The 115,343-nt window shown below is 68.0% G+C and carries 97 protein-coding genes, 6 pseudogenes and 1 riboswitch (2 of these 104 running past the window's edge); of the genes and pseudogenes, 50 read left to right on the top strand and 53 right to left on the bottom strand.

Annotation, left to right across the window (positions count from 1 at the left end; all coding sequences use genetic code 11):
- On the bottom strand, positions 1 to 5,778 hold the beginning of the coding sequence (locus tag SB771_RS14705) for an LWXIA domain-containing protein (RefSeq protein WP_175659204.1). Its footprint begins 6,597 nt before the window's first position; only the first 5,778 of its 12,375 coding nucleotides appear in the window; its start codon is at positions 5,776 to 5,778; its stop codon lies beyond the left edge, outside the window.
- A 657-nt stretch (positions 5,779 to 6,435) separates the two neighbouring features.
- Between SB771_RS14705 and SB771_RS14700 the strand changes: the two genes are divergently transcribed.
- Positions 6,436 to 7,695, top strand: coding sequence for a porin (locus tag SB771_RS14700; protein ID WP_175659203.1), 1,260 nt, complete (start codon positions 6,436 to 6,438; stop codon positions 7,693 to 7,695).
- Between the two features lie 338 nt (positions 7,696 to 8,033).
- Entirely contained in the window at positions 8,034 to 8,525 is a 492-nt protein-coding gene (pal, locus tag SB771_RS14695) for a peptidoglycan-associated lipoprotein Pal (protein ID WP_011658855.1), read from the top strand.
- A 176-nt stretch (positions 8,526 to 8,701) separates the two neighbouring features.
- On the opposite strand, the gene SB771_RS14690 is transcribed toward pal, so the two are convergent.
- Entirely contained in the window at positions 8,702 to 9,181 is a 480-nt protein-coding gene (locus SB771_RS14690; protein WP_175659202.1) for a hypothetical protein, read from the bottom strand.
- 216 nt (positions 9,182 to 9,397) lie between these two features.
- Between SB771_RS14690 and SB771_RS14685 the strand changes: the two genes are divergently transcribed.
- Positions 9,398 to 9,568, top strand: coding sequence for a hypothetical protein (locus tag SB771_RS14685; protein WP_175659201.1), 171 nt, complete (start codon positions 9,398 to 9,400; stop codon positions 9,566 to 9,568).
- Between the two features lie 92 nt (positions 9,569 to 9,660).
- Here SB771_RS14685 and SB771_RS14680 read toward each other — a convergent pair whose 3' ends face one another.
- The 3 genes from SB771_RS14680 to SB771_RS14670 are packed head-to-tail and all read right to left on the bottom strand — an operon-like array spanning position 9,661 to position 14,497.
- Positions 9,661 to 10,932: a cytochrome c gene (locus tag SB771_RS14680; protein WP_175659200.1), complete on the bottom strand. Its 1,272-nt coding sequence runs from the start codon at positions 10,930 to 10,932 to the stop codon at positions 9,661 to 9,663.
- Complete coding sequence (locus SB771_RS14675) at positions 10,929 to 11,624, bottom strand: (2Fe-2S)-binding protein (protein WP_410721804.1); 696 nt, start codon at positions 11,622 to 11,624, stop codon at positions 10,929 to 10,931. The genes SB771_RS14680 and SB771_RS14675 overlap by 4 nt, the downstream gene beginning before the upstream one ends.
- Complete coding sequence (locus SB771_RS14670; protein ID WP_175659198.1) at positions 11,621 to 14,497, bottom strand: xanthine dehydrogenase family protein molybdopterin-binding subunit; 2,877 nt, start codon at positions 14,495 to 14,497, stop codon at positions 11,621 to 11,623. The genes SB771_RS14675 and SB771_RS14670 overlap by 4 nt, the downstream gene beginning before the upstream one ends.
- 369 nt (positions 14,498 to 14,866) lie before the next feature.
- Here SB771_RS14670 and SB771_RS14665 point away from each other — a divergent pair, with 369 nt between their 5' ends.
- The 3 genes from SB771_RS14665 (at position 14,867) to SB771_RS14655 (ending at position 18,372) form a co-directional block, all read left to right on the top strand.
- A complete protein-coding gene (locus SB771_RS14665; RefSeq protein WP_175659197.1) occupies positions 14,867 to 16,417 on the top strand; it encodes a sensor domain-containing diguanylate cyclase in 1,551 nt (516 codons plus the stop codon).
- 391 nt (positions 16,418 to 16,808) lie between these two features.
- Positions 16,809 to 17,084 carry a hypothetical protein gene (locus SB771_RS14660; protein ID WP_175659196.1) on the top strand — a complete coding sequence of 92 codons (276 nt, stop codon included), beginning with the start codon at positions 16,809 to 16,811 and terminating at the stop codon, positions 17,082 to 17,084.
- Positions 17,085 to 17,331: 247 nt separating this feature from the next.
- Complete coding sequence (locus tag SB771_RS14655; RefSeq protein WP_175659195.1) at positions 17,332 to 18,372, top strand: succinylglutamate desuccinylase/aspartoacylase family protein; 1,041 nt, start codon at positions 17,332 to 17,334, stop codon at positions 18,370 to 18,372.
- 85 nt (positions 18,373 to 18,457) lie between these two features.
- On the opposite strand, the gene SB771_RS14650 is transcribed toward SB771_RS14655, so the two are convergent.
- Positions 18,458 to 19,516 (bottom strand): hypothetical protein, encoded by a 1,059-nt coding sequence (locus tag SB771_RS14650; protein ID WP_410721189.1) that lies wholly within the window; start codon positions 19,514 to 19,516, stop codon positions 18,458 to 18,460.
- A gap of 82 nt (positions 19,517 to 19,598) precedes the next feature.
- Entirely contained in the window at positions 19,599 to 19,784 is a 186-nt protein-coding gene (locus tag SB771_RS14645) for a hypothetical protein (protein WP_175658690.1), read from the bottom strand.
- Here SB771_RS14645 and SB771_RS14640 point away from each other — a divergent pair.
- From SB771_RS14640 to SB771_RS14610, 7 genes are all read left to right on the top strand, one after another.
- Positions 19,758 to 20,681: a recombination-associated protein RdgC gene (locus SB771_RS14640; protein WP_175659193.1), complete on the top strand. Its 924-nt coding sequence runs from the start codon at positions 19,758 to 19,760 to the stop codon at positions 20,679 to 20,681. The two genes, SB771_RS14645 and SB771_RS14640, sit on opposite strands and share 27 nt — an antisense overlap.
- A 307-nt stretch (positions 20,682 to 20,988) precedes the next feature.
- On the top strand, positions 20,989 to 21,549 hold the full coding sequence (locus SB771_RS14635) for a GNAT family N-acetyltransferase (RefSeq protein ID WP_006754410.1): 561 nt from the start codon (positions 20,989 to 20,991) through the stop codon (positions 21,547 to 21,549).
- Positions 21,550 to 21,614: 65 nt separating this feature from the next.
- Positions 21,615 to 22,556, top strand: coding sequence for an ABC transporter substrate-binding protein (locus SB771_RS14630; protein WP_175659192.1), 942 nt, complete (start codon positions 21,615 to 21,617; stop codon positions 22,554 to 22,556).
- Positions 22,557 to 22,595: 39 nt separating this feature from the next.
- The gene (locus tag SB771_RS14625; protein WP_175659191.1) at positions 22,596 to 23,645 is read left to right on the top strand and encodes an LLM class flavin-dependent oxidoreductase; all 1,050 of its coding nucleotides are present in this window, start codon (positions 22,596 to 22,598) and stop codon (positions 23,643 to 23,645) included.
- Between the two features lie 7 nt (positions 23,646 to 23,652).
- On the top strand, positions 23,653 to 25,011 hold the full coding sequence (locus tag SB771_RS14620) for an LLM class flavin-dependent oxidoreductase (RefSeq protein ID WP_175659190.1): 1,359 nt from the start codon (positions 23,653 to 23,655) through the stop codon (positions 25,009 to 25,011).
- Between the two features lie 59 nt (positions 25,012 to 25,070).
- Complete coding sequence (locus SB771_RS14615) at positions 25,071 to 26,855, top strand: amino acid ABC transporter permease/ATP-binding protein (protein ID WP_175659189.1); 1,785 nt, start codon at positions 25,071 to 25,073, stop codon at positions 26,853 to 26,855.
- Between the two features lie 34 nt (positions 26,856 to 26,889).
- Positions 26,890 to 27,822, top strand: a complete 933-nt coding sequence (locus tag SB771_RS14610; protein ID WP_175659188.1) for an ABC transporter substrate-binding protein — start codon at positions 26,890 to 26,892, stop codon at positions 27,820 to 27,822.
- 110 nt (positions 27,823 to 27,932) lie between these two features.
- Here the strand turns inward: SB771_RS14610 and SB771_RS14605 are convergent, their stop codons facing one another.
- Positions 27,933 to 29,027, bottom strand: coding sequence for an LLM class flavin-dependent oxidoreductase (locus SB771_RS14605; RefSeq protein WP_175659187.1), 1,095 nt, complete (start codon positions 29,025 to 29,027; stop codon positions 27,933 to 27,935).
- 52 nt (positions 29,028 to 29,079) lie between these two features.
- Positions 29,080 to 30,045: an aliphatic sulfonate ABC transporter substrate-binding protein gene (locus tag SB771_RS14600; protein ID WP_175659186.1), complete on the bottom strand. Its 966-nt coding sequence runs from the start codon at positions 30,043 to 30,045 to the stop codon at positions 29,080 to 29,082.
- 371 nt (positions 30,046 to 30,416) lie between these two features.
- Here SB771_RS14600 and SB771_RS14595 point away from each other — a divergent pair, with 371 nt between their 5' ends.
- From SB771_RS14595 to SB771_RS14585, 3 genes are all read left to right on the top strand, one after another.
- Positions 30,417 to 31,334: a serine aminopeptidase domain-containing protein gene (locus tag SB771_RS14595; RefSeq protein ID WP_175659185.1), complete on the top strand. Its 918-nt coding sequence runs from the start codon at positions 30,417 to 30,419 to the stop codon at positions 31,332 to 31,334.
- Positions 31,331 to 31,762, top strand: coding sequence for a MarR family winged helix-turn-helix transcriptional regulator (locus SB771_RS14590; protein WP_011658874.1), 432 nt, complete (start codon positions 31,331 to 31,333; stop codon positions 31,760 to 31,762). Before SB771_RS14595 ends, SB771_RS14590 begins: the two co-directional genes overlap by 4 nt.
- Positions 31,763 to 32,261: 499 nt before the next feature.
- The gene (locus SB771_RS14585) at positions 32,262 to 33,704 is read left to right on the top strand and encodes a sialidase family protein (RefSeq protein ID WP_175659184.1); all 1,443 of its coding nucleotides are present in this window, start codon (positions 32,262 to 32,264) and stop codon (positions 33,702 to 33,704) included.
- 64 nt (positions 33,705 to 33,768) lie between these two features.
- Here SB771_RS14585 and adhP read toward each other — a convergent pair whose 3' ends face one another.
- On the bottom strand, positions 33,769 to 34,797 hold the full coding sequence (gene adhP / locus SB771_RS14580) for an alcohol dehydrogenase AdhP (protein ID WP_175659183.1): 1,029 nt from the start codon (positions 34,795 to 34,797) through the stop codon (positions 33,769 to 33,771).
- Positions 34,798 to 35,279: 482 nt separating this feature from the next.
- On the opposite strand from adhP, the gene SB771_RS14575 reads away from it, so the two are divergent.
- Positions 35,280 to 37,310 carry a TonB-dependent receptor gene (locus SB771_RS14575; protein ID WP_410721181.1) on the top strand — a complete coding sequence of 677 codons (2,031 nt, stop codon included), beginning with the start codon at positions 35,280 to 35,282 and terminating at the stop codon, positions 37,308 to 37,310.
- On the opposite strand, the gene SB771_RS14570 is transcribed toward SB771_RS14575, so the two are convergent.
- Positions 37,232 to 37,894, bottom strand: coding sequence for a hypothetical protein (locus SB771_RS14570; protein WP_175659181.1), 663 nt, complete (start codon positions 37,892 to 37,894; stop codon positions 37,232 to 37,234). The genes SB771_RS14575 and SB771_RS14570 overlap by 79 nt on opposite strands.
- 181 nt (positions 37,895 to 38,075) lie before the next feature.
- On the opposite strand from SB771_RS14570, the gene otsA reads away from it, so the two are divergent.
- Entirely contained in the window at positions 38,076 to 39,482 is a 1,407-nt protein-coding gene (gene otsA, locus SB771_RS14565) for an alpha,alpha-trehalose-phosphate synthase (UDP-forming) (RefSeq protein ID WP_006753584.1), read from the top strand.
- A 115-nt stretch (positions 39,483 to 39,597) separates the two neighbouring features.
- Here the strand turns inward: otsA and ftsH are convergent, their stop codons facing one another.
- Positions 39,598 to 41,565 carry an ATP-dependent zinc metalloprotease FtsH gene (gene ftsH, locus SB771_RS14560; protein WP_175659180.1) on the bottom strand — a complete coding sequence of 656 codons (1,968 nt, stop codon included), beginning with the start codon at positions 41,563 to 41,565 and terminating at the stop codon, positions 39,598 to 39,600.
- Between the two features lie 427 nt (positions 41,566 to 41,992).
- Between ftsH and SB771_RS14555 the strand changes: the two genes are divergently transcribed.
- Positions 41,993 to 43,657, top strand: a complete 1,665-nt coding sequence (locus SB771_RS14555; RefSeq protein WP_175659179.1) for an acid phosphatase — start codon at positions 41,993 to 41,995, stop codon at positions 43,655 to 43,657.
- A gap of 454 nt (positions 43,658 to 44,111) precedes the next feature.
- Here the strand turns inward: SB771_RS14555 and SB771_RS14550 are convergent, their stop codons facing one another.
- Together SB771_RS14550 and SB771_RS14545 are read right to left on the bottom strand one after the other, a co-directional pair.
- Positions 44,112 to 45,977 (bottom strand): phosphoenolpyruvate carboxykinase (GTP), encoded by a 1,866-nt coding sequence (locus SB771_RS14550; protein WP_175659178.1) that lies wholly within the window; start codon positions 45,975 to 45,977, stop codon positions 44,112 to 44,114.
- A 527-nt stretch (positions 45,978 to 46,504) separates the two neighbouring features.
- A pseudogene (locus SB771_RS14545) lies at positions 46,505 to 46,747 on the bottom strand (SDR family oxidoreductase); the annotation flags it as partial.
- Here SB771_RS14545 and SB771_RS14540 point away from each other — a divergent pair.
- Positions 46,739 to 46,969 (top strand): annotated as a pseudogene (locus SB771_RS14540) (hypothetical protein); the annotation flags it as partial. The pseudogenes SB771_RS14545 and SB771_RS14540 sit on opposite strands and share 9 nt — an antisense overlap.
- A 53-nt stretch (positions 46,970 to 47,022) precedes the next feature.
- On the opposite strand, the gene SB771_RS14535 reads toward SB771_RS14540, so the two are convergent.
- Positions 47,023 to 48,609: an isocitrate lyase gene (locus SB771_RS14535; RefSeq protein WP_175659177.1), complete on the bottom strand. Its 1,587-nt coding sequence runs from the start codon at positions 48,607 to 48,609 to the stop codon at positions 47,023 to 47,025.
- A 385-nt stretch (positions 48,610 to 48,994) separates the two neighbouring features.
- Between SB771_RS14535 and SB771_RS14530 the strand changes: the two genes are divergently transcribed.
- The 4 genes from SB771_RS14530 to SB771_RS14515 all read left to right on the top strand — a co-directional run bounded on the left by SB771_RS14530 (position 48,995) and on the right by SB771_RS14515 (position 51,553).
- A complete protein-coding gene (locus SB771_RS14530) occupies positions 48,995 to 49,516 on the top strand; it encodes a YbaK/prolyl-tRNA synthetase associated domain-containing protein (protein ID WP_175659176.1) in 522 nt (173 codons plus the stop codon).
- Positions 49,513 to 50,151 (top strand): transcriptional regulator, encoded by a 639-nt coding sequence (locus SB771_RS14525; RefSeq protein ID WP_011658887.1) that lies wholly within the window; start codon positions 49,513 to 49,515, stop codon positions 50,149 to 50,151. The genes SB771_RS14530 and SB771_RS14525 overlap by 4 nt, the downstream gene beginning before the upstream one ends.
- Before the next feature lie 48 nt (positions 50,152 to 50,199).
- Positions 50,200 to 51,174 (top strand): threo-3-hydroxy-L-aspartate ammonia-lyase, encoded by a 975-nt coding sequence (locus SB771_RS14520; RefSeq protein ID WP_175659175.1) that lies wholly within the window; start codon positions 50,200 to 50,202, stop codon positions 51,172 to 51,174.
- A gap of 130 nt (positions 51,175 to 51,304) precedes the next feature.
- A complete protein-coding gene (locus SB771_RS14515) occupies positions 51,305 to 51,553 on the top strand; it encodes a hypothetical protein (protein ID WP_175659174.1) in 249 nt (82 codons plus the stop codon).
- Positions 51,554 to 51,606: 53 nt separating this feature from the next.
- Here SB771_RS14515 and SB771_RS14510 read toward each other — a convergent pair whose 3' ends face one another.
- Positions 51,607 to 52,008, bottom strand: a complete 402-nt coding sequence (locus tag SB771_RS14510; RefSeq protein ID WP_410721182.1) for a hypothetical protein — start codon at positions 52,006 to 52,008, stop codon at positions 51,607 to 51,609.
- Between the two features lie 119 nt (positions 52,009 to 52,127).
- Positions 52,128 to 52,321, top strand: a riboswitch (cobalamin riboswitch).
- 209 nt (positions 52,322 to 52,530) lie between these two features.
- On the opposite strand from SB771_RS14510, the gene SB771_RS14505 reads away from it, so the two are divergent.
- Positions 52,531 to 54,459 carry a TonB-dependent receptor domain-containing protein gene (locus SB771_RS14505; protein WP_175659173.1) on the top strand — a complete coding sequence of 643 codons (1,929 nt, stop codon included), beginning with the start codon at positions 52,531 to 52,533 and terminating at the stop codon, positions 54,457 to 54,459.
- Between the two features lie 62 nt (positions 54,460 to 54,521).
- Here SB771_RS14505 and SB771_RS14500 read toward each other — a convergent pair whose 3' ends face one another.
- A complete protein-coding gene (locus SB771_RS14500) occupies positions 54,522 to 55,160 on the bottom strand; it encodes a LysE family translocator (protein WP_175659172.1) in 639 nt (212 codons plus the stop codon).
- 115 nt (positions 55,161 to 55,275) lie between these two features.
- On the opposite strand from SB771_RS14500, the gene SB771_RS14495 reads away from it, so the two are divergent.
- Both SB771_RS14495 and SB771_RS14490 read left to right on the top strand, forming a co-directional pair.
- A complete protein-coding gene (locus tag SB771_RS14495) occupies positions 55,276 to 55,743 on the top strand; it encodes an Lrp/AsnC family transcriptional regulator (protein ID WP_175659171.1) in 468 nt (155 codons plus the stop codon).
- 58 nt (positions 55,744 to 55,801) lie between these two features.
- Positions 55,802 to 56,200 carry a VOC family protein gene (locus SB771_RS14490; RefSeq protein ID WP_175659170.1) on the top strand — a complete coding sequence of 133 codons (399 nt, stop codon included), beginning with the start codon at positions 55,802 to 55,804 and terminating at the stop codon, positions 56,198 to 56,200.
- Between the two features lie 50 nt (positions 56,201 to 56,250).
- On the opposite strand, the gene SB771_RS14485 is transcribed toward SB771_RS14490, so the two are convergent.
- Genes SB771_RS14485 through SB771_RS14475 form a run of 3 tightly spaced genes read right to left on the bottom strand, consistent with a single transcriptional unit; the run spans position 56,251 to position 58,078 of the window.
- A complete protein-coding gene (locus SB771_RS14485) occupies positions 56,251 to 56,604 on the bottom strand; it encodes a copper-binding protein (RefSeq protein ID WP_175659169.1) in 354 nt (117 codons plus the stop codon).
- A gap of 41 nt (positions 56,605 to 56,645) precedes the next feature.
- Complete coding sequence (locus SB771_RS14480) at positions 56,646 to 57,437, bottom strand: DUF2182 domain-containing protein (protein ID WP_175659168.1); 792 nt, start codon at positions 57,435 to 57,437, stop codon at positions 56,646 to 56,648.
- Complete coding sequence (locus tag SB771_RS14475) at positions 57,434 to 58,078, bottom strand: DUF1326 domain-containing protein (protein WP_011658900.1); 645 nt, start codon at positions 58,076 to 58,078, stop codon at positions 57,434 to 57,436. The genes SB771_RS14480 and SB771_RS14475 overlap by 4 nt, the downstream gene beginning before the upstream one ends.
- A gap of 272 nt (positions 58,079 to 58,350) precedes the next feature.
- Here SB771_RS14475 and SB771_RS14470 point away from each other — a divergent pair, with 272 nt between their 5' ends.
- Positions 58,351 to 59,514, top strand: coding sequence for an MFS transporter (locus SB771_RS14470; RefSeq protein ID WP_175659167.1), 1,164 nt, complete (start codon positions 58,351 to 58,353; stop codon positions 59,512 to 59,514).
- Between the two features lie 23 nt (positions 59,515 to 59,537).
- Here the strand turns inward: SB771_RS14470 and SB771_RS14465 are convergent, their stop codons facing one another.
- From SB771_RS14465 to SB771_RS14455, 3 genes and pseudogenes are all read right to left on the bottom strand, one after another.
- Complete coding sequence (locus SB771_RS14465) at positions 59,538 to 59,786, bottom strand: hypothetical protein (protein ID WP_012366135.1); 249 nt, start codon at positions 59,784 to 59,786, stop codon at positions 59,538 to 59,540.
- Between the two features lie 275 nt (positions 59,787 to 60,061).
- Complete coding sequence (locus SB771_RS14460) at positions 60,062 to 60,577, bottom strand: transferase hexapeptide repeat family protein (RefSeq protein WP_175659748.1); 516 nt, start codon at positions 60,575 to 60,577, stop codon at positions 60,062 to 60,064.
- A 21-nt stretch (positions 60,578 to 60,598) separates the two neighbouring features.
- Positions 60,599 to 60,847: pseudogene (locus SB771_RS14455) on the bottom strand (electron transfer flavoprotein subunit alpha/FixB family protein); the annotation flags it as partial.
- Here SB771_RS14455 and SB771_RS14450 point away from each other — a divergent pair.
- The 3 genes and pseudogenes from SB771_RS14450 to SB771_RS14440 form a co-directional block, all read left to right on the top strand.
- Positions 60,843 to 60,956: pseudogene (locus tag SB771_RS14450) on the top strand (4-hydroxy-2-oxovalerate aldolase); the annotation flags it as partial. The pseudogenes SB771_RS14455 and SB771_RS14450 overlap by 5 nt on opposite strands.
- Positions 60,956 to 61,192, top strand: a complete 237-nt coding sequence (locus SB771_RS14445) for an SDR family oxidoreductase (protein WP_410721806.1) — start codon at positions 60,956 to 60,958, stop codon at positions 61,190 to 61,192. The pseudogene SB771_RS14450 and the gene SB771_RS14445, both read left to right, overlap by 1 nt.
- A 113-nt stretch (positions 61,193 to 61,305) precedes the next feature.
- Entirely contained in the window at positions 61,306 to 62,103 is a 798-nt protein-coding gene (locus tag SB771_RS14440) for an alpha/beta fold hydrolase (RefSeq protein ID WP_175659166.1), read from the top strand.
- Positions 62,104 to 62,279: 176 nt separating this feature from the next.
- On the opposite strand, the gene infA is transcribed toward SB771_RS14440, so the two are convergent.
- From infA to SB771_RS14415, 5 genes are all read right to left on the bottom strand, one after another.
- Positions 62,280 to 62,543: a translation initiation factor IF-1 gene (gene infA / locus SB771_RS14435; protein WP_006751842.1), complete on the bottom strand. Its 264-nt coding sequence runs from the start codon at positions 62,541 to 62,543 to the stop codon at positions 62,280 to 62,282.
- Positions 62,544 to 63,004: 461 nt separating this feature from the next.
- Positions 63,005 to 63,208, bottom strand: coding sequence for a cold-shock protein (locus SB771_RS14430; RefSeq protein WP_006751843.1), 204 nt, complete (start codon positions 63,206 to 63,208; stop codon positions 63,005 to 63,007).
- A gap of 282 nt (positions 63,209 to 63,490) precedes the next feature.
- Positions 63,491 to 63,685: a hypothetical protein gene (locus SB771_RS14425; protein ID WP_244096711.1), complete on the bottom strand. Its 195-nt coding sequence runs from the start codon at positions 63,683 to 63,685 to the stop codon at positions 63,491 to 63,493.
- Between the two features lie 212 nt (positions 63,686 to 63,897).
- The gene (locus SB771_RS14420; RefSeq protein WP_175659165.1) at positions 63,898 to 64,314 is read right to left on the bottom strand and encodes a type II toxin-antitoxin system VapC family toxin; all 417 of its coding nucleotides are present in this window, start codon (positions 64,312 to 64,314) and stop codon (positions 63,898 to 63,900) included.
- Entirely contained in the window at positions 64,301 to 64,537 is a 237-nt protein-coding gene (locus tag SB771_RS14415; protein WP_105831267.1) for a FitA-like ribbon-helix-helix domain-containing protein, read from the bottom strand. The genes SB771_RS14420 and SB771_RS14415 overlap by 14 nt, the downstream gene beginning before the upstream one ends.
- 441 nt (positions 64,538 to 64,978) lie before the next feature.
- Between SB771_RS14415 and SB771_RS14410 the strand changes: the two genes are divergently transcribed.
- A complete protein-coding gene (locus SB771_RS14410) occupies positions 64,979 to 66,205 on the top strand; it encodes an acyltransferase family protein (RefSeq protein WP_175659164.1) in 1,227 nt (408 codons plus the stop codon).
- A 12-nt stretch (positions 66,206 to 66,217) separates the two neighbouring features.
- Here the strand turns inward: SB771_RS14410 and SB771_RS14405 are convergent, their stop codons facing one another.
- The 4 genes and pseudogenes from SB771_RS14405 to SB771_RS14390 form a co-directional block, all read right to left on the bottom strand.
- A complete protein-coding gene (locus SB771_RS14405) occupies positions 66,218 to 66,871 on the bottom strand; it encodes a hypothetical protein (protein WP_320206266.1) in 654 nt (217 codons plus the stop codon).
- Positions 66,872 to 67,657: 786 nt separating this feature from the next.
- Positions 67,658 to 68,680 (bottom strand): annotated as a pseudogene (locus SB771_RS14400) (AMP-binding protein); the annotation flags it as partial.
- Positions 68,679 to 69,245: pseudogene (locus SB771_RS14395) on the bottom strand (LLM class flavin-dependent oxidoreductase); the annotation flags it as partial. The pseudogenes SB771_RS14395 and SB771_RS14400, both read right to left, overlap by 2 nt.
- A 698-nt stretch (positions 69,246 to 69,943) precedes the next feature.
- Positions 69,944 to 70,813 (bottom strand): LysR family transcriptional regulator, encoded by an 870-nt coding sequence (locus SB771_RS14390; RefSeq protein ID WP_175659163.1) that lies wholly within the window; start codon positions 70,811 to 70,813, stop codon positions 69,944 to 69,946.
- A 139-nt stretch (positions 70,814 to 70,952) separates the two neighbouring features.
- Between SB771_RS14390 and SB771_RS14385 the strand changes: the two genes are divergently transcribed.
- Positions 70,953 to 72,341, top strand: coding sequence for a DHA2 family efflux MFS transporter permease subunit (locus tag SB771_RS14385; protein ID WP_175659162.1), 1,389 nt, complete (start codon positions 70,953 to 70,955; stop codon positions 72,339 to 72,341).
- A gap of 25 nt (positions 72,342 to 72,366) precedes the next feature.
- Here SB771_RS14385 and SB771_RS14380 read toward each other — a convergent pair whose 3' ends face one another.
- Together SB771_RS14380 and SB771_RS14375 are read right to left on the bottom strand one after the other, a co-directional pair.
- Entirely contained in the window at positions 72,367 to 72,747 is a 381-nt protein-coding gene (locus tag SB771_RS14380; RefSeq protein WP_175659161.1) for a DUF4377 domain-containing protein, read from the bottom strand.
- Between the two features lie 104 nt (positions 72,748 to 72,851).
- Positions 72,852 to 73,070, bottom strand: coding sequence for a YXWGXW repeat-containing protein (locus SB771_RS14375; RefSeq protein ID WP_011658913.1), 219 nt, complete (start codon positions 73,068 to 73,070; stop codon positions 72,852 to 72,854).
- A 119-nt stretch (positions 73,071 to 73,189) separates the two neighbouring features.
- Here SB771_RS14375 and SB771_RS14370 point away from each other — a divergent pair, with 119 nt between their 5' ends.
- On the top strand, positions 73,190 to 74,242 hold the full coding sequence (locus tag SB771_RS14370) for an RNA-guided endonuclease InsQ/TnpB family protein (RefSeq protein WP_175659160.1): 1,053 nt from the start codon (positions 73,190 to 73,192) through the stop codon (positions 74,240 to 74,242).
- Between the two features lie 56 nt (positions 74,243 to 74,298).
- Here SB771_RS14370 and SB771_RS14365 read toward each other — a convergent pair whose 3' ends face one another.
- The 7 genes from SB771_RS14365 to SB771_RS14335 all read right to left on the bottom strand — a co-directional run bounded on the left by SB771_RS14365 (position 74,299) and on the right by SB771_RS14335 (position 80,321).
- Positions 74,299 to 75,462, bottom strand: coding sequence for a DUF1501 domain-containing protein (locus tag SB771_RS14365; protein WP_175659159.1), 1,164 nt, complete (start codon positions 75,460 to 75,462; stop codon positions 74,299 to 74,301).
- A 2-nt stretch (positions 75,463 to 75,464) separates the two neighbouring features.
- The gene (locus SB771_RS14360; RefSeq protein ID WP_175659158.1) at positions 75,465 to 76,859 is read right to left on the bottom strand and encodes a DUF1800 family protein; all 1,395 of its coding nucleotides are present in this window, start codon (positions 76,857 to 76,859) and stop codon (positions 75,465 to 75,467) included.
- Between the two features lie 204 nt (positions 76,860 to 77,063).
- Positions 77,064 to 77,909, bottom strand: coding sequence for a GNAT family N-acetyltransferase (locus SB771_RS14355; RefSeq protein ID WP_175659157.1), 846 nt, complete (start codon positions 77,907 to 77,909; stop codon positions 77,064 to 77,066).
- A 227-nt stretch (positions 77,910 to 78,136) separates the two neighbouring features.
- Entirely contained in the window at positions 78,137 to 78,640 is a 504-nt protein-coding gene (locus tag SB771_RS14350; protein ID WP_175659156.1) for a periplasmic heavy metal sensor, read from the bottom strand.
- Entirely contained in the window at positions 78,637 to 79,056 is a 420-nt protein-coding gene (locus SB771_RS14345) for a hypothetical protein (RefSeq protein ID WP_175659155.1), read from the bottom strand. The genes SB771_RS14350 and SB771_RS14345 overlap by 4 nt, the downstream gene beginning before the upstream one ends.
- Positions 79,053 to 79,805, bottom strand: a complete 753-nt coding sequence (locus SB771_RS14340; RefSeq protein WP_175659154.1) for an RNA polymerase sigma factor — start codon at positions 79,803 to 79,805, stop codon at positions 79,053 to 79,055. Before SB771_RS14340 ends, SB771_RS14345 begins: the two co-directional genes overlap by 4 nt.
- A 216-nt stretch (positions 79,806 to 80,021) precedes the next feature.
- Positions 80,022 to 80,321, bottom strand: coding sequence for a YXWGXW repeat-containing protein (locus tag SB771_RS14335; RefSeq protein WP_105831124.1), 300 nt, complete (start codon positions 80,319 to 80,321; stop codon positions 80,022 to 80,024).
- 317 nt (positions 80,322 to 80,638) lie between these two features.
- On the opposite strand from SB771_RS14335, the gene SB771_RS14330 reads away from it, so the two are divergent.
- Positions 80,639 to 82,333: a purple acid phosphatase family protein gene (locus tag SB771_RS14330; RefSeq protein WP_175659746.1), complete on the top strand. Its 1,695-nt coding sequence runs from the start codon at positions 80,639 to 80,641 to the stop codon at positions 82,331 to 82,333.
- 124 nt (positions 82,334 to 82,457) lie between these two features.
- On the opposite strand, the gene SB771_RS14325 is transcribed toward SB771_RS14330, so the two are convergent.
- The gene (locus tag SB771_RS14325) at positions 82,458 to 83,090 is read right to left on the bottom strand and encodes a LysE family translocator (RefSeq protein ID WP_175659745.1); all 633 of its coding nucleotides are present in this window, start codon (positions 83,088 to 83,090) and stop codon (positions 82,458 to 82,460) included.
- A gap of 128 nt (positions 83,091 to 83,218) precedes the next feature.
- The gene (locus SB771_RS14320; RefSeq protein ID WP_175659153.1) at positions 83,219 to 84,115 is read right to left on the bottom strand and encodes a LysR family transcriptional regulator; all 897 of its coding nucleotides are present in this window, start codon (positions 84,113 to 84,115) and stop codon (positions 83,219 to 83,221) included.
- 304 nt (positions 84,116 to 84,419) lie between these two features.
- Here SB771_RS14320 and SB771_RS14315 point away from each other — a divergent pair, with 304 nt between their 5' ends.
- Together SB771_RS14315 and SB771_RS14310 are read left to right on the top strand one after the other, a co-directional pair.
- Entirely contained in the window at positions 84,420 to 84,680 is a 261-nt protein-coding gene (locus SB771_RS14315) for a hypothetical protein (RefSeq protein ID WP_006752751.1), read from the top strand.
- 274 nt (positions 84,681 to 84,954) lie between these two features.
- Positions 84,955 to 85,254, top strand: coding sequence for a DUF4148 domain-containing protein (locus SB771_RS14310; RefSeq protein ID WP_175659152.1), 300 nt, complete (start codon positions 84,955 to 84,957; stop codon positions 85,252 to 85,254).
- Positions 85,255 to 85,356: 102 nt separating this feature from the next.
- On the opposite strand, the gene SB771_RS14305 is transcribed toward SB771_RS14310, so the two are convergent.
- Together SB771_RS14305 and SB771_RS14300 are read right to left on the bottom strand one after the other, a co-directional pair.
- Complete coding sequence (locus SB771_RS14305; RefSeq protein ID WP_175659151.1) at positions 85,357 to 87,141, bottom strand: sensor domain-containing diguanylate cyclase; 1,785 nt, start codon at positions 87,139 to 87,141, stop codon at positions 85,357 to 85,359.
- Positions 87,138 to 88,262, bottom strand: a complete 1,125-nt coding sequence (locus SB771_RS14300) for an extracellular solute-binding protein (protein ID WP_175659150.1) — start codon at positions 88,260 to 88,262, stop codon at positions 87,138 to 87,140. The genes SB771_RS14305 and SB771_RS14300 overlap by 4 nt, the downstream gene beginning before the upstream one ends.
- Before the next feature lie 516 nt (positions 88,263 to 88,778).
- Between SB771_RS14300 and SB771_RS14295 the strand changes: the two genes are divergently transcribed.
- From SB771_RS14295 to SB771_RS14280, 4 genes are all read left to right on the top strand, one after another.
- Positions 88,779 to 90,212: a PLP-dependent aminotransferase family protein gene (locus SB771_RS14295; protein ID WP_175659149.1), complete on the top strand. Its 1,434-nt coding sequence runs from the start codon at positions 88,779 to 88,781 to the stop codon at positions 90,210 to 90,212.
- Positions 90,213 to 90,296: 84 nt separating this feature from the next.
- Positions 90,297 to 90,698 (top strand): hypothetical protein, encoded by a 402-nt coding sequence (locus SB771_RS14290; protein ID WP_175659148.1) that lies wholly within the window; start codon positions 90,297 to 90,299, stop codon positions 90,696 to 90,698.
- Positions 90,699 to 90,893: 195 nt separating this feature from the next.
- Positions 90,894 to 92,678, top strand: a complete 1,785-nt coding sequence (locus SB771_RS14285; RefSeq protein ID WP_175659147.1) for a nitrite/sulfite reductase — start codon at positions 90,894 to 90,896, stop codon at positions 92,676 to 92,678.
- Entirely contained in the window at positions 92,675 to 93,139 is a 465-nt protein-coding gene (locus tag SB771_RS14280; RefSeq protein WP_175659146.1) for a DUF934 domain-containing protein, read from the top strand. Before SB771_RS14285 ends, SB771_RS14280 begins: the two co-directional genes overlap by 4 nt.
- 73 nt (positions 93,140 to 93,212) lie before the next feature.
- Here the strand turns inward: SB771_RS14280 and SB771_RS14275 are convergent, their stop codons facing one another.
- From SB771_RS14275 to SB771_RS14260, 4 genes are all read right to left on the bottom strand, one after another.
- Entirely contained in the window at positions 93,213 to 94,493 is a 1,281-nt protein-coding gene (locus SB771_RS14275; protein WP_175659145.1) for a virulence factor family protein, read from the bottom strand.
- Positions 94,490 to 97,084, bottom strand: a complete 2,595-nt coding sequence (mprF, locus tag SB771_RS14270; protein ID WP_175659144.1) for a bifunctional lysylphosphatidylglycerol flippase/synthetase MprF — start codon at positions 97,082 to 97,084, stop codon at positions 94,490 to 94,492. The genes SB771_RS14275 and mprF overlap by 4 nt, the downstream gene beginning before the upstream one ends.
- Before the next feature lie 372 nt (positions 97,085 to 97,456).
- Complete coding sequence (locus SB771_RS14265; RefSeq protein ID WP_175659143.1) at positions 97,457 to 97,891, bottom strand: hypothetical protein; 435 nt, start codon at positions 97,889 to 97,891, stop codon at positions 97,457 to 97,459.
- 35 nt (positions 97,892 to 97,926) lie between these two features.
- On the bottom strand, positions 97,927 to 98,871 hold the full coding sequence (locus tag SB771_RS14260) for a LysR family transcriptional regulator (protein WP_175659744.1): 945 nt from the start codon (positions 98,869 to 98,871) through the stop codon (positions 97,927 to 97,929).
- A 100-nt stretch (positions 98,872 to 98,971) separates the two neighbouring features.
- Between SB771_RS14260 and SB771_RS14255 the strand changes: the two genes are divergently transcribed.
- Together SB771_RS14255 and SB771_RS14250 are read left to right on the top strand one after the other, a co-directional pair.
- Complete coding sequence (locus SB771_RS14255) at positions 98,972 to 99,409, top strand: GlcG/HbpS family heme-binding protein (RefSeq protein ID WP_175659142.1); 438 nt, start codon at positions 98,972 to 98,974, stop codon at positions 99,407 to 99,409.
- A gap of 4 nt (positions 99,410 to 99,413) precedes the next feature.
- A complete protein-coding gene (locus tag SB771_RS14250; RefSeq protein WP_175659141.1) occupies positions 99,414 to 100,190 on the top strand; it encodes an SDR family oxidoreductase in 777 nt (258 codons plus the stop codon).
- 92 nt (positions 100,191 to 100,282) lie between these two features.
- Here SB771_RS14250 and SB771_RS14245 read toward each other — a convergent pair whose 3' ends face one another.
- The 4 genes from SB771_RS14245 to SB771_RS14230 are packed head-to-tail and all read right to left on the bottom strand — an operon-like array spanning position 100,283 to position 108,823.
- Complete coding sequence (locus SB771_RS14245; protein WP_175659140.1) at positions 100,283 to 104,476, bottom strand: bifunctional nitrate reductase/sulfite reductase flavoprotein subunit alpha; 4,194 nt, start codon at positions 104,474 to 104,476, stop codon at positions 100,283 to 100,285.
- 16 nt (positions 104,477 to 104,492) lie between these two features.
- Complete coding sequence (nirD, locus tag SB771_RS14240; RefSeq protein ID WP_006761456.1) at positions 104,493 to 104,840, bottom strand: nitrite reductase small subunit NirD; 348 nt, start codon at positions 104,838 to 104,840, stop codon at positions 104,493 to 104,495.
- 38 nt (positions 104,841 to 104,878) lie between these two features.
- Complete coding sequence (nirB, locus tag SB771_RS14235) at positions 104,879 to 107,476, bottom strand: nitrite reductase large subunit NirB (protein WP_175659139.1); 2,598 nt, start codon at positions 107,474 to 107,476, stop codon at positions 104,879 to 104,881.
- Positions 107,477 to 107,497: 21 nt separating this feature from the next.
- Positions 107,498 to 108,823 (bottom strand): MFS transporter, encoded by a 1,326-nt coding sequence (locus SB771_RS14230; protein ID WP_175659138.1) that lies wholly within the window; start codon positions 108,821 to 108,823, stop codon positions 107,498 to 107,500.
- A 674-nt stretch (positions 108,824 to 109,497) separates the two neighbouring features.
- On the opposite strand from SB771_RS14230, the gene cobA reads away from it, so the two are divergent.
- The 7 genes from cobA to SB771_RS14195 all read left to right on the top strand — a co-directional run.
- A complete protein-coding gene (gene cobA / locus SB771_RS14225) occupies positions 109,498 to 110,268 on the top strand; it encodes a uroporphyrinogen-III C-methyltransferase (protein ID WP_175659137.1) in 771 nt (256 codons plus the stop codon).
- Positions 110,269 to 110,433: 165 nt separating this feature from the next.
- The gene (locus tag SB771_RS14220; protein WP_006756002.1) at positions 110,434 to 111,030 is read left to right on the top strand and encodes an ANTAR domain-containing response regulator; all 597 of its coding nucleotides are present in this window, start codon (positions 110,434 to 110,436) and stop codon (positions 111,028 to 111,030) included.
- Between the two features lie 5 nt (positions 111,031 to 111,035).
- Positions 111,036 to 112,079, top strand: a complete 1,044-nt coding sequence (locus tag SB771_RS14215; protein ID WP_175659136.1) for a CmpA/NrtA family ABC transporter substrate-binding protein — start codon at positions 111,036 to 111,038, stop codon at positions 112,077 to 112,079.
- A 173-nt stretch (positions 112,080 to 112,252) separates the two neighbouring features.
- A complete protein-coding gene (locus SB771_RS14210; protein WP_175659135.1) occupies positions 112,253 to 112,852 on the top strand; it encodes a uracil-DNA glycosylase family protein in 600 nt (199 codons plus the stop codon).
- A gap of 32 nt (positions 112,853 to 112,884) precedes the next feature.
- A complete protein-coding gene (locus tag SB771_RS14205) occupies positions 112,885 to 113,679 on the top strand; it encodes a YkgJ family cysteine cluster protein (RefSeq protein WP_175659134.1) in 795 nt (264 codons plus the stop codon).
- 125 nt (positions 113,680 to 113,804) lie between these two features.
- Positions 113,805 to 114,746, top strand: a complete 942-nt coding sequence (locus SB771_RS14200) for a helix-turn-helix transcriptional regulator (RefSeq protein ID WP_175659133.1) — start codon at positions 113,805 to 113,807, stop codon at positions 114,744 to 114,746.
- Positions 114,747 to 114,875: 129 nt separating this feature from the next.
- On the top strand, positions 114,876 to 115,343 hold the 5' portion of the coding sequence (locus SB771_RS14195) for a fumarylacetoacetate hydrolase family protein (RefSeq protein WP_175659132.1). 231 nt of this gene lie beyond the right edge of the window; the window shows 468 of its 699 coding nt (coding positions 1-468); its start codon is at positions 114,876 to 114,878; the stop codon falls past the right edge of the window.

The raw sequence follows: 115,343 nt of genomic DNA, 5'->3' as shown, positions 1-115,343 counted from the left end.
CGCGAACACCGTCGGCGGGTCGCTGGCATCGGGCGCCTCGGGCACATGCAGATAGAGCCGCGTCGCGACGTCGGGATCGTGCGCCGGCACGCCGATATCGTCGTCGAGCGGATAGAGTTCCAGCGCACCGGTGCCGCGCACCGAGTTGGACGAGATCGACGCGATCACCGGCGCCTGCAGTTCATACGCGAGCTCCTGCGCAAACGAATAACCGCCGGAAGCGAGATAGCAACCGGTCAGCAGCACGCCGTTGCCTTCCGTATAGGCCGGATCCTCCAGCATCCTGCGCGCGAACTCCTTCGGCGCGATCGTCTTGCCATTCATGATGGCGATCGAGCTGTCCCAGCTGACGTCGCTCGGCTTCGTGCCGTGCGATTCGACGATATCGAAACCCGACACCTTCAGGAACTGCCGCGCGGTCGCGTGGCCGAGCAGGTTCACGACACTCGACCCCGGCACGGGCCGCAGTTCCAGCGGATTGACGCGAACCGGCTGCGCGCGGCCCGGCGAGAACTTGCCGTTCACGTCGGGTTCGATCTGGAAGCGCGCGAGCCGGCGGTTCGGATTGGGCAGCGCACGCCACCATCCGGCCGTATCGTCGTCGCCCAGCCGGCCGAATACCGGCGCCTGGATCAGGTCCGCGAACTCCTGCAGCAGCTCGGGATTGGCGCCGCTGCGCGGCCCATCCAGCGCGATCGGCGTGCCCGGCGTATAGCCCTTCCACGCCAGATCCTCCAGCGCGTGCGTCATCTCGAGCGCGCTGGCGGACCGGCCGCTGCGCGGATTGATGATCGACCCGCGTTTCGTCAACATGCGCCACACGTACACGCCGAGCGGCACCCGCACGTCGCCCGCCGTCGCGCTGCCACCCCACTGATTCGACACCGGGCGCGGCGCGACGCCGCTCCAGTTGACCGGATGCGCGCCCTGGTCGATGACCGCCAGCGCCGGCGAGAACCGGTAGGTGCGCGGTCCGCTGCTGACAGAATGGTCCGGCACGCCGTCCCGATCGGGTGCACCGGGCTCGATCAGGATGCCGCTCGTATAACCGGAATCGGGGCTGCCGTCGGTGCGATAGCGCGGCGAACGCCATGCGACGAAGCCGCTTGCGCCGTACACGTCGACGCCCAGCACGTTCGCCAGCAATTGCGCGAGCGGACTCACGCGCGAGCCGGCGCCGCACGCATAGAGGATCACCGGCGATTTGCCGTCCCAGCCGCTCTGGCGCACCATCTCGGCCATGTCTTCCGCGCTCATCGCCTTGCCGGTCGCGCTCGCGAATGCATCGGCCCAAGCATGCGCGTACACGGCGAAGTAACCGGGCGGCACCGGCATCAACGGCCGCTCGCCCGGCGGCAGCCGGTTCTCCGGCTGGCCCGCGTTGTTCGAATAGATCGCGAGGTCGGCCTCGCGGCGCGGATAGGCGGCCCACTGCGTTTCGCTCATGCCGAACGGCACGTTGATCACGTCGACGCGCCGGCCGTCCTCGCTGCGAATCAGCGGCTTCTGCGGATCGAAGCCGCGCGGGTACACCACGCGCAGCGTGCCGTCGTACGCATCGTTCGTCGACAGCACGAACCCATCGCCGGCGTCGGTCAGCCCGACATGGCCGACGACCGCTTCCGGCGGCACCGTGCCATCCGCGGCGAGCGCTCGCTGATCGACCAGCGCGACCCGGTAGCGGCCGCCCGCGACGCCCTCGGCGCCGACCATCAGCGCGTCGTGGTACGTCGTGTAGCGCGTCACGCCGATCGTGCCGTCCTCGTCCGGCGCGGCGGCCGCGCGTGCCGCGGCGTCGTCGGCCGCCTTCGCGCGCCGCTCGTCCGCCTTCGCCGCGTTCATGTCGTCGAGCAGGTTGCCCTTTTTGGTCGCGGGCAGCCCGTCCTCCTCGGGGTTGCGCACGTTGCCTTCGGCATCTTCCAGCGCATACACGTAGTACTCGACGTCCTCCAGCCGATTGCCGCTCTGGAGGATCCGCACGAGCACTTCGCTCAGCATCGCGCGATCGGCCGCGATACGCGCGGGAATCTCCCACGACGCGGGGTGTGCGCCGTTGGCCGGCACGCCGGCCTTGGCCGTCGGCGACGCTCCCTCGCCCGCCAGTGCGTCGGCGACGGCCGGCGTCGCCGCGCCGTCGATCGGTTCACCGTCGGGCGCGAGCCGCAACGCGATCGCGTCGTCGTCCGGCGTGCCCTGCGTGCGGCGCGCGCGCAGCCAGTCGGAGAAGCGCGCCCGCAGCCCCTTGTCGGCCGGCGCGACCGTGCCGCCGTCGTCGGCCGGTTCGCCGAAACTGTGCGCCTGGTCCTCCGCGTGCTGCCACGGGTTGCCGATCTCGCCGACCGCGAGACGCTGGTTCGCCAGCCCGTTGGCGAACATCGCGTTCGCGACGTCGAACGCGACCGGCCGCGGCATCGTCGGCGGCGCGGGCGTTTTCGTGATCGCGCGGATCGGCCGCTCCATCAGCGTGTGCGAGCCGAGCCCCATCTGCGCAACGCCGATGCCGAGGTTCAGCAGTTGCTGCGCACGGTCGGATTCGGACAATGCGTCCCAGTTCTTCACCAGCGACGCACCCTGGTCGAGCATCTGGTAGCCGCCGACCACGCCGCCCGACACATTGAGCACGCCGGAGGTGCGGCCGGTGGTCTGCGCGAGCGACTGGAACGCATCGGCTTCCTGCGCGAAGCGGCCGAGACCGGCCATGTCGGCCGTCACGCCCTGGCCGCGCGATGCCAGCGTGATCATGTCCGACACCTGCCCCGTGGTACGCAGCAGCGACGAGGCCTCCGCGAGCGACTTCGCCGCGATGCCGAGGCCGCCGCCCGCGATGCCCGCGCCGCTGCCGATCAGGCTGATCCAGTCGCCGCGCGCCTGTGCGTTGCCGAAGCCGGTCGACTGGCCGTGATCGCTCAGGTTCTTCAGGTCGGCGATCGCGGCCGGCACGCCGACGGCCATGCCCGCGCCGACCGCCGTCCACGCGGCGCCGAGCAGCAGGCCGCCGACCGGCGCGCCGATGCCGCTCGCGACCAGCACGGCGCCACCGGCCGCCGCGAGAATGCCGGTGCCCATCTCGACGTAGTGTTCGAGGTGCTGATACCACTCCGTCTTGTGCGCGTCGATCGATTCGTACTGCGAGTAACCGCCGGTCGCCCCATCGGTCGTCAGGCTCTTCGGCACGTAGAGCTTGCCGTCGTCGGACAGCGCGTTGTTGTGCTGGTAGTCGTCGACGGTGTCGTACTTCCAGCCGCGATCGTCGATCAGCTTGTACTGATCCGGATGGCCCTCGACCTGCACCTTGAACAATGCGCTCGGCGCGGTACCCGTTCCCTTCGACACGTAGTAGATCGGCACCAGCGACACCACGGCATGATCGCCGCCGACCTTGCGGATCTGGTCGACGACGGCCTGGATCATCTGCGTCGTCGCCGAGTTCTGCGCGTACAGCGAGCGGCTGTTGACGGCCGTACCGTTCGGGAGCTGGCCGTTGCTCACGATCAGCTGCTCGAGCTGCGCCATCGACGGCACGTCGTTCCGGTCGGTCGGCACGGCGCCGGGGTCGTCCGGCTGAAGCCCGAGCCCCGCGCCGACGAAGTTCGTCATCTGGTCGGAGCCGGTCGTGAACGTGTAGGACTTGTCGCCGAAGTTCTTCTGGAAGTCGTCGAAATACGCCTTGAGCTGCTTGTCAGGATCGGCCTGGAACAGCTTGTAGCTGGCGTTGGCGGTTTCCTTCTGCTGCTTGCTCTGGGCATTCTTGATGCCCTGGTCGTAACGCAGCTGGAAGTCGTTCGCGAAACCCGAGCGGAACCGGTCGTCGTTCTGCATCTTCGACAGCAGCGACTTCGACAACGCCGGATCGACACCCGACGACAGCGCCTGGCGCACGCCGTCGAACCCGTAGCCGGTGTCGCTGCCGCGCAGCGTGTAGATCAGCGTCTTCGCGTTGCCCTTGTCGTCGAGCAGCCAGTTCGCGACGTCGTCCTCGCGCTGCACGGGCACGCCGCTCTCGGTCGGCTGCTGGTCGGCGAGCCCGACCGCCGTGCTGAGCCCCTTGTAGAACTCGATGCCGTCGCCGTAGGGCTGCGGCGTGCCCGTGTTCGACTGCGTCCACTTGTTGCCGAAATCCTTCTTGACCGTGTCGAGCACGACGCCCGCGAATTCTGGCGGCGCATTGGCAAGGATGTCCTGCATCCACTTGCCGGCCTTGTCGGCATTCATCCTGCCGTCGGCACGCGCCTGCATGCTCGCCTGATCCGTCGCCTGCGAATCGGGCTTCTGCATCAGCGGATCGATCTGCGAATGGATGAAGCTCGCGTTGAAATGCGGCTGGCCGGCCTGCGTCCACAGCGTCTGGCGCTCGTCCAGCGAGAACGACGCGTTCATGTTGGTCTTCAGCACCTGAAGCGCCGCGCCGGGATTGCTGTCCGGGCCCTGCATCAGTTGCGTGACCTGCTGCTGCGTGTACTGGAGCCGCACCTCGGGCGCCGCCGCGAGCAACGTCTGGACCTTCTGATAACCGGGATTGTTCTTCTGCGCCTGAGCCTGCGCCATCGCATACGCGAACACGCCGCCCGCCTGGTCGATCTTCGCGTTCAGCGCCTTCGCCTCCGCGTCGCTCAGCCCGTCCGTGTTGACCTTGATACCCGTCATCTTCACGAACGCTTCCGCGAGCGGATTCTGCTGCGCGAGCGCCTTCTCCTGCGTCGACAGCTTGGGGTCGTTCGGATCGACGCTCACACCGGTGTCCTGCAGCAGCGCGAACGTGACCGGATCGGATTGCGCGAGCTGCTTCATCTGCGGCGACAGCGACGGATCGTCGGGATTGATCGTCGCGATCGTGCGCTTGAGCTGGCTCTGCTCGCCGAGCGCGTCGACGAGGCCGGTGTACCACATGCCGTCGTGATTCTGCTTCACCGACGCGACGACCTGCTTCTGCTCGTCGGCCGTCACGTAGGTCAGCGCGGTGTCGTCGCCGCCCGTCACGACCTTGTCGTACTGGTTCTGCGCCTGCGACAGCTCGCGCGAGATGTCGGCCTCGTCGGCGCGGCGCAGGCCGCCCGGCTCCTTCTGCCACGCCGCGTAATCGGCCTTCGCGTTGTCCAGTCGCAGTGTCGCGGCCGACGTGCTGTATTCGTGGCGCAACGAGGTGGTGAGCGCGGTGTACGCGTTGTTCGCATTCGTGTCGGCGGTGCTGGCGGTCTCGCGCAGTTGCGCGCCGATGTCGGGATCCGCGCGCCGGATGCCGCCCGGCAACGCGTTGTACCGCTGCACATCGGCGTTCGCGTCCTGTTCCTTCTGCCACGCCATCGCGAACTGGAACGCCTTCACGTTGGTCGCCCGCTCGGGCGCCGATTCGGCCGACACCGCCTTCTGCGCATCGTCGAGCACCGAACCGAGCACCGGATCCTTCGGCGACGCATTGCGCAGATCCGAGGCCACGCCGGCGATCGCCTTGTCCTTGTCGCCGCCGCCCTCGGCCGCGACGCGCATCTGGTTCTCGACGGCCGCCTGCACCGCGCCCCATGCGGTTTCGGCCTTCTTCACCTGCTTGTCGAGATCGGCTTGCGACGCGCCCTGGTCGTGCAGGCGCTTGAGCGCCGCCATCTCGGCCTGGGCGAGCTGGAGCAGGCGCTGCGTCTCGGCCTGCGCGGCCGCGAGGGCCTGCTGTTCCGGCGTCTGGGCCGGCGGGGCGCCACCGGTCCCGTTCTTCGGCGCCGGATCGTCGTCATTCTGCGGCTGCGGCACGCTGACCGGCCCGCCCCCGCCCACTGCCATCAACACCATGTCCGTTCTCCCGCGGCATGCGTGACGGGCCGGCACAGCGGCAGGCGAGCCACGCGCAATGGTCCATTGTGCCGAACGCTCGCGGGTGAAAAAGTCGTGCATTACGTAGTCGCCGGGCCGGTTGCGGCGGCGCGGGGAGACGCTTGCTACGAACGCGCTGGTGCCTGGCCGCCGCTTGGTCGATGATTGCCGTCGGCGGAAAAATTTGCCGGTTGTGTCGGCGTGCGTCATAAATACATACTGCGTTCCACCGGTAACCCATGATTCGCGCGATGCCGCGACGCGATCGTTTGCCTGCGCAACCAGCTTGCGTCGCTGCCACGCGTGGCCGTCCGGGTGCGGCCGGCGCTCTCCGCGGACGCGCTCGAAGCGCGGGCGATCGCGGTTCGTGCCGCGTATCGGTGCGGCGGCGCCGACGCCACGCTGCCGCTTGCTCGTCGCTAACACGCACACGCATTCGTGCCTGTGACCCGTGCGCTGGCCGCAACCCGGCCGCGCCGCGACGTCGCAATTCCATGCGATTTCGCAGAGGACCTTTCCTGTGCAGCGCCTTAATCGACGATCGCTCGATCTCCAATAATGGCCGCTCGATCCGTCGGCCCGCGCGCCGACGCGACCCACCGGCGATCGGGCCGGAGACCAACGATAAAAACTCCTATGTATTCCTACCAAATCGGCCAGCGTGCCAGCGCGCGTGTCGCCGCGCCGCATAGCGTCCGCCGCGGCCACCACCGCTCTGTCGCCCTCCCCGCGACCGCGATTGCCGCCTGCATCGCCGGCTTGATTCCGTGCGTCGCCCACGCGCAAAGCAGCGTGACGCTGTACGGCCTGATCGACACGTCGATCACCTATGCCACCAATCAGCGTACGCAAGGCGCCGGTTCGCCGGGCAGCGGCAGCGTCGCGCTGACGAGCGGCGCATTGAACGCATCGCGCTGGGGGCTGCGCGGCCGCGAGGATCTCGGTGGCGGGACGGCGGCGGTCTTCGCGCTCGAAAACGGCTTCTCCGGCACGACCGGCAAGCTGTCGCAGAAAGGCGTCGACATGTTCGGTCGCCAGGCATGGGTCGGCGTGAGCTCGCGCACGGCCGGCACGCTCACGTTCGGCCGCCAGTACGACCCGATCCTCGATTTCGTGACGCCGCTCGGCGCGTCGGGCCCCGGCTGGGGCGGCAACCTCGCGGTGCATCCGTACGACAACGACGACTCGAACCGCAACCTGCGCATCAATCACGCGGTGAAGTACACGAGCGCGACGTATCGCGGGCTGACGTTCGGCGCGCTGTACGGGTTCTCGAACACGGCCGGCGCGTTCTCGAACAACGCCGTCTGGAGCGCGGGGCTCGGCTATGCGAACGGGCCGCTGAAGCTCGGCGCCGGTTACCTGAAGATCAGCCGCGACCGCAACGCGCCGAACCCGGACGGCGCGCTGAGCACGGTCGACGGCTCGGCGACGATCACCGGCGGCAACCAGCAGATCTGGGCCATGGCCGGCCGCTATGCGTTCGGCCTGCATTCGGTCGGCGCCGCGTGGTCGCACTCGGCCACCGACGGCGTGAGCGGCGTGCTCCAGGGCGGCGGCATCACGCCGCTGAAGGGCGAATCGCTGGTCTTCGACAATTTCACGGTCGACGGCCGCCTCTTCGTCACGCCGGCGTTCAGCCTGTCCGCCGCGTACACGTACACGATGGGCCGGTTCGACACGCGCACCGGCCAGACGCGCCCGAAATGGAACCACGTGGTCACGCAAGCCGGCTATGCGTTCTCGCCCCGCACGGACGCGTATCTCGAAGCCGTCTATCAAAGCGTGAGCGGCGGCAACGGCAATCCCGCGTTCAACGCGACGGTCTGGACGATGACGCCGTCCGCCAACAGCAACCAGCTAGTCGTCGCGCTCGGGTTGCGGCACAAGTTCTGACGATCCGGCCAAGCTCGATGCGCACGCACCGAAATCGCGCATCGCGCTAGCGGATCCTGTTGCGCCCGCGCAAGCAAGAATGCGTCCCGCGTCGTTGTTGCGTGAAATAGACGGAGAAACTGGTCACGCTGTGACATTTTTCCTAATCTAGTTGCAGCGGCGCCGTGAAATCGGCGTTCCGGCCGAGACAATCTTTCATTTGACACATCGCCGGCTTACGAAAGCGCGTCGTATTGCGCACGGGAGCCAGCACTTTTCGTGCCGTGCCGGTCGGATTCGTGACGTTGCCGCTTGGCACGCACGACGCTTTCCTCGCAGTCAACCGCAGGAGAAGCACAATGAACAAAACGAACCGGTTTGCGGTCCTGGCAGCTTTCGCCCTGCTGGCAGGTTGTCACCACGCGGCGAAAACGCCCGAGAATGCCGGCATGGCGCCGACACCCTCGAGCGAAGCGGTCGCCACGGTGACGACCGACGATCTGAACAATCCGAACAGCCCGCTCGCCAAGCGCAGCGTCTATTTCGATTTCGACCAGTACTCGGTGAAGCCGGAATTCCAGTCTCTGCTGCAGTCGCACGCCGACTACCTGCGCAACCACCCGTCGCGCCGCGTGCTGATCCAGGGCAACACCGACGAACGCGGCACGTCCGAATACAACCTCGCGCTCGGCCAGCGCCGGTCGCAAGCGGTGATGAGCGCGCTCGAAACGCTGGGCGTTCAGGCGACGCAACTCGAAGCGGTCAGCCTCGGCAAGGAAAAGCCGGTCGCGCTCGGCCATGATGAAGATTCGTGGGCGCAGAACCGCCGCGCCGATCTCGTCTATCGTTGACCGGATGCCGCCGCGACGGCGGCATCGCGACCACGCATCCCCCCTGGCCTTTCATGCGGCGAATCGCCGGGGCGCACCGCCCGCCCCGGCTGCGCGTTGCCGTATGACGTCGGTTCGTGCGCGCCATCGTCCCGGCCGTCACCAGTCGAACGCACGGCGCCCACTGGCGCGCCGCTTCAACTCGAACGCGCGCGCTCGAGCCGTCGATGCAGCCAGTGCGACATCACGGCCGACGTCAAGATCGAATCGAGTATCGCGATCACGTTGATCCCGCCGATTTCGCCATCATTCAGCAGATAAGACTGCAGCAGCACGTAGCCGACCATCAGACCGGTGCCGACGATCGTGCCCAGCAGCACGAACCAGCGCCGCCGGATGCGCGTGCCGATCGCACCCATGATGCCGCCCGCGAGCGTCGCCGGCAGGAAATAGCCCAGGAAGAACGACGCGCCCAGGATCAACAGCACCATGCTTGCGCAGAGTGCGAGCGTCTCCCAGTGCGGGCCGTCGATCACGGACCATGCAACCAGCATCACGGCCGGCCACACGAGCGCCGCGACCAGCGGCGCGCCGAAGGTAAATGCGAGACAGCCGAACACGACCGGATTGGACGGGCTCGATGATTTGCGCGGCGGATGCTCGCGAGTGGGGCTCATGGTTTTTGTCGTGGGAATCGGAATGGCGGCGAGCCGGAGTGTACCAAGCCGCCGTGCCGGGCAGCTGATCCGGCACCGGCAGGCGACGCACACCGATACGCGCCGATACGCAAAAAGCACTGAATAAACCGCGCGCCGGAAACGTTTCGTCTTCGCGCGGCGCCGGTTCATGCGAAGCGCGCGGCCGCGCGGCCTGCGCGGTGCAAGGAGAGTGAAATGAAATCGGCAAGACTGGCCGCGGCACTGCTCGCGGCGCTGATGCTGGTGCTGTCGGCGGGATGTACGTCGTCGGGCGGCGGCGTATCGCAAGGAGCCGGCATGAGCCGGTATGGCGGCGCGGGCGGCAGCGGAGGTGGTGGTGGCGGCGGAGGGGGCGGCGGCTACTGAAGCGCCGCCGGACAGATGCGGGCGGAGCGTCGTGCGCGAGCGCAGCCGGAAACCGGCCGTCTCGCGCGCGGCGCCCCGCTGCGCCGCACGACTTACTGACGCATGGCCTTAACGGCGGCCGGCGTGACGTTCGCGGGCTGGCCGCCCCACGTCGCGCGCAGGTAGTTCGCGAGCTGCGCGAGTTCGTCGTCGCTCAGCGTATGCGCGAAACCCGGCATCGGCTGCAGGTTTTCGAAGCCGGCGAACTTCTGCTCGTCGATGCCGTCGAGCATCGCGACCAGCAGGTTGCGCGAGTCGCCCTGACGCAGCGTCGAATTGCCGTTCATCGGCACCGCCACGTGCGGCTTGCCTTCGCCGTTCAAGCCGTGACAACCCGCGCACACCGCGAGATACACCGAGCGGCCGGCCGCGAGCTGCGCGGCGTCGGCCGACACCGGCTTCACCGGCTTCACCGGCTGCGGCGCCGGCGGCGTATCGCCGAGCAGGTACACGGACAGCGCGCGCAGGTCGTCCTTCGTCATGGTCTGCGTGCTCAGGTGCACGACCGGATACATTTCCCCGAACGCCGAGCCTTGCGGCGCGATGCCGACGCCGAAGAACGTCTGCAGGTCGGCGCCCGTCCAGCCGCGCGCGGCGAGGCCGGCCGGCGTGATGTCCGGCGCGGCCACCCGGCCGAGCGCGGCGCCCGCGAACGGCTTCGCGTCGTCGAGCTGACCGGTGAACGCGCGCGGCGTGTGGCATTCCGCGCAATGGCCGAGCGCGCCCGCCAGATAGCGGCCACGCTGCCAGTCGGCGGACCGGCCGCTCGACGCGTCGGGCAGGCTGTCCTTCAGGAACACCATGTCCCAGAACACCATGCCGAAGCGCAGGTTGTACGGGAACTTGAGTGCGTGCGCGCGGTTTTCCTGCGCGACCGGCCTCACCGTCTTCAGGTACGCGTACATCGCGTCGCTATCGGCACGCGTGAGCTGCCGGTATGACGTGTACGGCATCGATGGATACAGCCGCTTGCCCGGCGCCTTGCCGTCGTGCAGCGCGGCGTAGAAGTCGTCCGCGCTCCAGCTGCCGATCCCGTGATCCTTGTCGGGTGTGATGTTCGACCCGTAGAACGTGCCGAACGGCGATTCGAGCGGCGCACCGCCGGCGAACGGCGCGCCGTCCTTCGCGGTGTGACACGCCGCGCAGTCCGCGGCCTTGACGAGATAGCGGCCGCGCGCAACTTGGTCGGCGCCGGGCGCGCCGGACGCCGCGCTCGAGACCGGCGCGTCATGGCCGCCGCAGGCGGCGAGCAGCAGCGCGCAGATGGCCGCGAGTGCGGGCAAGCCTGCGGCCCGCACGGCTCGATGAGCGAATGTGCGTTTCATGCGGCGTCCTTCACGAGTCCCGGCGTCGTCAAAATCACGTCCTTCACGGCTGCGTAGTAGCGCACGTAACCTGTGCAGCGGCAGAGGTGCGCGTTCAACGCGTCGGTGATCGTGCGCTCGACGTCGGCCTTCGCGATCGGCTCGCGCTTCAGGCGCTCGATCAGCACCGTCGCCGCATTGACGAAGCCCGGCGTGCAGTAGCCGCACTGGAAGCTGAAATGCTCGAGAAACTTCTGCTGGATCGGCGACAGCTCGACCACCTCGCCCGCGTCGTTGCGCTTCGCGTGGCCCTCGATCGTGCGGATCGAACGGCCGTGGAAGAAGTGCGCGCCGGTGATGCAGGTGCGCATCTCCTCGCTCGTGCCGTCCGGCTGGTCGACGATCACGACGCACGCGTGGCAGACGCCCTGCCCGCAGCCGAGCCGCGAACCGGTGAGGCCTGCGTACTCGTGCAGGAACTCGATCATCATCAGCCCTTCCGGCACCTGCATCGGGCCGACGGACTTGCCGTTGATGTTCACCGACAGCGGTTTCTGTCGGAACCGGACGAGCGGACGCTCGACGGCGGCCGGCGCGGCAGCGGGCGCGGCGGATGCGGATGCCGGCGCGGCCGAGGCCGCGTTCGGCGCGGATGCAGCGGTCGCAGCCGCGCTGGCGCTCGCGGCCGAAGCCGCGGTTTGGGCGGTCGTCATGCGAGCACCTCCTGAATCTTTTGCGGGGTCACCGGCAAATCGGTGAAACGATGGCCGATCGCGTGCGCGATGCCGTTCACGATCGCGCCGACGACGGGGATCATCACCACTTCGGCGACGCCCTTCGGCGGATCGGTCTCGGACAGCGGCGGCAGGATGTCGCCCGTCTGCGACCACACGGCGACGTCGGTCGCGCGCGGCAGCTGATAACGGTTGAAATTCCACGTGCCGTTGCCGGGGCCGTCCTCGTAAAGCGGCAGCGCCTCGTGCAGCGCATGGCCGATGCCCATCGCGAGGCCGCCCTGCAACTGGCCCGACACGAGCTGCGGCGAAATCTGGTTGCCGCACTCCATGATCGAGTGATGCGTGAGCAGCTCGACCTTGCCGGTCGCTTCGTGCACGGCCAGCTCGACGAGCGTGCCGACCGCCGTGTAGTACGTGACGGCCGCGTTGTTGCGGCTCGTCGGCGGAATGAACACGCGCTTGCGGTCCAGCACGCGGTAGCCGTTCGCGGTCGGCGCCAGCGTGCCGCGCATCGTGGTCGCGCCGGCCGGCGCGGCGGTGCCGGGCAGCGGGCCGGCGTCGCCCGTTTTCGGCGCGCCGACGCGCAACGACAATCCATCGACCGGCAGACGATCGACCATGCCGCCCACTTCGAACTCGGCGTCGGTCCACTGCCAGCGGTTGAACACGTGCACGACGGCGCCGGTCGGCAGGCCGAGCGCATGCGCCTGCTTCGCGAGCTGCTCGAACGTCAGCGGCTCGAGGCCGTCGGCGGTCAGCTTGCCGTCGACCCAGCGCGCGTCCTCGATGCGGATCGCGTAAGGCGCGGCCTGGCCGCCGCCGAGGCCGCGCGTCCAGATCGACATCGCGGCCGGCCACAGCCCGTAGCGGAACACCGCGCGCGCGGCTTCGCGCGTGCTGTGCGTGAAGTAGTACGCGGAGTTCGTCGCGCTCGACGGCGACGCGTAGCTCGGCGACCAGCGCGGATTCGCGCTCAGGCGATCCTGGTCGGCCTGCGACATCAGATACGGATCGCCGCTCGTCTCGATCGGCAAGTCCGGCCATTCGGTCAGCGCGACGCGCACGTCCGTCGCCGGGCGGCCGAGCCACTTCGCGACCGCGACGGCCTGCGACGTCGACATCCCGGTGCCAATCTCGGCGGCCGTGTGATGCAGCGACACCTTGCCGTTCTCGTCGAATTCGACCTTCGCGAACGAGGCCTCGGCGCCCGTGCCGAAATCCTTCTGCACGCACGCGAAGCCGACGCCGTAGCGCTTGCCGGGGTTCGCGGCCTCGAATTCGGCCTTGCGCGCTGCACGACGCGTCCACAGCGGATGCTGCTTCGCGCGTTCCAGCACCTCCTCGACGCGCAGCGCGCCGGCGGGAATCGCGCCCTGCGTGTTCTTCATCCCCGAGCGCAGCGCGTTGCGCAGGCGGAAATCGATCGGGTCGAGGTTCAGTTGCGCGGCGATTTCGTCGACGGCCATCTCGGTCGCGGCCATGCTCTGCAGCGTGCCGTAGCCGCGAGCCGAGCCGGCATCGATCGCGCGCGACGCGATCGCGACCGCCGCAAGGTCGCTCTTCGGAAAGTAGTAGATCGATTGCGCGGCCGTCGCGCCGACCATCGCGACCGACGGCGAGAAGTTCGAGCGCCCGCCGCCGTTCGCCTCGAAGTCGCCCTTGAACGACTGCAGGAGGCCCGTGTTGCGATCGACCGCGATCCGGTAGTGCATCTTGAACGCGTGACGCTTCAGCGACGTCTGGAACTGCTCGTAGCGGTCGTTCGCGAACCGCACCGGGCGGCCGTCCGCGTACAGCGCGCAGACGAGGCCGTAGAACGGCACGTTGCAGTGATCCTTCGAGCCGTAGCCGACCGTGTAGCACGGATGCACGAACAGCTTCTTCACCGGGAAGCGGCATTTCGCGACCATCGCGGCCGCGTTCTCCGCCACTTCGAGCGGCGACTGGGTCGGCACGACGAGGTGCATCGACTGCGTCGCGGCGTCGTACCAGCAGTTCGCGTTGTCGGGTTCGAGCGCGGCGGTATCGACCGACTGCGTGTTGTACTCGCGCTCGAACACGAGCCAGTCGGCCGACGGACGATCGAGTTCGGCGGCGATCTGGCCGGCCAGGAACATCCCCTGCTCGTCGAGCTTGCCGTGTTCCTTGCCGTCCGGCCAGACCGGCAGGTGCTTGCGCATCATGCTCGGGAAGATCGGCGCGTCCTTCAGGCTCGAGTAGACATCGTCGTCGTAGGCCGTCTTGCCGCCCACCCGCACGTAGCGGAACGTGCCCCACGGATCGCGCTCGAGCGGGCCCGTGACCGCGCCGTAGCGGATCACGTCGTCGCGGAACTTGAGCGCGTTCTTCGCGAAGCGAAAGCGCGCGAAGTCGTGGTAGATGAGGATCGCGACCGCATGGCCGAGATACGCGGGCGTCTTGCCGGCGGGCAACAGCATGTCGTCGCCGTAGAACGTCGGGAACGCGACGCCGTCGCGCGCGAGATCGTCGGCGGTGACGACGCGGTCCGGCTTCAGTTCGTCGCCGAGCAGCGACAGGTCGAAGCCTTCGTAGAGACGATCGGCCTGCGTGACGCGCAGGATCAGCGCGTGCGACTGCTGCTGCGGCCAGTGCGGCATGTCGGCCGCGCGCACGTCGCGGGCGAACACTTTCGAGCCCGTGACCTTCGCGATGCCGTCGATGCGGAATTGGGGGATGCCGGTGACGCTATCCCATTTGACCGGGGTGAGGAGTTTTTCTTCGAAGAGCGCCGCGAACGCGCGGCTGCCGATGGGCGCGACGTAGACCGCGACGCCCGCCAGCACGCTGGCTTTCAGAAAACCCCGCCGTGACAGGCCGTGGTTGTGCATGTGGGGGAACCTCCTGATGCGGCTCGTACGGCGATCGGGTGTCGCGGCGTTCGGAGCGGCGCGCATTCTGGCATTGTTTTCGATATATCGCCTATAGTATTTCTCGCATGAATTACTTATTGAATTTCTTATAACGAGATTCGGCCGGGCTGCGGTGCGCGGTCGCGGCGGCCGCTCGACATCGTCCCGTCGGCAACGATCCTGCCCATGCGCCGCCGAATCCGCAACGCGCCCGCAAGGGTGGTTTACGACTACCCGCCGACGCCCGCCGCACGGCACGCGCGGCCGGTGTTTCATGGTAATGTCGTGCGCATCCGGCTCGCCGGTCATCCCGGCGATGAGTCGCATCGTGTCGAGGTCAAAAGAGCCATGGCAGTCAAGGCGCGCCTCCTGAACGCCGTTCTCGCCACTCCCCCCAGCGGCAATCACCGCGTGACGGCCGCACTGCGTCCGTCGATGCTCGGCACGCTGTTCGAGGACGTGCGCCCGATGGCGCTGTCCGGCGTCGCCAGCGCGTTCGTCGCGGCGATCGCGCTGATCCGTCTGCAGCAACTCTGGTGTTTCGTGTGGCTCGTCGTCGACGTCGGCCTGCTTGCCGCGCGGCTCGCGATCGCACGCGCGTATGCGGTACGCCGTGCCGCCGGCGACGATCGCGCCGAATACTTCGCGCGGCACTATGCGCCCGTGTCGCTCGCCGCGTGCTTGTTGCTCGGCCTCGGCGTGATGGGTTGCGTGGATGCGTCCGATGCCGAGCTCGGCACGCTGTCGGTGATGGTCGCGGGCGGCGTATTCGGCGGGATCGCGTCGCGCAATTCGGCGCTGCCGCGGCTCGCGATGACGCAGGTCACGCTCGGCGTGCTGCCGATTGGCGTCGGCGCGCTGCTGGCCCGCCGGCCCGACGCGTGGCTGCTGCTGCCGCCGCTCGTGATCTATCTCGCGGCGATGCGCACGGTCGTGCAGCGCCATTACCGCGTGCTGGTCGCGTTGATCGCCGCGCGCCAGCGCAACGCCGAGCTCGTCGCGCGCTTCGATGCCGCACTCACCTACATGCCGCACGGCCTGTGCATGATCGACGGCGAAAGCCGCGTGATCGTCGCGAACCGGCGCACCGCGCAGCTGTTCGGCTCGCCGCGCGAGATCATGCTGGACACCCCGCTGCCCGACGTGATCGCGGCGCTCGGCGCGAACGCTGAGACCGATCCCGGCCAGACTGGCCTCGCCGCGCAGTGCGCGGTGTGGCTGAACCGCGACGAACCCGTGCCGCTCGACATCGCGCTCGCCGACGGTCGCCAGCTCGAACTGACGCGCCATCGCGTCCCGGACGGCAACGCGGTGGTCATCGTCGAGGACGTCACCACGCGCCGCCGCGCCGAGCAGCACATCCGGCACCTCGCGCGGCACGATGCGCTGACCGGCTTGCCGAACCGCCACGAACTGCATGCGGAACTCAGGCGCAGGCTCGCGCACCGGCCGCGCATGCCGAGCCCCGCGCTCGCCGTCATGTATCTCGACCTCGACGGCTTCAAGGCGATCAACGACCGGTTCGGCCACCAGGCCGGCGACGAAGTGCTCACGCAGGTCGCCGAGCGGCTCGGCAAGACGCTGCCGCCCGGCGAGCTGGCGGCTCGCATCGGCGGCGACGAGTTCGTCGTCGCGATCGACGACACGACGATGCAGGCGTGCTCGATCCTCGCCGCGCGCATCATCCGGCAGATTTCGGCGCCGTACACGCTGTCGATCGGCTCGACCGTCAGCCTCGGGATCAGCATCGGCATCGCGCTCGACGACGGACACGGCTCGCCCGACGAACTGATCCGACAGGCCGACAGCGCGCTGTACGACGCGAAGTCGGGCGGCAAGGGGATCTACCGCTTCTATTCGGCGGGAAGCCGCCGCGTGGCGCCGGCGACCGCGAACTGAGCAAGCGCGTCGCGGGTCTCCGCATCTCCGCATCTCCGCATCTCCGCATCTCCGCATCTCCGCATCTCCGAATCTCCGCATCTCCGAATCTCCGCATCTCCGAATCTCCGAATCTCCGAATCTCCGAATCTCCGAATCTCCGAATCTCCGAATCTCCGTTCATTCCAGCGATTCATTTCCGAAACGGGTTGCATGGGCCGGCCCATGTGCACATGTGTTTCGCCACGCGCGGCCATGTCACGTGACGTGTTCCGTAACATCGGCCCGCGCCGCGCGCCCCGTTCGCCGCAGAAGCCCGCACGATCGCGGCGGTGCGCTGCGGCGCGCGGCATTTCGTCGCTGGCACTCTTATTGCTCCTTGACAGGGAAACACGACGTCGGGGAGCCCAACATGAATACCGTCGAAGTCATCAGCCGCGCGGAAACGATCGATCCACTGGACGTGATCGACGGCGCCGCGCTGATCCGGCGGCTCGTCTCCGAGCACCGCCCGCCCGCCGTTCGTGAGGCCGCGTGCGTCGACAGCCCGCCGCTGACGCTATACGGCGCATTTCGCCAGGGCATCACCGATCACGCGGCGCGGCGCGCGAATCCGTATCGCGCCGGCAGCCGTTTCTGGGCGCTGTGGGAAGAAGGCCGTATCGAAGCTGAAACGTTGGGTCGCTGACGCGATCCCGCGCGCCGGCCCTGTCGCGGCAAGGGCTGATGCGCAACCCCGCGTGCGCGGGCGGCCAACTGATACGCCGGCATGCGTATCAGCGCTGCAACATCGCGGGCGGCCGCTCCGGCGGCGCATGTCGCGCCTTCGCGCATGGGCCGGTTGACGGTGTGTGGCATCGCCTGCCCCGCGCCGCGCCGCGCAACGGCCGTTTCCCGATAAGATGGCAGACTCCCGTTCTTCGAACGATGTCGCCATGACCGCCTCCTCCTCTTCGTCACACCGAAATCCCATCCACTGCGAAATCGATCTCGATGCGCAAGGCAAGCATGCGGGCTACCTGCGCTTGCCGCATTCCGTGCATCGCTCCGCGTACGGCTGGCTGCCGATCCCGATCGCGTCGATCCGCAACGGCGACGGCCCGGTCGCGCTCGTGATGGCCGGCAATCACGGCGACGAATACGAAGGCCAGATCATCGTGTCGCAGCTGATCCGCGAGATCGACCCGGAGATGGTCAGCGGGCAACTGATCCTGCTGCCGATGGCGAACTTCCCCGCGGCTGACGCGGGCCAGCGCGTGTCGCCGCTCGACGAGGGCAACCTGAACCGCAGCTTCCCCGGCGACCCGACCGGCACGCCGACGCAGATGATCGCCCACTACATCGAGCATGCGCTGCTGTCGCGCGCGCAGTATCTGGTCGACCTGCATTCGGGCGGCAGCTCGTTGCTGTACCAGGGCGGCAACATGCTCGCGATCGACCCGCTCGACGACGACGAGGCGGAGAAGCTCAACGGGCTGCTCGTCGCGTTCGGGTTGCCGAACGCGCTGCTGCACGCGCCGAACCCGGTACATTCGGCCTCGGCCGCGCGCCGACAGGGCGCGATTTCGATCGTCACCGAACTCGGCGGTGCGGGCATGGCCGATCCGTCGCTGATCCGGCTCGGCCGCCACGGGCTGCTGCACTACCTCGGCCATATCGGCCTGCTGCAGGGCGCGCTCGTGCCCGACGCGCCGCCGACCGTCACGCGCTTCCTGCGCGTCGACGGCGATCGCCACTTCGTCTATGCGTACGAACGCGGGCTGTATGAACCGCTCGTCGAACTCGGCGACCAGGTAAAGGCCGGACAGCCGGCCGCGTGGGTGCACTTCCCCGATACGCCGCTGCGCGAACCGGTGCTGTATCGCTTCAAGGGCGACGGCGAAGTGGTGTGCAAGCGCGTGCCGGCGCAGGTGCAGCGTGGCGATTGCCTGTTTCAGCTGGCGGAGGCGTCAACGCCGCCGCGTGTCATCGCGTGATCGCGACTGGCGCAACCGGCCCCCGCGAGGCATATCGACAACGCGTCACAACCGTCGTACGCCGGCGCCGTGCAAATGCCGACCGTCAGCCGGGTGACTCGTTTCCCTGCGCGGCACCGCATTGATGGCAATGCGGGAAGAAGAAGAAATTCCGGCCGCCGCATTCGCATACATTGAAAAGCCGCAATCCGCAATGTACGCAGAACGTGGAATCGTCGCCGCCGAGATTCCATTGTTTGTCGCATGACGGGCAGCGCTTTTTTTCGAGTGACCGAACGGCTTTTTCGTATCCGATCGTGCGCGCGCGTGCGCCCTGATCCTGCTGCAATTCGAGCCGTTTGCGTTCGGCATAGCGCTGAAATGCCTTCATCATGTAAAGGCCGGCGAATACCGTGAGTGCAATGCCGACCAGAACCCGGACATAGCCGCCAAAATTCGGCAGGTACGGAACCAATTCAATGAAAAACGCGCTCAGTGCAAACAGGCCAAAACCATACACGAAAGGCCAGTAGCGCACCTTGCGGTAGCGGATGAACAGCCAGATCGCAACCAGCAGTATCGGTAACGTCAGCGCCAGCCGAAGGCCGAACACCTGCATCTCGTAGTGCCGTGTTGCCTCGTCGAAGCGCCGTTCGGCTGCCGCGTTCGCTTCGGCGATTTGCGTGTCCACTTGAGTCTGCTGCGAGCTCAGTGCCCGTTGCTGGTCGCCGATCGCATCGATCTGATGCTGCCAATTGACCACCACGGCCTGGAGCGTATCAAGCTTGTGCGTTCTGGCCAGAATGTCCGGGTTCCTCGCGCTGTCTCCTGTCACCGAGCGGGTTGCCAGCCAGTTGCGGAAACTTTCCTTCTCGGCCGCGTACTCCTTCGCGGCGCGGCCGCGCGCCACTTCCATTGTGTCGGCCTTCTCGACAAGCGCGTCGTGCTGCGCCTGCAGACCGCGCCGCGCCGCGTCCAGCCGCGCCTTTGCCTGAGTATCGGCGAATTGCTCGATGACGGGCGGACCGCCGCTCGGCGCGAACGCCATGTCGCGGATCACAAGACCGCCGAGCATGTTCAGAAAGACCGCGAAGATGATCGCAATTGCCCATGACGCGAGTCGCAGGAGCCGCGCTGGACTGGTCAGGCCGTCGCCGGAATTCATCATTATTTTTTGCCCTCTGTTGGAATGGCATTCATTGTCGCCAATCTCGATACCGCCTTCAATTGGCTCTTTCTCGTCGATTTCAGCCCGGCGCCGTTCCGATGCTGCATGTGGACGTTGAACGGCCCGCCAGTTCGCGCAACGGCTCTGCGTCGGCGATCTTCGCGATGTTGTCGAACGATTGGAATTGGCCGGGAACCGTCAGCGTCAGATAGAATGACGCGCTTTGCCCGCCCCCCCTATGTGGTTCAAGAACCTTCAGCTTCACCGTCTTCCGGCACCTTGGGCCGTGACCCCCGACCAGATGGAAAAATGGCTGGCGCCCCACGCGTTCCAGCCGGGCAGCAGCGTCGAAATGCAGCGCGTCGGATGGGCTTCGCCGCGTGACGACGGCGCGCTCGTGTATTCGATCAACCGCCAGATGCTGCTGCTGTTTCGTGCCGAAAAGAAGCTGCTCCCGGCATCGGTCGTCAATCAAGTCACCAAAGCGCGTGCGCTTGAAGTCGAGGAGCAGCAGGGTTTCAAGGTCGGCCGGAAACAACTGCGCGAACTCAAGGAGCAGGTTACCGACGAACTGCTGCCGCGCGCGTTCAGCATTCGTCGCGATACCCGCGTGTGGATCGATACGGCGAACGGCTGGCTCGTCATCGATGCGGCTGCACAGGCACTTGCCGACGACGTTCGCAGCCTGCTCATCAAATCGATCGACCCGTTGCCGCTCGCCGGTGTTCATGTGGCCCGTTCGCCGGTGGCAGCGATGACGGACTGGCTGCTGTCCGGCGAGGCGCCGGGCGGCTTCACCGTGGACCAGGACGCCGAGTTGCGCTCGAGCGACCAAGGTGGCGCCACGGTGCGCTACGTCGGCCACGCGCTGGAAGCGAACGACATGCGCCGGCACATCGAAACCGGCAAACAATGCACGCGCCTCGCGATGACCTGGAATGACCGAATCTCATTCGTGCTGACACCGTCGCTGACGATCAAGCGTGTCACGCCGCTCGACGTAATCAAGGAGGCGGCGGATCCCACTGCGCAAAATGACGATGAACGCTTCGACTCGGATGTCACGCTGATGACGGGTGAATTGGGGCGGATGCTGACCGATCTTGTCGATATCCTGGGTGGCGATCGGCACGACTCGATTCATCAGGCGGCAGCAGCCTGACTTCGTCGTCGTCGCGGGCCCTCGCCCGCGACGGCGGGGCGTCGCGCTGACGCGCGTTCGCCCCACCCCACTCCCGCTGCAAGCCTTCTGACCTCCGCCGCGAAATCCTTATCGCAATTGCTTCGTTCGTCTTTGCCGGCCGCACCGCTAACGTGTTCCAAACGGCGGCGGCACGCCGGATGTCTCGCAGGACACCGAGCGGCCGCCGTCATCACGACAACCGCGTCGCGATAACGGAACCGACCGGACGGGCCGTGTGCCCCGCCCCCGCCAGGAATGTCCGCATCGCGCGCCCTTCGCGATGCCCATGGCCACGAACGACCGCATCATCGACACGACACCGCTCGATGTCCGCGCCCAGCCGCTGATCGACGCGCTCATCGACGAATACGCGACGCGCTACGACGCGTACCGCCCCGACAGCCGCGCGTCCGCCCGCGACGAACTCGCGCGCTACCCGGCCGAGCAGTTCGCGCCGCCCGAAGGCGCGTTCGTGCTGCTGCTGCGCGACGGCGAAACGATCGGCGGCGGCGCCTTCAAGCGCTACGACGCGCAGACGGCCGAACTCAAACGCATCTGGACCCGCGCGGACCTGCGCCGCCAGGGGCTCGCACGCGTGATCGTCGACGCCCTCGAGCAGCGCGCCGCGCAGCAGGGTTATCGACGCGTGTACCTGACCACCGGCTTTCGTCAGCCCGAAGCATGGGCGCTGTACGACCGCACCGGCTATACGCGCCTGTTCGATTCGTCGATCGACCCCGAAGCGTATTTCCACCTGCGCTTCGGCAAGGATCTCGCCGATCCGTCGCGCACGTCGACGCTCGCCGATCTGTGGGCGCCGCTCCCCGAACCGGTGCTGCCGCGCTGAACCGCCGCTTCATCCGACTCCGTTTCCCGCGACACACAACGACACGACAACGACAGGACGCATCCATGCAACGAGCCGTACCCTTCACACCGCGCGTGCTGCGCACGCTGGCCGCCGCGCTGATTGGCGTCACCGCGATCGCCGCGGCCGCCGCGACCTTCGACCTGAGCCCCGAGCAGCGCGGTCGCCCGCGCGGCACGGCCGATGCGGCCGTCGAACGCGCGGTGCCCGCGTCGTTCAAGTTCGCCGAAGCCGGCACGCTGACGATCGGCGTCGCGCCGAGCCTGCCGCCGATCAGCTCGTATGCGACCGACGCGCGCACGGTGATCGGCTTCGACGCGGACGTCGGCCAGCTCGTGTCCGACAGCCTTGGCCGCAAGCTGAAGATCGTCCCGCTCGCGTGGGCCGACTGGCCGCTCGCGCTCGAATCGGGGAAGGTCGACGCGGTGATCTCGAACGTCACCGTCACCGAGGAGCGCAAGCAGAAGTTCGATTTCTCGACCTACCGCAAGGACCAGGTCGGCTTCTACGTGCGCAACGACAGCAGGATCCAGTCGATCCGCGAGCCGAAGGACGTCGCGGGGCTGCGCATCGTGACCGACGCCGGCACCAACCAGGAAAAGATCCTGCTCGCGTGGGACCGCGAGAACGTCGCCCACGGCCTGAAGCCCGTGCAGGTCCAGTACTACGACGACCAGGCGATGCGGATCGTCGCCGTGCAGTCGGGCCGCGCGGATGCCGTGTTCAGCGTGAACTCGGTGCTCGCGTACCAGAGCGCGCAGCAAGGCAAGACGCGGCTCGTCGGCGCGATCAGCGGCGGCTGGCCGCGCACGGCCGACATCGCGATTGCGACACGCCGCGGCAGCGGGCTCGCCGATCCGCTGACGGTCGCGCTGAACGGGCTGATCAAGAACGGCCGCTACCAGCAGATCCTGGAGCGCTGGAACCTCGCATCGGAAGCGATCGACCAGTCGCGCACGAATCCGCCGGGCCTGCCGAAGATCTGAGCGCCCCCTTCCACGCGTTGCGCAGGAGCGCCGAACACCATGTCTTATTCGCTTTCATTGCTGGACAAGAGCCCGATCGCCGACGGCACGACCGCCGCCGACGCGCTGCGCTTCACGACGACCCTCGCGCAGCGCGCGGAACAGCTCGGCTACGAGCGCTTCTGGGTGGCCGAGCATCACGGCGCGCCGGGCTTCGCGAGTTCCGCGCCCGAGATCGTGGTCGCGCACCTGCTCGCGCACACGTCGCGCATTCGTGTCGGCTCGGGCGGCGTGATGCTGCAGCACTACAGCCCGTTCAAGGTCGCCGAGTCGTTCAGGCTGCTCGCCGCGCTCGGGCCGGGCCGCGTCGATCTCGGCATCGGCAAGGCGCCCGGCGGGCTGCCGCTCACCACGCGCGCGCTGCAGTGGTTTCACGACAAGGCGAACAAGCCCGACTTCGCGGGCCAGCTCGCGGCGCTCGACGCGTTTCTCGGCTGGGGCGTCGCCGAAGATCATCCGCTCGCCGGCGCAGTCGCGCTGCCGGTGCCGCCGCACGCGCCCGAGCGCATCCTGCTCGGTGGCTCGCCCGACAGCGGCGCGCTCGCCGCGCGCCACGGCTGGCGCTTCTGCTACGCGGGGCACTTCAACGGCGACGACGCGAACCTCGAGCGCTCGCTGGCTGCGTATCGCGACGCGGGCGGCACGCGCGCGCTCGTCGCGCTGTACGCGGTCGCCGCGCCGACCCGCGACGAGGCCGAGCAGCTGATCGGGCCGCTGAAGATCTTCCGGCTGCAGTTCGCCGGCGGTCAGAGCTTCAACCTGGCGAGCGCGCAGGCCGCGGCGGAATTCGCGCGGCAAAGCGGCGCGTCCGACTACCGGATCGACGAGCTGCGCCCGACCGTGCTGGCCGATACGCCCGAGCGCGTGCATCGCGCGCTCGATGCGTTGAGCCGGCGGCTCGACGTCGACGCATTCGTGATCGACTCGCCGGTGACCGATTACGCGGCGCGGCTCGCGTCGGCCGAGTGGCTCGGCGGCGCGCAGTCGATCACGCCCGTGCGCGCGGCCCTTTCGGCCGAACGTTCCCTTTACCCCGACCAGAACGCGTGACGCCCCCATGACGACCCGACGATCGATTCCCTTCGGCCTGATGCTGCAAGGCGCAGGCAGCCACATGAACGCCTGGCGGCACCCGAGCAATCCGCCGGACGCGAGCATCAACCTCGACTTCGCGATCGGCATCGCGCGCAAGGCGGAAGCCGCCGGCATCGCGTTCGCGTTCGTCGCGGACGGCCTCTACATCAACGAGAAGTCGATCCCGCACTTCCTGAACCGCTTCGAGCCGCTGACCGTGCTGTCGGCGCTCGCGGTCGCGACGAAGAAGATCGGGCTCGCGGGCACGATCTCGACGTCGTACAGCGAGCCGTTCACGGTCGCGCGCCAGCTCGCGTCGCTCGACGCGATCAGCGGCGGGCGCGCGGGCTGGAACGTCGTGACGACGCCGCTCGAAGGCACCGCGAAGAATTTCGGCAAGGCGCATCCCGAGCACGCATTGCGCTACGAGATCGCCGACGAATACCTCGACGTCGTGCAGGGGCTGTGGGACAGCTGGGACGACGACGCGTTCGTGCGCGACCGCGCGACCGGGCGCTTCTTCGATCGCGACAAGCTCCACACGCTCGACCATCACGGCCGCTTCTTCCAGGTCGCGGGCCCGCTTAACATCCAGCGCTCGCCGCAGGGGCAGCCGGTGATCTTCCAGGCCGGCTCGTCCGACACCGGCATCGGACTCGCGGGCAAGTATGCGGATGCCGTGTTCACGCATTCGCCGTCGCTCGACGAAACGGCCGCGTTCACGCGGCGCGTGAAGCAGAGCGCGGTCGAGCACGGGCGGCAGCCCGGCGACGTGAAGATCTTCCCCGGCGTCGGCCCGATCGTCGGCCGCACGGCCGCCGAAGCGGAAGACAAATATCAGGCGATCCGCGACCTGCTGACGATCGACGAGGCGCTCGCGTATCTCGGCCGCTATTTCGATCACCACGATTTCACGCAGTACGCGCTCGACGCGCCGTTCCCCGAACTCGGCGACATCGGCCGCAACAGCTTTCGCTCGACCACCGACCGGATCAAGGCCGACGCGAAGCGCAAGCAGCTCACGCTGCGCGAGACGGCGCTCGCCGTCGCGACGCCGCGCCCGAACTTCATCGGCACGGCCGAGCATGTCGCCGACGAGCTGATCCGCTGGCACGACGCCGGCGCCGGCGACGGCTTCATCCTCGGCTTCGCGGTGCAGGCGCAGGGCGTCGACGACTTCGTCGACCTCGTGATTCCGGTGCTCGAGGCACGCGGCCGCTACAGCCGCGACCTGCCGGGCAGCACGCTGCGCGACCACCTCGGCCTGCCGCGCAAGGCGAGCCGCCATGCGGCGCCCGGCGCGGTGCAGAAACAGGACGACGCGGCCGAAGCGCACGCGTGACGCCGACGCGCCGCCCCGCGCGGCGCGTCCGACCGACCCGATCGAGGACCTTCACCGACATGAGCGACACGACCCATCTCGGCGGCGCATTACCGCCGCTTCCTTCGTCCCGCGTCCGCGACACCGGCACGCGCCTGCGCATCGTGCCGGCCCGCCACCGCTCGCGCACGGCCGGCACCGTGCTCGCGCTCATGCTGATCGCGCTCGCGCTGCATTCGATCCTCGGCAACCCGCAATGGGGCTGGCCGGTATTCGCCGAATGGTTTCTGTCGCCGCCGGTGCTGTCCGGACTCGCGCGCACGCTGGTGCTGACGCTGCTCGGCGCGGTGTTCGGCTTCGCGCTCGGCGCGTTCGTCGCGCTGGCGCGGCTGTCGCGTTCGCGCCTGCTCGCCGCGAGCGCGTGGACCTTCGTGTGGCTGTTCCGGTCTATTCCGCTGATCGTGCTGTTGCTGATCCTCAACAACCTCGGCTACCTGTACGAACACGTGCGGCTCGGCGTGCCGTTCACCGACATCGTGTGGTTCGACACGCCGACCACCGACCTGATCAGCCCGTTCCTCGCGGCCGTGCTCGGCCTCACGCTGAACCACGCGGCGTTTTCCGCCGAGGTGATCCGCGGCGGCATTCTCGCGGTCGACCAGGGGCAGCTCGAAGCCGCCGCGGCGCTCGGCCTGCCGCGCGGCCGCCAGACTACGCGGATCGTGCTGCCGCAGGCGATGCGCGCGATCCTGCCGACCGCGTTCAACGATCTCATCTCGCTCGCGAAAGGCACGTCGATGGTGTACGTGCTCGCGATGCCCGAGCTGTTCTATACGGTGCAGGTGATCTACCGCCGCAATCTCGAAGTGATTCCGCTGCTGATGGTCGCGACCGTCTGGTACCTGATCATCCTGACCGTACTGTCCGCGCTCCAGGTTCAGGTCGAGCGCCACTACGCGCGCGGCGCGCTGCGCAACCCGCCGCCGTCGGCACTGACGTTCGTGCTGGCGCGCATCGGTGCGCTGTGGCGGCGTGCCGCGGCACGCCACGCGACAGCCACCGCAACGGCACGTGGCGACGCCGCGGCAGCGCCGGTGCCGAGCGTCGGCGGCGAAGTCGCCGTGCACAACGTATCGAAGCAGTTCGGCATGCAGCGCGTGCTCGACAACGTGTCGTTCGTCGCGCCGCGCGGCAGCGTGACGGCGATCATCGGGCCGTCCGGTTCGGGCAAGTCGACGCTGCTGCGCACGATCAACCATCTCGAACGCGTCGACGACGGCTTCATCGACATCGACGGCGAGCTGATCGGCTATCGGCGCGACGGCGACGTGCTGCACGAGCTGAAGGAACGCGACGTGCTGAAGCGACGCACGGCGGTCGGCATGGTGTTCCAGAACTTCAACCTGTTTCCGCACTTGACCGTGCTCGAGAACCTGATGGAAGCGCCCGTCGCCGTCGCAGGCGTCGCGCGCGAGGCCGCCGAGCGTACCGCGCGCACGCTGCTCGCCCGTGTCGGCCTCGCGGATAAGGCCGATGCCTACCCGCGCCAGTTGTCCGGCGGCCAGCAGCAGCGCGTCGCGATCGCGCGGGCGCTCGCATTGCGCCCGAAGGTGCTGCTGTTCGACGAGCCGACGTCGGCGCTCGATCCCGAACTGGTCAACGAAGTGCTCGACGTGATCAAGGAACTCGCGCGCTCGGGCACCACGCTCGTGATCGTCACGCACGAGATCGGCTTCGCGCGCGAAGTCGCGGACAACGTGCTGTTCATGGAGCGCGGCCGCGTCGTCGAATCGGGGCCGCCCGCCGTCGTGCTCGACGCGCCGGCCCATCCGCGCACGCGCGCGTTCCTGTCGCGGGTGCTGTGATGCACGCCGCGCCCCACCTGCGAGGCGACCGACGATGATCGACCGACGCCAGTTCATGACGGCCGCGCTTGCGGCCGCAACCGGCCTGCGCTGGCATGCGGCCGATGCGGCCACTGCAACGGCGGACCTCGATCCGCGCCAGAGCGGCCGGATCCGTGCGTCGCGCGACGATGCGGCGATTCGCGCGGCCAGCCACTACCGCTGGGTGCGCGACGGGGCGTTCACGGTGGCGATCTCGCCGCATGCGCCGCCGGTGTCGACCTACGCGACCGACGCGCGCACCGTCGTGGGAGCCGATCCCGACTATGCGCAGCTCGTCGCGGACGCGCTGGGCCGCACGCTGCGGCTGGTGCCGATCGCGTGGGCCGACTGGCCGCTCGGGCTCACGTCCGGCAAGTACGATGCGGTGATCTCGAACGTCGGCGTGACCGAGCAACGCAAGGAGAAGTACGACTTCACGACCTACCGGCTCGGGCTGCACGGCTTCTACGTGCGCAACGCGAGCCCGATCGCGAGGATCGCCGAACCGAAGGACATCGCGGGTTTGCGCATCATCACGGGAGCCGGGACGAGCCAGGAGCGCATCCTGCTCGAATGGAGCCGGCGCAATGTCGCGCAAGGGGCGAAGGCGACCGAGCTGCTCTATTTCGACGACGATGCGGCGGCACGCGTCGCGCTGCTGTCGGGCCGCGCGGATGCCGAGCTGAACCCGAACGCGTCGCTCGCGTACGAGGCCGCGCGCGACGGCAAGATCCGCCGGGTCGGCGTCGTCAACGCGGGCTGGCCGGCGAATGCCGATGTCGCGATCGCGACGCGTCGCGGCAGCGGGCTCGCGCCGGCCCTGACGCTCGCGACGAACACGCTGATCGACAACGGCCGCTACGGGCAGGCGCTCGCGCGCTGGGGGTTGCAGAGCGAGGCGCTCGCGCGTGCGCAGACGAATCCGCCGGGGTTACCGTCGTTCTGATTCGACGGGCCGATGCATCGATGCACTGACGCATCGGTACAGGAAATGAAATCGCCCCGGTGGTCCGCGATCGACATGCCGGGGCGAGACGAAGCATCGGCCGTCGTCGCCTAGGCCGTCACCGCCGCATCCTCGCGGTCGAGTTCCGCGATATGCGCATGAATCGCCGGAATCAGATCGCGCCCATAGGCCAGCGCATCGTCGAGCGGATCGAACCCGCGTATCAGGAACGTCGACACGCCGAGCCGGTAATACGCCCCGAGCGCACGCGCGACTTGCTCGGGCGTGCCGACGAGCGCAGTCGAATTCCAGCGCGCGCCGGTCAGGTTCGCGACACCCATCCACAACCGCTCGTCGAGCACGTCGCCCTGCGCGGCCGCGGCCATCAGCCGCTGCGAGCCGGCATTCTGCGGCGCGTGGCCGTCGATCGGCTGGCCGTGCGCGAGCCGTGCCGCCCGCACGCGCGCGCGGATCGCCTCGGCCTTCTCCCACGCGGCGGTTTCGGTGCCTGCGACGATCGGCCGGAACGACACGCTGATGCGCGGCGCGCGTCCGAACGGCGCCGCGGCGGCCCGCACGCGCGCGATCTGCTCGCGCACCGCGGCGAGCGGCTCGCCCCAGGTCATGTAGACGTCCGCGTGCTGCCCGGCCACCGCCAGCGCAGCCGGCGACGAGCCACCGAAATAGATCGGCACATGCGGCCGCTGCGCGCTTTTCACGACAGGCGACGCCCCGCGCAGCCGGTAGAACGCGCCATCGTGATCGACCGGCGCGTCGGCGAGCCAGATGCGCTTCAGCACGTCGAGATATTCGCCGGTGCGGCGGTAGCGCGCGTCGTGCGGCACGAAATCGCCGTCGCGCTGCAGGTCGGCATCGTCGCCGCCCGACACGACGTTCAGCGCGAGCCGGCCGCCGCTGAATACATCGAGTGTGGCGATCTGCCGTGCGGCGGCCGACGGCACGATCACACCCGGCCGGTGCGCGAGCAGGATGCGGATCCGTTCGGTCGCGGCGGCCGCGAACGACGCGACGATGAAGCCGTCCGCCGCGTTGCTGAAATGGCCGACCAGGATCTGGTCGAAGCCGGCGGCTTCGTGCGCCTGCGCGAAGCGCCGCACATAGTCGGGCTGGACGGCGGCGCCGCCCGGTACGTCGACCTCCGCGCCGGGCGTCGCGGTGATCATGCCGATGATGTCGACAGGCATGTCGGGCTGTCCTTCTGGTGGGGAATCGGAATGGGTGGGCTCGGCGGCACCGTCACTGCGCGGCGGCCGTCCTTTGCGCGGGCGCCGCGAACGCGCCCGCATACGAACGGTCGAGCAGTTTCGCCGTGTCGTACGCGGCCGGAATCACGCCGGCCTTGTGCAGGAAATCGGCGGTGTTCTGCGCATCCTTCGCGGCCGTGTCGTCGACGGGGCCCACCCGCTGGTGCGCGTTGTCGAGCCAGCGGTATGCGACGTCCGGCTCGAGCTTCGCGCGCTTCGCCCACAGGTCCGCGTACTCACGCGGATGACGGTCGACCCACTGGCGTGCCGCGACCACGCGCTTCAGGAAATCGGTGATTTCCGCGCGCTTGCCGGTTGCCGCCTGCTCGTTCGCGGCGACGAAGCTGAGTGCGGGCATCAGCCCCTGCGCGGTCGTCACGGGCCGTGCGCCCTGCCGCAACGCGAGCGTGCTGACGAACGGCTCCCACAACGACACGGCGTCGACCGAGCCGTTCGCGAGCGCGTTGGTCGCATCGATCGGCATCAGGTACGCGTACTTGACGGAATCCGCGCGCAGGCCCGCGTGTTCGAGCGCGCGCAGCACGAGCTGCTGGCTCCACGCGCCGCGCCAGACCGCGATGGTCTTGCCCTGCAGGTCGGCAACGGTGCGCACCGGCGAGTGCTTCGGCACGAGGATCGCGACGCCTTCGAGGCTCTGCCGCGACACCGCGACCACCTTCACCGGCGCGCCGCGCGCGGCCAGCGTGAGCAGCGCGGAATCGCCGAGGAAGCCGATATCGATCGCGTTGCCGTTCAGGCTCTCGGCGACGGGCGCGGCCGCCTGGAAGTGCTTCCACTCGATCGTGTAAGGCAGGTCCTTCAACACGCCGGACGCCTCCATCGACGCCTGAATGTTGAAGTAGTTCTGTTCACCGACGCGCAGCGTGACGGTGTCTTTCGCGATGCCCGGCTGCGCGGCGAGCGCGAGCAGCAGCGCAGTAACGATTCGGCTCAACAACGTGATCTCCCCGGAGGTTGGCGGGCAGCCGCGCGACGGCGGCGCCCTTTGGCCCGCGTGGCCCGACGGCCCGCGGACAGGATGGAACCGGTGAAGATACGTCGATGCGCTTCATGAGACAAACGCAATATTCTGCTTTGCAAAGATGCAAATTGTTTATGGAACGTGCGGCCTTTTCCGTTCCGGCATCGAATGGCATTACCGGCCCGTACCCAGCCGCTCACGGTTCCGAAAAGAGGTCCATGCCGCCTCGTCCCGCATTCAGCCCGCCGGGAAGTCGTTCGAATGATTCCTCGATAGATATTTCGCGCGCGAAATAATTCCCGCACTATATTTCGCATACGAAATAACTGCCCGACACGAGGACGGCCATGACGCCAGAACCCATCGAGTTTTCCGCCGCCGACGGCTACCCGCTGCGCGGCACGCTGTGGTCGCCGGACGCGCCGCCGCGCGCGCTGGTGTTGATCCATCCGGCAACCGCCGTGCCGGAGCGGCTGTATGCGGGCTTCGCGCGCTTCCTGACCGAACGTGGCTTCGCGGCGCTGACCTACAACTATCGCGGCATCGGCGCGTCGCGGCCCGCGCGGCTGAGCGCGCTGCAGGCCCGCATGCGCGACTGGGTCGAGCTCGACGTCGGCGCCGCGATCGCGTGGGCGCGCAAGGCGTACGACGGGCTGCCGCTGCTGGCGGTCGGGCACAGCGTCGGCGGCCATGCGATCGGGTTGTCGGCCGGCACCGCGCACCTGCGCGCGGCCGTGCTCGTCGCCACGCACGCGGGCAGCACGCGGCTCATTTCCCGCGCGGCGGAACGGCTGAAGGTGCGGCTGATCCTGCGCGTGCTCGGCCCGCTCGCGTCCGCGCTGCTCGGCTACGTGCCCGGCAAGCGGCTCGGGCTCGGCGAGGATCTCCCCGCCGGCGTGTTCCGCGAATGGAGTCGCTGGACCACGCTGCCGCGCTACTTCTTCGACGATCCGACGCTCGGTGCGGCCGAGCGCTTCTCGAAGCAACAGTTGCCGATTCTCGCGCTCGGCTTCGACGACGATCCGTGGGCGAACCCGCCCGCGATCGACCTGCTGGTAAGCTACCTGACCCGCGCGGCCGTCGAACGCCGCCAGATCGATCCGCACGCCGCGGGCAGCGGGCCGGTCGGGCACATGGGCTTCTTCCGCAGCCGGCCCGGCGCCGTGCTGTGGCCCGCGGTCGCCGACTGGCTCGCGCAAGCGCTCGACACGCCGCGCGAGGCGGGCCGCCCGTCCCTTTCCATTGCTGCCGGGAACCAAGCTTGAGCGAAGACCGTCGACTATTTTTCCTGTTGAACATCGGCCAGCGGCGCGTGCAGCGCTGGGTCGACCGCAAGGCCGAAACCGATTCGCGCGCCAGCGCCGCGCAGGCCGGCGTGCTGTTCTGCCTCGCGAAGCAAGATGGTGCGCTGATCGGTGAAGTCGGCGCGGCGCTGCAACTGGCGCCGTCCGCGATGACGGGCCTCGCCGACCGGATGGCGAAGGCCGGCCTGCTCGCGCGTCATGCCGATTCGGACGACGGGCGCGCGACGCGCCTGTTCCTGACCGACGAAGGTCACGCGGCACTCAAGCGTGCGCGTGTGGTGCTGCGCGAGTTGAACGGCAAGCTGTGCGACGGCTTTTCCGACGCGGAACTCGACGTCGTCGCGCGCTGGCTGCACGCATTGCAGGACCGTTTTCCGGCGGAGCGCTGAACGGCGCGCGCAACCCATCACGTCAGTCACGCTACATCACATCGCCTCGATACGTCACGGCCCGCACGCCGCGATCGAAAGCGATTGCGATTCGCATTTTCGCTTCGTTTTCCGCACCAATACGGCGGCAAATTTTGCGTTCCGGACGTGCCGCTTCGGCAACGCTTTCCGGCTACGCTCTGTTACAAAAAATTGCCTCCCGCGCCGCATGGGGATCGCCTACATTGCAATCCACTTTGCTGCATTCGCCGTAGGCACCGACCTGCCTTCCTGTCGGGTCCGCATTGCAGGCTCTACCCGACAAGCAATGAAAACGAAGAGGAGTCTTGACCGACGTGCTGGCGGCATCCAGCACACGCGGATTGCGATGACCGAAACGGCTTCCTGAACGACCCGACCCGACGCGTTGCACGGCACCCTTTGTCGCTGCGCACCGATGCGCGTCGCGTCGTCGTGCCGTGCCCGGCCATCGCCGCCGCATGTCAACGAGGAGTAGTCCATGCGACGCACGATCGTGTCCCACTCGCTTGTCACCCGCCTGTCCGCCGTGATGGCGATGGCCGCCGCCGCGGCGGCGCACGCCGAACCCGTGGTCGTGTCCGGCCCGAGTCCATTCGCCGCCTGCACCATCGGCGGCCCCGGCACGAACTACGTGAACGCCGAGGTCGAACCGTGGCTGTCGGTCAATCCCGCGAACCCGACCAACATGATCGCCGTGTGGCAGCAGGACCGCTGGTCGAACGGCGGCGCCCACGGGCTCGTCGCCGGCTACACGTTCGACGGCGGCGCGACCTGGGCGCGCACGCCGCAGCCGTTCAGCGCATGCGCGCCGGGCGGGCTCAAGTACGAGCGCGCGTCCGATCCATGGGTCTCGTTCGGGCCGGACGGCACCGCATACTCGGTGTCGATCTCGTTCAACCAGTCGAACAACGGCAATGCGGTCGGGGCTTCGGTGTCGACCGACGGCGGACAGACATGGAGCAGCCCGGCCGTGCTGATCGCGAACGACGAGCCGACGACACAGTTCTTCAACGACAAGGAATCGGTGACGGCGAACCCGGTGAAGGCCGGCACCGCCTATGCCGTGTGGGACCGCCTCGAGCTGCCGAACGGCAACCCGTACGCGAACCTGCACACGGCGGCCTACCGCGGGCCGACGCTGTTCTCGAAGACGCTCGACGGCGGCAAGACCTGGACCAAAGCGCGGGTCATCGTCCATGTGCCGGCGCGGCAGCAGACGATCGGCAACCAGATCGTCGTCGATCCGAAAACGGGCACGCTGTACAACTTCTTCGATCTGATCCAGCCGCCGTTCAACAAGGCCGCCGGCAAGGTCGCGTTCATCAAGTCGACCGACGACGGTGCGACCTGGACGCAACCGCGGGTGATCGCGGGACTGCAGACGGTCGGCGTGACCGATCCGAACACCGGCGAACCGGTGCGCACCGGCGACATCATTCCGGAGCCCGCGATCGATCCCGCATCGGGGCAGCTCTACGTCGTGTGGCAGGACAGCCGCTTCAACGGCGGCAAGTACGACGAGGTCGCGCTCTCGACGTCGAAGGACGGCGGCGCGAGCTGGAGTGCGCCGCTGCAGGTGAACACGCCGACCGGGCGCCCCGCGTTCAATCCGTCGGTGCGCGTCGACAATGCGGGCTCGGTGATGGTGACCTACTACGATTTCCGCGATCTGCAGGCCGGCAACACGACGACGCTGCCGACCGGGTTCTGGCGCAAGATCTCGCATGACGACGGGGCCACGTTCGCCGACGAGCGGCGCGTCGGCGGCCCGTTCGACATGAAGCTCGCGCCGAACGCTGAGGGCTTCTTCATCGGCGATTACCAGGGGCTCGACGTGCTGCCGTCGTCGTCGTTCCATCCGCTGTTCGTACAGACCAACAGCAACCTGACGAACCGCACCGACGTGTTCTTCGCGCCCTGATGCGCGCGTGAGCACAGCGCTGCCGCGACGTCCCCCGCGTCGCGGCAGCGTGCCCGAATGCGCGTCAATGCATGTCGGTCAGCACGACGCGACCGTCGATCCTGCCTTCGCGCAGCCGCGCGAATATGTCGTTGATGTTGCCGAGCCGGTCGCGATGGATATGCGCGCGCACCAGGCCATCCGCCGCGAAATCGAGCGATTCCTGCAAGTCGCGCCGTGTGCCGACGATCGAGCCGCGCACCGTGATGCCGTTCAGCACGGTCGAGAAGATCGGCAACGGGAAATCGCCGGGCGGCAAGCCGTTGAGTGCCACCGTGCCGCCGCGCCGCACCATCCCGAGCGCCTGCGCGAACGCGCTGCGCGACACGGCCGTGACCAGCACGCCGTGCGCCCCGCCGATCTCCTTCTGGATGACCTTCGCCGGATCGTCGACCGACGCATCGATCGTCAGCTCTGCGCCAAGCTCGCGCGCGAGTTCGAGCTTCGCGGGGGACACGTCGATCGCCGCGACGTGCAGGCCCATCGCGCGCGCATATTGCACGGCCACGTGGCCGAGCCCGCCAATGCCCGAAATCGCGAGCCACTGGCCCGGGCGCGTGTCGGTGACGCGGATGCCCTTGTAGACCGTCACGCCCGCGCACAGGATCGGCGCGATCTCGTCGAACGCAACCTGCGCCGGCAGAAGGCCGACGTAGTCGGGATCGGCCAGCACGTATTCGGCATAGCTGCCGTTGACCGAATAGCCGGTGTTCTGCTGCCCGTGGCAAAGGGTTTCCCAGCCGGTGTGGCAGTACTCGCAGTGACCGCATGCCGTGTAGAGCCAGGGCACGCCGACGCGGTCGCCCTCGCGTACGTGCGTGACGCCCGCCCCGACCGCCGCGACGACGCCCACGCCTTCGTGTCCGGGAATGAACGGCAGCGTCGGCTTCACGGGCCAGTCGCCGTCGGCGGCATGCAGGTCGGTGTGGCACACGCCCGAGGCCTTGATGTTGACGAGGATCTGGCCCGCGCCCGGCGTCGGGATCGGCACTTCCTCGATGCGCAACGGTTCGCCGAACGCGTGTACCACGGCCGCTTTCATGGTTTGTGTCACGGGTCGCTCCTGTTTGGTCGATGATCCGGCCAGTATCCGGACTCGAAACCGGAGCGCCTTGATACGCATCAACGGGGCGGGAAACGCGCGCGACGGGAGCGCATTCGTCGCGGGACATGCGGCGCGGACGGCCGGTCCCGGGGCCGGTTCGACGCGCCTTCTGCCTACGCAGCCATTTCGGCCGTTGGTCGGAAACCCTTCGGCATACCGTCGTTTCGCTTGGAATTAGAAATGATATAACATATCATTTCGTAATGTCGTCCACCTGAAGTACCTGGACCCGTTCCATCCGGGTGGCCGAGTCACGTCCGGACGGGTCATAGCGGGGCCACTACGCGCCGCTTACGCAACAATATATCGTATCCACCCGTGCCCCGCATGGCTCGCTTTCCGGCCCACCAATCCAACCGACTCCAACCGATTCACCAACCATGCGCGACCTCCCTCGTCTACCGCTTCGCCCGCTCTCTCCCGTTTCGCTGATGCTGTTCACCGCTGTCGCACAAGCCCATGCCGCCGATACGCCCGCCTCGTCAACCCCGACGCAGACCACGCCGCTCGCGCCCATCTTCGTGACCGCGAACCCGCTGGGCGACACGCAGTTGATCGCACCGACCGCGCAACTGTCCGGCGACGCGCTGACGCGCCGCCAGGCCGATTCGCTCGGCGAGACGCTCAACGGCCTGCCCGGCGTGTCGACCACCACCTACGGGCCGATGGTCGGCCGTCCGATCATCCGCGGAATGGACGGCGACCGGATCCGGCTGCTGCGGAACGGCGTCGCCGCCTATGACGCATCGTCGCTGTCATACGACCACGCGGTGCCGGAGGACCCGCTGTCGATCGAGCGCGTCGAGATCGTGCGTGGACCGGCCGCGCTGCTGTACGGCGGCAACGCGGTGGGCGGCGTCGTCAATACGATCGACAACCGGATTCCGCGCGAGGCGATCGAAGGCGTGACGGGTGCGCTGGATGCGCGCTACGGCGGCGCGAACTCGGTGCGCGCGGGCGCCGCGCAGGTCGAAGGCGGTAACGGCCGCTTCGCGTTCCATGTCGACGCATTCGACCGCGAGGCCAGCAAACTGCGGATTCCCGGCTATGCGCGCAGCAGCGCGCAACGCGCGATCGACGGCCCCGACACGCCACAGCCGTACGGCAACGTACCGAACAGCGACGGCCGCGTGCACGGCGGCGCCGCCGGCGCGTCGTACACGTGGGCCGACGGTTTCGCGGGCCTGTCGTACAGCGGCTACGAATCGAACTACGGTTCCGTCGCCGAGGACGACGTGCGCCTGCGGATGCGTCAGGAACGGCTCGCGTTCGCGTCCGAGGTGCGCAACCTGAGCGGCCCGTTCACGAAGCTGAAGTTCGACTTCGCGTACACCGACTATCGCCACAAGGAAGTCGACAACGGCGAGACGGCGACCACCTTCCGCAACCGCGGCTACGAAGCGCGCATCGAGGCGCGGCATCGCAGGATCGGTCCGTTCGAAGGCGCGATCGGCGTGCAGTTCGGCCGGAACACGTTCTCGGCGCTCGGCGACGAACTGCTCGTGCCGTCGACGCGCACGAACAGCGTCGCGCTGTTCGGCCTCGAGGAATGGCAGGTCGACCCGGCGCTGAAGCTGAGCGTCGGCGGGCGCCTCGAGCACGTGAAGGTCGATCCCGATCCGGCCGGCGTCGAGAAATTCGCGGGCGCGCAGCAGCGCGACTTCAACGCCGGCAGCGTATCGGCCGGCGCCCTCTTCTCGCTGACGCCCGTGTGGTCGGTCGCGGCCAACGTCGCCTACACGGAACGCGCGCCGACCTTCTACGAGCTGTACTCGAACGGCCCGCACGACGCGACCGGCCAGTTCCTGATCGGCAACCCGAACGCGTCGAAGGAAAAGGCCGTGTCGACCGACCTGTCGCTGCGCTATGCGAGCGGGCCGAACCGCGGCAGCGTCGGGGTGTTCTACAACCGCTTCTCGAACTACCTGACCGAGTACAACACGGGCCGCGTCGTCGACGACGACGGCGAACCGGTCGCACTGGGCGCCGATGGCTCGCTCAACGAAGCGATCTATCGCGGCGTGCGCGCCGAGTTCTACGGCGTCGAACTCGACGGCAAGTGGCGCGCGTTCTCGCGGCGCGGCCATACGGTCGACCTGGAACTGACCGCCGACTACACGCATGCGCGCAACGTCGACACCGGCCAACCGCTGCCGCGCATCGCGCCGCTGCGCGCGACGCTCGCGGCCGACTACGGTTACGGCCCGTTCGGCGCGCGCGCACAGGTCACGCATGCGTGGTCGCAGCACCGCGTGCCCGACAACGACTTTTCGACGGACGGCTACACGTCGCTCGGCGTGATGCTCACGTACAAGTTCCGTGTCGGCGCGACACACTGGCTCACGTACCTGCGCGGCGACAACCTGACGAACCAGGAAATCCGCTATGCGACGTCGGTCGTGCGCGGCTTTGCCCCGCAGGGCGGACGCAGCGTGATGGCCGGGTTGCGCACGACGTTCTGATCGCCGGACGGCCCGCGGCTCTGGCCGCGGGCCGTTCGACCGGGCCCGTCGCGCTGAATATCGTCGGCCCGGCGCAGGCCGGCAAGAGCGAAGATGCGACAGCCGATATCGACAACGGCTGCCGTCCGTTGCTCGCGCAACTGGTTCACCAAGCCGATGCGCACGCAACCTATACGCATGAGCGCGAAGTCGCGATCGCACGGGCATTCGCGGATCGCTACGCGACCGAGCGCAACCTGCTGCAGGCCATTTGTCTGATCGCGGTCGCGGTTGGCGGCAGCCTTTGGCTGACGAGCAAGATCACGGAGCAGATCGTCGCATCGGTTCGCGACGATCCAAGAGGGTTCCGCGCTCGCGTCGCCGACATCAACATTGGTGAAATCGCGGCGGCATCGATCGAACACAGCCGCGGCATCGATCAGGTGAACCTGACGATCTCCCGGCCTGCAATTCCCTCTTCTCTGCCCTCCGCTTCCCGTTGCGCACACGGCCTCCGCCGCGCTGCGCAATTTCCGGTCCCGCCCTCCGAATGCACGCCACGACGCCCATCGCGCCCGATGCGAGGCCGCGTTGATCTCGGTCATGCACTTTTAAATCAGCCGAATGACGAGTATCCTAAAAAAGCACTCCACGTTCGGACAGCGAATCGCGTGCCCCTGATTCCCGTCCGTTCGTATCGCGGCCCCATCGCGCCCCGTGTCGATGGCGGCGTCCGCTTCACGCCCTGGCCGCACGAACCTTCCCAAACTATTCGCAGGAGAGCTGGTGAGCCGACTCGTCGTCGTATCCAATCGCATCGCAGATCCCCGTAAAGCCGCGGCCGGCGGGCTGGCCGTGGCCGTGAAAGACAGCCTGCAGGAATCAGGCGGCGTCTGGTTCGGGTGGAGCGGCAGGCTGCGCGGTGAAGACGAACGTACCGCCCAGGGCGACGACGTGCAGATCCAGAACGTCGGCGGCATCCAGCTCGCGACGATCGATCTCGATCCGCAGGATTACGACGCGTACTATCTCGGCTACTCGAACAACGTGCTGTGGCCGGTGTTCCACTACCGCCTCGATCTCGCGCAGTTCGACCGGCGCTTCGCCGACGGCTACCGGCGCGTGAACCAGCTGTTCGCGCGCAAGCTGAGCACGCTGCTGCGCCCCGACGACACCATCTGGGTCCACGACTACCAGCTGATCCCGCTCGCCGCCGAGCTGCGCGCGATGGGCTGCAGGAATCCGATCGGCTTCTTCCTGCACATTCCGATGCCGCCGCCGCCGATCATGGCCGCGATTCCGGAGCACGAGTGGCTGATGCGTTCGCTGTTCGCGTACGACCTCGTCGGCTTCCAGACCGAATCGGACCTGCTGCACTTCGAGCACTACGTCGAGGCGGAAGCCGGTGCCGCACGGCTGCCGGACGGCCGCCTGCACGCGTTCGGCCGCACGCTGTCGGCCGGTGCGTTCCCGATCGGCATCAACGTCGACGAATTCGCGGCGCTCGCGGAGAATCGCGACGGCATCGACATGTTCGAGCGGATGCGCGACGAGTATTCGCGCCGCCAACTGCTCGTCGGCGTCGACCGGCTCGACTACACGAAGGGGCTGCCGCAACGCGTGCATGCGTTCCGCCAGCTGCTCGAACAGTATCCGGAGAACCGCGATCGCGCGACGCTGATCCAGATCGCCGCGCCGAGCCGCGAGGATCTCGGCGCGTACGACGACCTGCGGCGCGAGATGGACAGCCTGTGCGGCGCGATCAACGGCGACTACGGCGAACTCGAATGGATGCCGATGCGCTACATCCACCGCACGGTCGCACGCAAGCGCCTGCCGGGCCTCTATCGCGCGAGCCGCGTCGCGCTCGTCACGCCGCTGCGCGACGGGATGAACCTGGTCGCGAAGGAGTTTCTCGCCGCTCAGGACGAGGCCGATCCGGGCGTGCTCGTGCTGTCGCGTTTCGCGGGTGCGGCCGAGCAGCTGAAGCCCGCGCTGCTCGTGAATCCGTACGACACGCAGGGCACCGCGCAGGCGATCCAGCGCGCGCTCACGATGCCGATCGAGGAACGCCGCCAGCGTCACGACGCGCTGATGGCGATCGTGCGCAAGACCGACGTGCACTGGTGGCGCACGCGCTTTCTCGACGCGCTCACCGAAGCCGCGGAAGTGGCCGCCGCGACCGCGTCCTGACGCACGTTCACACATCGGTCGTGTCGCGGTCGAGCGCCGCAGCGCTCACCTTCTGCACCGCCACCGGAATCGGAATGCGTTAGCAAGCCCGCCAACTGCGCGGGCGATCCCCGCTTCAACGCTCCGGTTCGCGCGGCGGCCCGCATGCGACGAAATCGTGCTCGGCCGCCGACGCCTGCCCCGGCGCATTCGCGCCCGTGCACGGCCCGCAATCGATCATGGAAGGCTCGGACGCAGGCACCTCGCGCCCGTCGATCAGCGCCTGCAACGCGTCGCGTTCGAGCACCTCGCACGCGAGCAGCCGTCGCGCGATCCGCTCGAGCGCGTCGCGACGTGCGCCGAGCGTCGCCGCGACGCGCACATGCGCATCGGTCAGAAGCGTATGCACCTCGTCGTCGATCACGCGCGCGGTGTGCTCGCTGCAGCGTCCGTCGCTCGCATGCCATGCGCCCGGTACGCCACTGCGTGCTTCGCCGTCGTCGAAACTCATCAGCCCGATCTTCTCGCTCATCCCGTACTGCATGACCATGTGGCGCGCCATCGCGGTCGCGCGTTCGAGATCGTTCTGCGCGCCCGTCGACACGTCGCCGAACACGAGTTCTTCCGCGACGCGGCCACCGAGCAGCGCATCGATCCGATCGAGCAGTTCGCTGCGTCGCAGAACGTAGCGATCCTCGGTCGGCACCTGCTGCGTGTAGCCGAGCGCGGCCACGCCGCGCGGAATGATCGACACCTTCTTCACCGGGTCGCAATACGCGCGGCTTTCCGCGACGAGTGCATGGCCGGCCTCGTGATACGCGATCGTCAGCTTTTCCTGCGCGTTCATCACGCGGCTCTTGCGCTCGAGGCCCGTCATCGCGCGATCGATCGCTTCGTCGAAATCGTCCATCCCGATCGCAGGCTTGCCGAGGTCGGCCGCATGCAGCGCGGCCTCGTTGACGACGTTCGCGAGATCGGCGCCGACGAAACCCGGCGTGCGCGACGCGAGTTCGCCGAGGTCGACTTCGTCCGCGAGCTTCACGCGCTTCACATGCACGCCGAGAATCTGGCGACGCCCGTTCACGTCGGGCCGATCGATCGCGATGTGTCGGTCGAAGCGGCCGGGGCGCAGCAGCGCCGGATCGAGAATCTCCGGCCGGTTGGTCGCGGCCATGATGATCACGCCCGTGCCGGCCTGGAAGCCGTCCATCTCGACGAGCAGCTGGTTGAGCGTCTGCTCGCGCTCGTCGTTGCCCGACATCGGGCCGACGCCGCGCACCTTGCCGAGCGCATCGAGCTCGTCGACGAACACGATGCACGGCGCCTTCTGCTGCGCCTGCTCGAACAGGTCGCGCACGCGCGCCGCGCCCACCCCGACGAACATCTCGACGAACGCCGAGCCGCTGATCGAGAAGAACGGCACGGCCGCCTCGCCGGCCACCGCGCGCGCGAGCAGAGTCTTGCCGGTGCCGGGCGCGCCGACCACGAGCACACCCTTCGGGATCTTGCCGCCGAGCCGCTGGTAGCGGTCGGGGTTGCGCAGGAACGCGACGAGCTGCTGCAACTCGGCCTTCGCTTCGTCGATACCCGCGATGTCGTCGAACGTGATGCCGGTTTCCTGCTGCACGTACACGCGTGCGCGGCTCTTGCCCATCCCGGTGAAGTCCTGCAACCCGCCGCGCCTGCGCAGCATCATGTTCCAGATGAACACGAATGCGACGAGCGGCACCAGCCACGACGCGAGCGACGTGATCCAGCCGGTGTCGGACGCGCCATGAAAGCGGATGCCGGCCGCGCTCAGCGCGTCGATCAGCTGCGGGTCGGTCACGCGGTTGGTGGCGAAGCGCGGCGGCGTGCCGCCTGCCTTCACGGCCGCGACTTCGGATGCCGGCAGCATCGCGCCGGCCTGCGGCATCTTCAGCGTGCCGACGATCGACGTCGAACCGATCTCGAGATCATCGACGAGCCGCGCGGCGACGAGCCGGTGGAAATCGCTGTACGCGATCATCGTCGTCTCGGGCCGCAGCATCAGCAACTGCGCGGCGAACAGCACGAAGAAGCCCGCCGCGATCAGTAATCCTGCGTAGTCGAATTTCTTGTCCATCGCATCGAGCCGGCCGGTCGCGCCGTGCGGCGCGCGCTTAATGCGTACCCGCGCGCCCCGCCGGCGCGCGGTATCCGCAGCTACGCGCGCTCACGGACCGCATCCGCGCCATCGTCGCCTCGTTTCGTCGCATGAAAGACACCGCGAACACGCTGCATGGCAGCGCTCGCACGGACATCGCGCCGAAGCGCCCAGCCCGTGATTCCAGTCTAGTTCGCGCGCAGGCGTCTCGCATCGTCCGGCAAACGCCTATCACCCACGCGGCGAGCCGCGTTATAGTCGCGTTCGTGACATTTGTATGACAGTTGACCTCGCCCCGCGCAGCACCCGGGTGCGATGCCGGCTGTTGCGTCCGTCCCGCGTCGCGGCCAGCCTGTGCGACGCTGCCGCGCATCGAACGACACTCACCCATCGAGGAGCACACGACGTGAACGACACCCCCGATCGCCCCGACGACCTTCCCGTTGATCCCGACCGCCGCCGCATGCTCGGCGGCCTCGCCGCGCTCGGCGCGGGCGTCGCGCTCGGCGGCTGCGAGACGACGCCGGGCAGCGCGCCGCGCTCCGCCGCCGACCTGCGGATCGACGACGCGCTGCGCCGGCAGGTGCGCCACATCGTCGTGATCTATGCGGAGAACCGCAGCTTCGCGAACCTGTACGGCGACTTCCCCGGCGTGCGCCATCCGCTGAGCGAGGTGCGGCCCGAGGACGCGCGACAGCTCGATCGCGACGGCAAGACGCCGCTGCCGGTGCTGCCGAAGATCTGGGGCGGGCTCGTGCCGCGCGCGCAGGAAGTGGACGGCAAGCGCTACGCGATCGCCGAGCGCGACATCGACAAGCTGCCGAACGCGCCGTTCCGGATCGCCGATACGCAAGGCAAGCCGCTGCCGAACGGCGTGATCACGCGCGACCTGTGGCACCGCTTCTACCAGAACCAGATGCAGATCGCGGGCGGCCGCAACGACCAGTTCGCCGCGTGGGCCGATTCGGGCGGCCTCGTGATGGGCCATTACCGCAATTCCGCCGACACGCTGCGGCTATGGAACCTCGCGCGGCAATACACGCTGTGCGACAACTTCTTCATGGCGGCCTTCGGCGGCTCGTGGCTGAATCACATGTTCCTGATTTCCGCGCAGCCGCCGATCTATCCGGACGCGCACAAGCATCCGCACGCGGCCAAGCTGCTGTCGAAGGTCGACGGCGACGATCCGACCGGCACGCGGCTGACGCTCGCCGCCGATTCGCCGGCGTCCGCGCTCGACGGCCCGCCGAAGTTCGCGGTCGACGGCCCCCTGACGCCCGACGGCTACGGCGTCAACACGATGGCACCGCCGTACCAGCCGAGCTACGTGCCGCCGGCCGATCCGGGCAACGCCGCGTATGCGGACCCGGCCGACCATCGCGTGATCCCGCCGCAAGGCCATGCGACGATCGGCGACCGCTTGTCGGAAAAGAACGTCGACTGGGCGTGGTACAGCGGCGCGTGGCAGTACGCGCTCGAGCACCGCGACACGGGCATGGTTCCCGATTTCCAGTACCACCACCAGCCGTTCAACTACTTCGCGAACTACGCGCCGGGCACCGACGCGCGGCGCAAGCATCTGCGCGACGCCGGCGTCGGCGACGAGCCTTCGACCAACCGCTTCATCGCCGACATCGACGCGGGCCGCCTGCCTGCCGTCACGTTCTACAAGCCGCAGGGCAACCTGAACATGCACGCGGGCTATGCGGACGTCGAATCGGGCGATCGCCACATCGCGAACGTGATCGAGCACATCCGCCGTAGCCCGCAATGGGCGAACACCGTGATCGTGATGACGCACGACGAGAACGGCGGCTGGTGGGATCACGTCGCGCCGCCGGTCGGCGATCGCTGGGGCCCCGGCTCGCGCATTCCCGCGCTCGTGATCTCGCCGTTCGCGAAGAAGGGCTACGTCGATCACACGATGTACGACACGAACTCGATCCTGCGCTTCATCAGCCGCGTGCACGGGCTCGCGCCGCTCGACGGCGTCGCCGCGCGCGACAAGGCGTTCGCGTCGCGCGGCGCCACGCCGCCGGGCGATCTGACGAACGCGCTCGATCTCGGCTGACGATCCACCGACATCGCTGAGACGACGACTCCCTGGTGCAACACGGTTGCCTGGGGCGTCGTCGTTTTTCTTGCGGTGCTACACGGCGCTACGCAACGCCTCGCTCGCCGAACGCGCGGCGGGACGGCCGGCCTGCCGGCCGAAGAAGGTCGCGTCGGCCAGCGACAGTCACGCTCGACTTCCTCCCATGTCTCGCCGGCCGCCGCGATGCCGATCCGCGCGATCGCGGGCGGCGCCTGTATGAGCCCGACCCGGCCGATGTCGCGCTGCTGCGCTACCGGCGCGGCGACGTGCAGCGCGCGGTCGATGAAGTGGTCGCGCAGTTCGGCGTGTAAGAGCGCGTTTAACGTACACGCCAAACTGAAAACGCGGCGCAAACGACGACGTCCCGCCGCCGGCGTTGGATGCCGGCGGCGGGACGTCGATGCCGCTACGTCGGTGTCGATGCGGCGCGTCAGCCGCCGATGCGCTGTTCGATCTTCTTCATCGTGTCGGTCAGCTCGGTCGGCAGGCGCAGCTTCAGCATGTCGAACAGCGCCGCGTGCAGCTTCAGCTCCTCGCGCCATTCGTCGGCGTTCATCGACGTCACCGCCTCGAACTGCTCGCGCGTGAAATCGAGCCCTTCCCAGTGCAGGTCGTCATAGGCCGGCGACACGCCGAACGCATGTTCGCCGCCGCCGCCGTTGCCTTCGAGGCGATCGAGCATCCACTTCAGCACGCGCATGTTCTCGCCGAAGCCCGGCCACACGAACTTGCCGTTCGCGTCCTTGCGGAACCAGTTCACGCAGTAGATCTTCGGCAGCTTCGCGCCCGCGCCTTCGAGCTGCTTGCCGATCTTCAGCCAGTGCGCGAAATAATCGCTCACGTTGTAGCCGCAGAACGGCAGCATCGCGAACGGGTCGCGGCGCACGATGCCTTGCTGGCCGACGGCCGCGGCGGTCGTCTCCGAGCCCATCGTCGCGGCCATGTACACGCCTTCGACCCAATCGCGCGCTTCGGTCACGAGCGGCACGGTGGTCGAGCGACGGCCGCCGAAGATGAACGCGTCGATCGGCACGCCGGCCGGGTTCTCCCAGTCCGCGTCGATCGACGGGCATTGCGATGCGGGCGCCGTGAAGCGCGAATTCGGATGCGCGGCCTTGCGGCCGGTTTCCTTGCCGATTTCCGGCGTCCACGCGTTGCCTTGCCAGTCGGTCAGCTTCGCGGGCGGCGTGTCGGTCAGGCCTTCCCACCACACGTCGCCGTCTTCCGTCAGCGCGACGTTCGTGAAGATCACGTTTTCCTTCAGCGTCGAGATCGCGTTCGGATTGGTCTTCACGCCGGTGCCCGGCGCGACGCCGAAGAAGCCGGCTTCCGGGTTGATCGCGTACAGGCGGCCGTCGCGGCCCGGCTTCAGCCACGCGATGTCATCGCCGATCGTCGTGACCTTCCAGCCGTCGAAGCCCTGCGGCGGAATCAGCATCGCGAAGTTGGTCTTGCCGCACGCGGACGGGAACGCCGCCGCGACGTGATACTTCTTGCCGGCCGGCGACGTCACGCCGAGGATCAGCATGTGTTCGGCGAGCCAGCCCTGGTCGCGGCCCATCGTCGACGCGATGCGCAGCGCGAAGCATTTCTTGCCGAGCAGCGCGTTGCCGCCGTAGCCGGAACCGAAGCTCCAGATCTCGCGCGTCTCGGGGAAATGCACGATGTACTTGACCGGGTTGCACGGCCAGCGCACGTCCTTCTGACCCGCGTCCAGCGGATGGCCGACGCTGTGCACGCACGGCACGAAATCGCCGTCCTCGCCGAGCACGTCATAAACCTCGCGGCCCATGCGCGTCATGATCCGCATGTTCACGACCACGTACGGGCTGTCGGACAGCTCGACGCCGATATGCGCGATCGGCGAGCCGAGCGGGCCCATCGAGAACGGCACGACGTACAGCGTGCGGCCGCGCATCGAGCCGCGGAACAACCCGTTCAGCGTCTCGCGCATTTCTTCCGGCGCGATCCAGTTGTTGGTCGGGCCGACGTCGTCGGGCGACGGCGTGCAGATGAACGTGCGATCCTCGACGCGCGCGACGTCGGACGGATCGGATTGCGCGAGATACGAGTTCGGCCGCTTCTCCGGGTTCAGGCGCGTGAGCGTGCCCTGGTCGACCATCGCCTGGCAGAGCGCGTCGTATTCCTCCTGCGAGCCGTCGCACCACACGACGCGTTCCGGCTCCGTGAGCGCCGCGATGCGCGACACCCACTCGATCAGTTTGCGATGCTTGACGAATGCCGGGGGAGCGATCAGCGCGCTGTGCGTCGCTTCGGCCATGCTGTTATGCGACATGGAAATGTCTCCAGATTATTGGAAGGGGATCGTGGATGCGGGGCGAGCCCGCCAGATGGGGGGATGCGGTCGGAGCGCAGGTTGAAGCGACGCGCAAGGCGGGACGCGCGAGCGGAGCGCGTGTCGATGCCGCGATGCGGGCGAGAGAATGTGATGTCTCGTATGAGCGTGCGAACGCGAGTTTCGCCATGCAAGCAACCTGCCGTACAACTCCATGCCGGCCAGCATACCATCGCCGTTATTGGGCGGGCGTTGCGTTGCAACAAGAAACAATTGTGACGACGCGTCGGCATGCCGCTTGCCGGCCGCTCCCTTTTATTGCGTCGACGCATTCGCTTTGGGGACGAAATGGCTCGAAACGTCCGTCCGGCAAGGGTTTCGCGAACGCGGAAAAATCGGCGCGACGCGTGCGCATGCGCTGCCCCCGAACGGGCAGCGGCCGAATTGGCGTTTTCGCTACTCAGGCAAACCCTGAATTAGGTTGCGCACACAAACATCCATCGAGAACGCGTTGTGTGCGCCACCGCTCAAAGCGGCGCGCCCGGCAATCCGGGGTAATACGCGCCTGCCGCCATCCGGCCGTCGACCGCCATCTCGGCGCCGTTGCAATACGACGCTTCGTCGCTCGCGAGGAACAGCGTCGCGCGCGCGCTTTCGTCAGGCAAACCGACGCGTTGCAGCGGCACGTGCGCGTAGCGCTTGTGGACTTCGTCGAGCGGTGCGCCGGTCGGGTTCGACATCGCCGTGTTCACGCCGCCCGGATGGTGCGCGCGCTCACGCATGCGGCGCGCGGCTACGACGCGATCGTGGAGGAATGCTTCCCGGCTGCGGCGATGACCGATCCGTACGCGTTCTTCGATGCGGTCGGCGACGAGGAGAAGTTCCAGCGCAACGTCGCTCAGATGATGGACAGCTGCGGACGCTTCATCGATTTCGACAAGATCGACGTGGTGCCGACGAGCCAGTACGTCGTGAAGGCGGTGCGCGAATAAAAAAAACGCCAACCCGCGCTGAACGGGTTGGCGTCGTGCCGCGGGTGCGACGATTACGAGAACTGGTTCATCGTGTTGTCCTTGCCCGCTGCCTTCAGCGCTGCTTCGCCGCTGAAGTATTCCTTGTGGTCGTCGCCGATATCCGAGCCGGACATGTTCTGGTGCTTGACGCACGCGATGCCCTGGCGGATCTCCTTGCGCTGCACGCCGGCCACGTAACCGAGCATGCCCTGGTCACCGAAGTATTCCTTCGCGAGGTTGTCGGTCGACAGCGCGGCCGTGTGGTACGTCGGCAGCGTGATCAGGTGGTGGAAGATGCCTGCTTCACGCGATGCATCGGCCTGGAACGTGCGGATCTTCTCGTCCGCGAGCGTGGCCAGTTCGGTCTGGTCGTACTCGACGCTCATCAGTTGCGCGCGGTCGTAGGCCGACACGTCCTTGCCCGCTGCCTTCATCGCGTCATACACCTGCTGACGGAAGTTCAGCGTCCAGTTGAACGACGGGCTGTTGTTGTACACCAGCTTCGCGTTCGGGATCACCTTGCGGATTTCGCTGACCATGCCGCCGATCTGCGCGATATGCGGCTTTTCGGTTTCGATCCACAGCAGGTCGGCGCCGTTCTGCAGCGACGTGATGCAATCCAGGACGCAACGCGCTTCGCCGGTGCCCGAGCGGAACTGGAACAGGTTGCTCGGCAGGCGCTTCGGACGCAGCAGCTTGCCGTCGCGCTTGATGACGACGTCACCGTTGCCGAGCTGGTCGGCCGACAGCTCTTCGCAGTCGAGGAAGGAGTTGTACTGGTCGCCCAGGTCGCCCGGCGTGTTGGTCACGGCGATCTGCTTGGTCAGGCCGGCGCCGAGCGAGTCGGTACGGGCGACGATGATGCCGTCGTCCACGCCCAGTTCCAGGAACGCGTAGCGGATCGCGCGGATCTTCGCGAGGAAATCCTCGTGCGGCACCGTGACCTTGCCGTCCTGGTGGCCGCACTGCTTCTCGTCGGACACCTGGTTCTCGATCTGGATGCAGCACGCGCCCGCTTCGATGAACTGCTTGGCCAGCAGGTACGTTGCTTCGGCATTGCCGAAACCCGCGTCGATGTCGGCGATGATCGGCACGACGTGCGTCACGTGGTTGTCGATCTTTTCCTGGATCGCGGCCTTGGCAGCCGCATCCTTGGCCGCATCCAGCTCGCGGAACAGGCCGCCCAGCTCACGGGCGTCGGCCTGGCGCAGGAACGTGTACAGCTCGCGGATCAGCGCGCTGACCGAGGTCTTTTCGTGCATCGACTGGTCCGGCAGCGGGCCGAACTCCGAACGCAGCGCGGCGACCATCCAGCCCGACAGGTACAGGTAACGGCGTTCGGTGCTGTTGAAGTGCTTCTTGATGGAGATCATCTTCTGCTGGCCGATGAAGCCGTGCCAGCAACCCAGCGACTGCGTGTACTTGGTCGGGTCCGCATCGTACGCGGCCATGTCGGCGCGCATGATCTTCGCGGTGTAGCGGGCGATGTCCAGGCCCGTCTTGAACTTGTTCTGGGCACGCATGCGGGCAGCCGATTCCGGATTGATGGCATCCCACGCGCTGCCTTGCTTCTCCTTCAAACCAGCCACTGCCTTGATGTCGTCTTGATATTGGGACATGTCTATCTCCTGGGAACGAAGCGCATTTGAGTAAAGGGTTCAGCGTGCCCGCTCCGTGTGACGAAGCGAACTGCATGGACTTAATAGTAACGCTGCCCGGTGCGCCTTCGATCGACTCTTATATAAGACATAAGATATAAATTTCGCTGGTTTTTCAATGAGATAAGCGCGCGTTTTTGCGATGCAAAACAAGTTTTCACGCGGCGGGACGGCCACGCGCCGGAAATTCGACCGGCTTTCCGCGATATGAAACGATCTTTCGGCAGTTGGTGCGACGACAGACGGGGCGATCCATGCTCCGGGCTTTTGCCATGCGCATGACAAAACGTCTATACTTGGACAATCCATCGACGGCGCCGAACGCGCCCCTCCTGCCCGGAACGACATGAGCGACTACCCCGTTTTCGACGCGCTGTGCGAGCTGCTGACGACCTCCGGCGCGCGGTTCCGCGTGATGGAGCACCCGGCCGAAGGCAAATCCGACGTGATCGCCGCGATTCGCGGCACGCGTCCCGAACAGGGCGCGAAGGCGATGCTCTGCACGTTCAAGGACGGCGGCGACGCCACCGCGCTCGCGGTGATCCCCGGCCATCTGAAGATCGATTTCCGCAAGGTCGCCGACGCGCTCGGCCGCCGCAAGGCGACGCTCGCGCCGCCCGAACTCGCGGCCGCGGTCACGCGCTGCGTGATGGGCGCCGTGCCGCCGTTCGTGTTCGACGCGAACGTGACGCTCGTCGTCGACCCGGCGCTGATCGAACTCAACGACGAAATCGCGTTCAACGCGGGCCGCCTCGACCGCTCGGTCGTACTCGACGCGTCCGACTACGTGCGGATCGCCCGCCCGCTGCTGGCCGACATCACGCGGCCGGACGCCGCCAACGCGCCCGCGCTGCAGGCCAACGCATGACCACGCCCCGCCCCCGACCGCAACTGGAGCAGGCATCGCTGATCGAGCAGGTGCTGCGCATCGCCGAAGGGCTCGGCGCGATGTTCGCGCCGTTCACCGAGGTCGTCGTGCACGACCTGCGCACGCCGGAACACGCGATCCTCGCGATCCACAACAACCTGTCGGGCCGCGCGGTCGGCGATCCGGCGACCGAACTCGGGCTCGCGCGCATCGAGGACGACGACTACCCGCAGGTGCTCGCGAACTACGCGAACCGCTTCGCCGACGGCCGCACCGCGAAAAGCACGTCGATCGGCATCAAGGATTCGAGCGGCCGCTACGTGGCCGCGCTTTGCCTGAACGCGGACGTCACGCTGTTCCGCGGCTTCCAGGGCATGCTGAACCAGTTCTGCAGCACCGAAGGCGAACCTGTCGCAGAAACGCTCGACCCGGCCGGCGCGGACGCGATCCGCCAGCGCATCGATGCGTTCGCGACGCGTCTGGCAACCACGCCGCGCGAGCTGAAGACCGACCAGCGCCGCGAGCTGATGCACGCGCTGAAGGCGGACGGCTTCCTCGAGGTGCGCCGCGCGATGGAAATCGTGTCGCAGCACCTCGGCGTGTCGCGCGCCACCGTCTACAACGATGCGAAATGATGCGCGCCCTGCTGCCCGATTGACCGACCCTTCCGACGAGCGACCTTCATGAACACTCCGACCCTCCCCACCTACGACGACGTGGCAGCCGCCGCGGCACGGCTCGAAGGCCACGCGCACCGCACGCCCGTGATGACGTCGCGCACGATCGACGAAGCGCTCGGCGCGCAGGTGTTCTTCAAGTGCGAGAACCTGCAGCGCATGGGCGCATTCAAGTTCCGCGGCGCGTTCAACGCGCTGTCGCGCTTCGACGCGACGCAGCGCCGCAACGGCGTCGTCGCGTTCTCGTCCGGCAACCATGCGCAGGCGATCGCGCTGTCGGCGCGCATCCTCGGCATTCCGGCGACGATCGTGATGCCGCAGGACGCGCCGGCCGCGAAGATGGCCGCGACGCGCGGCTACGGCGGCAACGTCGTGACCTATGACCGCTACACCGAGGACCGCGAGCAGATCGGCCGCGAGCTTGCTGAGAAACACGGGCTCACGCTGGTCCCGCCGTACGACCATGCGGACGTGATCGCGGGCCAGGGCACGGCGGCCAAGGAACTGTTCGACGAGGTCGGGCCGCTCGACGCGGTGTTCACTCCGCTCGGCGGCGGCGGCCTGCTGTCGGGCACGGCGCTCGCGACGCGCGCACTGTCGCCGCACGCGAAGCTGTACGGCGTCGAGCCGGAAGCCGGCAACGACGGCCAGCTGTCGTTCCGGTCCGGCTCGATCGTCCATATCGACACGCCGCGCACGATCGCCGACGGCGCGCAGACGCAGCACCTCGGCAACCTGACCTTCCCGATCCTGCGGCGCGACGTCGACGACATCCTGACCGCGACCGACGCCGAGCTGGTCGACTGCATGCGCTTCTGCGCGACCCGTATGAAGATTGTCGTCGAGCCGACCGGCTGCCTGTCGTTCGCGGCCGCACGCCGGATGAAGGATGAACTGAAGGGCAAGCGCGTCGGCATCGTGATCAGCGGCGGCAACGTCGATCTCGAGAACTTCTGTACGCTGGTGTCCGCCTCCGCATGATCGTCGTGGCGCGCGGATGGCGTGGATGAATATCCTGTCATCCGCGTGCCGCCGCTTCTTCACGGCGCGTTAAGTTTCGCGCCCTAGACTGATTAGGTGTCCCGCATTCAGTCGTGAAGAAGGAGTCGTCATGAACACGCACGCGATCGTCGCCGCCGCCCTCGCGGCAGCATCCCTTTCGGCGCTCGCTCAACCGGGCGTTACGTCGTCCAGCCTTCCCGCCGCGTCACCGCAAGGCCCCGTCGCACAGGCCACCCACCGTTCGCCCGCCGCGCTGCCGCCCGCCGGCTTCGTGCTCGCGAAGATCGATCAGAACAATACGCCGCCCGATCGCGGCGGCGATCCCAACGGCCGTACGCGCTCCGGCTCGCATATGTAAACGTGAGCCGGCCGCGTCGGACGGCCGGCCCGCATCACTGAATCACAACGACATTACAACGACGGCAGCGACGGGTCGCGTGCGGCGAGGAGGTCCGCGGTGCGCCGCTGCAGCGCGCCGTCGATCGTCTCCGGTTGCGGAATCAGCCAGTAACGCCCTTCTCGAATGCCACCGAACACCCGCGCGGCGAATGCGTCGGGCGTGAGCCCGCGCGCGTTCAGCATCGCGCGCATCGTATCGACGAAGCCCTGCACTTCGGGCCGGTCGTGCGCGGCGCCGAACGGGTCGTTGAAGATGCCCGACTGCACCGGGCCCGGCGCGAGCAGCGACAGCGGATCGCCGCGCATCTCGGGTTCAGCGGCGAGGAAGCGTTCCGGCGGGCGTTCGTGCGATGGGCGGGCATCGCGCCGAGCCGGTTCCGGCGCGATTGCAGCGGCGCCGATGTTCCGTTTCATCAGACGTGAAGGTGGTTCGAGTGCGCCGAAAAGAAAGGACTTCGAAAGCATTCGGCGACCACTGACGTTTTTTCGCATCCCTTCGGTCGCCGACGATTGACGCGCCGGAGCGCTCGCCATTACGCTTGCGCGCTGATGGTTCCCGGGAACGGGATCAAAAGGGAACGCAGGAGAGGCCGTGCCTCGAATCTGCGGCTGCCCCCGCAACTGTAAGCGGCGAATCCGCGCCACCCCACGCCACTGGGAAACCGGGAAGGCCGGCGCGAATGACGACCCGCGAGCCAGGAGACCTGCCATCGACCCGAGGTCCAAGCAGCCGCACCGGGCGGGGTGTCCCGATGCGCCAGCACCGCCTTTGGCGGTCGCTCCGTTGCATGGACGGCCCGACCTCAGGACCCTTCAGATGTCCAACCTTTCCGCCTCCGCTTCCACGCCGGAAGCGTCGCGCCGTTGCGCCGCCGTCATGCGCGGCGTCTGTGCGCACGCACGCCGCACCTGCAACACGATCACGCTCGCCGCCTCATGAATCTTCGCCATCTTCTCGCCACGTCCGCCGCCACCGCGCTGCTCTCCCCGATCGCCCACGCCGCCGGCGATACGACAATCACGCAGCCGCGCCCGTCCGCGGACGGCACCGACCTGCCGACGATCGCCGTGACCGACACGCGGCATCTGCCCGAATCGTTCGACCAGCGCTATGCGACGACGCAGGTGCTCACGCGCGCCGATCTCGACCGGCTGTCGCCGAGCGAGCCGAGCATCACCCAGGCCCTCGCGATGCTGCCGGGCGTGACCGTCTCGCAGACCGGCGGCCCTGGCTCGTCCGCGTCGGTCAGCATCCGCGGCTCGTCGGCCAGCCAGGTCGCGGTATTCATCGACGGGATCCGGATCGGCTCGCCGACCACCGGCATCGCGCCGTGGGCCGACCTGCCGACCGAAGCGTTCGAGCGCGTCGAAGTGATTTCGGGGCCGGCCGCCGCATCATTCGGCGCGAACGCGATGGGCGGCGTCGTGCAGCTGTTCACGCGCCGCGCCGCCGGCCAGCCCAACCAGACGACCGTGTCGTTCGGCGGCGGCTCGAACAAGACCTTCGACACGCAGCTGCGCACGTCGGGCACCGTGCCGTCGACCGGGCCGCTGGCCGCGCTCGGCGGGCTCACCTACTCGCTCGGCCTGCACTCGTACAACACCGCTGGCATCGACGCAACGCGGCCCGTGTTGCCGTACCACGAGGATGGCCGCAATCCATACCACGCGCAGGATCTCGATGCGCGCCTCGGCTACGCGCGCGATAACTGGTCGATCTCGACGTTCGCGCTGTATCACCGCTCCGACCTGTCCTTCGACAACGCCGGCTATGCGAACCGCGAGCTCGATCATCAGCTGACGACCGGCATCGCGTTCCATCTCGACATCACGCCCGACACGCAGTTCGACCAGTCGTTCGGTTATGCGAACGACCGCCAGTTCCTGTATGCGAGCGACCCGGCCATCCGCACTGACCGGATCGACTCGCAGCGCATCAGTTCGTCGACGTCGCTGACCCATCAGACGCACGGCTTCCACCTGTTCGGCCTGCCGCTGTCGGGCGAGACGAAGGTCGCGTACGACTTCACGCGCGAGCAGGCGTTCCTGCCGATCGACGTGCCGGACGGCGTGCCCACGCGCAACGATTCCGCGTTCTCGCTGCATCAGTCGGCGACGCTCGGCAGCGTGACGATGTTCGTCGCGGGCCGTCACGAGATCATCGCGGGGAAAGCCGTGAACACCGGCAACGCCGCGCTGTCGTGGGCGATCACGCCGGTCTATACGGCGCGCGTGTCGTACGGCAATGCATTCCGCCTGCCGTCGTTCAACGACCTGTACTACCCCGGTTACGGCAATCCGAACCTGAATCCGGAGCGCAGCGATTCGGTCGAAGCCGCGCTCGACGCGAACACCGCGTACGGCACGTTCAGCGCCGCGATCTACGACACGCGCGTCAACAACCTGATCGCGTACAACCCGGCGACGTTCTCACCGATGAACATCGGCCGTGCGCACATCCGCGGCATCGACCTGTCGTACAAGGGCACGCTCGGCCGCACGACGCCGGTGAGCATCGCGGTGGGGATTCTCAATCCGCAGGACGAAACCAATGACAGCTGGCTCAACCGCCGGCCGCGCCAGACGGTCAGCGTGAACATCGACCACACGTGGGACGAACTGCACCTGCATGCACTGAGCACCGGCGCGTCGTTGAACTACGGCGGCACGACGTTCGACGACCCGGCCAACGCCACGTATCTGCCGTCGTACCTGACCGTGAACCTGCGCGCGTCGTACAAGATCAATGCGCACCTGACGGTGTCGGCGACGCTGTCGAATCTGTTCGACCGTCAGTACGTGACCGCGTACGGTTACAACACGCTCGGCCGCACTGCGTTCGGTAAGGTCAGCTATACGTTCTGATCGGGGCGGTCGCGGGCGTCGGTGCGGACAGGTTCGAGCGTTCTATCGCACCGCGGTGCGCGTCAGGACCACACGACGCCGTGTACGCCCGCAATCAACTGGATCGCGCCGAACACCGCGATCACGACGGCCGACACGCGCGACAGCCCGTGCATGAACGTCAGCGGCATCTTCGTGCGCAACGCGGCGGTCGCGCTGCTCAGGCACAGCCACCACGTCGCGGAACCGATGAACACGCCGGCGACCATCAGCGCGACCGTTGGCCCCATCGCGTCGTCATGCGTGCCGGTCAGCGGGCCGAGTGCTGCGAAAATCCCGACGAACGATAGGATCGTCATCGGATTCGACAGCGTCAGGCCGAAGGTCGTCAGGAAATCGCGCAGCACCGTCGTGCGCGGCAAGTCGCGCTGTGCCGCCGATGCGGCCGGCGCCTGCCGCGCGATGGCCCAGGCCAGCCACACGAGGAACGCGCCGCCGCCGATTTTCAGCGCGACGGTCAGCATCGGAAACGCGGTGACGATGCCGGCGACGCCCAGCGCGCCGAGCAGCCCGTAGATCGCATCGGCGCACGCGGCGCCGATGCCGGTGGCGAACCCCGCGTGAAAGCCTCGGCTCAGGCTGCGCTGGATGCACAGCATCCCGATCGGGCCGACCGGCACCGCGATCGACAATCCCATCACGACGGACTTGATGAACAGCATGGCCGGCTCCTCGCGATTTCCAGTGGCTTGAATAGGCATCGTAGGGAAAGTCCGGTCGCCGCTGAAGGCGGTTTTTAAGGAAAAATAGCGGCTTCACCTTAAAAACTCCGCCGCGATGGACGAACTCGACTGGAAGGTACTCGCGCTGCTGCAGGCCAACGGCCGCATCAGCTACACGGAGCTGGCACGCCAGGTTCATCTGTCGGTGCCGGCGGTGACGGAGCGCGTGAAGCGCCTCGAATCGGCCGGCGTGATCGACGGCTACACGGCGCGGGTCAATCCGGCTGCGGCCGGGTACCCGGTGAGCGCGCTGATCGGCATCACGGTGCCACAGCCGGCGAAGGCGAAATTTCTGAAGCTGCTCGAGACGATTCCCGAAGTGGTCGAGTGCCATCACGTGACGGGCGCGGATTCCTACGTGATGCGGTTCGTCGCGGTCAGCATGGCGCACCTCGAGCAACTGATCGAGCGCATCAACCTGTACGGCGAAACGCGCACGTCGATCGTGATGTCGACGCCGCTGCCGGCGCGCGGGCTCGCGCGTCCGGGTGCTGCGAGCAAAGGCGGTCGGGGGGTGACATGATGCCCCGCGCCGCGCGATGCTGTGCCAAGCGCACCTTGCACGAACCGGACAACCTGCCATGTCAGTGATCGGACTCAATCATTACAACCTGCGCGCGGATCGGGCGACGCTCGATACGTTGCGCGATTTCTATGTGAACGTCGTCGGCCTCGAGCCGGGCTATCGCCCGCCGTTCCAGAGCGCGGGCTACTGGCTCTACGCAGCGGGACAGGCAATCCTCCACCTGTCGGAAGCGCGACCCGGCGAGGTGCGTCCGTCGCACGTCGTCAATACGTTCGACCATATGGCGTTTTCATGCGAAAACGCCGCCGACATGGAACGGCGTCTCACCGATGCGCAGGTCCGATACTCGCGCAGATACGTGCCGCTCACGAGGCAGCTCCAGCTCTTTTTCGCCGACCCGGCCGGTAATGGCGTCGAGTTGAACTTCGCCGAGCCCGACCGCGATTTCCGGTGACGAATCGTCGTTGAGCGAACCGGCGGCTGACGCTTGTCACCGGACGCGCATCACGGCCGTTTCACAAGCGTCACGATCGTAAGCGTGCCGTTCACGCGCTCGATGCGGACCTTGACCTTGTCGCCGACGTGCAGCGACTCGATCATCGCCGGGTCGCCGGCCTTGAACGCCATCGTCAACGACGCCATCCCGACGTTCTCCAGCGCGCCGTGCTTCAACGTCACCGTGCCGTGCGCCGCATCGATCCGTTTCACTTCGGCGTCGGTCAGCGCCGCATCCGACGCGGACATCTTCATATCGCCCATGTTCATGCCGGACATGCTACCGGCCGCGCGGACGGGCGTGGCCACGACGGCCATCGCGCCAAGAACGGAAATGGCGACGGCGATGCATCGGATCTTCATCGGGATTCTCCCGGGTGCCGGCCAATGACCAATGCGCGCTGCTACACCAGCAACGTCGCGACCGCCCACGCAATCAGCACGACGCCGAGCACACGGCCGATGCGCTCGCCGCCGGGCAGCACCTTTTCAACCAGCACGAACAGTGACAACGCAACAATCCACACGACGTTCATCACGCCGCCGACGAACAGCAGCGCCATCAGCAGCCAGCAACAGCCCACGCAATACGCACCGTGGCGCACGCCGAGCAGGAAGCTGCCCGTGATGCCCGGCCGCCAGTACGTCGTGAGGAACCGAACCGGTGACCGGCATTGCCGCAAGCACGCCTGTTTCAGCGGCGAAAACTGGTAAATACCGGCCAGCGCGAGGACGATCGCGGAGAGCACAGCGCTCTTCGACCACAGCATCATCCCGGAGATCAGGCCGGCAGGTTGCAGCAGCATCTGCAGCCCGGCCGCGACGACCGAGAACGCGAACCACGATGCCAGATAGCCGGCCAGCAGGAACGTCGACGTGAATGCCGATCCGGCGCCCGCAGGATCGTGATGCCGCAGCACGCGCCGGTACAACAGCACGAGCGGTGCCGCGCCGGGCGTCATCATCGCGATCATCATCACCCACCACATCAGGATCACGGTCGCCAGCGACGGGTCCATCGCGCCCATGTCGTCGGTGAGCCGATGCGGGAACAGTGCGAGCGACGTCATGTCCAGCGCCGACATGCCGGTGCCGGCCCCCGTCCACAGGTAGGCCCAGCACGCGCCGGCGAGCGCGGTCAAGCCGAGCAGCGTGACGACGCGCTCGCGCCCGAGGACATCGTCGACGGGGATCATGCCGTGACGCGATGCCGGATCAGCCCGTGATTGTTCAGATGCAGCCGTGCGAACTGCGCGTAGCTGCCCTTGAGATCCAGCTCGATGTTGCCGTGCGACCGGCCGGTACCCGAACCGATCTCGGCCAGCTCGTATTCGAAGCCGTGCGGCAGGTCGATCCGTGCGCGATGTTCGGCGCCCGTCACCGGATTGCGGATCGGCTCGCCGACGATGTCGAACACGCCATCGACGCTGATCCGGCCGCGCCGCGCATCGACATCCACGTCGAACTCGATCTTCGCGAAGATCGGATCGTACGCCTGCTCGAGCGTCGACGCGAACACGGAGAACATCGTCGCGAATGGATCGGTATCCTGACCGGTCATGATCTTCAGCACGGCCTCGCATTGCGCGGGGCTTGCGCGATTGTCGACGATCGGCTGACAGCGGCCGTGGCCTTCGTGAATCGGCCCGGGCCACTGGAATACGACCGCGATCCGCACGCCGTCGAGCACCACGTCGCCGTAGTGACCGCTGTCGATTGAAATCGCACCCATTGCTTCGCAATTGCCATGCGTCGGCAGCGAATTGAACTGGCAGGGGCAACCGTATGAGCAATTGCAGTTCATTAGTTCGGTTCCCTGAATCTCCCACGGCGTCATGGCTTCACCTCGCGCGGTCGGCGATACGTAACGTTTCGAATCTAGTGCACCCCAAGGGGGAAAGCAAAATAAGTGCGATGCGCGTCGAATGTCGGTAAAAACAGCGTCCCCGCGGCGCGCAATGACACGTGCAATCGAGCGTGTTCGGGCCATGTCGGACAAAAGCGGACGCCCCTGTTGCATCGCCACGAATGCGGGCATTCCGCATCGGTCCTGGTCCATACTGTCTCGCAATCGACCACTCCCCGACCGTCGTCGCGCGGTTGGCTGTCATGCGCGTTCATAGTGCATTGCTCTTTCTCGTCGGCACACTGCTTACCGCGGGCGGCTACGGCGCCACGTTCCTGCTGTCGATGCGTTTTCGCATGATCGGCGGCAGCGATCTCGATACCGGTGCGGCCCTGGCCGCCGCGACGGTCGGCACCTTCGCCGGCCTGTCGGTGGTCGGCTGGTTCTCGCGGCAGATCGGCGCCGCGCGGATCGCCGCGTTGTCGTCGCTGTGCATCGGTGCCGGCATCGTCGGCTTCGCACTCGTCGGACGTGCGCCGTCGGCCGACTTGCTGTCCGGCTTCCTGGTCGGCTTCGGCTGGGGCGCGTTTCATCTGGCCGCGCCGATGTCGCTCGCCGAACGCACCAGCGGCGCTGCGCGAAACGTATGGTTCTTCCGCTCGTCCACCTTCCAGATGACGGGCATCGGCGCAGCGCCGGCATTTGCCGCGTATGCGATGCGGGTGCTCCACTGGTCGATCGACGACACGCTTTACGCGGTCGGCGCGCTGTGCGCGCTCGCGTCGCTGATGCTGGAGGCGTTCGGCCGCCTGTGCCCGCGCCCGCCCGCCGCCGCGTCCGGCGGCCGCTGGGTGCGCGACCTTCGCGCCATCTCGCGCACGCGCGCGGCCGTGCCGATCGCGATGATCGCGCTCGGCACCTGCGTGTTCTCGGGCCTGATGACGTTCCAGATGTCGTTCATGCAAGGCACGCAAGCGCGCCCGGGCACATTCTTCAGCCTATACACGGTGACGGTGGTGACCGCGCGCTGGCTGCTCGGCAAATGGGTGCGAATGGCGCGTCCGGAACTCGCGACCAAAGGGTTACTCGTGACTATGTTGCTCGGGGCGCTCGCGATGTTCGGCGCGTCCGCGCACGCGTCGTTCCAGTCGATCGCGGCGGTGCTGCTCGGCGCCGGCTACGGGCTCGTGTATCCGGTCATCCAGGCGCAGGCGCTCAACGATTGCCCGGCCCCGCAACAGCACGGCGTGCTCACGTGGTTCGTCGCGTCGTATTTCATCGGCACGTTCGGCTTTCCGTCGGTCGGCGGCTGGGTGATGGTGCACGCCGGCAAGGGGGCGTTGCTGATGCTCATCGCGAGCTGTGGTTTCGCGGCGCTGTCGCTCGCGTTCCTGCACGACCGCCCGGCGCCGGCGCGCATGCGATGAGCGGCAGCGCGATGCCGCGGCGGCTAACTGGATTTCTTCGGCGCGCGAGCGACGGAGAACCACGCCATCGCCGCGCCCGCGACCCACGCGCAGGTCACCAGCAGGTCGAAGTCCATCATCGCCTCGAAATTCGCACTGTTCTCGAAACTGCAATGCCGGCCGTGAAGGAATTCGATGCAACCGCTGACGACCCACTGGACGTGCATGAATACGTGATAGACGGCGAAGGCCGAAGCGATGACGGCGACGCGCAGGGGTATAGTCGTTTTCATTCGGCGCCGGAGGCGGTAGGCTGATCTGACGCCGATCTTAAGACAACGACGCCGCATCAGGCAATCGATCCCGCGCGAACGTCATGACCGGCATGCACGATAGCGAATCGCCATCCGCATAAACCCCGAGAAAACCCATGTCCGAACCTCACACGATCGCGCTGATCATCGATCCTGAATACGGTGAGCGGATTCGTGCGGTTGTCGCGGGCGTTTGGCACGTGTGGGTCGTGACGTAACATGACCTGAACGATGCGGCCGTCGATGCGCGCCGCTTACGCGTCGTCGATCTGCCGGAGCGTCTTCAGGCAATCCACCGCGAGCTGCTGATAGACCCGCGTGCCATTCGCCTTCGCCGCGATCTCCGCGTCGCTCAGCCGCCGCACCACGCGCCCCGGCACGCCCGCGAGCAGCACGCCGCGCGGCACCTCGTAGCCGGCCTTCACGAATGCGTACGCGGCGCCGATCGTCGCGCCGTCCATCACGACCGCGTTCATCCCGATCATCGTGTCCGGTTCCAGCGTCGCGCCGTGCACGATCGCACCATGGCCGATGTGGCTGTTCATGCCGAGCCGGCACGTCTCGCCGATGCCGACATGCAGCACGCAACCGTCCTGCACGTTGCTGCCGTCGTCGTCGACGATCGCGCCGAAATCGCCGAGCAGGCTCGCATGCGGGCCGATGTAGCAGCCCGCGCCGATCGTCACGTCGCAGATCACGACCGCGCTCGGATGAACGTACGCAGATGGATGGACGCGCGGGCGCATGCCGTTGAATTCGAACAGCGGCATCGCGCAGAGCACCGCGGCCGCTTCGGGCACGAGCGTGAACAGGTCGCCGACGAGGCCGTAATCGGCCACGCTGAAGATCGGCGCTTCGGGATCCTTATTGATCGCGACGATCACCTTCGAATCCTTCATGCCGGCCAGATGCTGGTTCGCACCCGAGATGCCGACCGCGATGTATAGCTGCGGCGCGACGATCTTGCCGGTCTGGCCGACCTGGTAGTCGTTCGGCACGTAGCCGGCGTCGACTGCGGCACGCGACGCGCCCAGCCCGGCGCGCGACATTCTCGTCGAACTGGGCCGGCAACGGCTCGTCGGCGGGCAGGAGGACATGATCGAGGATGCGGCGCTGACGATGGTTCGGGCGCGGGCGGCGGCGGCGTAATCACCCGACCCGACCGTATCGGGCGGCATCCCCCGATACGGCTGCAGTCACGCGGAACGGGGCGCGATGCGCCCCGTTTCTCTTCTGTAGTCGCGCACAAACGGCGTAAACGGCCGGCCTTCGGCCGCGTGGGCGAGCCCGACGACATCGGGCCGATGATCGCGTCGCTGCTGTCGGACGACAACCGCTGGGTGAACGGGCAGCGCATCGAGGTGTCGGGCGGAATGGCGCTCTGACTGTTGACTTTCGCCGATCGGCCCGATACGATCGATGCACTTTCAAGACGCCCTCCCGGTCCGCCGGGAGGGCGTTTCGTTTTGGTTCGCCAACCAAAAGGAAACCCCTTGAAATGACCCGTATCGACACCCTCGCCTCTCGTCCGAACAGCGGCCTCGGCTACCTGCAGCACGGCACGGGCCCCGAATGCGTGATGGTCATGCACGACTGGCTCGGCGACCATACGAACTACGCGGCACTGCTGCCGTATCTCGACCAAGCGGCGTTCACATACGTGTTCGTCGACCTGCGCGGCTATGGCGAATCCATCCACCTGACCGGTGCCTGTACCATCGACGAGATTTCGGCCGACTGCCTGGCGCTCGCGGATCGCCTCGGCTGGCAGCGCTTTCACGTGATCGGCCATTCGATGACCGGCATGGCGACACAACGGCTCGCCGCCGACGCGCCATCGCGCATCAAGAGCGCGATTGCCGTGTGCCCGGTGTCAGCGGCCGGCAATCGCCTGAACGACGACGCGCGCGCATTCTTCGCGAGCACGGCCGTCAATGACGATGCGTTTCGCCGGCTCGTGCGATTCGTGACGGGTGGATTGTCGGCGCGCTGGGCCGATTTGAAGTTGCGGCAGAACCGCGAGCGCGTGGCGCCGGATTACCGGCTCGCGTATCTCGACATGCTGACCGGAACGGATTTCGTCGACGACATACGCGGGCTCGACACGCGCTTTCTGGTGATCGTCGGCGACAAGGATCCGGGGCTCGACGAAGCGGCGATGCAGGCGACGTTTCTGGCGTGGCATCCGAACGCGCGGCTCGTGCCGATACCGAATTGCGGGCACTACCCGATGCAGGAATGTCCGCCGTATTTTGCGATGATCGTCGAGGATTTCCTGCGGGACGCGGCCCCTTGAGCGTTGCGCACGCGCGGTGGCCGGTAAAGGCGGGGTTGGCCGCCGCGGCATGACGACGCCGCCGACGACCGGTGAACGGCACGCGATGTGTCGTCCATCCTATTCGTCCGGCCTGATCGGCCGGACGGGATTCGATCAGCGAGCCTGTGCTGCCTGCTTGCGCCGATCGTTGCCGATTAGCGACGCGGTTGCCCGCTGCGCGGCGGACGCGTCGAGTTCGCGTCCTTGTGACGGAAGTTGATGCGCCCCTTCGTCAGGTCGTACATCGACAGTTCCAGCGTCACACGATCACCCGCGAGAATGCGGATGTGGTTCTTGCGCATGCGGCCCGACGCGTACGCGCCGACCACAACGCCGTTTTCCAGCGTGACACGGTATTTGCTGTCCGGCAGCACTTCGTCGACGATTCCGTCCAGTTCCAACAGTTCTTCTTTTGCCAAACCAATTCCTCCAGAGAAGGTAAATGACCGCGGCCACGGCGAGCTCACCGGCGCCGTGGCCCGCAACGGGACGGCCGCCGGCAGGATGCCGGGTTTCAATTCGTTCAGACGGGCGACGGGCCCATCTTGCAATCGGAGCCCGGCGCATTGCGGCGGTCGGGCGGTCAGTGGCGGCGGTGCGATCAGCACCGCGCAAAGTCGGGACCGTGCCACGTGCGGCATGGCGACGGCCTACGGGTTGCAGCATGGGCCGCTGGCGACGCGGCGAGCGCTTCGCGAGGGCGTTGAATCGCACGTCGTACGGACCTGCGATGAATGAGGGAAGCACACGACCGATGCATCGTGTATACCGCGATGCATCGGTCGTGTGCGTCGGAACGCGCAGGACACCGGCTTGGGCCGGCATCCGCGCGAGCTCCGTCCGGCAGCGGCCGCCATTCGGCGGCCGGTGCCGACACGGCTTACTGCGGCGTGATGTTCGACGCTTGCAGGCCCTTCGGGCCACGCTTCACTTCGTAGCTGACTTTCTGACCTTCGGCCAGGGTCTTGAAGCCCGTGCCGCGAATTTCAGAGAAATGGGCGAACAGATCGTCGCCGCCGTTGTCCGGGGAGATGAAACCAAAGCCCTTGGTTTCGTTGAACCACTTGACGGTACCGGTATCCACAAATACTTCCTTAATACGATTGAGAACAGCGCCCGCAACGGGCACAGAAAGAATCAAAGAGGGAGAGACCAACGACTGCCGCACAATGTGCAGTGCGGCCAATGATGAGCAATCGAACTTCTTGAAGACTTCGGTCTCGGACACTACGCGGCACCGGCCGATCCGTCAAGCTCTTTTCGATGCGGCGCACGCACGCGCCAGCGTGTCCGCCTTGCTTGGCGGGCCTCTGCGGCAATCGGGAGGGGGTAACGATTCCCTACCTTTTTTTGCCGCGCGCCGCCGTTACAGCGGTTCGAACACGTGATGCAGCGCCGGCGGTGTCCCGCCGTCGCCGATCGGCTCGTCCATCTTCAGGTACAGCGCGCCGTCGGGCGCGTCGAGCGCTTGCATGCCCAGCACGTCTTGTGCGTCGCTGCGCCACGCATCGACGCGGGTCGCCTCGACGACGACGTAGCCGAGCGCACGGACATCGATCATGTCGGCCTCCTCCAGGTTCAGAATCCGTTGTTCGTGAAAGGATTCTGGCCGGTCGGGGATGGCGTCACATCGTCTGTTGGGACGAGAGTCGGAGGGGGAATTGGCGGGGAGTTGGTGGAAATCGGGTGCCCCGCGCAAGCCCGATGGGACGGGCCATGCGCGACGGAGAAGACGGGAAGCTGGGCGGATTGCCGCGATGCCCGCGACTTCGATCAATCGAACGGGTTCAGCAGCCGGACGCCGGTGCGAACGAAATCGTCGACATTGCGGGTAACGACCGTCAGATCGTTGATCAGCGCGGTGGCCGCGATCAGGTGATCGAGGGCGTGCGCCGGATCGGGCACGCGCAAATGGCCCCACATCTGGGCGGTCTCGATATCGACCGGCAGGATGTTCGACGCATAGCCGGACAGGATCGTCGCCATCCATGCCTCGAGCGCCGACGCCTGCGGATGATCGCCGCGATGGCGGATCAGGTCGACGCCGCGCCGCAGTTCGGCCACCGTCACGACCGACAGGTAAAGCGGGCTCACGTCGGCCTCCGCCTGCCTGAAGAACGCGCGCACGCCGCGGTTGGTTCGCTTGCCCTTTCTGATCTCGCTGATGACGTTCGTATCAATCAAAAACACGCCTGACCTCGCCGGAATCCTGAACACGTTGGAAATCCGCGTCTTCGCCGACGTCCGGCATGCTCATCAGCACGTGCGCGAATGTCCGTCGCTTCGGCCGGCCGAGCGCCTCGGCCAGAATGGCCCGATGTTCGGCCTCGGCGCTCCTGCCGTTGGCCGCGGCCTGCTCGCGCAGGCTCTGAACGATACTGTCATCCACGTTACGCACCAGAAGATTTGCCATAGGTACCTCCATCCAGATTGCTATCAATGATAGCGCCGTGACGGTGAATTGCAAGCATTGCTATCATCGTGACGATCAGATGGAAGACGGAAGTCGGCGCGGGCCGGCGGCAACAGGCAACAGAAAGCCCCTGCGCCGCTGGCCCGACGCGTCGAACTGCTGTCGTGCACGGTAAGCCGAATCGAGGCGATGAAAAAGACGGCCGAATGGCCATGCCCCGGAGGGCAGCCGGGGCAGATGCGCGTCGTACAGATGACACCCGCCGCATCGAAACATCATGTTGCATCTCCATGCGGCACGCCGTCGTGACCGTTTGATACCATCGACGCACAAGACCGGCGATCGAACGCCGCACCACGCGCGCAGAAGACCTTGCATCGACGCGGACCATCCGTGCCTGAAATCCCGATCCAAGCGATCCAAGACACGAGACGCCCTTCAGTGGACCTGATTACCCCTTCTCTGGATACCCTGTTTTCCCCGACTCCCGACAAGCTCTACTTCCCGGCCTGCCTTGCGGCCGTCGCGATCATCGCGTGGCTCGTCGCGAGGCACGTACCGTTCTACCGGTCGGCCGTCGACAAATCGCTGTCGATGCGCCATCCGAACCTGGACGGATTCCGCGGCATCCTGGCGACCTCCGTCGTCTTCCATCACTTCGCGTGCAACCAGGGCTTGCTGTCGACCGGCGTCTGGGGCGCCCCCTCCGACTTCCTGCGCAATCTCGGCACGATTCCCGTCGCGCTGTTCTTCATGGTCACCGGGTTCCTGTTCTGGGAACGCGCGTGCAGGGGCACGTTCGACGTGCGGAGCTTCTTCGTCGGGCGCGTGCGGCGCGTCGCCCCGCTTTATCTCTTTTACGCGATCGTCATCGTCGCCTGCACGCTGTACTGGTTTCCCGGCAATGTCGTCGACGCGCCGATCCGGTTGCTGGCCGATCTGCTCAAAGCCGTTTCGCTCGGCTGGTTCGGTGCTTTTCCGGTCAACGGCGCGGAACACACCGGCTATCTGAGCGGCGTCTGGTGGACGCTCGCGTACGAATGGCGGTTCTACGTCGCGATTCCGTTTCTCGCGTGGTTCGTCGCGACGCGCGCGTGGCGCAAGCTGCTCGCATTTGCGATCGTCACGTTCTGCGCCGCGCTGTTCGGGCCGCCCGGCGGGATGGCCCTGCTGTTCGCGTTCGGCGCGCTGGCGTTCGAGGCCTCGCGGCATCGCGCGATCCGCTCGCTGCTCGGCACGAAATCGGCGGCCACCGTCGCGCTGCTGATTCTCGCCGTCGCCCCGTATCCGGCCGAACGCTACTCGATCGAGGGCGCGTTGCCGCTGCTCCCCGTGTTCCTGTGCGTCGCGTGCGGGAACACGTTCTACGGCGTGCTCGAAACCCGACCGCTCGCGCTGCTCGGCACCGCCAGTTTCAGCATCTACATGCTCCACATGGCGATCGTGTACGCGATCGTCCGCGCGTTCAACAAGTTCGTTTTCCCGATCAATTCCGTTGACGACTCCGGCGTCTGGGCGCTGTCGTTTGCGTGCGCACTGGTCGCCGTCTTCTGTGCGCTGCTGACTTACCGCTACATCGAGCACCCGTTCATCGCGAAGCGCAACGGCGCGCACCCGGCCCGCAGGACGGTTGAACCCGCACGCGAGCAGAGTACGGCCGCGCTGTGACGCGTGCGCTGCTCAGAACCGGTACGAGATCCCGATCTGCAGGACCGGATACCAGCGATACCGCGACATCTTCCGATTCAATTCATCGAGGCCGCTGGAGACCAGGATCTGGCTCTTCTGCGGCCCGGCTGCGGCGGCCAGTGCCGGCGACAGCGTGTACGAGCTGCGCGGGATCCCGTATGCGACGCCGATGTCGGCAACGAAGCCGAGCCCTTTCGATGCCGGCCGATGCCCGTAGCCGATCCCGACGTACGGCATCACAGTCGGATAGCGCGCCTCGGCGACCGCATACATCCCCGGCAGCGCCGGGTAGCGCTTGCCGCCGAATACATAGGTACCGTTGGTGGGCACCGACACGCCACGGATCTCATCATCGTTGAAGCGCAATCCGAGCGTCGTGCGAAAGCCGCTGCCGCGCCACGGAAAGATATCCGCATACAGGCCGCCTTGGCGCAGCTTGACGTCGTCCTTGTAGCGATTGCCGGCCACCGTGAAGTCATGCGTCAGATTGATCGCATTGAAATCCGCGTGCGCGCCGAGCATCGAATTGAAGCTGACGGCCGCACCGATGCCGACGCCCTGCGTGCCGCCCTGCAGGTAGATTTCCTGCGCGTGCGCGCCGGCCGCGAACACCACCGCCAGCGCTGCCCATTGGTTCATTGTCATTTTCACGGGCGTTCCCCCGACTGTGCCGGGCGCCTCGACCCGCCGCGAGCAGCGCATGCCGCCACGCGCAGCGGGTCCCCCGGCACGACACCTTGCAAGCAAGCTTGCTGTTTGACGGATCGAGCGTGCGGTGCCCGTTCGTGTCGCCGATACGACGCTGCTCGCGTCCGACACGTCGGGCCGCCATCCCGCGGCTCGAGCCGATCCCCGATGTTTCGATGTCGTTGCGTGCCGCTCCCGCGATTTATCGTAAATATCAGTCGCGTTGTCACGAGCGGCACGGGGCTCACCGCAAGGCGTGTGCCATACCGCTCGAACCCGCGCGGGACAAGCGTCGCCGTCACCTGCCCCGGCGTGACGCGTGGGGGAATCGACGGAAATGTTTCAGGAACGCATCTGTTTTCGCGATTCATCGTCGTTCGCGATACGGGTGAGCCACGCATCGCGCGCCGCGACGCGCGTCGGGCAAGCACGCGCGGCTGTGGACGCACGCGAATCGCGACGGCCGGAAAGCGCGTGCGAGTAGTCGGGGGAAGAAAAATGTTTCACTGACGTGACCTCGCGCGCGGCGCGCGAGGTCGAGATGCGGAATCGTGCATCGAGGCTCAGGGTGAATACCGAGGATGATGCGTACACAACCGATCGCGGCTGCGACGGCTGTTCATGCGCGTCGACGCATGCGATACGGGCAGACGATCCCGTGCTCGCTCGATGCGCAGATTCGGGATCGATTCGGCGACGTAAGCGTGTATCCCTCTCTTCGATCGTGCACCGAAGCGACGGCCTTCAGCCCGCCGCTTCAGCACCCGCGCGCAGCCGATACTTCAGCACCTTGCCGGCCGCGCTCGTCGGCAATTGCTCGACGAACGTGTAATGCCGCGGCACCTTGTAGTTCGCCATGTTGCTGCGCGCCCAGTCGTTCAATGCATCGGCGTCGGCATGCGCGCCGGGGCGCAACACGACGTACGCATGTCCGACCTCGCCGAGCCGCGTATCGGGCACGCCGACCAGCGCGACCTGCGCGATCGCCGGATGCGCGGCCAGCAGCCGCTCGATCTCGGCCGGATAGCAGTTGAAGCCGCCGACGATGAACATGTCCTTGATCCGGTCGGTGATCTTCAGGTTGCCGTTCGCGTCCACGCAGCCGAGGTCGCCCGTGTGCAGCCACCCGGCCGCATCGACGGTGTCGCGCGTCGCCTCCGGCTGGTTGAAGTAGCCGCGCATCACGTTGTAGCCGCGCACCCAGATCTCGCCGGTCTCGTCCGGCCCGAGTGCCGCGCCGTCCGGCCCCGCGATCCGCAGCTCGATGTCCGGCATCGGCCGGCCCGACGTATAGGCGACCGTCTCGGCGTCGTCGCCGTGCCGGCACAGCGTCGCGAAGCCGCACGATTCCGTGAGCCCGTAGCCGGTCAGCACGGTCTCGAAGCCGAGCTCCGCGCGTATCCGCTCGATCAGGCTCGGCGCGATCGCGGCCGCGCCGGTCACCGCGATCCGCAGCGACCACAGATCGCGCGCCGCGCGCTCGGGCGCATCGAGCAGCGCGTAGTACAGCGTCGGCGGCCCGGGCAGCACCGACACGCGCTCGTCGGCGACGCGCCGCAACACGTCGTCCGGCTGGAACACGAGATGCGGCAGCACGGTCGCGCCGCTCGACAGCGCGGCGAGCCAGCCGGCCTTGTAGCCGAACGTATGGAAAAACGGATTGACGATCAGGTAGCGGTCGTCCTGGCGCACGCCGGCGATCGTCGCCCATGCCTGCGCGGCGCGCAGGTTCTGTCCGTGCGCGGTCATCACGCCTTTCGGACGGCCCGGCGCGCAGCAGCGCGTCGGTGTTCGTGCACGCGAGGTACATCGGCGGATGCGGATCCTGGAACGGCTTCGGGTGGATCGGACGCTTCGGAATCTTGATGTACTGGCCGTCATGCTCGATCTCGTCCTGCACGAACATCTTCGGCACCAGGTACATCGACTCGTCGATCATCGGCTGCAGTTCGTTGAGGTCGTAGCCGAACGCGCCCGCCTCCTGCTGGCTGCCGCCCTTGCCGACGCCGAAATGCACGCGGCCGCCCGACAGGATGTCGAGCAGCGCGACGCGCTCGGCGACCTTGATCGGATGGTTCATCGCCGGCGGCAGGCACACGACGCCGTGACCGAGCCCGATGCGCGTCGTGCGCCCGGCCAGGTACGCAAGGAAGGTTTCCGGCGCGCTCATGTGCGCATAGTTGGTCAGCGACGTGTGCTCCACGCACCAGATCGTGTCGAAGCCGACCTGCTCGGCCAGCAGCGCCTGTTCGACCGTCTCCTTGAACACCCGGTGGTCGCCCTCGCGCGATGCGTCGGTGGTCTGGGCTTCGTAGATGAGGGAAAACTTCATTGTGTGCGTCTCCATGTATGTTGGACGAGTCGGGCTCGTGCAGCCGCCCGCACGGTACGGACGAATAGCGACGGTCCACGGATGGGAGTGTCGGCGCGCCGGCCCGCACGGGCATCGTCTGTTTGGAGTAACGGCCCGCCCGCGGGGACAGAGGGGTTTCACCGTCATCCGATCGGACTGCGTCGCGCCCGGCACCGCGCGCTAGCATCGAACGACGGTGCGGTGCGCGCCTCACGACAACGGAGAGAGGGAATGAAGGTATCGATGCTGCTGTACCCGGTCGACGACATCGACACGGCCTTGCCGTTGTTCGTCGATGGACTGGGCCTGAACGTGAAATTCCGCGACGGCGACCGCTACTGCGCGCTCGACGGCGGCCCGCTGACGATCGCGCTGGTGGCCGGCGACGAGCAGATCGTCGAGCGCGCGGCGCTCACGCTGCGCGTGGATGAAGGCGACGACCTGTACGCGGCGATGGCGCGGGTCGTGAAGGCCGGCGCGTCGGTGCGCGTGCCGGTGCAGGCCGGGCCGCACGAATTCCGCGCGGTGCTGGAGGACAAGAACGGCGCGCTGCTGGTGATTTCGCAGAAACGCGCGGCATGACGCAGCAACGCGTGGCGCGTGGCCCGGCCGGCAAGCGCCCGGCCGGATGCGGCGCGAACTGGCGGTTGTCTGCAGCTGTCAGGTAACGCAGTGCGCTACACGCCCAGATCGGCCGCGCCGGGTGCGCGCAGGTCGCTGGTTTCCAGCAGCTCGAGCAGCGTGCCGGCTGGCTGGCTGAGCCGCTTCGCGGCGAGCGCGATGAATTCGACGTCGGGCAGCGCGGGCAGCCCGTCGCCGTTTACCGGCGTCGCCAGGCCGCGCGCCGACAGATACTGCGACGTCGCGGTGAGCCCGAGCCCGGCCCGCGCGGCCGCGATGCAGCCCGGCTGGCTGCTGCTCGAACACACGACTTCCCAGCCGATTCCCTTTTCCGCGAGCGCGTTCAGCACGACCGCGCGCGTGACGCTCGGCTCGGCCACCAGCACGAGCGGCAGCGGCCGCTCCAGGTCGACCACGGTGCCCGGCCGCGCGACCCACTCGAGCCGCGCGCGCAACAGCGGCGTGCCGCGCCGCTCGCCGAGCCGCCGCTTGCCGATCATCAGGTCGAGCGCACCCGCATCCATCAATTCGTAGAGCCGGCTCGTCATGCCGGTCGTGATTTCCAGCGCGACGTCGGGGTGCGCGGCGCGAAACGCCGCGAGCACGTCCGGCAGCGCGACCAGCGCGAGATCGTCGGACGCGCCGAGCCGCACGCGGCCCTGCAGCCGCGGCTTGCGAAACTGCGATTCCGCGCGGTTCAGCGCCTGCAGGATCACGTTCGCATGCACGAGCAGCGCCTCGCCGTCGGCCGTCATCGCGATCGAATGCGTGTCGCGCACGAACAGCCGCCGGCCGACGCTCTCTTCGAGACGACGGATGTGTTCGCTGACGCTCGACTGGTTGAGCCCGAGCTGCCGCCCCGCTTCGGTGAAGCTGCGGCAGTTCGTGACGGTCGCGAACGTCTTGAGCCAGACGGGATTGAGCATCCCGCATTGTCATCGCCGATTACGATGACAGTCAATGCCATCAGGCAGCTTCCCGATGACCACCGGAATCGATACCATCCAGTGCTTGTAGACCGGCGTGCCACGTTGCATCGCCGGTCGCCGCACTTCCCACTTCGTCATGTCCCGCGAACCCTCACATTCCGCGCTGCTGTGGATCGTCGCCGCTGCGTTCTTCATGCAGTCCCTCGACACGACGATCGTCAACACCGCGCTGCCGTCGATCGCGCAAAGCCTGCATGCGTCGCCGCTCGCGATGCAGCCGGTCGTGGTCGTCTACACGCTGACGATGGCGATGCTCACGCCGGCGTCCGGCTGGCTCGCCGATCGGTTCGGCACGCGCCGCGTGTTCTCGCTCGCGATCCTGGTGTTCTCACTCGCGTCGATCGGCTGTGCCGCGTCGCACACGCTCGGCCAGCTCGTCGTCGCGCGTGCCGTGCAGGGCATCGGCGGCTCGATGCTGCTGCCGATCGGGCGGCTTGCGGTGTTGCGCCGCGTGCCGGGCGAACAGTACGTCGCGGCGATCGCGTTCGTGTCGATCGCCGGCCAGCTCGGCCCGATCGTCGGGCCGACGCTCGGCGGCTGGCTCACGCAGGCGATTTCCTGGCACTGGGTGTTCATCGTCAACGTGCCGGTCGGCGTGGTCGGCTTCATCGCGGTGCAGCGCTTTCTGCCGCACGACCAGGCGACGCAGCCGCCGCCGTTCGACTTCGTCGGCTGTGCGTTGCTGTCGATCGCGATGCTCGCGCTGTCGCTCGCGATCGATCCGCCGATGCCCGCGCACCGCACCGGCTGGGCGATCGGGCTCGCCGTGCTCGGCGTGGCGAGTGCGCTCGCGTACCTGCCCCACGCACGGCGCCGCGCGCAGCCGCTGTTCCGGCTCGGGTTGTTCCGCGAGCCGAACTTCGGCTCGGGGCTGCTCGGCAACCTGCTGTGCCGGATCGGCACGAGCGCGGTGCCGTTCATGCTGCCGCTGCTGATGCAGGTGCAGCTCGGCTATACGCCGCTGCAGTCGGGGATGATGATGCTGCCGGCCGCGATCGCCGGCGTGATCGCGAAGCGCTGGATCGCGCCGCTCGCGAAGCGCTTCGGCTATGCGACGTTTCTGGTCGTGAACACGGCGATCGTCGGCTGCGCGATCGCGGGGTTCGCGCTGGTGTCGGCGCGGCCCGCGCCGGCGCTCGAGATGGCGTTGCTGATCGTGTTCGGCGCCGCGAACTCGATGCAGTTCGCCGCGATGAATGCCGTGACGCTCAAGGGGCTGTCGCACGCCGACGCCGGCAGCGGCAACAGCCTGTTCACGATGATGCAGATGCTGGCGATGGGGCTTGGCGTGTCGATCGGCGGCGGGCTCGTGAACCTGTTCGCCGCGCATTGGGGCTCGATGGCGAACGGCTTCATGCTGTCGTTCGTCTGCATGGGCTCGGTCACGCTGCTGTCGTCGGTCGTGTTCCGGCGGATCGATACTGCGGGGCCGCCGAGGCCGGTTGCGCCGCGGGCGTCTGCGTAATCGGCGCCGCGGGCGGGCGCAGCCGTCAGTTCACCTGACGCCGCTCGACGACACGCTTGAGCACCCAGCGGATCGACGAAGCGTCGGCCGGCGGTTGCGCCACGCGGTACTCGTCGACTTCCAGCACGTATTGATAGCCGGGCTGGTACGCGAAGCCTTCGATCCCCGCGTACCACAAGCTCCACGGCTCGGCCGGGCTGCTGCGCACCTGCAGGCAATCCATCGGTGCGACGCCCGTGCAGCGCGCTGCCTGCGGCGCCACATAAACGGTCTTGGTCACGGGCCGGCCGTCCGCCGGACGTGCCGCGCGCGGGTCCGTCGCGGTCGCGTTGGTCTGGCATCCGGCGAGCAGCGTGCTGCCGGCAATCACGGCCGCACCGAGCAGCGTTCTGGTGTTGCGAATCATCTGGAGGTCCTCAGGAAGCGTTGGCGGGCCGATTAGACGAGCGCCGCGCCGGGAAAGTTCACAAACGGCTTACAGCCGGTGTGCCGGCCCGCCGTTCGCCCGCTTCAATACACGGCCACCCAGTGGCCCGGCACCCACGCCCAGTGGTTGCCGGCCCAGCGGTAATGGCCTTTCACCCAGCGATAGCCGGGCGCGGGCGGCGGCGGCGCCACCTCGACGACCGGCGCGGGCTGCGGCGGCCGCGCCGGTTCGACCACGCACGCGGACATCAGCGCGGCGCTCGCGCTCACCAGTACGGCAAGCGATACGGATCGGATCTTCATCAGAATTTGCTCCGAGAAACCCCGCCATTTCCCCCAAGGGGACTTCCTTCGGGGCGGATGGCGGGAAGGAAAGGCGTGCTGTTGACAGGCAGCTTCTTGCACGGGTTAGGATCACCGGCATGATCCTTGTCTACCGCTACCGCGTGAAGTCGCTCAACGGACTGCTCAACAAGCAAAGCCGTGCGGTGAACTACGTCTGGAACTTCTGCAATGACACGCAGAAGCACGCGCTCAAGTGGAGCAAGAAGTGGCCGACGGGATTCGATCTGAACGTGCTGACGACCGGCAGCAGCAAGGAACTCGGCATCCACTCCGGCACGATCAACGCGACGTGCGAGCAATATGCGAAGTCGCGCAGTCAGCACCGTCGGCCCTACCTGCGCTATCGCGGCAGGAAATCGCTGGGCTGGGTGCCGCTGAAGGGGCGCGACCTGAAGCGCGAGGGTGACGCGTTCCGTTTCGCCGGTAACACGTTTCGGGTATTCCACAGCCGGGCGCTTCCCGAAGGCAAGATCAAGGATGGGACCAACTTTGCGCAGGATGCACGCGGCAATTGGTTTCTCAACATCGTGATCGAGATGCCCGATGTTCAAGTCCGCCCGATCCGTTCCGGTGTCGGCATCGATCTCGGCTTGAAAGACTTCGCCACACTTTCGACGGGCGAGAAGCTGCCTAACGATCGGTTCGGTCGATGCGCGGCCGAGAAGCTTGCGAAAGCGCAACGGGCGCGAAAGCACAAGCGACATATCGCGAAGCTGCACGCCAAGGTGGCGAATGCCCGCGCCGATTTTCAGCACAAGCTCGCCCTCGATCTGGTGCGACGGTTCGATTACATCGCGGTCGGCAACGTGTCGGCCGCCAAACTTGCCAGAACCAGGATGGCGAAGAGCGTCTACGACGCGTCCTGGTCGTCCTTCCGAAACAAGCTCCGTTACAAAGCGATGGCGCACGGGGCCACGTTCGAGGAAGTCGACGAAAGCGGTTCTACCCAGTCCTGTTCGGCGTGCGGATCGAAAGACAGCACGACGCGGCCGAAAGGTATCGCGGGACTGCGAATGAGAGAGTGGGCCTGCGATGGCTGTGGTGTCGTGCATGATCGAGATACCAACGCTGCGCTGAACATTCTCCGATGCGGACGTGCATCGCCAGGTGTGGGAATCACCTGCCTTTAGGCGGGTGAGGACGTCAAGTAATCGGTTGGCGGATGCGAACGCACGCACGGCGCGCGTCACGCCGTTGTACGAATGAGGCCCGTCATCGGCCGCGTCGCACCGCTTTCCGCGAACAGCGTGGACGCGGTACGGCCGGGATCGAGCCGCAGGCTTTCGGCGGCCGCGCCCGCGATCAGCGCGTCGAGCGACGCGGTCGGTTTCAGGTCGCGCCCTTCGTACAGGTCGCCCGGCCGCAAGCCGGGCCAGTCGGCGATCACGCGGCCGCCCGCGACCGCTCCGCCCGCCAGCATCGCGACCGACGCCTGCCCGTGATCGGTGCCGCCCGTGCCGTTCGCGGCGGCCGTACGCCCGAACTCGGTCGCGACGAGCACCGTGGTCTGCTGCCACACGGGCCCGAGTCCGTCGCGCAACGCAGCAAGCATCGTGTCGAGCGCCTTCAACTGGTTCGCGAGCCGCGCGTTCTGTGCGCTGTGCGTGTCCCAGCCGCCCGTCTCGATCATCGCGATCCGCGGGCCATCGTCGCGCGCAAGAAACGTCGCCGCGAGCTTGCCGACGCCTGCCGGGTCCTGGCGCGCATGCGCATCGCCGGCGAGCCCGCGCGCGGCCATCGCCGACTGCCACAGCGGCCCGAGCTGTGCGTCGGCCTCGTAAAGCGCCGACACACGCGCGAGCAGATCGTCCGGCGCGGCCGGCAAACCGGACGCCGCATACGACGCCGCCTGCACGCCGCCGCGCAATGCGAGCGGCACCGTCGGCGCGAATGCGATCGCGCGCTCGCGCGTCGCCGGCAACATCGCGGCGAGGCGGTTCAACCAGCCGTCCTTCACCTGGTACGGCGCGCGGCCGCCCGTCTCGAGCACGTTCTGGCCATCGAAATGCGAGCGGTCCCGATACGGCGATGCGATCGCGTGGACGAACAGCGCCTGTTTGTCGCGAACCATCCGTGCGGTCTGCACGAGCGACGGATGCAACGCGAACGTGCCGTCGATGCGTATCGCCGTCGACGAATCGATCGCCAGCGGCCCACGCAGCGACGCATACGCGGGCTCCGCATACGGGACGACGATGTTCAGCCCGTCGGCCGCGCCGCGCTGGATCACGAACACGAAGCGTCGGTCGGTCTCGACGTTCGCGAACACGATGCGCGGTGCGACGAGCATCGCACCCGCGCCGGCCGCGGCAATGCTCAGGAAATGCCGACGGGTAAGGGATCGAGCCATGTTCATCTCCGTTGGAAATCGGGTGACACGAGCAGCAGCGCGAGCGACGTGGTCGCGCTTTCGGCACGCGACAGCGCAGTCGCCGTCGGCTCGCTCAGCGAGCCCGCCAGCAGCGTGTTGCCGAGCGTGCGTGGATCGAGCCGGTCGCCCGTGCGTGCGGCGAGCCGCTGCGCGATCTCCACGCGTCGCACCAGCGCGTCGGGCGCGGCCCAGCTCGCGGCCAGATCGTCGTAGCCGGCCGGCGAACCCGGCCGCCACACCGGCTGGCCGAGCTGCGCGAGCAGCGGCGCGACTTTCAGGTCGCCCGCGTCGCGCCAGCCGAGCCCGCGCAGCGACGACACGGCCCACTCCCACGGCGTCTTGAACTTGCGATTGACCGGCGACCATGCGGCCGGCGCGTCGACGAGCGCGCGGTAGACGGTCGGCAAATCGCCACCGCTCGTCTCGAATGCGCGGGCGAGCCGGTCGGTGAGCGCGGGCGGCGGGTTGTCGGCGACGAAATGGCGCGCGAGCTGGAACGCGATATGCCGGCCCGTTGCCGGCGAACGTGCGAGGTCACCGAGGATCGCGCGCGCCTGCGCTTCGCCAGGCTGGTCGTACGTGCGGCCCATTACCGTGCGCGCGCCCGGTTCGTGCAGCTTCGGGCGAAACACGAACGCGCCGGGCGCCGCATCGCCGGGCTGCGGCCCGCGTCCGCCGGCAATGCTCCAGCCGGTCAGCGCACGCGCGAATTCCGTCACGTCCGCTTGCGTATAGCCGGTGCGTACGCCGAGCGTATGCAGCTCCATGATCTCGCGCGCGAGGTTCTCGTTGAGACCACGGCGCGCCGCCGGATCACGGGCTTCGGCGCGCATCGCGGCCGGACTGTCGGGGCCGACCGAGCGTGCCTGGTCGAGGAACAGCTGCATCGCGGGATGCTGCTCGACGGCGACGAGCATGTCCTCGAAGCGGCCGAGCACGTGTGGGCGGATCGCGTCGCGCTCGAATGCGCCCGCGTACGCGGCGACCTGCCCCTTGTCGACGGACACCGCGAAATGGTTCGCCCAGAAATGCACGAGTCGCTCGACGAACGGCGCGGGCGTGGTGAGCGCGCTGTTCAACCGTGCGGCGACCGCACTGCGATACGCGTCGTAGCCGTCGCGACGGATCGACTGCGCGGTTGCCCGCTTGGCGGTCGCGTCGTCACTCGTCATCGCGTTGCGGGTGTTCGCGAAGCGCGTCGCGAGCGTGACCGCGTCCGGTTCAGCGGCCCATGCGGCCGGCCGCGCGTCGTAACGGTCGAATTGAGCGATGAGCGCCGCCTTCGGATCCGCAGGCGGCGCTTCGTCGGCCCGCGCGCCGAGACCAAAGCGGTTCAGCGCGATGGCGGCCGGTGAGATGTCGTTCGGATGGTCCATGACGGGGGGTCTCGCGATGCGTACCCGTGTTTAACGGGCGGCGGGGGGAAATCCGTCGGGGGATGTGAGAAATATTTTTTGGGGTGTCAGCGCGTACGTCTTGCGATCGGCTTTCAAACGCCGGCGGGCAGTCGGGTCGTCGCGCGCTGAATTTTTGTCATGGATGGCGAAACGATTGCCCTGCCGTGTGCACGTTCGCGGCTATCACCCCAACTCGAACGACGTCACGCCGAACACGCGATCGATCGCAATCGCGGGCACTTCTTTCGTATACATCCGCGCGGTCTCGAATACGCTCGACATGCCGTGCCGTTCCGCCAGCGCAACGGCCGCAGGATTCGTTTCCGGCACGTCGAGCGTGATCACCTCGTCGGGCATCCGCGCCGCCAGCGCACGAAACAGCCCCGTGGCGATGCCGGCATCATCGGCAAAGAGCGGGCCGATCTTGCAGCCCGCCTTGCAGCGGCGTATGACACCGTAGCCGGCGACACGGCCGCCATCGATCGTTGCGAGTGCAACGGCATCCGGTTGAGCAATCCAGACCGAGACGAAACGCTCGCGCGCTGCGGGGAAACACCGGCGATCGTAGGCAAGCAGCTGCTCGAACGGTACATCGACCGCTGCCGCCACATGCGCGCACCCGATGCCGTCGACGCGCCCCTGATAGCGGATGTTGCGATACGCGAGCCGGAACCCGGACTTCGCGTAGCTCGCCTGCCGGGCAACGACACCGTCGAGACCGATGTTACGGTCTCCAAGGTAACGCACACCGTGCTGCCAGATGCGCAAACCGAAGCCTTGACCGCGAAACGCGGGCTTCACGATGTAGAGACCGATGAAGCCGAAGCGCTCGTCATAGGCGACAGCGGCGAGGCAAGCGACCGGCTCGCCACGCCAAACGCCGACGAAAAAACCGGCCGGGTCCGCTTCCCTGAAACAATGTGGGTCGTGCAAGCCGGGGTTCCACCCTTCTGCAGCCGCCCATTCAACCGACATGGCCATCTCGTCGGCCGACATGGTGCGCACGATAAAGTCTTCAACTCGATTCATGGTTCGCCCCTGTCGCGGCCCTCGAGCTTGCCGCATCGCGTTGCGGTGGATATATCGGGGAGGCACCGGCCGGCCGACGGAATAGGCTGTGCAAACCCGGCCTGAACCGAGACGGGCCGGCGAAACCGATCGCCCCGGAATTCGCATGCCCTCGGACCGCTGCTACCGATCGGGTCATCATAATCCCGCAGACGGGTATCTCGTGGAGCGTCGTCACGCAACGCCGCTCACTGCCCCGCCACCGCCCCCTCCTTCTTCAGCAACCTCGCCGGCAGCCGCCAATTCCCACTCCGCCGCAATCCGTCGACGAACTTCGCACGCTCATCCGGCGTCAACGTCGCCGCGAAATCGACCACGCTCCGCTCGACCTGCCCGCGCAACGCACTGTCCGCCGCTCGCGTACGATCGAGCGCCGCATCGATCGCCGGACGATCGAGCTGCGGCGCGGCCAGCAAGTCCAGCACCGTGATCCGCCCATCGCGCCCTTCCCGCGCGAAATCGCGGCCGTCCTTGCGCGCCGCCTTCAGCGCCGCGGCGAACTCCTGCCGACGCGCATCGGACAATTCGTCCGCGGCGAAACGCAACGCCGTCCGTTGTCCGGGCATCCCGGCGGCATGCAGATCGCGATGCGTCGAGAACCACTGATACACGCCGCCGCCAATCGCGCCGAGCATGAACACGTTCAGCACGACGGACCCGACGAGAATGATTTTCCAGCCGCGTTCGGTCATTCGTCGCCTCCGTCGATGCTCGGGCCGCCGAAGGTCGTCGTCAGGTAGCCCGGTTCGTGTTGCGCGATCGGCGCGCTACCGAGCATCAGCATCGACACGGCCACCGCGCCCGCCAGCGCGCCGGCCAGCCCGACGCCCGCGAACGCCGCGCCCGACCACCACACCTTCCCTCGCCGCCGCGCACGTTGCGGCGCGGGCGCCGACGCGACGATGCGTTCGACGAGCGCCGGCGCGGGCGGCGCGACCGTATCCTGCATGAGCCATGCATCGAGCTCGGCGGCTTCGTCGAGCGCCGCGAGCGCGTCGCGCGGATGCGCTTGCGCCCACGCTTCGGCCGCCGCGCGTTCGTCTTGCGGCCAGCGCCGCGCATCCGAGCCGTACGCGGCGACGATGGTACGGAATCGTTCGGGTGTCATCGCTTGTCCTCGCTAGGTGGGTCGCCGGCCAGTTGCGCGCGCAGGTTGCGCCTCGCGCGCGCGAGCAGGCTTTCCAGCGCATCGACGGTGATGCCCATCAGGTTGGCCGCCTCAACATTCGACATGTCCTGATAGTACTGGAGCACGAGCGCTTCCCGCTGCCGGGGCGGCAACGCAGCGAGCGCCTGGCGCACGCGCGCGTCGCGCGAGCGCAACTCCGCTTGCGCGGCCGGCTCGGGTTGCGTGTCGGGCACGTCGGGCAGCATGTCGACCGGCTCCTCGCGTCGTCCGCGCAAGCGGTCGTAGCACAGGTTCAGCACGACGCGATGCAGCCACGTGTCGAAGCGTGCTTCGCCGTCCCGCCAGCGCGGCGCTTGATTCCAGATTCGCAGGAAGGTTTCCTGCGCAACGTCTTCGGCTTCCGTCCGGTCGCCAAGCATGCGCGTCGCGAGCGCGAGCAATCGCGGCAGCTTGCGTGCGACGAGCACGCGCACGGCCGACGCGTCGCGCGCGCCGACCCGCGCGACGAGTTCCGCGTCCGGATCTGCATCGCTCAACGCAGGCCGCTCCGAAACGTGCCGTGCGAACGCCGCTTGCTGCGGGCGGGTATCTCCGCGGTCCGGCTGAAGCTCATCGTCGTGCTCTCCTTGCATGCGTCGCGCGGGCACCGGACGGCGCCAGGACGACGCGTCGGCAACGCGCCCGAGATCGGCCCGGGCGGTTTCGTCGACATCCGGTTCGAACGGCATATCGATCCTGTCGATCGCCCGCGGCCGGCGCGATCAATATACGACGACCGGCGCGGGCCGGTAATACACCGGACGCGCCGGCACCACGACACAGCCAGCCAGCACGATGGCCGCGGCTGCCAGGATCACGAGGGTTCGAAAAGGCATGGCTCGACGGATGAGGTTACGTGGAAGTCTCGCCACACGGGCGCTGCGCGCCGCGCGGCACGCTGCGCATCACGCCCAGTGACCGGGCACCCAGCGCCAGTTCGGGCCACGCGCGACCCAATGCCCGGGCACCCAGTGATAACCGGCGCGCACCCCTTGCCAGTGCCCGGGAATCCACACGTAGCGGCCATGTCGCCAGTGCCAGTGGCCCTGATCCCACACGTAGCCCGCACGCGGCGCCGGCATCACTTCGACGCGCGGCGGCGGCGGTGCAACCGGCGCGACGATGACGGCCTGGGCGAATACGGCGGACGTCGCCAGCGCGGCTGCGCATGCCGCGGCAAACCGTAATGAAATGGAAAGTTTCATGCAAGACTCCGAAGCATCATGTATCGACCGTTCATACCCGGAAGCGGCCGTTCATGCGTTAAACGACGCATTCGGCAAAATCCGTCGCGACACCGGCAAATAAATTTCCGCCGCGCCGGCAACGAACGAAACGAATGCCGCGCGCCGATCGCCGCATCGTGTCCGTACTGTGATTACCGCCTGTCACAACCCGGCAAAACTGCGCTTCGACAATGCGTGTCACCGGGATCCCGCTCGTTTCCGGCCCACGCCCCCGACGCGCTCGCGCACGACCGGGCGGTTCCGCATTTCGCGTGTCATCCATCGAAAATACGATCATGTCGAACCAGGACAACTTCCCCGCCGAGTCGAACGAGTCGAACGAGCCGGCCGCTTCCGTATCGCGTCGCGGCTTCCTGAAACTGGCCGGCGTCTCCGGCCTCGCCACCGCCGCAGGCGGGCTCGCGGCCGCCCGTGCCGCCGCGTCGAACCCGGACGGCACACCCGAGCAGGTGCACCTGACGTGGGGCAACGACCCGGCGTCCGAAGTCGTGATCACGTGGGCGTCGCTCGCGCCGGCCGTCAATCCGCGCGCGCGCATCGTCGCCGACGGCGAGCCGGCACGCACCGTGCATGGGGTTCAGCGCCTCTACACCGACGGCCTGAACGGCGAAACCGTGTTCACGTACCACGCCCGCGTGCACGGCTTGAAGCCGAACACGCGCTACCGCTATGAACTCACGGCCGACAACGACAGCAACGCCGCGCAGCCGTTTGCCGCCACCTTCACGACCGCGCCGCGCGGCCGCGCACCGTTTCGCTTCACGAGCTACGGCGACCTCGCGACGCCGAACGGCGCGTGGGTGCTGTCGTCGCCGCAAAGCCGCTTCGCGGTGCAGGCGGTCGAGCAGTTCCAGCCGCTGTTCCACCTGCTGAACGGCGACCTCTGCTATGCGAACCTGAACCCCGCGCATCAGCCGGAAGTGTGGCGCGACTTCGGCAACAACAACCAGACGTCGGCCGCGAATCGCCCGTGGATGCCGTGCCCCGGCAATCACGAGATCGAATTCCACAACGGCCCGCAGGGGCTCGACTCGTATCTCGCGCGCTATACGCTGCCCGAGAACGGCACGCGCTTTCCGGGCCGCTGGTACAGCTTCCGCGTGAGCTCGGTGCTGTTCATCTCGCTCGACGCCGACGATGTCGTGTACCAGGACGCGGCCGCCTTCGTCGGCGGCCCCGCCCCGCTGGTGCCGGCCGCGAGCACCGGCCACGCGCCGATCGAACCGGGCACGTCGTTCTACGTGCGCGGCTACAGCAACGGCGAGCAGACACGCTGGCTCGAACATACGCTGCGTCACGCGTCGCACGATGCCGACATCGACTGGATCGTCGTGCAAATGCACCAGGACGCGCTGAGTTCGTCGAAAACGGGCAATGGCTCGGACAAGGGCATCCGCGAGGCGTGGCTGCCGCTGTTCGACCGTTACGGCGTCGACCTCGTGCTGTGCGGTCACGATCACGACTACGAGCGCAGCTACCCGGTGCGCGGCTGCAATCACCGCGCGGGCGTCGATGCGTCGACCGGCGAAGTCGTCGAGACGCTACAGCCGCGTCCGGTCGGGTCGACGGACCCCGACCGCACGACGTTCGACACGAGCCACGGCACGATCCACCTGATTCTCGGCGGCGGCGGCACCAGTGCGCCGCTGGACGTGTACGGCGCGAACCCGGCGACCGGCTATGTGCAGGCCAAGGTCTTCACGAAGCCGAATCGGCCGGTGCCGGGCATGGCGGCGAACACGTTCGTGCGCAAGCCGGCCGATGCGCTGGAGGATGCGATCTGGTCCGCGCGCCGCGATACGGGCACGGGCTACGGGATCGCGGTGTTCGATCACGATCCGGGCAAGCCGGGCGGCCCCACGACGATCACGATGCGCTACTACCACGCGCCGGGCGCGGATCAGCACCCGAGCGCGCAGTACGAGCTGTTCGAGACGATCGAGCTGAGCAAGAAGCGCGGCGAGCGCTGAGGCGGGGGCCGGCCGCCGCGACGTCATGGTGCGGCGGCCGGCGGAAAGTTCTGTCATGCGGAGCAACGCACGCAACGCGCTATCCGCTTGTCCGGTCCCCATCCACCGCAAGCCGCCCCGCGATCTAGCTTCGCGACTCGAGCGCGATGCGCACGGCCAGCCCCGCCAGCACGGTCCCCATCAACCAGCGCTGCCCGCGTGCCCAGCCTGGCCGGTCGGCAAGAAACCCCGCGATCGAGCCGGCCATGCTCGCGATCAGCGCGTTGACGCACACGCTGACCGCGATCTGCACGCAGCCCAGTGCCACCGATTGCACGAGCACACTGCCGTGCCCCGGCGAAATGAACTGCGGCAGCAGCGACAGATACATCACCGCGATCTTCGGGTTCGCGAGGTTGGTGACGAAGCCCATCGTGAAGAGCCTCGCGTCGCTGTCGTGCGGCAATTGCCGGACCTGAAACGCCGAGCGGCCGCCCGGCTTGAGCGCCTGCCACGCGAGATACGCGAGGTACAGCGCGCCGCAGAAACGCAGCGCGTCATACGCGTACGGCACGGTCAGCACCAGCGCGGTGATGCCGAATGCCGCGCAGAACATGTAGAACACGAACCCCAGCGCCACGCCGCCGAGCGACACCAGCCCCGCGCGGCGCCCCTGGCAGATCGAACGGGAAATCAGGTAGATCATGTTCGGGCCGGGCGTCAGGACCATGCCGAGCGACACGAGTCCGAAAGCAATCAGGGTGGGCACGGCCGGCACGGTGGTCTCCTTCGACGCAATGAAGTCAGGGCGGTGTGCAGCAATGTATTGCATGTCGATGGCCGTCGGCATGAATAAACTGCAAGCCGCCCATGAGCGCGCTTCATCGCGTCATTGCCTGCGATGCGCTAGCTGCCCTTTTTCGTCCGGGCCTGAATCGCCTTTCCCGCCTTCGCGCGTTGCGCGTCGACCAGCTTCACGAATGCGTCGGCGACCGCATTGCCGGTCGCGTTCCACGACAGCCGCACGCTACGTTGCAGCCTCGGCGACAGCTCCAGCACCCGGCCGCCGAACCGTGTATAGGTGAGCGTGATGCGCGGGACGATCGACACGCCCATTCCCGCCTCGGCCATCGACAGGATGGTCCGCATCTCGACCACGTTGAATGCCGCGCGAAGAGATGCACCGTTGCGCACGAAGTAATCGGCGATGACCGGCCCGCACCCCGCCTTCGAGAAAATGAATGGCATCGCGGACAACAGTTTCGCCGACACGCGCTTGCGGCCGTCGAACATGCCGTCCGCCGCCACCGCGACGAAATCCTCGTCGAGCAGCGGCAGATTGTGCGCGAAGGTTTTCGTGCCGGCGACCACGCCGATGTCGGCGGTGCCGTCCTCGAGCCACCCTTCGACTTCCGCGTCCGTGCCTTCGAGCAGCACCGCCGTCACGCCCTCGTGCGCCGCTTTCAACGCCTCGAGCGCGGGGACCACGAACGCGAGCGACACGCTCGGCAGCGACGCGACGACCAGCCGCCCTTCGAGCTTGCCGCGCGCGAGGCCGAACTGCTGGCGCAGCGTCTGCGCTTCCCGAACGACGTTCTGCACGTACGGCCACAGACGTTCGCCGGCAGCGGTCAGGACGACCGGCTGGCGGTCGCGCAACAGCAGCTTGACCTCGGTGACGTCCTCCAGCTCGGTCAACGCGTGGCTGATCGCGGACTGGCTGCGGCTGAGCCGGTCGGCCGCGGCCGTGAGCGAGCCGAGTTCGACCACGGCAGCCAGGGCCTGCAATTGCGCGAGCGTCATCTCGCCTCCTTGTTTCGGGTCATGTATTTTTCACATGATAGGGTGACGCGTCATGAATTGGTTTGAAGCAGGCTAACGATGCTCGACGGCGCGGTCCCGCGATCACGGCCGATGCTACGCGCCGCGCTCGGGCAAGATTCAGCCTCGGACCGTGTCGAACACCGTCGCCCTGGCTCGCGCCGGCGCAGCAACGCGGACCCCTCGGCACCCGATCAGGTGCGCTCGGCCGCGTCGCACCCACGAGTCCCGTCCCCACCCGCTCCCGCCCTCTGCCGCGATCCGCAAGACGCGTTAGACTGTCCGGATGGAACAATGCCGTTATTGCCAGAGAATCCGCGATGAATGGGATTGCCACGGGGACGAATGCCGCCGGGCGATCGCGAAGGCACTGCGCCGGCAGCGCGCGGGCCTGCCGATGGTGCCCGATCGCATTCGCAACGAGCTGCCGTCCGGCGCACCGACCCAGCAGGTGATCGCGGTCCTGTCGCGCCAGCGCCTGCGCGCGCGCCGCGGCAACGAGGAACGCCGCGAGCGCAAGGAAATCGACGACTTCGACGGCGTCTGATCCGGCAACGCCTCCGTTTTGCCCCTCTTCTGGCGCCCCGCCGCCGGCCGTTCGCGCCTGCGCGGCATACGCTTCTCCCTCCCGTGCGCCGGCCCGTTTGCAATCCTCGCAATACACAATGGGGACGGAACGAATTTCTCTCGCTATTATTGCCGCGCTCGCAAGGATCTTTCGCTATAACCCACGTTTACCGTCGATCATCCGAAGCCTACGATGTAATCAATCGCTTAAGACATTGTGTCGACGGCGAAGTCATAGAACATCGGAGGTCATCATGAAATCGCTCGTTTCCGCAGTCGTTGCCGCTGTCGCCCTGTCCGCTTCGTTCGGCGCATTCGCTCAAAGCACCGTCACCCGCGCACAAGTGCGCAACGAACTCGTCCAGCTCGAAAACGCCGGCTACAAGCCGAGCCAGTCGAGCCCGCACTACCCGAACGACCTCCTGGCAGCCGAAGCACGTGTTCGCGCCGCCGATGGCAGCGGCTACGGCGCGCAAGCGGCCCCGATCGTCCAGAGCGGCGCACCGGTAGTCAAGCCGCAGAACGCGCGCGACTCGGTCTACTTCGGCCACTAAGCCCGCCGCTGCGCGCATCGCGCGCAGTCCGCGCAAGCTACAACGAGCCCGTCCCGCGACGGGCTCGTCGCGTTTGTGCCGCGCGCACCCGCCGGCCTGCCGTCAGCGGCTGCCACCCGCCGCCATGCGGCCGGCCGCATCTGCATCGACGCCACCGACACCGCCACCCAGCAGCTCCTGATAACGCACGCACGCGCACTGCGCGGACGCCTTCGCCGCATACATCGCCGCGTCGGCCTTCACCAGCAGTTCCTCGGCGGACGCGCCGTCGGCCGGATATTCGCTGACGCCGATGCTCGCCCCCACGGCCAGCAGCCGGTCGCCGAACTCCAGTTCCTCGGCCATCACGATCTGGATACGCGACGCGATATCGCCGATCACCGCCGGCGCTCGCACGTCCGACAGCAGCACGATGAATTCGTCGCCGCCGAGCCGCGCGGCCATGTCGCCGCTACGCAGCACCTGGCTCAGCCGTTTCGCGACCGCGACGAGCGTGCGATCGCCGGCCGCATGTCCGTGCTGGTCGTTGATCTGCTTGAAACGATCGAGATCGACGAACATCACCGCCAGCCCCTCGCCCACCGCGGCCGCATGCCGGATCGCGGCATCGAGATGCTCCATGAACAACAGGCGGTTCGGCAGACCGGTGAGCGGATCGTGACCGGCGAGGTGCGTGAGCTCCAGCTGCTTCGCGCGCAGCATCGCGACCTGCGTGCGGATCTCGACACGCATGCTGTCGAAACAGCGCGCCAGCACGCCGATCTCGTCGGCCCGCGCAACGGGCAGCCGCTCGGCGACCGGATCGTCGAATACGTGGGTGGCCGCACGCGCGAGCATCTGCAACGGCCGCGTAATCGCGCGCGCGAACAGGATCGCGAGAATCACCGCCGCCACGCTCAGCAACAGCACCATCCGGATGATCCGTTCGCCGAGAATCGCGGCCGGCGCCAGCACGTCCGTGAGCGGACGCGCCATGCCGAGCACGACGAAGCGGTTGCCCTCGCTGTTGCCGAACGGCGTGCGCACGAACGCGAACATCTGGCCCGGCGCATCGTCGGGCTGCGTGAGACCGTCGAGCGTCACGTTCGTGCGCGCGCCGACGAACAGCAGCCGCGTGGCGGGAAAGCTGTCCTGCATCAGCACGCGCCGCCCGCGATCGAAGCCGAACGTCTGCGACGGATCGGGATGCACGATGAAATCGCCCCACTCGTTCGCGAGATACACCGCGTAGTCTTGCGGCAAATCGCGCTCGAGCCGGTCGAACACACGCGACAGTTCGATGTCGACGACCAGCGCGCCGACGACCTGGCCGGCCGTGTCGACGACCGGCGTGCCCACGCGCAGGATCGGCAACCCTTCGGCCGCATGCGAACCGGTCTCGTGATTGATCTCGATCGGCGACAGGTAGATATGACCGGGCGCCGTCGCGAGCGTATCGATCACGTAGGAAAACTGCCCCTTCTCCTGGAATGCATTCTCCGGCAGCACCACGATGCCGCGCGCGTCGCGATCGACGCGGATGCGTTCGAGCCCGTAGTCGCCGCGCGCGATCAACCGGATCTGCAGATACTCGGGGTGATTCCTCATGAAGCTGCGATACACCTGCTCGAGCCGCGTGCGCGGCGCGCGATCGGCGCTGTCGCCGCCGGCGACGAGCGCCGACGACGGCAATTGCGCGAGCACGAGCGCATCGTCGGCCACGTCGGACAGCGCGGTCGTGAAGCGCTGGCCGAGCAAATGCGTCGACATCAGCAGGCTGTGCTGTGCTTCCTGCACGAGCATCGTCCGGTTCGCGCGGTACGTGTAGTAGCCGGTGGTGCCGGACGCGATCACGCCGATGCACGCGAACAGCACCGACAGCTTCGACGTGAGCCCGAGCCTGATCATTTTTCGAACGACGCCGGCCGGTCGCCCGACACGATGCGGCTCCACAACGACTCGCGCCGCGCGATGTCCTCGACCGGCTGGAGCCACACGAGGTGCTGGTGACCGGTCTGGAGGCCGGGTGGCGGCGCGAGCGTATTCGCGAGCCCCTGACGCTCGGTCAGCAGCGCGCCGATCACCGGTTCGAGCATGTAATTGATCCACGCGAACGCGAGCTCGCGATGCTCGGCGCCACGCGTGACGCCCCAGCAGTCGAGCCACGCGAGCGCGCCTTCGTCCGGAATCACGTAGCCCACATCCGCGCCGGCGCGCCGCAGCTGCTCGACCTGCTGCGTGCCGTAGTTGCCGAACATCAGCGCCGCGCGATGCCGGATGAACAGCGCGGTCGCTTCTTCGGGAAGCGTGTAATACGTGAGCAGGTTGCGTCGCAAGTCGATTAGCTTGTGCGCGACGGCGAGCGTCTGCGCGGGCGACAGGTGAAACGGATCGGAATAGCCGAGCGCGAGCGCGGTGAACGAAAAATTATGCTGCGCGCTGTTGAAGTCGAGCACCTTGCCGCGGTAGCGCGGGTTCCAGAGCTCGAGCATCGAGCGCGGCGGAGCCGGCACCTGCTTGCGATCGTAGATCAGCCCCATCGACGAATACGTGAACGGAATCGCGTAGGTCGAGCCGTTGCGCACGAGGCCGCCGATCGTCGCGAGCTGCTGGAAATTCGGCAGCTGCCGGCGGCGGTTCGGAATCTGCGACAGGTCGATCGGCGTGAGCAGGTCGTCGTGCGCGTAGCGCTGGATCTCGGCCGTGTTGGCCGCGAGCACGTCGTACGGCGGCGGCGATGCGCTGTGCATCCGCGTCCACAACGCTTCGTCGGAATCGACGAACGTCACTTCGACGCGTACATGAAAGTGCGTCTCAAATGCATTGACGACATCGCTGTCCGCATAGCCGGGCCACGCGAGCACACGCAGCACGTTGTCTCCGACGGTTTCGGGGGAAGCGGCACACGCAGGCAGGCCCGGCAGGCCGAGCGTGAAGACGACAAGCAACCGGCACACGGCACGGCGCGCACGCCGATGCGCGCCGATTCGACTGATCAATCGGTCCCCGTCCGAATTCCCCGTATGCATTCGACTTTCCTTTTTTCGAGTCGATGCGCGATCGTGCAACAAGACCATAAAAAATATAGCCGCGCAATTGGAACAAGCCGCACGCAGATCGTGTCCGCCCATGCAGGAACGACCTGTATGCATGCGTTCGATTGCGTGTCGTCGCACGCAAACGATCCCGTATCGGCGAATGAAGAATGATCAGGAGAAAGTCGTTACGCGATGTCGGGCGGTTGCAGTTGCAACGAGGGCGGCAAACGGCATGTACTGCGCACGCATTCGGTGCAGTCGATGCGGGTGTCCTCGCGCGAGTATGTTGATCGCATCGCCCACGTCGTCGTGATCATCGGCACGCCCGCACCCGACACAACCGAACGCGGCCTGACTTGACGAAGCACAGGAAGCGCCACGCAAGCGCGACCGCCAGCCGCCGTCGCGCTTTCCTTTTCGGAGCGCCCGTCGGACAATGACCTCCCCCCGCCGGCGCGGCGTCGCATCCACCTCGCGCACGGCGGCCACGTGCTCCCGTCCGCACCGATGAAACGCTACGAAACCCTCGCTCACACGATCGCCGACGAAATCCGCAACGGCAACCTCGCGGTCGGCACGCGCCTGCCGTCGCTGCGGCAGATCATCGCGCAGCATGGCGTGAGCCAGTCGACGGTGTTTCGCGCGTACTACCTGCTCGAACAGTGGGGGTTGATCCGCGCACGCGAACGCTCCGGTTATTACGTCGCGCCGGGCGCCAGCCCCGCCGCGAACGCGCCCGCGAAACGCCGCGCGAGCCGCGCCGGCGCGACGCGCAAGGTCGACATCAGCGACCTCGTGTTCTCGGTGCTCGACGCCGCGACGCGGCCCGGCATCGTGCCGCTCGGCTCCGCATTTCCGTCGCCGCAGCTGTTTCCGCTGCAGCGCCTCGCGAAGTCGCTCGCGCAGGCGACGCGGCTCGTCAGCCCGTGGAGCACGGTCGTCGACCTGCCGCCCGGCAACGAGGCGCTGCGCCAGCAGATCGCGCGACGCTATCTGGCGACCGGCATCGCGCAGCCCGTCGACGAGATCGTCGTCACGAACGGCGCGCTGGAAGCGCTGAACCTGTGCCTGATGGCCGTCACTCGGCCGGGCGACATCGTCGCGGTCGAGTCACCCGGCTTCTATGCGGCGCTGCAGGCGATCGAGCGGCTCGACCTGCGCGCGGTCGAGATTCCCGTCGATCCGCGCACGGGCCTCGATCTCGACGCGCTCGCGAACGCGCTGGAGCGACACGACATCCGCGCGTGCTGGTTCATGACCAATTTCCAGAATCCGACCGGCGTCACGCTGTCGGCCGACAAGAAGCGCGCGCTCGTGGAGATGCTCGCCGCGCGCGAGGTGCCGCTGATCGAGGACGACGTGTACGGCGAGCTGCATTTCGGCGCCGACTACCCGCTGCCCGCGCGCGCCTACGACCGCAACGGCCTCGTGATGCATTGCAGTTCGTTCTCGAAGACGCTCGCGCCCGGCTACCGGATCGGCTGGGCCGCCGCCGGCCGTTTCGCGGAAAAGGTGCAGCGGCTCAAGCTGATGACCACGCTGTCGGCGAGCATTCCCGCGCAGGCCGGCATCGCGAACTATCTGGAGCATGGCGGCTACGATCGTCACCTGCGCAAGCTGCGCGGTGCGCTGCAGACGCAGCTCGCCCGCATGGACGACGCGCTGCGGCGCTGGCTGCCGCCCGGCGTGGAATGGGTGCGGCCGGACGGCGGATATTTCCTGTGGCTGTCGTTTCCCGACGCGATCGACGCGATGGAACTGCATCGCCAGGCGATCGCGCGCGGCATCAGCTTCGCACCGGGGCCGCTGTTCTCGGCCGCGCACGGCTTCGAGCGCTGCGTGCGCGTGAACTTCGGCCATCCGTGGAGCCGCGACATCGAACGCGCGATCCGCGTGCTCGGCGAGCTGGTCGCCGAGCCGGCGGTACGCAAGGCCGGGTAAGCCCACGCACGCCGCCGCCGTGCAGCCAGCGCGCAGACGGGTTACATTGCGAGCCCCTTCGCTCCTTCTCACGAGCCCCCTCTGATGAGCGCATTGCCCTACCTCCATCACGCCGCGCTGCTGAAGCTCGCGGCCGAAGCCGCCGGCGTCACGCAGCCGTGCACCTGCACGAAGACGTCGCTGGCCGGCTGGACGAGCCTGCCGCTGTCGCTGCCGGACGCGCAGCTCGCCGAAGTGGCGACGCTCGCGCCGCCCGACGAGCCCGAGCCGACCTACGACGAATACCATCCGGCCGGCACGCGCTACGCGTCCGACGACGCGCCGATCGCGCCGCGCCACTTCCCGTACAACCGCTGCAACGTCAGCCGCTGCGTGACGTGCGGCCGGCTGTATCTGCGCTACCAGGAAGGCGGCGGCTACTTTATCGACCAGCGCATCCGCGCACTCGATCCGGCGTTGATCGTCGACGCACCCGCGCAAGCCTGAGTCCCACCCGGGCATGCGCCGCGCATGCCCGGCGTTCGCCCGCGCGGCATCGATCTGCTGCGCCCTTTTCGTCCCGATCTGCTGCTTGTCCCGCCGCGCCGCGTTCCCTACGCTGTCTCCGGTTGCCCGACACCCGTCGCAACGTCCCCTTCCGAGCGGCGCCCCCGCGTCGCCGCTCATCTCGCGTATCACGTCATGTACCGATATACCGATTTCGACCGGGCGCTCGTGCACAGCCGCGCCGCCCAGTTCCGCGACCAGCTCGAGCGCTGGCAGCACGGCACGCTGAGCGAGGACGCATTCCGGCCGTTGCGCCTGCAGAACGGCTGGTACGTGCAGCGCCATGCGCCGATGCTGCGCGTCGCCGTGCCGTACGGCGAATTGTCGAGCGCGCAGCTTCGCGTGCTCGCGCGGATCGCACGCGACTACGACGTGCCCGACGACGCCACTTATCGCGCCGCCCGCGACGCGCAGGCGTTGCTCGGCACGCTGCGCCTGCCGACCGGCAACGCGCACTTCACGACCCGCACCAACGTGCAGTTCAACTGGATTCCGCTCGCGAAGGCGGCCGACGTGATGGACCTGCTCGCGTCCGTCGACATGCACGGGATCCAGACGAGCGGCAATTGCATCCGCAACATTTCGTGCGACGAACGCGCGGGCGTCGCGCCGGACGAGATCGCCGATCCGCGTCCGTTCGCCGAGGCGATGCGCCAGTGGACGACGCTGCATCCGGAATTCGCGTTCCTGCCGCGCAAGTTCAAGATCGCGATCACGGGCGCGGCCGAGGACCGTGCGGCGACCGACTGGCACGACGTCGGGCTGAAGCTCGTGCACAACGACGCCGGCGAACTCGGCTTTCGTGTGAGCGTCGGCGGCGGCATGGGCCGCACGCCGCTGATCGCGACGCTGCTGCGCGCGTTCCTGCCGTGGCAGCACGTGATGAACTACATCGAGGCGATCGTCCGCGTGTACAACCGCTACGGGCGGCGCGACAACAAGTACAAGGCGCGCATCAAGATCCTCGTGAAGAGCGAGGGGCAGCGCTATATCGACGACGTCGAGGAAGAATTCCGCCAGATCGTCGAGCACGACGGCGGCCCGCACACGATCCCGCAGGCCGAGTTCGACCGCATCGCGGCATCGTTCGTCCCGCCGCGGCTGACGTCGCGCACGCTCGACCTCGACGCCGCCGAAGCGCGCATGACCGCGCACGCCAATCGTCATCCGGCGTTCGCGCGCTGGCTCGCGCGCAATGTCGCCGCGCACCGCGACCGCGCGCTGCGCATCGTCACGCTGTCGTTCAAGCGCCGCCTGCAGGCACCCGGCGACGCGTCGCCCGAGCAGCTCGATGCGCTCGCCGAGCTGGCCGATCGCTTCTCGGCCGGCGAGGCGCGCGTCACGCATGCGCAGAACGTGGTGCTGCCGTGGGTGCACGTCGACGACCTGTTCCTGCTGTGGGAACACGCGCGCGCGATCGGCCTGGCCAGCGCGAACGTCGGACTCCTGACCGACATGATCGCGTGCCCCGGCGGCGACTTCTGTGCGCTCGCGAACGCGCGCTCGATCCCGATCGCCGATGCGATCGCCGAACGGTTCCAGGATCTCGACATGCTGCACGACGTCGGCGACATCGACCTGCACATCAGCGGCTGCATCAACTCGTGCGGCCACCATCACAGCGGACATATCGGCATCCTCGGCGTCGACAAGGACGGCGCGGAGTGGTACCAGGTGACGCTCGGCGGTTCGGACGGTTCGACCGCGAGCGGCCCCGCCCGGCCGGGCAAGGTGATCGGGCCGTCGTTCTCGGCGGACGAGATCGTCGATGTAGTGGATGCGCTCGTCAACGTGTATCTCGACGCGCGGCTCGACGCCGACGGGCGCTGCGAGCGATTCATCGACACGGTGCGCCGCATCGGCGCCGAGCCCTTCAAGGCTGCGGCGAACGACGCACGTCACCACGCGGAGCACGCATGAAACCGACCGACGAACACGCCAGCACGAACCCGCGCATCCGGCTGCTGACGCCGGCCGAACACGTCGACGACGCAAACGCGTCCGACACCGCTGCCCTGATGATCCTGACGATCGGCAACGACGAGGAACTGCCGCCGCTCGCTACACGGATCGCGCAGGCCGCGCGCATCGACCTGCATTTCCCGTCCTTCACCGACGGCCGCGCGTACAGCCAGGCGTACCTGCTGCGCAAGCGCTTCGGCTTCGCCGGCGACCTGCGCGCGACGGGCGACGTGCTGATCGACCAGCTGCTGCTGATGGAGCGCACCGGGTTTTCGAGTGCGGTGCTGGGTGCCGATGCCGATCTCGCGTCCGCGCAGCGGCAGCTCGACCGGTTTCCCGGCTTCTATCAGCGCGATGCGAGAACGGCGACGCCGCGGCAGGACGCCGCGACGCAAGCGGAAAAGGAAACGGAAAAGTAAAAACGGGCGGCCCGCAGGCCGCCCGTCCGATGAACCGCAAGCGCCGCGCCCGCCGCGAAGCGGGCGCCGGCGTTCAGCGCGCCGCCATCGGCTTGCCGAACGCGCCGAGGATCTTCTTCTCGAGCGCGATATAGTCGTGGCCGAAGTGGTGGTCGCCCCCCGTCTTGATCACGTCGGCGCCGGTATTCGCGAGCGCCGGGCACATCGTGTCCTGCTCTTCCGCGCCGTAGAAGCACTGCACGAGCGCCGGCGGCACCTTCGCGATTTCCGGCGCGACCTTCATCGCCTTGTCGCTCGCCGGCATCCCGAGCCAGCCCGTCACGCGGATCTGGAAATCCGCCGCCGGCGCGAAACCGAGCAGCGACATCACCGCGACCTTGTCACGCAGGTCGGCCGGCAGCCGGTTGTACGCGAACGGCATCACGTCCGCGCCGAACGAGTAGCCGACCAGCGCCACGCGGTTCGCATGCCAGCGCGCCATGTACGTGCGCATCACGCGCGCCAGGTCGCGGCTCACCTGTGCGGGCGGCTTCTCGCTCCAGAAGTAGCGCAGGCTGTCGATGCCGACCACCGACACGCCGTCGCGCTGCAGCGCCTCGGCGATCGTCTTGTCGAGATCGCGCCAGCCGCCGTCGCCCGAGATCACGATCGCGAGGCGGTCGCTGCCGCCCTTCGCCGGCAGCTCGACGAGCGGCAGATCCGACACGTCGAGCTCGTCGTTGCTGCTGGTGTCGTGCAGGTGCGACGTGACGAGCGACACGAGCTTCGCGGTGTCGCCGGCCGCGGCCGTTTCGACGAAGCCCGGCATCGCGCGACGCACGATCGTCGGATCGGGCGGGCACGGCTTGAAGCGCGCATCGAGCTTCGCCGCCGGCTGGACCGACACGACGCCGGCGATCGTGTTCTCCGGCGCCATCGCCAGGATTTGCTTCGCGATCGCGCCGCCCTGGCCCACGCCCGCGACGATCGGCGTGTAGTAACGCGCCGATTGCGCGAGGCGTTCGAGCTGGTGGCTGACCGCCTCGGCGTCGCCGTCGAGGTGGTGACAGGTTTCCTGCTTCGCGGCGAGGTTCGCCGCATAGCGCGCCGAATCCACGCCGACCGTCATCGCGCCCGCTTTCGCGAGCGCGTCGGCCGCCTGCTGATCGGCGGCACCCCAGCCGCGCTCACGCGAGAACAGCACGACGAAGCCGCGCAGCGGACCGCTCGGCTTCGTCACGGTCACGGGGCCGTAGCGGCCGCCCGACACGGTTTCCGGTTTCGCCGCCGCCGGCTGCGCCGCGAGCGCGGCGCCGGCCAGCATCATTCCCGCGCAGGCGACTGCCGCCTGCGCGATACCCTTCTTCAACATCATGAGCGCCGACCTCCAGCCAGCAGGGACAGATCCGCGAGCGTGACGAACACGCCGACCGAGCCCGAGGCCGCAAGATAGCGCGGCTCCCAGTGCGGCTCGAACTTGCTCTTGAATGCACGCAAGCCACGGAAGTTGTAGAAGCGGCCGCCGAAGCGCCAGACCATCAGCCCGAACCGGTGCCACGGCGACGGCATCTTCGCCGCCCCCATCCCCGAGAACGGCGCGATACCCAGGCTCAGCTTGAGGAACCCCGCTTCCTTCAGATGCAGCGCGAGCTGCGTAAACAGATACTCCATCGCATACGGCGACGCTTCCGGCAGATGACGCATCACGCCGACCGTCGCCTCGGTGTTGAGGTCGGTCGTCATGAACGTGACGAACGCGATCGGCTTGTCGGCCTGGCGCACCAGCATCACGGACTGCGTCGCGAGATAGCCGTCGTGGAACGCGGCCACCGAGAAGCTCTTCTCGCGCGCATCGCGGCTGTCGAGCCAGCCGTCCGAGATGTCGCGCAGCGCCGGCAGCGCGGCCGGCACGTCGCACGGCGCGATCACCTCGACACTCAGCGCGTCCTTGTCGCCGCGACGCAGCGCGTAGCGCAGGTGCGAACGATTCGAGCCCTTCAGGTCGAACCGGTCGAGCGCGATGTGCGCTTCCTCGCCGAGCTTCATCAGCGTGAGCCCCGCGTCGAGGTACAGCGGCAGCGCGTTCGCGCGCACCTGGTAGAACGCCGCGCGGCCGCTGTGCGCGTGCGCCAGCGCAATGAACTTGCTGATCAGCGCCGGCCATTCCTCGCGCGGGCCGACCGGATCGTGCAGCGCGGCCCACGTGCGGCCGTTTTTCGCGTACATCAGGAACGCGCGGCGCGATTCGGAGAACAGGAACGACTTGTCGCCCATCAGCGCGAGGCCCGCATCGCTGCATTCCTGCGCGCGGATGATCTGCTCGGCGTCGAGCAGGTCCTGCGCGACCGGCTTCACGAAACGGCCCGGCGCGGGGCGCAGCAGCTGCCACAGCGCGAACAGCGCGACGAACACGCCGGACGCGAGCGTGGCGCGCAGCGCGCGCGGCGCGCGTGCGTCGAACGAGAAATGCGACCACAGATCGCGCGTGTACGGCACATCGCGGAACGCGAAGCACAGCACCCATACCGCGAGGATCAGCACCATCGTCACCGACACGAACCAGCTCACCGTGAAGCGCTCGGCGAGCAGCGACGAATGCCGGCTGAAGCGGCGGCGGCTGACGAGCAGCAGCACCAGCAGCGTGCCGAGCACGCCGGCCTCGACGAACGCGAGGCCCTTCGCCAGCGACAGCGCGAGGCTCGCGAGCGTCAGCGCGAAGGTCATCCACCACGCGCCGTCCAGCCGGCGCAGCAGCCCGCGCGCGACGAACAGCAGCGCGACGCCCAGCACGCTGCAGATCACCTGCGAGCCTTCGAGCACCCACAGCGGCACGATGTTGCGCAGGATCGCGATCCGGTACCAGAACGCGGGCGTCGCGCTCGAGATCACCAGCATCCCGCCGACCGCGAAAGTCACGAGGCTCAGGAACAGCGGCGCCAGTTGCGACACGCGCGCGGCCTGCCGCGACACGAGCCGGCGCCGCAGCGCGCGGCCCTCGAAGCCGGCCAGCAGGCCGGCCGACAGCACGAGCGGCACGCCGAAGTAGATCGCGCGATAGGCGATCAGCGCGGCAACCATTGCGTGCGCGGGCACTTCGCGGCCCAGCGTGAACACCATCGCGGCTTCGAACACGCCGATCCCGCCCGGCGTATGACCGATCATCCCGAGCAGCAGCGCGGCCGCGTAGACCGTGATGAAGGTCGGGAAGCCGACCGGCGCGACCGGCAGCAACACCCACAGCGTCAGGCCGGCGGCCACGACGTCGAGCACCGCGTAGACGACCTGCGCGACGAGGTCGCGCCGTGCCGGCACGTCGAACGCGAGCCATTTGAAGCGCGTGACGACCGGACGCGCGGTGTTGCCGCACAGCGCGATCACGCCGGCCAGCACCACGAGCAGCGCGGCGCCGCTCCACATGAGCACGCCCGGCGCGACATGCAGCATCGCGGCGAGCGTCTGCGGCACGCAGACCATGCCGACCGCCGTCATCAGCACCAGCGCGAGCGCGAGCGTGCCGCTCGTGAATACCGTCATCCGGCCGATCTGCGCGGGCGTGACGCCCGACACGCCGTACACGCGCGCGCGCACGGCGCCGCCCGTGAGCGCGCCGAAGCCGGTCGCGTTGCCGAGCGCGGAGCCGGCGATCGAGCCGATCCACAGCGCGGCGCGCGGCACCTTCGCGGCGACGTAGCGCAGCCCGACCGCATCGCGGGCGACGAGCGCGAGATAGCTGAGCGCCGTCGCGGCGAGCGACGCGCCCCATTCGCCGACGGACATGTGGCGCAGCTGGCGGATCACCGACCGGTAGTCGACGGATTCGGACAGGTGCTGGAAAACCACGATCAGCAGCAGGCCGATGCCGAGCGCGAGCAGCGGCGACAGCACGCGCTCGTTGCGGATCAGCGTCGACACACGGGCGATCGCCGCCGCGGCGCGGCCGGGCGGACCAGAGTGGCGGGAAGACATAGATTGTTCAGTGGCGGTGCATAGCTTGTCGCGGCGCGGGACGGCCGGGCGGCGACGAATCTTGGTTGTTGTGCGAGGGCGGCCGGCTTAGGTCCAAAGCACGGGCGCCTGAATCAGAACTGACGAGTATACGAAATTTATATTACAGAATCTTTCGGTCTCGCACCGGGCGGTTTGGGCGCGGCAGGTCCATCAATGGCGCATCAAATCATGCGCACGGTGCGCATCATACCGGGAACCGCCGGGGATTTTTCGTCGGTTGACTGACGAATCGCGCAATCGGGAAGAATTCTCCCGGCCGGCCCGCCCGAATGAGCAAAAACCGCGAGCCCGCGCGGGTTTCAGCGAAAGGGGACGGATCGTGGCGCGTCGTCATTTCGCCCGCTCATGCTCCGCCAGCCCGATCGCCTTGTAGTCGTAGGTCGGATAGAACTCCGTCCGGTACGCGCCCCACGCCGTGTCCTCCAGCACGCGATTGACCTCGCGTACGCGCGACGCCGGCAACCGCAGCACGACGATCTGCCCGATTCCCATCGTCACGGTCCAGCTCACCACCTCGACGCCCGGCGGAGGAAACGCCTTGTAGAACCCCTGCTTCGCGAGTTGCGCGTTCAGCTCGGCGAGCGGGCGCGACTGGTCGTGCTTGAGAAAGACCGTCAGCAGCACTGCGTTGTCGGGCGTCGCGGCAGCCGTGCTCGTCGGCACGGTCGACGTCTGGGCGGCAGCCGGCGCGCAGCCGAGTGCGGCGGCGGCCAGCGATGCGGTAATCACGAGGGTTCGAAGCGGGAAATTCCGGCGTGCCGTCATGACGCGACTCCAGGGCTGCGTGAGTGAAGCCGCCATCATGCGCCGTCCGGCGCATCGCTGCAGGGCAGGCCCTCACCGGTTCCGGCCCGCTCGCGCAGCACGTCGATGAACGCACGCAGCTTCGCCGGCACGTGCTTGCGATTCACGTAATAGAGCCACATCGGCGGCAGCGTCCGGCACGCGCCCGGCAGCACCTCGACGAGCGTGCCGTCGCGCAGGTCCGGCTCGACGCGCTCGCGCATGAACGCGAACGCGATGCCGACGCCTTCCCGCGCGGCATCGATCACCGCATCCGCATCGTTGGTCACGTACACGCCTTCGGGATCGAGATCGACGTCGCGGCGCCCGTCATGCAGCAGCCACTTGTGCAGGCGCCCGCTCTCCGAGAAGCGGAACCGGATGCACGCATGCCGCTCCAGCTCCGCGATCGACGCGGGCATGCCGTGCCGCGCCAGGTAGCCGGGCGACGCGACCAGCGCGCACGTCAGCGCGGGCGCGATCCGCACGCCGATCATGCCCGGCTGCAGCCGGTCGGCAAGACGAATCCCCGCGTCGAAGCCGTCCTTCGCGATATCGACCAGCTCGTTCTCGTAGCGGATCTCGAGCCGGACCTTCGGGTAGCGCGCGCGGAACGCGGCAAGAACCGGTGTGATCACGAGCGAACGTGCCAGCGGCAGCGCCGTGACGCGCAACAGCCCGCCCGGCTCGCTACGCACCTCCTTCAGCGCGTCGCGCGCCTGCATGACCTGCCGGTAAGCGGGCTCCGTCTGCTGCAGGTAATGCTGACCGGCCTCCGTCAGGCTCACGCCGCGCGTGCTGCGGTTGAACAGCTTCACGTTCAGCTCGCCCTCGAGCTGCCCGATCGCGAGGCTGACGGCGGCGGGCGTCAGACCCAGCGCGGCGGCCGCGCGCGTGAAGTTGCCGGCTGTCGCGACGCTCATGAACACGTGCAGCCCGGCCATCGGATCGCGTCTGCTCATCATTAAAAAAACTTGAAACTCCTACGAGCGGAATGCCGATTCTCCCATATACCGGAACTGCCTACACTGCCCCTGTCGTTCCCCCCAAACGGAGCATCGAATGAATCCGTATCGCCCCGCACTGCCGCTGGCCGCCGTCCGGCACACGCTCGAAGCCGCGGTCGCGCAAGCCGCGTCGCTGCAGGTCGCCGGCGTCTCCATCGCGATCGTCGACGCCGGCGCGAACCTGCTCGCGTTCATCCGCACCGACGACTGCTTTCTCGGCGCGATCGACCTGGCGCAACGCAAGGCGCTGACGGCGATCCGCTTTCGCGCGTCGACCGGCGCGCTCGGGGAAATGTCCGGCGACGGCCCGCTGCGCGGGATCGAGCACAGCCACGGCGGGCTCGTCACGTTCGGCGGCGGTGAACCGCTCGTCGACGGCAACGGCCGCTGCGTCGGCGCGATCGGCATATCGGGCGGCAGCGTCGAGCAGGACGACGCGATCGCCCGGCACTGCCGCGATCACTTTCAAGCAACCTTTCCCACCTCGAGGTAAGCACATGGCACAGAAACGCATCCTCATCACCGGCGCGGGCACCGGCTTCGGCCGCGAAGTCGCGCTGCGGCTCGCGCAACACGGTCACGCGGTCACGGCCGGCGTGCGCACAACCGTCGAAATCGACGCGCTGACGGACGCCGCCGCGCAGCGCGGCACCGCGTTGCGCGCGGTGAAGCTCGACGTCACGTCGGCCTACGATCGCGCCCACGCGGCCGATCTCGACTTCGACGTGCTCGTGAACAACGCGGGCGTCGGCGAAGCCGGCGCGCTGGTCGACCTGCCGCTCGAGATCGTGCGCGAGCTGTTCGACGTCAATGTGTTCGGGCCGCTCGAACTCACGCAGCGGATCGCTCGCGGGATGGTCGCGCGTGGGCACGGCAAGATCGTGTTCGTGTCGTCGATCGCCGGGCTGATCACCGGGCCGTTCACGGGCGCCTATTGCGCGTCGAAGCACGCGGTCGAATCGGTCGCCGAGGCGATGCACGCGGAGCTGGCGCCGCACGGCATCCGCGTCGCGGTCGTGAACCCGGGCCCGTACGGCACGGGCTTCAACGACCGGATGATGGAGACGCCGCGGCGCTGGCACGATCCGGCCGTCCACACCGTGACGCCCGAGCGGCTCGCCTTCCCGCTCGAGCAGCACGATCCGGAGGAAATGATCGCGCTGATGGTCGACGTGATCGAACGCGACGGCGGCGCGTTCCGCAACCTGCTGCCGAAGTCGTCGGAAGCGTTCGTGCGCGCCGAGCAGGCGCACGCATGGGACCGGCAGCAATAACGGCCCGCACAACGCCGGGCGCCGGATGGCAGCGCGCCGCTCATGCGGCCAGACAACGGCGGGCACCATACGGCAGCCCGCCGCTCGTACGGCTAGTACACGTCCCGCATGTAGCGGCGCGCCTTCGCGAGCCGCGCGACGTAGTCGTTCGCGGCTTCGTCCGACATCCCGCCGTGCTCGGCCACGACCGCCTTCAGCGCGGTATCGACGTCCTTGGCCATCCGCGCGGCGTCGCCGCACACGTAGAAGTGCGCGCCCTCCTCCAGCCACTTGTACAGTTCGGCGCCCTGCTCGCGCATCCGGTCCTGCACGTAGATCTTGTCGGCCTGGTCGCGCGAGAACGCGAGATCGAGCCGCGTCAGGAAGCCGCTGTCGCGCATCGCTTCGAGCTCGTCGCCGTAGTAGAAGTCGGTCTGCGCATGCTGCTCGCCGAAGAACAGCCAGTTGCGTCCGCGCGCGCCGCGCGCCTGCCGCTCGTGCAGGAAGCCGCGGAACGGCGCGACGCCCGTGCCGGGCCCGACCATCACGACCGGCACGTCGCCGTTCACCGGCGGCCGGAAATGCGCGGACTTCTGCACGAACACCGGCACGCGCCCGTCGTCCGCGCGATCGGCGAGGAACGTCGACGCGACGCCTTTGCGCGCGCGCCGGCCGTTGTGATAGCGCACGGCCGACACCGTCAGGTGGATCTCGCCCGGGTGCGCGCTCGGGCTCGACGCGATCGAATACAGGCGCGGCTGCAGCCGCTTCAGCATCGCGACCAGCTCGGCACCCGACAGCTCGACCGGAAACTCGTGCAGCACGTCCGCCAGCTGTTGCCCCCACAACCATTGCTTCAGGTCGGCCTTGCGATCGTCGCCGAGCAGCGCCTTCAGCGCGCCGTTCGCGCTGCGCGATGCGATAAACGCGAGCGTGTCGGGGTGCGGGCGCGTGATGTCGAAGTGGCGTGCCAGCGCGTCGCCCAGGCGCATGTCGCCGACGCCGTCGATCGACACCGGCGCATCGGCCTTCAGCGCGGTGACCGACAGCAACTCGTCGACCAGTTCCGGGCAATTGGTCGGCCACACGCCGAGCGCGTCGCCGGCTTCGTATTCGAGGTTCGCGCCTTCGGTCGACAGCGACACGTAGCGCGTGTCCTTCGCGGCGCCCGGCCGGTTGAGCCGCAGGTTCGCGACGAGCTTCGACGGCGCCGGACGCGCCTTGGTCGGCAGCAGCCCCGACGCGCTCAATCCGGCGGTCGGCACCGCATGCAGCGCCGCATCCGCGTCCTTGATCCGGGCGACCACGCGTTCGAGCCACTGGTCCGCATCGCGCTGGAACTCGACGTCGCAATCGACGCGTGCGCACAAGCGCGCAGCACCCAGCTCCGCGAGCCGTGCATCGAGCCGGCGGCCGTGGCCGCAGAACTGGTCGTAGTTGCGATCGCCGAACGCGAGCACCGCGAAGTGCACGCCGTCGAGGCGCGCGGCGCCGCTAGCTTGCAGCGCATCCCAGAACTCGCTGCCGTTGTCGGGCGCATCGCCGTCGCCGAACGTGCTCGTCATCAGCAGCACGTATTGCGCGCCGGCCAGCGACGCGACCGGATAGTCGGACATGCACGCGGTGCGGATCTCGAAACCCGCGTTCATCAGCTGCGTCGCGTAATCCTCGGTCAGCGATTCGATGTTGCCCGTCTGCGACGCCCACAGCAGCACGACCTTCGGACGCGTGCGTACGATCCGCACGCCGCCGGGCGCGGCGGCCTCGGCGGACAGCGCGGGCGCCGCACCGTCCGCCGGGTGCGCGGGCAGCGCGCGGCTGAACAGCCCCGCGAGCATCCCGTCGAGCCAGAACCGCACCGGCGGCGCGAGCGGCGCGCCGGCCGGCAGCACCGGCACGCCGCCTTCGCGCCGGCCGGCGCTCGCCTTCAGCCCGCTGACGAGGCCGGCCACGTACAGGCGCTCCGCCTCGGTGAGCGGCGGCGGCGCGAGATCGGCCACGCCGAGCGCCGCCGCGAAAGTGTCGAGGTCTGCCATGTCGGATTCCTGTGAAGCCGTGATCTGCACCGTCGCCGGCGCGGGCCGCGCATCGGCATCGGCCGCGGCGGCATCGGGCCGCGCCGTGTCGTCGTCGGCGGACGCGAACGCGTCCGTGTCGACGCGCGTCAGCGCGACCGCGCAATATTTCAGTTCGGGTTGCTGCGATTCCGGATCGATCGCGTCGTTCGTCACCGCGTTGATGCACAGGTCGTCGCCGTACACGTCGTTCCAGTGCATCGGCGCGAAGCAGTTGCCGCGCTGCACGCGCTCGGTCACGACGGCCGGCAGCACCGCGCGGCCGCGCGCCGAACGGATCGCGACGCTGTCCTTCGTCGCGATGCCGAGCGCGCTCGCGTCGTCCGGATGCAGTTCGACGAACGGGCGCGGATTGAGCTTGTTCAGCATCGGGACCTTGCCCGTCTTCGTCATCGTGTGCCATTGATGCTGCAGCCGCCCGGTGTTCAGCACGATCGGGAACGTGTCGTCCGGCAGTTCGGCCGGCGCGACGTGCGGCCGCGCGAAGAAACGCGCCTTGCCCGACGGCGTCGGGAACGCGATGCGCGGCGCGTCGTGCCCGCTGTCGGCCGCGCGCGGCGTCTGGCTCACGCCGTCGTTCAGGTAGCGGATCGGGTGCCGCTCGCGCGCGGTGCCCGGCGCGACCGGCCATTGCACCGGGCCGTCGCGCAGCGCCGCATGGCTCGCGCCGCGCAGGTCGTAGCCGGTCGCCGGATTCGAAAAGCGCACGATCTCGTCGAACACGTCGGCCGCCGACGCATAGTCGAACGCATCGCCGAAGCCCATCGCGCGCGCGACCTCCGCGACGATGCGCCAGTCGGGCAGCGCGTCGCCGGGCGGCGCGATCGCGGCGCGCATCAGCGTCATGTTGCGCTCGGAATTGACCATCACGCCGTCGCCCTCGGCCCACAACGCGCCGGGCAGCAGGATGTCCGCGTAGCGGTTGGTCTCGGTGTCGAGGAACGCGTCCTGCGCGATCACCAGCTCCGCGGCCTGCAGCCCCGCGATCACGTTCTGCCGGTTCGGCACGGTCGCGACCGGATTCGTGCAGACGATCCAGCACGCCTTGATGTCGCCGGCCGCCATCCGCTCGAACAGGTCGACCGTGCCGTTGCCGGTTTCCTTGCGCAGCGTGCCGGCCGGCACGCGCCACAGGTTCTCGACGAAGCGCCGGTCGTCGTCGGACAGTACCGAGCGCTGGCCCGGCAGGCCCGCGCCCATGTAGCCCATCTCGCGGCCGCCCATCGCGTTCGGCTGGCCGGTCAGCGAAAATGGCCCGCTGCCCGGGCGGCAGATCGTGCCCGTCGCGAGATGCAGGTTGCAGATCGCGTTGGTGTTCCACACGCCGTGCGTGCTCTGGTTGAGCCCCATGGTCCAGCAGCTCATCCATTCCTGCGCGTCGCCGATCCATTGCGCGGCCGTGCGGATGTCGGCTTCGGCAAGGCCCGTGATATCCGCGACGCGCTCAGGCGTGTAGTCGGCGAGGAACGCGGGCATCGCGTCCCAGCCTTCGGTGTACGCGTCGATGAACGCGGCATCGGTGCGGCCGTTCGCGTGCAACAGGTGCAGCAGCCCGTTGGTCAGCGCGAGATCGGTGCCGGGGCGGATCTGCAGGAACAGGTCGGCCTTGTCGGCGGTGCCGGTGCGGCGCGGATCGACGACGATCAGCTTCGCGCCGGCCTTCACGCGATCCATCATCCGCAGGAACAGGATCGGATGGCAGTCGGCCATGTTCGCGCCGATCACGAAGAACAGGTTCGCGCGATCGAAGTCCTGGTACGACCCGGGCGGGCCGTCCGCGCCGAGCGACTGCTTGTAGCCGGTGCTCGCACTCGCCATGCACAGGCGCGAGTTCGACTCGATGTTGTTGGTGCCGACGAAGCCCTTCGCGAGCTTGTTCACGAGGTATTGCGCCTCGATCGACATCTGCCCCGACACGTAGAACGACAGCGCATCGGGCCCGTGCGCGTCGAGCACCGCGCGCAGCCGCCGCGCGGTTTCGGCGATCGCGTCGCGGGCCGGCAGCGGCACGAGATCGTCCTCCCGCGCGCGCCGCACGAACGCGCGATCGAGCCGCCCGGAGCGGCGCAACGCGACGTGCGCGGACGAGCCCTTCGTGCACAGTCGCCCGAAGTTGGTCGGATGCTCGGAGTCGCCGGACACCTTGACGACCTCGCCATCCTCGACGTGCAGCACCATTCCGCAGCCGACGCCGCAGTACGGGCACACGCTCTTGACGGGGGTGGCGCTCATGCGTGCTCCGGCGCGTTCAGGCGGCAATCCACACGAACCCGTCCTCGACCCGCGACGGATACGCGCTCACCGACTTCTCGGGCGCTTCCAGGCATTCGCCGGTACGCAGGTCGAAATGCTGCTTGTACAGCGGCGACGCGACGACGACGCGCTCGCCGAGGCTGCCGATCAGCCCGCGCGACATCACGGCCGCCTGCGACACCGGGTCGACGTTGTCGATCGCGAACACGCCGCCGGCTTCAGCATGCGCGACGTGAAACACCGCGACCTGCTCGCCGTTGACGAGCGCGCACACGCCGGTGTTCGGCACGATGTCGTCGAGCGGGCACACACGGGTCCAGGACAGGGGAAGACGATCGTTCATGATGGGCTCCTTGGAAAAGACGCGGGTGTCGGTCAGGGTCAAACGGTTGCCGATTCGGTTGCGGATTCGGTGGCCGCTTCGGCGACGACCGGAATCCGGACGGGCCTGCCGCCCACGCGCTCGTCGGGCGTCGCGGGACGGATCTGGCCGCGCGTCTCGACGAAGGCAATGTTCGTGTCCGGCGCGTCACTGTTCACGAAGTGACGGAAGCGCTTGCGCGTTTCCGGATCGGTGACGGCCTTCTTCCATTCGCATTCGTAGGTGTCGACCACGTGCTGCATGTCGGCCTCGAGTTCCGCCGCGATGCCGAGCTTGTCGTGCACGACGACGTCGGTCAGGTAGTCGAGCCCGCCTTCGAGGTTGTCGCGCCACACGCTGGTGCGCTGCAGCCTGTCGGCGGTGCGCACGTAGAACATCAGGAAGCGGTCGATGTAGCGGATCAGCGTGGCACGATCGAGGTCGGATGCGATCAGTTCCGCGTGGCGCGGCTTCATCCCGCCGTTGCCGCACACGTACAGGTTCCAGCCCTTCTCGGTCGCGATGATCCCGACGTCCTTGCCCTGCGCTTCTGCGCACTCGCGCGTGCAGCCCGACACGCCGAACTTGATCTTGTGCGGCGCGCGCAAGCCCTTGTAGCGGTTCTCGATGTCGATCGCGAGGCCGACCGAATCGTCGACGCCGTAGCGGCACCACGTCGAGCCGACGCACGACTTCACGGTGCGCACCGACTTGCCGTACGCATGGCCCGATTCGAAGCCGGCGGCGATCAGCTCTTCCCAGATCGACGGCAACTGCTCGACGCGCGCCCCGAACAGGTCGACGCGCTGGCCGCCCGTGATCTTCGTGTAGAGGCCGTACTTGCGCGCGACCTGGCCGACCGCGATCAGCCCTTCCGGCGTCACCTCGCCGCCCGGCATGCGCGGCACGACCGAGTACGTGCCGTCGCGCTGGATGTTCGCGAGGTAGTAGTCGTTCGAGTCCTGCAGCCCCGCATGCTCCTTCTTCAGCACGAACTCGTTGAAGCACGACGCTAGGATGCCCGCGACGGCCGGCTTGCACACGTCGCAGCCCAGGCCGCGACCGTGCTTCGCGAGCAGCTCGTCGAACGTCGTGATGCGCTCGACGCGGATCAGGTGGAACAGCTCCTGGCGCGAATGCGGGAAGTGCTCGCACAGATGGTTGTTGACCGCGAGGCCCTGCTTCTTCATCTCGGCCTTCATGATCTGCGTGACGAGCGGCACGCAGCCGCCGCACGACGTGCCCGCGCCCGTGCACGATTTCAGTGCACCGAGGCTCGTCGCGCCGTCGGCCACCGCCGCGCAGATCTGCGACTTCGACACGTTGTTGCACGAGCAGATCTGCGCGCCTTCCGGCAGCGCATCCACGCCGATCGCGGGCTTGGCCGCGCCGTCCGACGACGGCAGGATCAGGAATTCCGGCGACTCGGGCAGCTCGATGCGGTTCAGCATCATCTGCAGCAGCGTGCCGTATTCGGCGGCGTCGCCGACCATCACCGCACCGTGCAGGAACTTGCCGCAATCCGACACCACCAGCTTCTTGTAGACCTGGCGACGCTCGTCCGCGTACTGGTAGGTGCGGCTGCCGGCCGTCGTGCCGTGCGCGTCGCCGATGCTGGCGACGTCGACGCCCATCAGCTTGAGCTTCGTGCTCATGTCGGCGCCGGCGAACGCGGCCGCGGCCGCTTCGTCAGCGTCACCCGCGAGCTGCTTCGCGACCACGCGCGCCATGTCGTAGCCGGGCGCGACGAGGCCGTACACCATCCCGTTCCAGGCCGCGCATTCGCCGATCGCGTAGATGTCGGCGTCGCTCGTGCGGCACGCGTCGTCGATCGCGACGCCGCCGCGCGGGCCGATCTCCAGACCGCACGCGCGTGCCAGTTCGTCGCGCGCACGGATGCCGGCCGAGAACACGATCATGTCGGTGTCGAGATGCGAGCCGTCGGCGAACGCCATCCGATGGGTACCTTCCTCGCCATCGACGATCTCGAGCGTGTTCTTGCCCGTATGCACGGTCACGCCGAGCGCCTCGATCTTCGCGCGCAGCATGCGGCCGCCGCCGTCGTCGACCTGCACGGCCATCAGCCGCGGCGCGAATTCGACGACGTGCGTCTCGAGCCCCATGTCGCGCAGCGCCTTCGCGCATTCGAGGCCGAGCAGCCCGCCGCCGATCACCACGCCACGCTTCGCGTGCGCGCCGCACGCCTGCATCGCCTCCAGATCCTCGATCGTCCGGTACACGAAGCAGCCCGCGCGGTCGCGGCCCGGCACCGGCGGCACGAACGGACGCGAGCCCGTCGCGAGCACCAGCTTGTCGTACGCGAGCGTCTCGCCCGACGCGAGCGTGACCGTGTGCGCGGCGCGGTCGATCGACGCGACGCACGCGTTCAAGCGCAGGTCGAACTGCGGATGCCGTTCGAAGAAGCCGGGCTCGACGAGCGACAGGTCGTCCGCCGACTTGCCCGCGAAGAATTCCGACAGGTGCACGCGGTCGTACGCCGGGCGCGGCTCCTCGCCGAGCACCGTGACCTGCAGCGCATCCGCCGCGCCGGCTTGCGCCGCGACGCATTCGAGGAGCTTGTGGCCGACCATCCCATGGCCGATGACGATGAGTTTCATGATGGCGTTTCCCTCGGTCGATCAGTTCGCGGCTTGGGCAGTGGCCAGCGCGCGATCGCGCAGCTCGGCCTCGCGCGCCTTGTGTTCTTCGCTGAAGCGCACGGCCATCGCGCACAATGCGGTCGCGGTGACGGCAAGGCCGAGCAGGCTCAGCGTGTGCTGCACGTCGCCGACGCCCTTCAGCAGGAACGACGCGGCCACCGCGCCGACGTTGCCGCCGGCGCCGATGATCCCCGCGACGCCGCCGAGCGCCTTGCGGTCGATGAACGGCACGAGCGCATAGGTCGCGCCGCAGGCCATGTGCGTGAAGAGGCCGAAGGTCAGCATCGCGACGAGCGCCATGCCGATGCCTTGCGCATGCGAGAACCAGATCAGCCCGAGCCCTTCGCCGACGATCAGCGCGCACAGCAGCGCCGCACGCACGTCGAGACTGCGGCGCGTGGCGATCTTGTCCGACAGCCAGCCGCCGAGCGCGCGGGCGAACAGCGCGAGCATCCCGAACAGGCCGACCGCGAAGCCGGCATCCTTCAGCGACAGGTGGAAGTGGTCGACGTAGTACAGCGCGGCGATGTTGTGGATGAACACCTCGACGCCGAAGCACGCGCCGTACGTGACGAACAGCATCCACACGCGATAGTTGCCGCACGCCGCGAAGAAGCTCGCCCAGCCGCCCTTCTTGCCGCTGTCGACCGTCACGCCCTGCTTGCGCAGCGCGACGAAGTCTCCTTGCGGGCAGTCCTGCGTGAAGCGCCAGTACGCCCATGCCATCACGAGCATCGCGACGCCCGGCACGACCAGCGCGATGCGCCACGACGCGCTGTCACCGAAGCCGAGGATCAGGCCGGCCGCGACGAGCAGCGGCATCATCGCCTGCGTCGCGCCCGCACCGGCGTTGCCCCAGCCGGCCGTCGTCGCGTTCGCGGTGCCGACCACGTTCGGCGCGAACATCACCGACGTGTGATATTGCGTGATCACGAAGCCGGCGCCGATCGCCCCGATGCCCAGGCGGCAGATCAGGAACCACAGATAGTCGTGCGTGAACGACACCGCGAACACGGGAATCGCGCCGAGCACGAGCAGCCCAGCGTACACGCGGCGCGGGCCGAAGCGATCGCACAGCGGGCCGACCAGCAGCCGCACGGCGATCGTCGCGGCCACCGCGGCGATGTTGATGTTCGCGACCTGCGCCGCGGTGAGGTGGAATTCGCGCGCGATCAGCGGCATCAGCGGCGCGCATGCGAACCATGCGAAGAAGCACACGAAGAACGCCATCCACGTCATGTGGAATGCGCGCATCGGCGCGGTGCGGAACGAGAAGAGATCGATACGGGTAGCTTTGTCGGTCATGTCATCCGCCAAACGAAAAACGGCGTCCTGCGCACCCGGTCTCGTCGAGAGACCCGATGCGTAGGACGCCGTTGCCCATGAAGAAGCCCGTTGCCGGGCGCGTTCAGTAATCGGTGCTGCGGACGAATCGCCGTTGATTCGCCCGGACCACCTAACGCAAGCGCCGTGCCATGTCGCCGCGAATCGCGCCGAAAGCCCCGCCGCACAACGCTCGCCGCCCGTCGCCCGCCTCTTGGCGGCGCGCCCCGTGCGATTCGTTGGAATGCATCGAGGCACAGATGTGGTGCGCTGCAGCACTGTCGCCGTGCGACATCGCGGTGCGCGCGGATGGGCGTGATGCACGCCGATGCGTGATCGCGTGCGCCCTGACCCTTCGGCCGCATGCGCGTGCGGCGCCGGTGCAGCCATCGGGCGGCGCATGCCGGCACGCGCGCCGTACCGTTCGCGCAGGCTGGCCCGGATATTGCTGAATCGAATGCACACACCGGCAATGGAGCCGGTGGGCGGCCCCCCGCGATGCGGGCGCGCCGTCGCAGGCAGGTACAGCAGACCGGACAACGACGTCCCTCCCGTGCACGGCACGGCCGGATGCCGTGGTCGCTTCGACCGCCCGCCGCCGCCGCGCGCACCGATACGCTCTCGACCGCCGCACGCACGCGGTACAGGAACACGACATGACGACTGGCAAAGTCACGCTGCTGGGCGCCGGCCCCGGCGATCCCGATCTCCTCACGCTGAAGGCCGTGAAGGCGCTGGCGGCCGCCGACGTGCTGCTGCTCGACGATCTCGTCGCGCCCGGCATCGTCGAACTCGCGCCGCACGCACGCGTGATCCGCGTCGGCAAGCGCGGCGGCTGCCGCTCGACGCCGCAGGCGTTCATCGAGAAACTGATGCGCCGCTACGCGCTGCGCGGCGCGCACGTCGTGCGCGTCAAGGGCGGCGACGCGCTGCTGTTCGGCCGCGCCGGCGAAGAACTCGCGACGCTGCGCGCCGCCGCGATTCCGGTGGACATCATCAACGGCATCTCGTCGGGATTCGCGGCCGCCGCGAGCCTCGGCATCTCGCTCACGCACCGCGAGCACTGCCAGGGCGTCACGTTCGTCACCGCGCACCGCCAGGATCACGGCGAGCCGAATTGGACGGCGCTCGCGGCGACCGGCACGACGCTTGCGATCTACATGGGGATGAGCCGCGTCGACAGCATCGCGGCCGGCCTGCTCGCCGCGCTGCCGGCGTCGACGCCGGCCGCCGCCGTGCAATGGGCCGGCACGCCGCACGAGCGCCGCTGGACCGGCACGCTCGGCGGCCTCGCACGCGGTGTGGCCGCAGCCAGGCTCGGCAGCCCGGCGGTGATCCTCATCGGCGGCGCGATCGGCGAAGCCGCCGTGCAGTGCGTGCCGGATGCGGGCACCGCGATCGAGACGGCGTTCTCCCGTGCCGCGTAGCATGTTCGACGCCACGCGGCACCGACCGCCCACCTATCATGAAAACAGCGGTGCCGATTGCGCCGGCCGCCGGACCGCCGCGTGCTGCGGCGGCCCGATTTCCGCACGAGGCCGCCGCGCCCGATCCGCGCATCGCACCACGATTTCGCCGCCGCCGTTCGCCTCATGAGTACGCCTGTTCCTCCCCTCCGCCTGCGCGTGCTGCTCGTCACCGACACTGACAAGCCGATCGGCGAACTCGGTGACGCGCTCGCGCGCCTCGGCTACGAAATGCTCAACGACGTCGCCACGCCCGCGCGGCTGCCCGCCGCCGTCGAGGAGCAGCGCCCCGACGTCGTGATCATCGATACCGATTCGCCGTCGCGCGACACGCTCGAGCAACTCGCCGTGATGCACGCCACGGCGCCGCGCCCCGTGCTGATGTTCAGCCACGATGCCGACCAGGACCTGATTCACGCGGCGGTCGGCGCGGGCGTCAGCGCGTATCTCGTCGAAGGGCTGTCGGCCGAGCGTCTCGCGCCGATCCTCGAAGTCGCGCTCGCGCGCTTCTCGCACGACGATGCGCTGCGCCGCCGCCTCGCCGACGTCGAGCGCGAACTCGCCGAGCGCAAGCTGATCGACCGCGCGAAGCGCCTGCTGATGGACCAGCGCAAGCTGTCCGAACACGACGCGTATGCGTTCCTGCGCAAACGCGCGATGGATCAGGGGCTGCGCATCGTCGACGTCGCCCGGCAACTGCACGACGCGTCATCCCAATCATGAATGCCATGACACCTTCGCCTCCCGCCGCGCCGGAACGCGCGCATCTTCGTCTCGGGTTCGTCGCGCTGAGCGACGCGGCCCCGCTGATCGTCGCGCAGCAGCTGAATCTCGGCGCACGCCATGGCCTGACGCTGGAACTGAGCCGCCAGCCGTCGTGGGCCGCCGTGCGCGACAAGCTGCTGACCGGCGAGCTCGACGCTGCGCACGCGCTGTACGGGCTCGTGTGCGGGCTGCAACTCGGCATCGGCGGCCCGCAGACCGACATGGCCGCGCTGATGGTGCTGAACCGCAACGGCCAGGCGATCACGTTCGCGCGCGGCCTCGCCGACGCGTATCGCGAAAGCGGCGACGTGCGCGCAGCGCTCGCGACGCTCGGCCGCAAGCCGCTGCTCGCCCAGACCTTCCCGACCGGCACGCATGCGATGTGGCTGAATCATTGGCTCGCGTCGCACGGCGTCGATCCGCTGCGCGACGTGCGCAGCGTCGTGATTCCGCCGCCCGAGATGGTCGCGGCGCTCGCCAGCGGCGAGCTCGACGGCTTCTGCGCGGGCGAGCCGTGGCACGCGGTGGCCGAGGCCTGCGGCGCGGGCCGGACCGTCGCCGTCACGAGCGAGATCTGGCCCGATCATCCGGAGAAGGTGCTCGCCGCGCGGCGCGAATTCGTCGCGCTGTATCCGGCCACGGCGCGCGCGCTGATCCGCACGCTCGTCGATGCGTGCGAATGGCTGGACGATCCCGCGCACCGCCGCGAGGCGGCCGGCTGGCTCGCGTCGCCCGACGCGCTCGGCGTGCCGGCCCGGCTGATCGCGCCGCGTCTGCTCGGCGACTACGGCGCGGGGCCGTTCGCGCAGCCGCCGCTGCCGATCCGCTTCCACGACGGCGGCGCCGTGAACCGGCCGGATCCGCGCGACGGCCAGTGGTTCCTGTCGCAATACCGGCGCTGGGGCATGCTCGACGGCGCGCACGACGACGCAGGGATCGCCGCGGCGATCGCGCAGACGGCGTTGTATGATGCTGCGGTCGCCGAAGGCGGTTCAGCGGGCGAGTGATCCTTCCGATTCGCAGGATGCCGGCGCCATAGGGCCGCAGGGTCAACGCACCGCGCGACGCCGCGCGCTGCGGGAGCGCCTGACGCGATGCGCCGAGCGGCACAGGCACCGGCGCCGGCGCCGCCCGGACGCCGTGATATCCGCGCCGCCCCTTCCGTCCCCGTCCAGAATCGATGCCGAAACGAACGCGCACGTCGCTCGACGTGCTGCTCACTGACATCCGCGCGTGCCGCGCCTGCGAAGCCGAGCTGCCGCTCGGCCCGCGTCCGGTCGTGCGCGCCCATCGCGACGCGCGCATCCTGATCGTCGGGCAGGCGCCCGGCGCCCGCGTCCATGCGAGCGGGATCCCGTGGGACGATGCGAGCGGCAAGCGGCTGCGCGACTGGCTCGGCGTCGACGCCGACACCTTCTATGACGAGACGCGCTTCGCGATCGTGCCGATGGGCTTCTGCTATCCGGGCCGCGGCGCGAGCGGCGACAACCCACCGCGCCCCGAATGCGCGCCACTGTGGATCGACCGGCTGCTCGCCGAACTGCCGTCGATCCGGCTGACGCTGCTGATCGGCCAGTACGCGCAGCGGCATTTCCTGCGCGACACGCGCAAGACGACGCTGACCGACACGGTGCACGCGTGGCGCGACTACGGCCCCGACGTGCTGCCGCTGCCGCATCCGTCGCCACGCAACCAGGCGTGGTTCAAACATCATCCGTGGTTCGACGCCGAGGTCGTGCCCGAGCTGCGCCGGCGCGTCGCGCCGCTGGTGGCGGCCTGACGACAGCCACTCGCACCGCGCCTCCCATCGACATGAATCAGAACGACATCGATTTTTCATGCACCGGCTGCGGCCGCTGCTGCCACGACCTGCGCATTCCGCTGACCATCGCCGAGGCCATCGCGTGGCTGCGGCGCGGCGGCCACGTGGAGCTGCTGTGCGACGCCATGCCGTGGCCCGTCGAACCGGCCGCCGACGACGCGCTCGCCGCGTACAAGCGGGCACGTTCGTCGCCCGCGCTCAGCGGCACGCTGCCGATACGGGTCACCGCCATCCTCACCGCGTCGCATGCGGGGCCGTGCCCGAACCTGCGCGACGACCTGCGCTGCGGCATCTACGACGAACGCCCGCTGGTGTGCCGGATCTACCCGGCCGAGGTCAATCCGTTCGTGCCGCTGATGCCGGACGGCAAGCAGTGCCCGCCGGACGCGTGGCAGCACGCGCCGCTCGCCCGCCACGGAACGATCATCGATGTGCAAACGCACGAGAACATCGCGCGCTCGCGGGAAGCAAGCGCGGCGGAGACGCCGCTGCGCGCGCGACTGTGTGCGGCGCTCGGCATCGATGCGGCGGCCGTCGCGAACGAAGGCTTCGCGATTCATGCGCCGCCCGCCGACAGGCTGCTGTCCGAACTGAGCGCGCTGCCCGATCCATACACGGCGGCAGAGGAGGTGGCGGCCGACGATCGCGCGGCTCCGGCCTGGACGCTGCTGACGAATCGCACCGCGACTGCCGACACGCTGCGCTCGGTCGGCGCATCCAGCCGGCTCGCGAACGACGAGGCCGGCGCCCGCTGCCGCTACCTCGGCTTTCATCCGGCAACGTAATTCGCCGTCGCCGCGCCGAGCGCCCCGCCATCCGACCAGCCCGCACGGATCGCCAGCGGATTCCGGCCGCGCGCGGTTCGCTGTACCATCGCGGCTCAACCGCGTCACGAACAGCAGAATCCTTCATGCCCTCCACCGCCCCGCCGCGCCTGTACGGGATGCCCGAACGCAGCGACCGGCTCGATTTCTACATCCGCGACCAGACGTCGCGCCAGGCGATCACCGAGCCGCACCGTCACGCGTATTTCCAGATCCAGTTCAACCTCGGCGGCGACACCGAGCAGCGGATCGGCGGCGTCACGCGGCCGTTTCCGCGCGGCGCGCTCGCGTTCGTGCTGCCGCACCGCGAGCACCTGATTCCGCATCCGGACGGCGCGCACTTCATCGTGATCAACTTCAGCCAGACGTTCCTGCGCGCCGATCTCGACGTCGATCCGCTCGATCTCGAGGACGTCCCCGCGCACCGCTTTCCCGAGCTGACGCCGTTCCGCTTCCAGGAGCATCTCGACTTCATCCTGACCGGCGACGCGTTCGACGAGGCGCGCCGCCTCGCGCTCTGCATGCTCGACGCCGATCGCGTGCGCACCTTCGGCTCGACGACGCTGCTGCGCGGCTACCTGCTGCAGTTGATCGGGCTCGTCTGCACGCAGTACGCGGGTGCGCTCGACAAGCTCGCACAGCGCGGCGCCCAGCGCGCGGGCCGGCGCGACGCACTCGCGCGCGTGCTGCGCCATGTGCGCGCGAACCTGACCCGCGAGGACCTGACGCTCGCGGCCACCGCCGAGGCCGCGTTCCTGTCGCCGAACTACCTCGCGCACCTCGTGCGCAAGGAAACCGGCAGCACCTTCACCGACCTCGTGACCGAGCGCCGGATCGCGCTCGCGCAATCGTTGCTCGCGCATACGAGCCGCCGCATCGCGGACATCGCGCGCTCGGTCGGCTTCCGCGACGAAGGGTATTTCGCGCGGCGCTTCCGCGCGCGGGTCGGCGTGTCGCCGAAGGCGTACCGGGACGCCAACGCCGCGTTGCCGGACGCCGACACGGCGCCGGTGGCCGGCGACGCGTAGATTTGTCCGGTTAAAACGCAGTTGCGTCGCATCCGGGCGCGCATGCGTCGGGTATCGTTCCATGCATGCCGGCCCGCGGCGCATTGCGCGGGCGGCGGCATCCGTCTTTCCATCGAACGAGGCCATCCGATGTCCGCATACGTCATCGACGCTTCCGAGCGTCCTTCCGTCGAAGTCGATCAGTCGTCCGCGCGCTTTCCGGTGCGCCGCGTGTTCTGCGTCGGCCGCAACTACGCCGATCACGCTCGCGAAATGGGCGCCGATCCCGACCGCGAACCGCCGTTCTTCTTCATGAAGCCGGCCGACGCGATCGTCCCGGCCGGCGGCACCGTCCCGTATCCGCCGCTGACCAGCGACCTGCATCACGAAATCGAGCTGGTCGTCGCGATCGGCAAGGACGGCCGGTCAATCGACCCGGCCGATGCGCTGTCGCACGTGTGGGGCTACGGCGTGGGCGTCGACCTCACGCGCCGCGACCTGCAGGCCGACGCAAAGAAACTGAGCCGGCCGTGGGACTGGGCGAAGGGCTTCGACGCGTCGGGCCCCGTGACCGCACTGCGCTCGACGAGCGTCACCGGCCATCCGGCAAGCGGGCGG

The organism is Burkholderia sp. SIMBA_051 (assembly GCF_046534915.1).
Classification (GTDB): domain Bacteria; phylum Pseudomonadota; class Gammaproteobacteria; order Burkholderiales; family Burkholderiaceae; genus Burkholderia; species Burkholderia ambifaria.
The sequence above is the reverse complement of the archived record's forward strand: the minus strand, read 5'-3'. Positions and strand labels throughout refer to the sequence as shown.

Bases quoted from the DNA above. Each gene is read 5' to 3' on its own strand.
- SB771_RS14700 (WP_175659203.1), top strand. From the start codon at position 6,436: ATGTATTCCTACCAAATCGGCCAGCGTGCCAGCGCGCGTGTCGCCGCG.
- pal (WP_011658855.1), top strand. From the start codon at position 8,034: ATGAACAAAACGAACCGGTTTGCGGTCCTGGCAGCTTTCGCCCTGCTG.
- SB771_RS14690 (WP_175659202.1), bottom strand. From the start codon at position 9,181: ATGAGCCCCACTCGCGAGCATCCGCCGCGCAAATCATCGAGCCCGTCC.
- SB771_RS14685 (WP_175659201.1), top strand. From the start codon at position 9,398: ATGAAATCGGCAAGACTGGCCGCGGCACTGCTCGCGGCGCTGATGCTG.
- SB771_RS14680 (WP_175659200.1), bottom strand. From the start codon at position 10,932: ATGAAACGCACATTCGCTCATCGAGCCGTGCGGGCCGCAGGCTTGCCC.
- SB771_RS14675 (WP_410721804.1), bottom strand. From the start codon at position 11,624: ATGACGACCGCCCAAACCGCGGCTTCGGCCGCGAGCGCCAGCGCGGCT.
- SB771_RS14670 (WP_175659198.1), bottom strand. From the start codon at position 14,497: ATGCACAACCACGGCCTGTCACGGCGGGGTTTTCTGAAAGCCAGCGTG.
- SB771_RS14665 (WP_175659197.1), top strand. From the start codon at position 14,867: ATGGCAGTCAAGGCGCGCCTCCTGAACGCCGTTCTCGCCACTCCCCCC.
- SB771_RS14660 (WP_175659196.1), top strand. From the start codon at position 16,809: ATGAATACCGTCGAAGTCATCAGCCGCGCGGAAACGATCGATCCACTG.
- SB771_RS14655 (WP_175659195.1), top strand. From the start codon at position 17,332: ATGACCGCCTCCTCCTCTTCGTCACACCGAAATCCCATCCACTGCGAA.
- SB771_RS14650 (WP_410721189.1), bottom strand. From the start codon at position 19,516: ATGAATTCCGGCGACGGCCTGACCAGTCCAGCGCGGCTCCTGCGACTC.
- SB771_RS14640 (WP_175659193.1), top strand. From the start codon at position 19,758: ATGTGGTTCAAGAACCTTCAGCTTCACCGTCTTCCGGCACCTTGGGCC.
- SB771_RS14635 (WP_006754410.1), top strand. From the start codon at position 20,989: ATGGCCACGAACGACCGCATCATCGACACGACACCGCTCGATGTCCGC.
- SB771_RS14630 (WP_175659192.1), top strand. From the start codon at position 21,615: ATGCAACGAGCCGTACCCTTCACACCGCGCGTGCTGCGCACGCTGGCC.
- SB771_RS14625 (WP_175659191.1), top strand. From the start codon at position 22,596: ATGTCTTATTCGCTTTCATTGCTGGACAAGAGCCCGATCGCCGACGGC.
- SB771_RS14620 (WP_175659190.1), top strand. From the start codon at position 23,653: ATGACGACCCGACGATCGATTCCCTTCGGCCTGATGCTGCAAGGCGCA.
- SB771_RS14615 (WP_175659189.1), top strand. From the start codon at position 25,071: ATGAGCGACACGACCCATCTCGGCGGCGCATTACCGCCGCTTCCTTCG.
- SB771_RS14610 (WP_175659188.1), top strand. From the start codon at position 26,890: ATGATCGACCGACGCCAGTTCATGACGGCCGCGCTTGCGGCCGCAACC.
- SB771_RS14605 (WP_175659187.1), bottom strand. From the start codon at position 29,027: ATGCCTGTCGACATCATCGGCATGATCACCGCGACGCCCGGCGCGGAG.
- SB771_RS14595 (WP_175659185.1), top strand. From the start codon at position 30,417: ATGACGCCAGAACCCATCGAGTTTTCCGCCGCCGACGGCTACCCGCTG.
- SB771_RS14585 (WP_175659184.1), top strand. From the start codon at position 32,262: ATGCGACGCACGATCGTGTCCCACTCGCTTGTCACCCGCCTGTCCGCC.
- SB771_RS14575 (WP_410721181.1), top strand. From the start codon at position 35,280: ATGCTGTTCACCGCTGTCGCACAAGCCCATGCCGCCGATACGCCCGCC.
- SB771_RS14570 (WP_175659181.1), bottom strand. From the start codon at position 37,894: ATGACCGAGATCAACGCGGCCTCGCATCGGGCGCGATGGGCGTCGTGG.
- ftsH (WP_175659180.1), bottom strand. From the start codon at position 41,565: ATGGACAAGAAATTCGACTACGCAGGATTACTGATCGCGGCGGGCTTC.
- SB771_RS14550 (WP_175659178.1), bottom strand. From the start codon at position 45,977: ATGTCGCATAACAGCATGGCCGAAGCGACGCACAGCGCGCTGATCGCT.
- SB771_RS14535 (WP_175659177.1), bottom strand. From the start codon at position 48,609: ATGTCCCAATATCAAGACGACATCAAGGCAGTGGCTGGTTTGAAGGAG.
- SB771_RS14530 (WP_175659176.1), top strand. From the start codon at position 48,995: ATGAGCGACTACCCCGTTTTCGACGCGCTGTGCGAGCTGCTGACGACC.
- SB771_RS14525 (WP_011658887.1), top strand. From the start codon at position 49,513: ATGACCACGCCCCGCCCCCGACCGCAACTGGAGCAGGCATCGCTGATC.
- SB771_RS14520 (WP_175659175.1), top strand. From the start codon at position 50,200: ATGAACACTCCGACCCTCCCCACCTACGACGACGTGGCAGCCGCCGCG.
- SB771_RS14515 (WP_175659174.1), top strand. From the start codon at position 51,305: ATGAACACGCACGCGATCGTCGCCGCCGCCCTCGCGGCAGCATCCCTT.
- SB771_RS14510 (WP_410721182.1), bottom strand. From the start codon at position 52,008: ATGAAACGGAACATCGGCGCCGCTGCAATCGCGCCGGAACCGGCTCGG.
- SB771_RS14505 (WP_175659173.1), top strand. From the start codon at position 52,531: ATGAATCTTCGCCATCTTCTCGCCACGTCCGCCGCCACCGCGCTGCTC.
- SB771_RS14500 (WP_175659172.1), bottom strand. From the start codon at position 55,160: ATGCTGTTCATCAAGTCCGTCGTGATGGGATTGTCGATCGCGGTGCCG.
- SB771_RS14495 (WP_175659171.1), top strand. From the start codon at position 55,276: ATGGACGAACTCGACTGGAAGGTACTCGCGCTGCTGCAGGCCAACGGC.
- SB771_RS14490 (WP_175659170.1), top strand. From the start codon at position 55,802: ATGTCAGTGATCGGACTCAATCATTACAACCTGCGCGCGGATCGGGCG.
- SB771_RS14485 (WP_175659169.1), bottom strand. From the start codon at position 56,604: ATGAAGATCCGATGCATCGCCGTCGCCATTTCCGTTCTTGGCGCGATG.
- SB771_RS14480 (WP_175659168.1), bottom strand. From the start codon at position 57,437: ATGATCCCCGTCGACGATGTCCTCGGGCGCGAGCGCGTCGTCACGCTG.
- SB771_RS14475 (WP_011658900.1), bottom strand. From the start codon at position 58,078: ATGACGCCGTGGGAGATTCAGGGAACCGAACTAATGAACTGCAATTGC.
- SB771_RS14470 (WP_175659167.1), top strand. From the start codon at position 58,351: ATGCGCGTTCATAGTGCATTGCTCTTTCTCGTCGGCACACTGCTTACC.
- SB771_RS14465 (WP_012366135.1), bottom strand. From the start codon at position 59,786: ATGAAAACGACTATACCCCTGCGCGTCGCCGTCATCGCTTCGGCCTTC.
- SB771_RS14460 (WP_175659748.1), bottom strand. From the start codon at position 60,577: ATGCCGCTGTTCGAATTCAACGGCATGCGCCCGCGCGTCCATCCATCT.
- SB771_RS14440 (WP_175659166.1), top strand. From the start codon at position 61,306: ATGACCCGTATCGACACCCTCGCCTCTCGTCCGAACAGCGGCCTCGGC.
- SB771_RS14425 (WP_244096711.1), bottom strand. From the start codon at position 63,685: ATGATCGATGTCCGTGCGCTCGGCTACGTCGTCGTCGAGGCGACCCGC.
- SB771_RS14415 (WP_105831267.1), bottom strand. From the start codon at position 64,537: ATGGCAAATCTTCTGGTGCGTAACGTGGATGACAGTATCGTTCAGAGC.
- SB771_RS14405 (WP_320206266.1), bottom strand. From the start codon at position 66,871: ATGACAATGAACCAATGGGCAGCGCTGGCGGTGGTGTTCGCGGCCGGC.
- SB771_RS14390 (WP_175659163.1), bottom strand. From the start codon at position 70,813: ATGCTCAATCCCGTCTGGCTCAAGACGTTCGCGACCGTCACGAACTGC.
- SB771_RS14385 (WP_175659162.1), top strand. From the start codon at position 70,953: ATGTCCCGCGAACCCTCACATTCCGCGCTGCTGTGGATCGTCGCCGCT.
- SB771_RS14380 (WP_175659161.1), bottom strand. From the start codon at position 72,747: ATGATTCGCAACACCAGAACGCTGCTCGGTGCGGCCGTGATTGCCGGC.
- SB771_RS14375 (WP_011658913.1), bottom strand. From the start codon at position 73,070: ATGAAGATCCGATCCGTATCGCTTGCCGTACTGGTGAGCGCGAGCGCC.
- SB771_RS14370 (WP_175659160.1), top strand. From the start codon at position 73,190: ATGATCCTTGTCTACCGCTACCGCGTGAAGTCGCTCAACGGACTGCTC.
- SB771_RS14365 (WP_175659159.1), bottom strand. From the start codon at position 75,462: ATGGCTCGATCCCTTACCCGTCGGCATTTCCTGAGCATTGCCGCGGCC.
- SB771_RS14360 (WP_175659158.1), bottom strand. From the start codon at position 76,859: ATGGACCATCCGAACGACATCTCACCGGCCGCCATCGCGCTGAACCGC.
- SB771_RS14355 (WP_175659157.1), bottom strand. From the start codon at position 77,909: ATGAATCGAGTTGAAGACTTTATCGTGCGCACCATGTCGGCCGACGAG.
- SB771_RS14350 (WP_175659156.1), bottom strand. From the start codon at position 78,640: ATGACCGAACGCGGCTGGAAAATCATTCTCGTCGGGTCCGTCGTGCTG.
- SB771_RS14345 (WP_175659155.1), bottom strand. From the start codon at position 79,056: ATGACACCCGAACGATTCCGTACCATCGTCGCCGCGTACGGCTCGGAT.
- SB771_RS14340 (WP_175659154.1), bottom strand. From the start codon at position 79,805: ATGCCGTTCGAACCGGATGTCGACGAAACCGCCCGGGCCGATCTCGGG.
- SB771_RS14335 (WP_105831124.1), bottom strand. From the start codon at position 80,321: ATGAAACTTTCCATTTCATTACGGTTTGCCGCGGCATGCGCAGCCGCG.
- SB771_RS14330 (WP_175659746.1), top strand. From the start codon at position 80,639: ATGTCGAACCAGGACAACTTCCCCGCCGAGTCGAACGAGTCGAACGAG.
- SB771_RS14320 (WP_175659153.1), bottom strand. From the start codon at position 84,115: ATGACGCTCGCGCAATTGCAGGCCCTGGCTGCCGTGGTCGAACTCGGC.
- SB771_RS14315 (WP_006752751.1), top strand. From the start codon at position 84,420: ATGGAACAATGCCGTTATTGCCAGAGAATCCGCGATGAATGGGATTGC.
- SB771_RS14310 (WP_175659152.1), top strand. From the start codon at position 84,955: ATGAAATCGCTCGTTTCCGCAGTCGTTGCCGCTGTCGCCCTGTCCGCT.
- SB771_RS14305 (WP_175659151.1), bottom strand. From the start codon at position 87,141: ATGATCAGGCTCGGGCTCACGTCGAAGCTGTCGGTGCTGTTCGCGTGC.
- SB771_RS14300 (WP_175659150.1), bottom strand. From the start codon at position 88,262: ATGCATACGGGGAATTCGGACGGGGACCGATTGATCAGTCGAATCGGC.
- SB771_RS14295 (WP_175659149.1), top strand. From the start codon at position 88,779: ATGAAACGCTACGAAACCCTCGCTCACACGATCGCCGACGAAATCCGC.
- SB771_RS14290 (WP_175659148.1), top strand. From the start codon at position 90,297: ATGAGCGCATTGCCCTACCTCCATCACGCCGCGCTGCTGAAGCTCGCG.
- SB771_RS14285 (WP_175659147.1), top strand. From the start codon at position 90,894: ATGTACCGATATACCGATTTCGACCGGGCGCTCGTGCACAGCCGCGCC.
- SB771_RS14280 (WP_175659146.1), top strand. From the start codon at position 92,675: ATGAAACCGACCGACGAACACGCCAGCACGAACCCGCGCATCCGGCTG.
- SB771_RS14275 (WP_175659145.1), bottom strand. From the start codon at position 94,493: ATGATGTTGAAGAAGGGTATCGCGCAGGCGGCAGTCGCCTGCGCGGGA.
- mprF (WP_175659144.1), bottom strand. From the start codon at position 97,084: ATGTCTTCCCGCCACTCTGGTCCGCCCGGCCGCGCCGCGGCGGCGATC.
- SB771_RS14265 (WP_175659143.1), bottom strand. From the start codon at position 97,891: ATGACGGCACGCCGGAATTTCCCGCTTCGAACCCTCGTGATTACCGCA.
- SB771_RS14260 (WP_175659744.1), bottom strand. From the start codon at position 98,871: ATGAGCAGACGCGATCCGATGGCCGGGCTGCACGTGTTCATGAGCGTC.
- SB771_RS14255 (WP_175659142.1), top strand. From the start codon at position 98,972: ATGAATCCGTATCGCCCCGCACTGCCGCTGGCCGCCGTCCGGCACACG.
- SB771_RS14250 (WP_175659141.1), top strand. From the start codon at position 99,414: ATGGCACAGAAACGCATCCTCATCACCGGCGCGGGCACCGGCTTCGGC.
- SB771_RS14245 (WP_175659140.1), bottom strand. From the start codon at position 104,476: ATGAGCGCCACCCCCGTCAAGAGCGTGTGCCCGTACTGCGGCGTCGGC.
- nirD (WP_006761456.1), bottom strand. From the start codon at position 104,840: ATGAACGATCGTCTTCCCCTGTCCTGGACCCGTGTGTGCCCGCTCGAC.
- nirB (WP_175659139.1), bottom strand. From the start codon at position 107,476: ATGAAACTCATCGTCATCGGCCATGGGATGGTCGGCCACAAGCTCCTC.
- SB771_RS14230 (WP_175659138.1), bottom strand. From the start codon at position 108,823: ATGACCGACAAAGCTACCCGTATCGATCTCTTCTCGTTCCGCACCGCG.
- cobA (WP_175659137.1), top strand. From the start codon at position 109,498: ATGACGACTGGCAAAGTCACGCTGCTGGGCGCCGGCCCCGGCGATCCC.
- SB771_RS14220 (WP_006756002.1), top strand. From the start codon at position 110,434: ATGAGTACGCCTGTTCCTCCCCTCCGCCTGCGCGTGCTGCTCGTCACC.
- SB771_RS14215 (WP_175659136.1), top strand. From the start codon at position 111,036: ATGACACCTTCGCCTCCCGCCGCGCCGGAACGCGCGCATCTTCGTCTC.
- SB771_RS14210 (WP_175659135.1), top strand. From the start codon at position 112,253: ATGCCGAAACGAACGCGCACGTCGCTCGACGTGCTGCTCACTGACATC.
- SB771_RS14205 (WP_175659134.1), top strand. From the start codon at position 112,885: ATGAATCAGAACGACATCGATTTTTCATGCACCGGCTGCGGCCGCTGC.
- SB771_RS14200 (WP_175659133.1), top strand. From the start codon at position 113,805: ATGCCCTCCACCGCCCCGCCGCGCCTGTACGGGATGCCCGAACGCAGC.